Source organism: Aquimarina callyspongiae, assembly GCF_034322225.1.
Lineage (GTDB): Bacteria > Bacteroidota > Bacteroidia > Flavobacteriales > Flavobacteriaceae > Aquimarina.
In genome coordinates, this window is the sequence record NZ_JAXLPA010000008.1 from 1 (window position 1) to 115343 (window position 115343).

99 protein-coding genes (1 of these 99 running past the window's edge) are annotated in these 115343 nt (G+C 32.6%); 85 read left to right on the top strand and 14 right to left on the bottom strand.

The window, feature by feature from the left end; genetic code table 11:
- The 3 genes from U0D62_RS23715 to U0D62_RS23725 form a co-directional block, all read left to right on the top strand.
- A partial coding sequence (locus U0D62_RS23715; RefSeq protein WP_322289846.1) for a T9SS type B sorting domain-containing protein occupies positions 1-3223 on the top strand: 3223 nt, incomplete at its 5' end.
- A 97-nt stretch (positions 3224-3320) separates the two neighbouring features.
- A complete protein-coding gene (locus tag U0D62_RS23720; RefSeq protein WP_322289847.1) occupies positions 3321-4277 on the top strand; it encodes a PorP/SprF family type IX secretion system membrane protein in 957 nt (318 codons plus the stop codon).
- A 213-nt stretch (positions 4278-4490) separates the two neighbouring features.
- Positions 4491-9698: a SprB repeat-containing protein gene (locus U0D62_RS23725; RefSeq protein ID WP_322289848.1), complete on the top strand. Its 5208-nt coding sequence runs from the start codon at positions 4491-4493 to the stop codon at positions 9696-9698.
- A 128-nt stretch (positions 9699-9826) separates the two neighbouring features.
- On the opposite strand, the gene U0D62_RS23730 is transcribed toward U0D62_RS23725, so the two are convergent.
- Positions 9827-10225: a DoxX family protein gene (locus U0D62_RS23730; RefSeq protein WP_322289849.1), complete on the bottom strand. Its 399-nt coding sequence runs from the start codon at positions 10223-10225 to the stop codon at positions 9827-9829.
- Between the two features lie 66 nt (positions 10226-10291).
- Positions 10292-11446, bottom strand: coding sequence for a DNA polymerase III subunit (locus U0D62_RS23735; RefSeq protein WP_322289850.1), 1155 nt, complete (start codon positions 11444-11446; stop codon positions 10292-10294).
- Between the two features lie 208 nt (positions 11447-11654).
- Here U0D62_RS23735 and U0D62_RS23740 point away from each other — a divergent pair, with 208 nt between their 5' ends.
- The 6 genes from U0D62_RS23740 to U0D62_RS23765 all read left to right on the top strand — a co-directional run bounded on the left by U0D62_RS23740 (position 11655) and on the right by U0D62_RS23765 (position 23154).
- On the top strand, positions 11655-12839 hold the full coding sequence (locus U0D62_RS23740; protein WP_322289851.1) for a phosphoglycerate kinase: 1185 nt from the start codon (positions 11655-11657) through the stop codon (positions 12837-12839).
- Between the two features lie 201 nt (positions 12840-13040).
- Complete coding sequence (locus U0D62_RS23745; RefSeq protein ID WP_322289852.1) at positions 13041-14669, top strand: lytic transglycosylase domain-containing protein; 1629 nt, start codon at positions 13041-13043, stop codon at positions 14667-14669.
- Positions 14670-14742: 73 nt separating this feature from the next.
- On the top strand, positions 14743-15729 hold the full coding sequence (locus U0D62_RS23750; RefSeq protein WP_322289853.1) for a DUF4837 family protein: 987 nt from the start codon (positions 14743-14745) through the stop codon (positions 15727-15729).
- Positions 15730-15934: 205 nt separating this feature from the next.
- Positions 15935-18319, top strand: coding sequence for a hypothetical protein (locus tag U0D62_RS23755; protein WP_322289854.1), 2385 nt, complete (start codon positions 15935-15937; stop codon positions 18317-18319).
- A gap of 162 nt (positions 18320-18481) precedes the next feature.
- Positions 18482-20884 carry a hypothetical protein gene (locus U0D62_RS23760; RefSeq protein WP_322289855.1) on the top strand — a complete coding sequence of 801 codons (2403 nt, stop codon included), beginning with the start codon at positions 18482-18484 and terminating at the stop codon, positions 20882-20884.
- A 143-nt stretch (positions 20885-21027) separates the two neighbouring features.
- Positions 21028-23154 carry a Tex family protein gene (locus U0D62_RS23765; protein WP_322289856.1) on the top strand — a complete coding sequence of 709 codons (2127 nt, stop codon included), beginning with the start codon at positions 21028-21030 and terminating at the stop codon, positions 23152-23154.
- A gap of 175 nt (positions 23155-23329) precedes the next feature.
- Here U0D62_RS23765 and tatA read toward each other — a convergent pair whose 3' ends face one another.
- Positions 23330-23518: a twin-arginine translocase TatA/TatE family subunit gene (tatA, locus tag U0D62_RS23770; protein ID WP_322289857.1), complete on the bottom strand. Its 189-nt coding sequence runs from the start codon at positions 23516-23518 to the stop codon at positions 23330-23332.
- Between the two features lie 217 nt (positions 23519-23735).
- Between tatA and U0D62_RS23775 the strand changes: the two genes are divergently transcribed.
- The 32 genes from U0D62_RS23775 to purD all read left to right on the top strand — a co-directional run bounded on the left by U0D62_RS23775 (position 23736) and on the right by purD (position 58686).
- A complete protein-coding gene (locus U0D62_RS23775) occupies positions 23736-24605 on the top strand; it encodes a M23 family metallopeptidase (protein ID WP_322289858.1) in 870 nt (289 codons plus the stop codon).
- A gap of 9 nt (positions 24606-24614) precedes the next feature.
- On the top strand, positions 24615-26114 hold the full coding sequence (locus U0D62_RS23780; RefSeq protein WP_322289859.1) for a GH3 auxin-responsive promoter family protein: 1500 nt from the start codon (positions 24615-24617) through the stop codon (positions 26112-26114).
- Positions 26115-26139: 25 nt separating this feature from the next.
- Positions 26140-27837: a DUF6909 family protein gene (locus U0D62_RS23785; RefSeq protein ID WP_322289860.1), complete on the top strand. Its 1698-nt coding sequence runs from the start codon at positions 26140-26142 to the stop codon at positions 27835-27837.
- A gap of 4 nt (positions 27838-27841) precedes the next feature.
- The gene (locus U0D62_RS23790; protein ID WP_322289861.1) at positions 27842-28846 is read left to right on the top strand and encodes a GumC domain-containing protein; all 1005 of its coding nucleotides are present in this window, start codon (positions 27842-27844) and stop codon (positions 28844-28846) included.
- A 1-nt stretch (position 28847) separates the two neighbouring features.
- Complete coding sequence (rfbB, locus tag U0D62_RS23795) at positions 28848-29858, top strand: dTDP-glucose 4,6-dehydratase (protein WP_322289862.1); 1011 nt, start codon at positions 28848-28850, stop codon at positions 29856-29858.
- Between the two features lie 43 nt (positions 29859-29901).
- Positions 29902-30759: a glucose-1-phosphate thymidylyltransferase RfbA gene (gene rfbA, locus U0D62_RS23800; RefSeq protein ID WP_322289863.1), complete on the top strand. Its 858-nt coding sequence runs from the start codon at positions 29902-29904 to the stop codon at positions 30757-30759.
- Between the two features lie 3 nt (positions 30760-30762).
- A complete protein-coding gene (gene rfbC / locus U0D62_RS23805; RefSeq protein ID WP_322289864.1) occupies positions 30763-31311 on the top strand; it encodes a dTDP-4-dehydrorhamnose 3,5-epimerase in 549 nt (182 codons plus the stop codon).
- Between the two features lie 73 nt (positions 31312-31384).
- On the top strand, positions 31385-32428 hold the full coding sequence (locus U0D62_RS23810) for a hypothetical protein (protein ID WP_322289865.1): 1044 nt from the start codon (positions 31385-31387) through the stop codon (positions 32426-32428).
- A 24-nt stretch (positions 32429-32452) separates the two neighbouring features.
- Positions 32453-33325 (top strand): dTDP-4-dehydrorhamnose reductase, encoded by an 873-nt coding sequence (gene rfbD, locus U0D62_RS23815; protein WP_322289866.1) that lies wholly within the window; start codon positions 32453-32455, stop codon positions 33323-33325.
- Between the two features lie 98 nt (positions 33326-33423).
- Positions 33424-34443 (top strand): UDP-N-acetylglucosamine 4,6-dehydratase (inverting), encoded by a 1020-nt coding sequence (pseB, locus tag U0D62_RS23820; protein ID WP_322289867.1) that lies wholly within the window; start codon positions 33424-33426, stop codon positions 34441-34443.
- A complete protein-coding gene (gene pseC, locus U0D62_RS23825) occupies positions 34440-35576 on the top strand; it encodes a UDP-4-amino-4,6-dideoxy-N-acetyl-beta-L-altrosamine transaminase (RefSeq protein WP_322289868.1) in 1137 nt (378 codons plus the stop codon). The genes pseB and pseC overlap by 4 nt, the downstream gene beginning before the upstream one ends.
- A gap of 2 nt (positions 35577-35578) precedes the next feature.
- On the top strand, positions 35579-36106 hold the full coding sequence (locus U0D62_RS23830; RefSeq protein ID WP_322289869.1) for a GNAT family N-acetyltransferase: 528 nt from the start codon (positions 35579-35581) through the stop codon (positions 36104-36106).
- Positions 36096-36971, top strand: a complete 876-nt coding sequence (locus U0D62_RS23835; protein ID WP_322289870.1) for an aldo/keto reductase — start codon at positions 36096-36098, stop codon at positions 36969-36971. Before U0D62_RS23830 ends, U0D62_RS23835 begins: the two co-directional genes overlap by 11 nt.
- 1 nt (position 36972) lies before the next feature.
- Positions 36973-37737: a glycosyltransferase family protein gene (locus tag U0D62_RS23840; protein WP_322289871.1), complete on the top strand. Its 765-nt coding sequence runs from the start codon at positions 36973-36975 to the stop codon at positions 37735-37737.
- On the top strand, positions 37730-39019 hold the full coding sequence (locus tag U0D62_RS23845) for an aspartate aminotransferase family protein (RefSeq protein ID WP_322289872.1): 1290 nt from the start codon (positions 37730-37732) through the stop codon (positions 39017-39019). Before U0D62_RS23840 ends, U0D62_RS23845 begins: the two co-directional genes overlap by 8 nt.
- A 73-nt stretch (positions 39020-39092) precedes the next feature.
- Positions 39093-40103 carry a UDP-2,4-diacetamido-2,4,6-trideoxy-beta-L-altropyranose hydrolase gene (gene pseG, locus U0D62_RS23850; RefSeq protein ID WP_322289873.1) on the top strand — a complete coding sequence of 337 codons (1011 nt, stop codon included), beginning with the start codon at positions 39093-39095 and terminating at the stop codon, positions 40101-40103.
- A gap of 68 nt (positions 40104-40171) precedes the next feature.
- Entirely contained in the window at positions 40172-40870 is a 699-nt protein-coding gene (locus tag U0D62_RS23855) for an SDR family NAD(P)-dependent oxidoreductase (protein ID WP_322289874.1), read from the top strand.
- 4 nt (positions 40871-40874) lie between these two features.
- Positions 40875-41585 carry a metallophosphoesterase family protein gene (locus U0D62_RS23860; protein ID WP_322289875.1) on the top strand — a complete coding sequence of 237 codons (711 nt, stop codon included), beginning with the start codon at positions 40875-40877 and terminating at the stop codon, positions 41583-41585.
- Positions 41582-42523: an ATP-grasp domain-containing protein gene (locus U0D62_RS23865; protein ID WP_322289876.1), complete on the top strand. Its 942-nt coding sequence runs from the start codon at positions 41582-41584 to the stop codon at positions 42521-42523. Before U0D62_RS23860 ends, U0D62_RS23865 begins: the two co-directional genes overlap by 4 nt.
- Before the next feature lie 14 nt (positions 42524-42537).
- The gene (pseI, locus tag U0D62_RS23870; RefSeq protein WP_322289877.1) at positions 42538-43590 is read left to right on the top strand and encodes a pseudaminic acid synthase; all 1053 of its coding nucleotides are present in this window, start codon (positions 42538-42540) and stop codon (positions 43588-43590) included.
- Between the two features lie 3 nt (positions 43591-43593).
- Positions 43594-44847, top strand: coding sequence for an oligosaccharide flippase family protein (locus U0D62_RS23875; protein ID WP_322289878.1), 1254 nt, complete (start codon positions 43594-43596; stop codon positions 44845-44847).
- Positions 44831-45850: a polysialyltransferase family glycosyltransferase gene (locus U0D62_RS23880; RefSeq protein ID WP_322289879.1), complete on the top strand. Its 1020-nt coding sequence runs from the start codon at positions 44831-44833 to the stop codon at positions 45848-45850. The genes U0D62_RS23875 and U0D62_RS23880 overlap by 17 nt, the downstream gene beginning before the upstream one ends.
- Positions 45847-47130: a DUF6418 domain-containing protein gene (locus U0D62_RS23885; RefSeq protein ID WP_322289880.1), complete on the top strand. Its 1284-nt coding sequence runs from the start codon at positions 45847-45849 to the stop codon at positions 47128-47130. Before U0D62_RS23880 ends, U0D62_RS23885 begins: the two co-directional genes overlap by 4 nt.
- Positions 47131-47159: 29 nt before the next feature.
- On the top strand, positions 47160-48437 hold the full coding sequence (locus U0D62_RS23890; RefSeq protein WP_322289881.1) for an O-antigen ligase family protein: 1278 nt from the start codon (positions 47160-47162) through the stop codon (positions 48435-48437).
- Between the two features lie 14 nt (positions 48438-48451).
- A complete protein-coding gene (locus tag U0D62_RS23895) occupies positions 48452-49642 on the top strand; it encodes a sialidase family protein (RefSeq protein ID WP_322289882.1) in 1191 nt (396 codons plus the stop codon).
- A 160-nt stretch (positions 49643-49802) separates the two neighbouring features.
- Positions 49803-50933 carry a glycosyltransferase gene (locus U0D62_RS23900; RefSeq protein WP_322289883.1) on the top strand — a complete coding sequence of 377 codons (1131 nt, stop codon included), beginning with the start codon at positions 49803-49805 and terminating at the stop codon, positions 50931-50933.
- The gene (locus U0D62_RS23905; protein WP_322289884.1) at positions 50930-52255 is read left to right on the top strand and encodes a UDP-glucose dehydrogenase family protein; all 1326 of its coding nucleotides are present in this window, start codon (positions 50930-50932) and stop codon (positions 52253-52255) included. Before U0D62_RS23900 ends, U0D62_RS23905 begins: the two co-directional genes overlap by 4 nt.
- Before the next feature lie 32 nt (positions 52256-52287).
- Positions 52288-53265: a UDP-glucuronic acid decarboxylase family protein gene (locus U0D62_RS23910; RefSeq protein WP_322289885.1), complete on the top strand. Its 978-nt coding sequence runs from the start codon at positions 52288-52290 to the stop codon at positions 53263-53265.
- An 11-nt stretch (positions 53266-53276) separates the two neighbouring features.
- Positions 53277-54623 (top strand): exopolysaccharide biosynthesis polyprenyl glycosylphosphotransferase, encoded by a 1347-nt coding sequence (locus tag U0D62_RS23915; protein ID WP_322289886.1) that lies wholly within the window; start codon positions 53277-53279, stop codon positions 54621-54623.
- Between the two features lie 17 nt (positions 54624-54640).
- A complete protein-coding gene (locus tag U0D62_RS23920) occupies positions 54641-55996 on the top strand; it encodes an exopolysaccharide biosynthesis polyprenyl glycosylphosphotransferase (protein WP_322289887.1) in 1356 nt (451 codons plus the stop codon).
- 24 nt (positions 55997-56020) lie between these two features.
- Positions 56021-57289, top strand: a complete 1269-nt coding sequence (locus tag U0D62_RS23925) for an O-antigen ligase family protein (protein WP_322289888.1) — start codon at positions 56021-56023, stop codon at positions 57287-57289.
- Between the two features lie 125 nt (positions 57290-57414).
- The gene (gene purD, locus U0D62_RS23930; protein ID WP_322289889.1) at positions 57415-58686 is read left to right on the top strand and encodes a phosphoribosylamine--glycine ligase; all 1272 of its coding nucleotides are present in this window, start codon (positions 57415-57417) and stop codon (positions 58684-58686) included.
- A 98-nt stretch (positions 58687-58784) separates the two neighbouring features.
- Here purD and U0D62_RS23935 read toward each other — a convergent pair whose 3' ends face one another.
- Positions 58785-59015, bottom strand: coding sequence for a DUF6341 family protein (locus U0D62_RS23935; RefSeq protein WP_322289890.1), 231 nt, complete (start codon positions 59013-59015; stop codon positions 58785-58787).
- Positions 59016-59199: 184 nt separating this feature from the next.
- On the opposite strand from U0D62_RS23935, the gene U0D62_RS23940 reads away from it, so the two are divergent.
- The 6 genes from U0D62_RS23940 (at position 59200) to U0D62_RS23965 (ending at position 63602) form a co-directional block, all read left to right on the top strand.
- Positions 59200-60060 carry a DUF6427 family protein gene (locus U0D62_RS23940; protein ID WP_322289891.1) on the top strand — a complete coding sequence of 287 codons (861 nt, stop codon included), beginning with the start codon at positions 59200-59202 and terminating at the stop codon, positions 60058-60060.
- Positions 60018-60701 (top strand): hypothetical protein, encoded by a 684-nt coding sequence (locus U0D62_RS23945; RefSeq protein WP_322289892.1) that lies wholly within the window; start codon positions 60018-60020, stop codon positions 60699-60701. Before U0D62_RS23940 ends, U0D62_RS23945 begins: the two co-directional genes overlap by 43 nt.
- A 72-nt stretch (positions 60702-60773) precedes the next feature.
- Positions 60774-61772 carry a DNA adenine methylase gene (locus tag U0D62_RS23950; RefSeq protein ID WP_322289893.1) on the top strand — a complete coding sequence of 333 codons (999 nt, stop codon included), beginning with the start codon at positions 60774-60776 and terminating at the stop codon, positions 61770-61772.
- A gap of 4 nt (positions 61773-61776) precedes the next feature.
- Complete coding sequence (locus U0D62_RS23955; protein ID WP_322289894.1) at positions 61777-62385, top strand: DUF4254 domain-containing protein; 609 nt, start codon at positions 61777-61779, stop codon at positions 62383-62385.
- Between the two features lie 3 nt (positions 62386-62388).
- A complete protein-coding gene (locus U0D62_RS23960) occupies positions 62389-62535 on the top strand; it encodes a hypothetical protein (protein ID WP_322289895.1) in 147 nt (48 codons plus the stop codon).
- A complete protein-coding gene (locus U0D62_RS23965; protein ID WP_322289896.1) occupies positions 62532-63602 on the top strand; it encodes a glycosyltransferase family 9 protein in 1071 nt (356 codons plus the stop codon). Before U0D62_RS23960 ends, U0D62_RS23965 begins: the two co-directional genes overlap by 4 nt.
- 37 nt (positions 63603-63639) lie before the next feature.
- Here the strand turns inward: U0D62_RS23965 and U0D62_RS23970 are convergent, their stop codons facing one another.
- Positions 63640-64692 carry a ferredoxin--NADP reductase gene (locus U0D62_RS23970; protein ID WP_322289897.1) on the bottom strand — a complete coding sequence of 351 codons (1053 nt, stop codon included), beginning with the start codon at positions 64690-64692 and terminating at the stop codon, positions 63640-63642.
- Between the two features lie 352 nt (positions 64693-65044).
- On the opposite strand from U0D62_RS23970, the gene U0D62_RS23975 reads away from it, so the two are divergent.
- The 13 genes from U0D62_RS23975 (at position 65045) to atpG (ending at position 77786) form a co-directional block, all read left to right on the top strand.
- Positions 65045-66520: a DUF5687 family protein gene (locus U0D62_RS23975; RefSeq protein WP_322289898.1), complete on the top strand. Its 1476-nt coding sequence runs from the start codon at positions 65045-65047 to the stop codon at positions 66518-66520.
- A 4-nt stretch (positions 66521-66524) separates the two neighbouring features.
- Entirely contained in the window at positions 66525-67220 is a 696-nt protein-coding gene (locus U0D62_RS23980) for an ABC transporter ATP-binding protein (RefSeq protein WP_322289899.1), read from the top strand.
- A 237-nt stretch (positions 67221-67457) separates the two neighbouring features.
- The gene (gene porW / locus U0D62_RS23985; RefSeq protein WP_322289900.1) at positions 67458-70082 is read left to right on the top strand and encodes a type IX secretion system periplasmic lipoprotein PorW/SprE; all 2625 of its coding nucleotides are present in this window, start codon (positions 67458-67460) and stop codon (positions 70080-70082) included.
- Between the two features lie 21 nt (positions 70083-70103).
- Positions 70104-70544 carry a bactofilin family protein gene (locus U0D62_RS23990; RefSeq protein ID WP_322289901.1) on the top strand — a complete coding sequence of 147 codons (441 nt, stop codon included), beginning with the start codon at positions 70104-70106 and terminating at the stop codon, positions 70542-70544.
- The gene (locus U0D62_RS23995) at positions 70492-70740 is read left to right on the top strand and encodes an AtpZ/AtpI family protein (protein WP_322289902.1); all 249 of its coding nucleotides are present in this window, start codon (positions 70492-70494) and stop codon (positions 70738-70740) included. Before U0D62_RS23990 ends, U0D62_RS23995 begins: the two co-directional genes overlap by 53 nt.
- Positions 70741-70834: 94 nt before the next feature.
- A complete protein-coding gene (locus U0D62_RS24000) occupies positions 70835-71218 on the top strand; it encodes a hypothetical protein (protein ID WP_322289903.1) in 384 nt (127 codons plus the stop codon).
- Positions 71219-71334: 116 nt separating this feature from the next.
- Complete coding sequence (atpB, locus tag U0D62_RS24005; protein ID WP_322289974.1) at positions 71335-72402, top strand: F0F1 ATP synthase subunit A; 1068 nt, start codon at positions 71335-71337, stop codon at positions 72400-72402.
- 33 nt (positions 72403-72435) lie between these two features.
- Positions 72436-72627: an ATP synthase F0 subunit C gene (gene atpE, locus U0D62_RS24010; RefSeq protein ID WP_027394417.1), complete on the top strand. Its 192-nt coding sequence runs from the start codon at positions 72436-72438 to the stop codon at positions 72625-72627.
- Positions 72628-72712: 85 nt separating this feature from the next.
- Positions 72713-73213: a F0F1 ATP synthase subunit B gene (locus U0D62_RS24015; protein ID WP_322289904.1), complete on the top strand. Its 501-nt coding sequence runs from the start codon at positions 72713-72715 to the stop codon at positions 73211-73213.
- A gap of 7 nt (positions 73214-73220) precedes the next feature.
- Positions 73221-73748 carry an ATP synthase F1 subunit delta gene (gene atpH / locus U0D62_RS24020; RefSeq protein WP_322289905.1) on the top strand — a complete coding sequence of 176 codons (528 nt, stop codon included), beginning with the start codon at positions 73221-73223 and terminating at the stop codon, positions 73746-73748.
- 13 nt (positions 73749-73761) lie between these two features.
- Positions 73762-75285, top strand: a complete 1524-nt coding sequence (locus U0D62_RS24025; protein WP_322289906.1) for a hypothetical protein — start codon at positions 73762-73764, stop codon at positions 75283-75285.
- 21 nt (positions 75286-75306) lie between these two features.
- Complete coding sequence (gene atpA / locus U0D62_RS24030) at positions 75307-76887, top strand: F0F1 ATP synthase subunit alpha (protein ID WP_322289907.1); 1581 nt, start codon at positions 75307-75309, stop codon at positions 76885-76887.
- Positions 76888-76925: 38 nt separating this feature from the next.
- Positions 76926-77786: an ATP synthase F1 subunit gamma gene (atpG, locus tag U0D62_RS24035; protein ID WP_322289908.1), complete on the top strand. Its 861-nt coding sequence runs from the start codon at positions 76926-76928 to the stop codon at positions 77784-77786.
- 126 nt (positions 77787-77912) lie between these two features.
- On the opposite strand, the gene U0D62_RS24040 is transcribed toward atpG, so the two are convergent.
- The gene (locus tag U0D62_RS24040; RefSeq protein WP_322289909.1) at positions 77913-78107 is read right to left on the bottom strand and encodes a hypothetical protein; all 195 of its coding nucleotides are present in this window, start codon (positions 78105-78107) and stop codon (positions 77913-77915) included.
- Positions 78108-78536: 429 nt separating this feature from the next.
- Here U0D62_RS24040 and U0D62_RS24045 point away from each other — a divergent pair, with 429 nt between their 5' ends.
- The 19 genes from U0D62_RS24045 to U0D62_RS24135 all read left to right on the top strand — a co-directional run bounded on the left by U0D62_RS24045 (position 78537) and on the right by U0D62_RS24135 (position 99328).
- The gene (locus U0D62_RS24045; protein WP_322289910.1) at positions 78537-80267 is read left to right on the top strand and encodes a glycosyl hydrolase family 18 protein; all 1731 of its coding nucleotides are present in this window, start codon (positions 78537-78539) and stop codon (positions 80265-80267) included.
- Positions 80268-80709: 442 nt separating this feature from the next.
- Positions 80710-81606 (top strand): hypothetical protein, encoded by an 897-nt coding sequence (locus U0D62_RS24050; protein WP_322289911.1) that lies wholly within the window; start codon positions 80710-80712, stop codon positions 81604-81606.
- 70 nt (positions 81607-81676) lie between these two features.
- A complete protein-coding gene (locus U0D62_RS24055; RefSeq protein WP_322289912.1) occupies positions 81677-82798 on the top strand; it encodes a hypothetical protein in 1122 nt (373 codons plus the stop codon).
- Between the two features lie 24 nt (positions 82799-82822).
- On the top strand, positions 82823-84529 hold the full coding sequence (locus tag U0D62_RS24060; RefSeq protein WP_322289913.1) for a hypothetical protein: 1707 nt from the start codon (positions 82823-82825) through the stop codon (positions 84527-84529).
- A 22-nt stretch (positions 84530-84551) separates the two neighbouring features.
- A complete protein-coding gene (locus tag U0D62_RS24065; RefSeq protein WP_322289914.1) occupies positions 84552-85289 on the top strand; it encodes a hypothetical protein in 738 nt (245 codons plus the stop codon).
- Positions 85282-86028: a hypothetical protein gene (locus U0D62_RS24070; RefSeq protein WP_322289915.1), complete on the top strand. Its 747-nt coding sequence runs from the start codon at positions 85282-85284 to the stop codon at positions 86026-86028. The genes U0D62_RS24065 and U0D62_RS24070 overlap by 8 nt, the downstream gene beginning before the upstream one ends.
- A gap of 1 nt (position 86029) precedes the next feature.
- Positions 86030-87640, top strand: coding sequence for a metallophosphoesterase family protein (locus U0D62_RS24075; RefSeq protein ID WP_322289916.1), 1611 nt, complete (start codon positions 86030-86032; stop codon positions 87638-87640).
- 110 nt (positions 87641-87750) lie between these two features.
- Positions 87751-88911: a ferritin-like domain-containing protein gene (locus U0D62_RS24080; RefSeq protein WP_322289917.1), complete on the top strand. Its 1161-nt coding sequence runs from the start codon at positions 87751-87753 to the stop codon at positions 88909-88911.
- A gap of 6 nt (positions 88912-88917) precedes the next feature.
- A complete protein-coding gene (locus U0D62_RS24085; RefSeq protein ID WP_322289918.1) occupies positions 88918-89940 on the top strand; it encodes a deoxyribonuclease II family protein in 1023 nt (340 codons plus the stop codon).
- 3 nt (positions 89941-89943) lie between these two features.
- Positions 89944-90612, top strand: coding sequence for a hypothetical protein (locus tag U0D62_RS24090; RefSeq protein ID WP_322289919.1), 669 nt, complete (start codon positions 89944-89946; stop codon positions 90610-90612).
- A gap of 188 nt (positions 90613-90800) precedes the next feature.
- A complete protein-coding gene (locus U0D62_RS24095; RefSeq protein ID WP_322289920.1) occupies positions 90801-91301 on the top strand; it encodes a hypothetical protein in 501 nt (166 codons plus the stop codon).
- 34 nt (positions 91302-91335) lie between these two features.
- Positions 91336-92790 carry an oligosaccharide flippase family protein gene (locus U0D62_RS24100; protein WP_322289921.1) on the top strand — a complete coding sequence of 485 codons (1455 nt, stop codon included), beginning with the start codon at positions 91336-91338 and terminating at the stop codon, positions 92788-92790.
- Positions 92791-92863: 73 nt separating this feature from the next.
- Complete coding sequence (gene dut, locus U0D62_RS24105; protein ID WP_322289922.1) at positions 92864-93298, top strand: dUTP diphosphatase; 435 nt, start codon at positions 92864-92866, stop codon at positions 93296-93298.
- A 71-nt stretch (positions 93299-93369) separates the two neighbouring features.
- Positions 93370-94386 (top strand): sugar phosphate nucleotidyltransferase, encoded by a 1017-nt coding sequence (locus tag U0D62_RS24110; RefSeq protein ID WP_322289923.1) that lies wholly within the window; start codon positions 93370-93372, stop codon positions 94384-94386.
- A 19-nt stretch (positions 94387-94405) separates the two neighbouring features.
- Complete coding sequence (locus U0D62_RS24115; RefSeq protein WP_322289924.1) at positions 94406-95779, top strand: tetratricopeptide repeat protein; 1374 nt, start codon at positions 94406-94408, stop codon at positions 95777-95779.
- Positions 95780-95785: 6 nt separating this feature from the next.
- Positions 95786-96559, top strand: a complete 774-nt coding sequence (gene lolB1 / locus U0D62_RS24120; RefSeq protein ID WP_322289925.1) for a lipoprotein insertase outer membrane protein LolB1 — start codon at positions 95786-95788, stop codon at positions 96557-96559.
- A complete protein-coding gene (locus U0D62_RS24125) occupies positions 96556-97785 on the top strand; it encodes a murein hydrolase activator EnvC family protein (RefSeq protein ID WP_322289926.1) in 1230 nt (409 codons plus the stop codon). The genes lolB1 and U0D62_RS24125 overlap by 4 nt, the downstream gene beginning before the upstream one ends.
- A gap of 10 nt (positions 97786-97795) precedes the next feature.
- Positions 97796-98530, top strand: coding sequence for a phytanoyl-CoA dioxygenase family protein (locus tag U0D62_RS24130; RefSeq protein ID WP_322289927.1), 735 nt, complete (start codon positions 97796-97798; stop codon positions 98528-98530).
- A gap of 24 nt (positions 98531-98554) precedes the next feature.
- Positions 98555-99328 carry a sulfite exporter TauE/SafE family protein gene (locus tag U0D62_RS24135; protein WP_322289928.1) on the top strand — a complete coding sequence of 258 codons (774 nt, stop codon included), beginning with the start codon at positions 98555-98557 and terminating at the stop codon, positions 99326-99328.
- Positions 99329-99339: 11 nt separating this feature from the next.
- Here the strand turns inward: U0D62_RS24135 and U0D62_RS24140 are convergent, their stop codons facing one another.
- The gene (locus U0D62_RS24140; protein ID WP_322289929.1) at positions 99340-99849 is read right to left on the bottom strand and encodes an acyl-CoA thioesterase; all 510 of its coding nucleotides are present in this window, start codon (positions 99847-99849) and stop codon (positions 99340-99342) included.
- A gap of 209 nt (positions 99850-100058) precedes the next feature.
- Positions 100059-101054 carry an HU domain-containing protein gene (locus tag U0D62_RS24145; protein ID WP_322289930.1) on the bottom strand — a complete coding sequence of 332 codons (996 nt, stop codon included), beginning with the start codon at positions 101052-101054 and terminating at the stop codon, positions 100059-100061.
- Positions 101055-101235: 181 nt separating this feature from the next.
- On the opposite strand from U0D62_RS24145, the gene dprA reads away from it, so the two are divergent.
- The gene (gene dprA, locus U0D62_RS24150) at positions 101236-102339 is read left to right on the top strand and encodes a DNA-processing protein DprA (RefSeq protein ID WP_322289931.1); all 1104 of its coding nucleotides are present in this window, start codon (positions 101236-101238) and stop codon (positions 102337-102339) included.
- A gap of 4 nt (positions 102340-102343) precedes the next feature.
- On the opposite strand, the gene U0D62_RS24155 is transcribed toward dprA, so the two are convergent.
- From U0D62_RS24155 to U0D62_RS24175, 5 genes are all read right to left on the bottom strand, one after another.
- The gene (locus U0D62_RS24155) at positions 102344-102745 is read right to left on the bottom strand and encodes a nuclear transport factor 2 family protein (protein WP_322289932.1); all 402 of its coding nucleotides are present in this window, start codon (positions 102743-102745) and stop codon (positions 102344-102346) included.
- Positions 102746-102884: 139 nt separating this feature from the next.
- Positions 102885-104003 carry a glycoside hydrolase family 3 N-terminal domain-containing protein gene (locus U0D62_RS24160; RefSeq protein WP_322289933.1) on the bottom strand — a complete coding sequence of 373 codons (1119 nt, stop codon included), beginning with the start codon at positions 104001-104003 and terminating at the stop codon, positions 102885-102887.
- A 104-nt stretch (positions 104004-104107) separates the two neighbouring features.
- Entirely contained in the window at positions 104108-104959 is an 852-nt protein-coding gene (locus U0D62_RS24165; protein WP_322289934.1) for a sulfurtransferase, read from the bottom strand.
- A 2-nt stretch (positions 104960-104961) separates the two neighbouring features.
- A complete protein-coding gene (locus tag U0D62_RS24170; protein WP_322289935.1) occupies positions 104962-105417 on the bottom strand; it encodes a nuclear transport factor 2 family protein in 456 nt (151 codons plus the stop codon).
- Positions 105418-105456: 39 nt separating this feature from the next.
- The gene (locus U0D62_RS24175; RefSeq protein WP_322289936.1) at positions 105457-106452 is read right to left on the bottom strand and encodes an NAD(P)H-dependent glycerol-3-phosphate dehydrogenase; all 996 of its coding nucleotides are present in this window, start codon (positions 106450-106452) and stop codon (positions 105457-105459) included.
- A gap of 124 nt (positions 106453-106576) precedes the next feature.
- Here U0D62_RS24175 and U0D62_RS24180 point away from each other — a divergent pair, with 124 nt between their 5' ends.
- From U0D62_RS24180 to U0D62_RS24200, 5 genes are all read left to right on the top strand, one after another.
- Entirely contained in the window at positions 106577-107500 is a 924-nt protein-coding gene (locus U0D62_RS24180; protein ID WP_322289937.1) for a nicotinic acid mononucleotide adenyltransferase, read from the top strand.
- A 698-nt stretch (positions 107501-108198) separates the two neighbouring features.
- Positions 108199-109752, top strand: coding sequence for an L-piperidine-6-carboxylate dehydrogenase (gene amaB, locus U0D62_RS24185; RefSeq protein ID WP_322289938.1), 1554 nt, complete (start codon positions 108199-108201; stop codon positions 109750-109752).
- A 163-nt stretch (positions 109753-109915) separates the two neighbouring features.
- On the top strand, positions 109916-110281 hold the full coding sequence (locus tag U0D62_RS24190) for a hypothetical protein (protein WP_322289939.1): 366 nt from the start codon (positions 109916-109918) through the stop codon (positions 110279-110281).
- 93 nt (positions 110282-110374) lie between these two features.
- On the top strand, positions 110375-114061 hold the full coding sequence (locus tag U0D62_RS24195; RefSeq protein WP_322289940.1) for a T9SS type A sorting domain-containing protein: 3687 nt from the start codon (positions 110375-110377) through the stop codon (positions 114059-114061).
- A 55-nt stretch (positions 114062-114116) separates the two neighbouring features.
- Entirely contained in the window at positions 114117-114569 is a 453-nt protein-coding gene (locus tag U0D62_RS24200; protein WP_322289941.1) for a hypothetical protein, read from the top strand.
- On the opposite strand, the gene U0D62_RS24205 is transcribed toward U0D62_RS24200, so the two are convergent.
- Positions 114566-115343 carry the 3' portion of a TFIIB-type zinc ribbon-containing protein gene (locus tag U0D62_RS24205; protein ID WP_322289942.1) on the bottom strand. It continues 335 nt past the right edge of the window, so 778 of the gene's 1113 nt are visible here — the last part of the coding sequence; the start codon falls outside the window, past its right edge; the stop codon is at positions 114566-114568. The two genes, U0D62_RS24200 and U0D62_RS24205, sit on opposite strands and share 4 nt — an antisense overlap.

Consider the following 115343-nt stretch of genomic DNA (forward strand, 5'->3'; position numbering starts at 1 on the left):
AATCGATCCGGCGGATCCATTAGGAGCAACCCCGACACTGGGTACTTATAGCTGTAATGGAAGTAATGCAGAAGATTTACCAGATATTACCGTGGATATTGTAGGAGGTGTTGCTCCATATAGTATTACCTATACAGGTCCTATTTCTGGAACCAACCTTCCAGTAACCGGAACACAGTTTATTATCCTGGATACTCCAGCAGGAAGTTATGATATCACTATTACTGATGATAACAACTGTACCTTTACCATTCCTACTCAGAATGTAGGTCCATTCCCGATTATGAGTAACCCTGTGGTTACCCTGGTCGATAGAATCACTTGTGATGCGCCTAATGCAGAACTGGTAACGGTATCGGTCGATAGAATCACCGGAAATACCAATGGCTTCCAATTTGATTTATTACCAGTTGGAGGAGCCGATGTACAGACTGTGGCAGAAGATCCTTCGGGAACCACTACCAGTGGAAACTTTAATCTGCCAGCAGTAGGAACTTATATCTTTAGAATCACTGACTTAGATACAGGATGTTCTATCGATACAGCTCCATATGAAGTACTACCGTTTGATACTATTGTTGCTAGTGCTACTTTAGTAACAGACATAATGTGTTTTGGTGATACTAATGGAGAGATTAGTTTAGATGTTTCAGGATATACAGGAGCATATAACTATACAATAACGAATACAATCACAGGTACATCTAGTGGTGGAGCAGGAAATACAACTGCGAATCCATTATTAATAGGAAGTTTACCAGCAGGTACATATGAAATATTTGTAGAAGCGTTAGACACTCCATTCTGTGATGAGACAACGAATACAGTTACTTTGGCTTCCCCATCCGAAATAATGTTAGCTACAAACCTAGTAAGTGATGAAACTTGTAACCCAGGAGATGATGCTTCGATAGAAGCTGTAGCTACCGGAGGTACAGGAACATTAAGCTATCAATTGGAAACATCTGGAGGAGCTATTTTAGTGCCATTTGGAAGTGTGACATTATTTGAGAACCTTGATGCAGGAGATTATGTAGTTAGAGTTAGAGATGGTAATAATTGTGAAGTAACAGATCCAATTACAATTACTCCTCCAAATGCAATTGCAGTAGTTGCTCCAGGCAGTACACTATTATGTTTTGATAGTGTTGATGGGACAATTACAGCAACAGCTTCAGGAGGTCAGGGAACAGGTACATATTTCTTTATGCTTACATTCCCTGATGGAACACAATCTACACAATTCTCGAGTACAACAGATTCATATACATTCATTGATCTGGCTGCTGGAGATTATATAGTAACTGTTTCAGATAATTTGAATTGTACGGCTACGGCTAATGTTACCATTGATGCTCCTACAGAGGTTACTATTACAGTAGATACCGTAAGAGATCCTTCTTGTGCTAATCCTACAGCTGATATTGAAGTAACAGCTGCAGGAGGAACACCGCCATATGAGTATAGCTCAGATGGTGTGAACTATGTTCCGGGAGCGAATCCATTTACATTTACGAACCTTGCCGCAGGAGATTATACCTTCTTTGTAAGAGATAGTAATGGTTGTGTATCCTCTCCTTCTAATACAGTACCAGTTAGAGAACCAGAACCATTAGCTGTAACATTAGATCTAAACAATACCTTCATTATCTGTTTTAGTGAAGCGACTGGTTCAATAGATGCAACAGTAACAGGAGGATTAGGAAACTATATGTACACCTTAACAGGTACAGATTATTTAGGTGCAGCAGTAAATATAGGACCACAAACCACTAGTTTCTTTGGAGATCTTTTAGCTGGGGATTATGTATATAGTGTAACCAGTGAAGATTGTGGACCAGAAGATGTTCCGTTTACCATTACACAACCTACAGAGTTTATAGCCACAGCAGTAGCTGAAGATATTACCTGTAATGGTGAGGTAGATGGTAGAATTATCGTAACTGCAACCGGAGGTACACCTAATTATGTATTCTCATTATTTGATAGTGCAGGAAATGCATTGTTTACTTTCATTGAAGATGATAGTGATAGTGTATTAGGAGAGCATATATTTGATGGTTTACCAGCAGATACTTATAGAGTAGAGTTGGCTGATGATAATGGATGTCCATTTATTATTTTGGATATTATCATTAATGAGCCACCTGCAATCAATGCTACGATTTCATCAACCACACCAGAGTCTTGTGCTGGATTTGCAGATGGTACTGCTACCGTTGCAATTACAGGAGGAGTTCCTGGGTATTTCTGGAGTATCACTGGAGTGGATGGAAGTTTCCAACCAGTTGTGGATCCAACAAACCTTGTGATCACAGATCTTCCAGGAGGTGTTACTACCTTATTTATTAGAGATTCTAATAACAGTAGTAATTGTGAACTTCCGTTAAATCTTGATATAGAACCAGGAGTAATGCTGAACGCTGTATTAAGCAACAGAATGGATTGTCCTGTAGTAGATTCGACTACTGGAGCAGTGACACAAGCACCGGTATATTATATCGACTTTATTTTAGGAGATAATTCTGTAACAACAGATATCATTTATACCTTAACAGGTATTAATGGTACAGCTAACCCTGTTCCGAGTGATAGTATGACGGGTACTTTTGTGATTAATCCAGGAGAGTATGAAGGATCAATGCTTCACGCTAACGGATGTTCTGTTACTGTAGGAACTATTATCATAGAAGAATATACACCTATGTCACTTCCTGTAGCACAAATGACAGGTAATCCACAGGACCCTAATGAATATGAAATCATAGTAACTGGTGGAAGTGGAGATTTCACATACTTTGTAACATTTGAAGGAGAACCAGAAAGAGAATTAGATTCTAATATTTTCTCGATAAGAGAAACAGGAAACTATACGCTTAGAGTTGTTGATAATATGGCTTGTGAAGTTCAAGCAACACAACTTCTTACGTATATCAATATTCGTATTCCTAACTACTTCACACCAGATGGAGATGGAAGTGATGATTATTGGTATCCAGATCAGATTTCTCCTAATGATAGTGATCCTTTCTTCTTTGAAAATATGGAAGTAAGAGTATTTGACAGATATGGTAGATTACTTGCAGAATTTGTTGGAGAAGACAAAGGATGGGATGGAATTTATCAAGGTAAAGAGCTTCCTTCAGGAGACTACTGGTTTACTGTGATTCTTAATGATGTTGACAACAGAGAGTTTACAGGACACTTTACGTTATATAGATAAAATGTATTATTAAAGGGCTGGATGAGTGTTTTAAAAAAACAAAATCGATTTACCAATCAACCTACTTAAAAATACTCATCCGTAATATTGAAGTTAGATGAAAAAGTATATTATAATATTTAGTCTATTTGCAAGTTACTGCGCTATGGCACAGGAGTTTTTTGCCCCTGTTCAAAATCAGTATATCGCTGACAATCCATATTTGATATCTTCAGCCTATGCAGGGATTGGAGATTGCTGGCAGCTACGTGCTTCTGGTTTTGAACAATGGGTAAGTATCGAAGACTCTCCAGGAACACAATCACTGTCTATTGACGGAAGGATTTCGGATCGTTCAGGAGTTGGAGCCATACTGTTTAATGACCAAAACGGGTTTACAACGCAAAAAGGGGTACAACTATCCTTTGCGCATCACTTAACCCTTAATGAATATAACAACCAATATTTATCTTTTGGTATTAGTTATAAATTCACACAGTTTGGTATTGATACTTCTGATTTTAATAATGGAGATCCTGATAATCCGGTGAGTCCTGGATTAGCTGATGTAACGGTAAACAATTCTAATTTTGACATTGGGTTTTTATATCGCTTAGGAAGGTTTTTCTTAAGTGCAAACGCTGTGAATCTTTTACAAAAGGAGATCGATGATTTTAATCCCACAGAACCTGCTACGATACAGAATTACTATTTATATACAGGATATACTTTTTACCATAGATTTAGTGATATAGAGATAGAGCCATCAGTATTGTATCAGAATTTTGCTGGAGATGGTCGTTCTACGGCAGATTTAAACCTTAAGGTTCGTAAAATGAATCGCGGGGATTACTATTGGGCAGGTGTAAGTGTTCGTTCTTTGGTAGATCAGGACTTTAAACCGTTATCGGTATCCCCTATGTTAGGGATTAAGATGGCTAACTTTTATGTTGCCTACGGGTATCAGATTAATGTAAATGAAGTCTTTGAACCAGTTGGTGGAGCAGGATCACATTTGATCACATTAGGATTTGATTTTGGATGTAGACAAAGTAAATGTGGATGTACTTATTAAAAAAATAAAAATTTATATACGAATAAAAACCACCCAAACAGGGTGGTTTTTTTATGTTTAAAAAATAGTAGCTTAGCGCGCTCACTTTTTCTCTCTAAAGATATTATTAGGGAATAAAATTCTTTAGAAATCATGGGTAACATTTTGATGGTTAATGACACTAACAAACACACATTTTATTTAAAAAGATTATAAAAGAAAAATAGGGGAATAATGAAACAACAATTACTTTTTAAAACTTTAATGTTCATTGCTTTTTTAAGCATAGGAATGACTGAAGTTTTCAGTAACGATTATCAACCAACTGTTGATATCGTAGACATGCATTGTGGTAATGATGGTAGTGTAACTGTCAATAACATTGACAGCCCTGCGTTACGTTTCTTAATAAGGTTACAATCAGATCCTATACCAACTTTGCCTGAAGATATAGATTTATTTATAAATAGTACAGGAGTTTTTACAATACCTTTTCAGGCAAACCCATATAACTTCACTGTATATGCCATTGATAGTGCAGTGCCCGACAGCATATTTAGTGTAGATGGAACGGTAAATTCTTTCAACCCAATTTTTAATATAACTGGATATGATCCTACTTGTACAGCGGATGGATCAGGTGATTTTGGACAAATTCAAATTCAAGTCACCGATGGTCAACCCAATTATACATACAATATTAGTAGTACTACATCGTCTTTTGGTGCTACAGAAGGGCCAACCACTAATTCAAATCACACATTTGTAGAACTTACTCCTGATACATATAATGTTGAAGTACTCTCTTTTGATGGAGATTGTATAGAAAACCAACAAATAACAATTGCTCCAATTTCAGGAATTGAAGCAGATGTGATGGTCATTGATCCTTTTTGTAGTGGAGATATTGGATCGATTCAAGTAACTGTTACTGAAGGTGCAGAACCTTATACATATACGCTTGATGATTTGATTACTATAGGACCAACAGTAGAAAACACGATCACTTTTAGTAATGTTCCAATAGGAAATCATACAGTCGCTATAAATGATGCTAACAATTGTACAATTGTATTAGATATTACAATTTTCGAACCTCAAGCTATAGTCATTGGTTCAGAAAATAGTACAGATATCTCTTGTAGTGCCTCAGGAAATGTTTTGGGATCTATCGATCTATCCAATATTACAGGAGGAACTCCTCCATATACATATCGTTTACTAAATGAAGATAATACCTTAGCTACGACAACATCACCAAATCCAACAGGACCTACAGTAAATAATTCTATATCTTTTAATGGCCTTAATATTGGAGAATATATCGTTGTAGTAAATGACGCTAATGGATGTGGTATTCAAAAAGAATATACTATTAATACATTGCCTTTATTTTCGATTACGGCAAATTCGACAGCTTCATGTGTAGATGGCGTAGCTGCAAGTATTAATGTTTCTGGAGGAACAGGTCCGTTTGTAATTAGAGAATATCCTTCGGGAACATTTGTTCCGTTAAATGGTTTGCCTATTTCTGCAGGTGTTCCAGAACGTAACCACCAGCTTGTAAACCTTCCTTTTGATACCTCGTTCATTTATGAAATACAAGATACTGCAACGGGTTGTTTATATATAGAAACTTTATCTGCAGTGAGTCAACCTTCAGAACCTGAAATAATAAATTTTGATATTTTTAGAATTCCTTGTTATGCTCCTCAACCATTGAACGATGGAGAAATATTTTTTGAAATTTCGGGATATGACTCTTCGGTGACTGAAGTTTCGTGGGAAGTTTTTGAAGAATTTACAAACATGTCTTTAGGGGATGGATATTCTGGAAATGCCACGGGTTTAACAGGAGATAATGTTCCAGTACTTATATCATATTTACCTGAAGGGCTTTTTTATGTAATTGTACAGGAAGTAGGTGGAACAGCGTGTCCTACAAGACATGACTTTGAAATGATACCAACACCAATAGAATCAACAATTATTTCGCAAACACCGGCAAATAGCTGTGGTACGAATGCCTCGGTAACATTACAAACTATAGGAGGATATGGTCATAATATTCATAATTCAAATGACGGATATCTGTATGCATTAGTAACGAATGGGGCTGGAGACCCAGGTGTTTATCCGCTCACTAGTAATGTAATTGATCTTGGTAACATTGCAGGTGATTTTGATATCTGGATAATGGATGGTAATTTCTGTACTTTTGGACCAGTAGATGTGACTGTTACAACGATTCCTGCACCAATCCTGGATCCGTTACAATTATTTGTAGATGATCCTTGCACCTTTGATAACAATTATACGTTTACAGCAATTGCTTCTGGTGCTGGAGAGTTAACCTATCAGTTGGATAATAATACTCCTGTACCAGGTAATGTGAGTACAACAGAACACCAATTTACTGTGACGGCTCCAGGAACGTATACAGTAACTGTATATGATGAGAATGGATGTCCTTCGAGCTCTGGTAATATTACGGTTTTTGAAGAACTTTTTGTAGATGCTGATTTTACTGTTGAACCTACTTGTCAGGACTTTAACGGAGAAATTACTGCTACAGTCTCTGGAGGCTCGAATTTTGCTGCTAGTCCAGGTAATTTTATTTTTGTACTTACCGGCACTGATAGCGGCGGTGCTGTAGTAGGCCCTATTACTCAAGTAGGTGCAGGTGGAAATGTTTTTACTAATATTTCTAAAGGGTATTACGAGATAACTGTTACCGATTTAGCAATTAGTCCGGTACCTAGTTGTAGTGAGGTAGCTTCAATCACAAGAAACACAGGTTCAATTATAACTGCAGATATAGTAATCACTCAAGATTATCGCTGTGATTTTAATGGTTCAAGTGTCACTCCACAATTAGGAGAAATTAGTGTTATCAATCCTCAAAATGGTAGTGGTAGTTATGAGTATAGTATTGATGGTATAGATTTCACTAATACTACAGGAATCTTTACAGGTTTAACAGAAGGAACATATATATTATATATTAGAGATACTGATACGGTTGATTGTCCAGTTAACTTAGGAGAAATGACCATTGATCCTCTTCAGGAAGTAACTGATTTAGCATTTGCTACAACCCAGGTGCAATGTCCGGCATTGACTTCAGATGTAACTGTGACGGCAGTAGGAACCAATGGAGCAACTAATTTTGAATACAGGATTGTCTCACCGGTATCAATAACTTGGCAGACTTCTAATGTATTTACCGCTGTATCTATGGGAGAAACATACACTTTTGAAGCCAGGACTACTAGTGATGGTTGTATTTATTCTGAAGACTTTACTATTGAAAATATAGATGTTATAGAGCTTAACAGTTCTTTAGTTTCAGAACCTATCTGTAAAGGAGATATTGATGGCTCTTTAGCATTTACTATTACAGGTATTGATCTGACTTCAACAACCTATAGTTATTATATTACTGGAGGAAATGTTACAGGGGGAATACTTAGCACTGGAGAAACAAACTCCACTCAAAATATAAATGGATTAAGTGCAGGTACATATACAATTACTGTTACCGATGATATCACAAATTGTACAGCGACAGATATTATTATAATTACAGAGTCAGAGAACCCTCTAAGCTTTTATACGGTACCAACAGAATCTTTTTGTGGATCAGATACAGGTACCATATTAGTCCAGGCTGCAGGAGGAAGAGGAAATTATGAATATAGACTTGAATATATTGATGGAACCGTTATTGTGGATTACCCAAATACCAATCCTATATTTACTGGATTAGTACCTGGTGTATATACTGTTTTTGTAAGAGATGGTAATGATCCATCCACAGCTTGTGAGGTCATGAATACAGAAATCATTGCAGAGCTTGCTCCTCCATCAATTGCTTTGGTTAGCGGAGGAGATACGTGTTATGATGCCATGGATCAAGCAAGTCAATGGATTACCATAACAGGAGGCGAAGGTCCTTATATCTATATTTTGAATGGAGATGAACCAACTGCGGTTACATTCTTAGGAGCACCAGCACCAGCCAATACTTTTGAAATAAGAAATTTAATTCCTGGTACGCATGAAGTGCTAGTTATAGATAATAATAACTGTATTACTATGACATTAGTTTTTACAATTCAACCAGAACTAACCATCTCTACAACGTTAACCAAAGACTTAGATTGTAGTGTAAGCCCTGATGCTATAATAGATGTTGTAATAGAAGGAGGTAATGGAAGCAATATTTTAGAAGTTAATATAAACGAAAGTGGATATGTTTCTACAACAGGAGAACTTTCTTTTATTACCGATATGCCTGGTACATATCAATTTAGAGTAACAGATGTTGAAGGTTGTGTGACAGAAAGTAATGTAACTACTATAACACCTGTTTTTGACCCTGTAGCAAACGCAGTGGTAAACGATATTAGTTGTAATGGGCAGTCAGATGGTTCTGTAACTATTACGGTAGATCCGTCTGTGGGAGTAGCTCCTTATGAAATCAGTTTTAATGACTCTACATTTAGCAATCAAACTGAATATATTGGATTGGGAGCAGGAACTTATAATTATCAGGTTCGAGATGCTAAACAATGTACAATTACCGGTACAGTGACAATTAATGAATCGCCTGTTATAACTTTTGAAACCACTACCACACCGATTACAGTTGAGGCAGATGGGATGATCGAAATAAACAATGCAGCTGGAGGTACTGGAGTATTTGAATATGAACTGAGAACAAGTTCTGAAATTCTTGTTGCGTACCAGAGTACTAATAGCTTTATAATTGCTACACCAGGAACATATATTGTTGGAGTAAGAGATACCAATAGTTGTGAAATAATGCAACAAGTAGTAATGCTACCGGCAGACAATCAAAACCCGATCACGGATTATGCAGATGAAATTCTTTTCTGTGCCTTAACAGGCCAAAGCTATCCTGTAATAACAATTGAGAACGAAAATGGAGAAATACTAGATCTGCCATTTGTTGATGTACTTTCTGTAGTTTGGGAAAAACTAGATGATATTTCTTGTTCAATAGAATTAGATGAAAATTGCCCAACTACAGACTCAAGTTGTAGTTCTGATTGGTTCGAAATAGCTACAGGCCCTTCTTGCACAATAACAGAGACTGGCGAATATCGAGTAGTAATACAATTTGCTAATAAAACGGTTAATAGTACACAAACGTATTATTTTAGAGCAAAAGGAAATACATTAGGAGTGGATGAAATAGAAAGCCCAAAAATTACTTTAACTCCTAACCCGGCAGTAGATGTTGTTGAAGTAGATGCACAGTTCGAAAAACTTCTAATGTATGATATGACTGGTAAAAAAGTTTTAGAAACTAGCTCAAAGTCTTTTAACGTTTCTGAATTACAGAGCGGAATATACTTTGTAAGAGTGATAAATCAAACAGGTAAAGAAACGGTTGTAAAGCTTATGAAACGATAGTTTTTAAGGAAATTGGAAGATAACAATTACCTGTATTCAATACAGGTAAGCACTAAAAACAAAAAGGAGAGCTATGCATAGCTCTCCTTTTTAGGTTTATAATATTTTTCTAATGTATAAAAACGGATTTAAGCACTAATCACATACAATCCAAAAACTGCAACAATAAAGTAGCAAGTGATTGTTAGAGCTCCCTGATAATCTTTGGCAATTCTTTGACCAAATAGTAACATCAAAAGAGTAATACAAGCCAAAAACATAGCTCCTACGGCAAAACAACTATTATTATCTGCTATTAGATGATAGATTGCCATTATACATAGCAAAGCCGTAATTATTTCCAAAATCAAAATAATACTTAATAATAACGGAACCATTTTACCCATAAAAGTAGCTGAAAAATGTTCTTTTAGCCATCCAAGATTTCCTTTCCAATCCATAGCTTTGTCGACACCAGATTGCAAAAAAGTAATGAGTAAGAATAGTAAAATAGTTATAGAGACGATATGAGTCATAAAATTATCCATAGTGTGATGATTTAGTTATGTAATTTATATATAAGACGAAAATATCTTTAGTTACTTATTATATTGCTAAGAACTTTTTTTGTGAAGCAAACGAGTAAGCTTAATAGATAAATCTGTTAGAATAATTTTTGCATTACCATTTCTTTCGATATGATAAATAGCATTTTGCAGCTCATCACTAATATCCATAATATTTCCTCCATGGATAAAAGGCGCAAAATTTTTCAGTTTAAAACCACCAGTTTTGGGTTCTAAAAACACCAGTTCATCAGCGCCATAATTAAGTAACATTGCCTGTCTGAAAAAGTCTAAACAATACTTAAGAAATTTTTTCTGAGTTTCTCTTCCGGCTCCTGCAATCGATTCACTCCAAACAATAAGATCATTCACTGCTGACTTATTGCCTTTTGCTTTAAATGCTGTACGAACCCATTGAATGAACCAATCTTCAAATTGATCATCTCCACCATCATGATGCATTAAGTGCAATGCTTTGCTATAATCACCATTAGCTTGGTGAGCTATTTTTAAAGCCTCTGTATCAGTGATATTCTCGGTTTTTTGAATAGCTTCTTGGATAACTTGCTCACCTAATGGAGGAAAATGAAGCACTTGACATCTAGACCTGATGGTTTGGATTAATTGTTCTTCATCTTCTGTAATAAGAATAAATACTGTTTTTTCTGGAGGTTCTTCGATTAACTTAAGGAGTTTATTTGAAGCAGAGATATTCATTTTATCTGCCATCCAAATAAGCATTACCTTATATCCACCTTCATAACTCTTGAGCGAAAGTTTTTTCACAACATCTAATGCCTCATCAACACCTATCTGTCCTTGTTTTTTCTCAATACCTAAAGAAAGATACCAGTCAAAAATGCTTCCGTAGGGATTCTCTTTGATAAAAGTTCTCCATTCTGCTGCAAATTGATCAGAAGTGGGGTGCTTTTTCACTTTATCATTTACTGCTACTGGATATGCAAAATGAAGGTCAGGATGCGCTATATGATCAAACTTTATATTGCAGGCAGCGTTACCTCCAGTATTTTCGCCATTTTGATTCTGACATAATATATATTGAGCATATGCAATGGCCATGGGTAAAGTGCCACTTCCGTTAGGACCTGCAAAAAGCTGTGCATGAGGTATACGACCACGATCGGCGCTAGTAGTAAGATAGCTTTTGATATGTTTTAACCCTAAAATTTCTGTGAAAAGCATAGGCAAATATAGTTGATTAAAATTCAAAACCGAATATGATTTTTATAGTGAAAAAGCACTTTTTTTTAAATATTGATAAAAGTAATAGCAGACTATTCTTTTCGCCTAATTTTTAAGTACTTTGCGGTGTTTTTATCATTTCATGATTTAATTATGGAGTGATTTTTGCATAAATCAACTTTATAACAACTAAAAATATCTAAGAGCCGTGAAGACGATCAATGATTTTAATTTCGAAGAAAAAAAGGCATTAATTCGAGTAGATTTTAATGTTCCTTTAAATGAAAACTTCGAAGTAACGGATAATACAAGGATACAAGCTGCAAAACCGACAATTATTAAAGTTTTAGAAGATGGAGGAAGCGCTGTTTTAATGTCACATTTGGGAAGACCTAAGGGAGTACAGGATGAGTTTTCACTACGTCATATTGTTGACGAAGTTTCGGATGTGTTGGGAGTTCAAGTAAAGCACGTAGCAAATTGTATTGGTCAGGAAGCAGAAGATGTGGTAGCAGCATTAAATCCTGGAGAAGTTGTATTGCTTGAGAATTTGAGATTTCATCCTGATGAAACTGCTGGCAATGTTAATTTTGCTGAACAATTATCAAAACTAGGAGATGTTTATATAAATGATGCTTTCGGTACAGCACACAGGGCTCACGCATCTACAACGATAGTCGCACAATTTTTTCCTGAAAATAAATGTTTTGGTAGCCTGTTGGCAAAAGAAATTGAAAGTATTGATAAGGTGCTTAAAAGTGGAGAAAAACCTATTACTGCTGTATTAGGAGGATCAAAAGTGTCATCAAAGATTACTATTATCGAAAACATACTGGATAAAGTTGATCACCTTATCATAGGAGGAGGAATGACCTATACATTTATCAAAGCACAAGGAGGACAGATAGGAGATTCTATTTGCGAAGATGACAAACAATCATTGGCGTTAGAAATTCTTAAAAAAGCTGAAGAAAAAGGAGTTAAAGTACATCTTCCTGTAGATGTGTTAGGAGCTGATGCTTTTGATAATAATGCCAATACAGAAGTAATGGATGTTAGAATGATCCCTAATGGTTGGCAAGGACTAGATGTAGGACCAGAAACAATCAAAAAATTTCATGATGTGATCCTTGAATCAAAAACGATCCTTTGGAATGGTCCCTTAGGTGTTTTTGAAATTGAAAGTTTTGCAAAAGGAACAATAGCTTTAGGAAATTCTATTGCCGAGGCAACAGAAAAGGGAGCTTTTTCACTAGTAGGAGGAGGAGATTCTGTAGCAGCTGTTAAACAGTTTGGTTTTGGAAACAAAGTAAGTTATGTATCTACTGGAGGAGGAGCCATGTTAGAAAGTCTGGAGGGTAAAACACTTCCAGGAATTGCAGCAATTATGTAAGAAAAACCTCAATAAATCATAAAAACCTTAAAAATCAGTCACTTAGACTGATTTTTTTGTGTTTTTAGCGCTATGATTTTTTGTGTTTTAGAAAAAAAATACGATTTTCGCGAGAGTAGTGTTGATAATTAGTTTAAAACATTACTTTTTGCCCTATTAGTTATTCCTATTATCCCTAGTTGAATGTAAATGATTCGGAAAATGATTAAGAACTTATCGCTGATTATCAGCTTTCTTTTTGGTATGGCTTCTCTTCAAGCTCAAGACACCATTCCAACCCCTACTGCGCCTGTTAAAAAAGCATCAAAAGATATTCTTCTAGAGAAGAATCTTAAAGTAGAAAAAAACACTGTTCAAGTAATTGATACTACCAAAATTATCAAGACCGTTGGAGATGAATTACAAACCACTACCTTGACCACTACAAGTGTAAAAGATAGTGTAATGTATGTGGCAAAAGATCATCCGAGATTGTCAGAGTTAGATTCGCTCTGGAAACAGGAAATGTATAATTCAAGCCTTTTTGATACGATTTACAAATCCGTTACCCAACTTGAATACGAACCAGTAGAATACGTAGATCTTCCTACAGATACTCTTAAAGCAAGATTAGCAGAGCTCAATGCAAAAACTCCATTTAACGTGGAGTATAATCCATCTTTAGAAAGTGTAATTAAGAACTACCTTAAAAACCGCCATGAACATTTAGATAGATTGATGGCGCTTAGCGAATTCTATTTCCCATTGTTTGAACAAGAATTAGATAATCAGAATATACCTTTAGAAATAAAATATTTGGCAATTGTAGAATCTGCATTAAAACCAAGAGCAAAATCTAGAGTGGGAGCTACAGGTTTATGGCAATTTATGTATGGTACCGGTAAAATGTTTGGTCTTGAAGTGAGTTCATATGTTGATGAACGTATGGATCCAATCATGGCAACACAAGCAGCGTGTAAATATTTGGCCAGTTTATATAAAGTATTTGGAGATTGGGATTTGGCATTAGCCTCGTACAACTCTGGTCCGGGTAATGTTACCAAAGCAATTCGAAGAAGTGGAGGATATACTAATTACTGGAATATCAGACATAATCTACCTAGAGAGACAGCAGGGTATTTACCAGCATTTCTTGCAACCATGTATATTTTTGAATATGCTGATAAGCATGGGTTTAAACCCAGAAAACCAGAAGTTGTTTATTTTGAGACAGATACAATTAAAGTAAAGCAAATGATCACTCTTGATCAGGTATCAGAATATATTGATGTTGATATAGAAGAACTGCAATTTTTAAACCCTTCATATAAACTAGACATTATTCCATATATCAAAGATGAGAATTACGTATTGCGTTTACCAGTAGATAAAATAGGAACTTTTGTAACGAATGAAAGTCAAATATATGCTATGGCAAAAGCAGAATTTGATAAAAGAGAAAAACCGTTACCTAAGTTTTTTGAAGCCAATGACAGGATTAGATATCGTGTACGAAGTGGAGATTATCTAGGTAAGATAGCAAGACGATATGGAGTAAGAGTAAGTCAGATAAAAAAGTGGAATGGGTTACGAAGTAATAACCTAAGAATTGGTCAACGATTAACAATATACCCTAGACGACCTTTTGTAAATAAAACTAAGAGCACTAAGAAGGCTGTAGCCAAAGCAATACCAAGCAATGTTAAGGTGTACACTGTTAAATCAGGAGATACGCTTTGGAGCATTTCACAAAAATTTAAAGGCATTACTATCGAAAATCTTAAAAATTGGAACGATATTAGTGGTAGTGGAATAAAACCAGGTATGAAATTGAAATTATCAAAATCATAATTGGTAAATATCATTATATGATAATCCGTTAATGATATAAAAAAGAATCCAATAATTACTAAAACTTAGACCTGTGAAAAAGCTATCACTGACCATAATTTGTGCACTATGCCTGATTAGTTGTACAGAAACCAAAAAGAAAGATAATACGAAGAACCAAGGTGCCATGGCGCAATCGGTTGGTAAAATAAATGAACTTTCTGTAATTGTTGATGATGAATTATGGAAAGGAGCAGTAGGTGATACGATTCGTAAATATTTTGGGGCAGAAGTACCAGGACTTCCACAGGAAGAACCTTTATTTTCTATGAGGCAAATGCCAGAGAAAGCGTTTTCGGGATTTGCACGTAAAAACAGAACGTTTCTGAAGATTCAAAAAGGAAAGGCGGCTAATTTTACAATCTTAAAAAATAAGTACGCCAATCCACAAATAGGAGCTGTAATATCTGGAAAAACAAATGAAGAGATCATTTCAGTAATACAAAAAAATTCTGAAACGATCATTTTAAAATATAAACTTACCGAGACTAGAGAGAAACAAAAAAGAATAAAAAAGTCGTTAGAAAAAATCCCGCAGTTAACTGAAAAAATGGGGATTAAGCTTAATATTCCTACTGCGTATCGTATAGCACTCGAAGAAGAAAAATTCTTCTGGATTCGTAAAGATATTCCGCAAGGAAGTATGAATCTAATGATCTATGAATTGCCATTGGGTACAATCACAAAAGATTCAAATACTGTTTCAAGTATTATTAAAATGCGAGATTCAATTGGGGCAATTAAAATTCCTACCTCTGCAGAAGGTAAATTCATGACAGAAAAGGCATATGCGCCTTATCTTTTTGAAACTAGGCTTAATGGTAAATTTACTTTTGAAACAAAAGGAACCTGGGAAATTAAAGATCGATTTATGGCAGGTCCTTTTGTAAACTACGCAATCGAAGACAAAACCAGAAACCGTTTATTGGTATTAGAAGGTTTTGTATTCGCTCCTTCTATCAATAAACGCGATAATATGTTTGAGCTGGAAGCTATTATGAAGACAGTTAAGTTTGAGTAACTCATTGTCTAAGTTTATTTTATTTAGAAAAATAGGTAACAAATCTTACGTTAGGAACACTTATGTATAGATAATAAAGGTTTTCCTTAGAATAGAACCTGTATCTGAACTTATAATAGTACTTAACAGTTGTTAACATTGATTAACGATTTAATAAGTAATAAGTTTTCATATTTGAAATATACTAACATAGATTCATTTTTCAATGAAAAAAACAATTATCGTATTGCTATTGATAATAACCAATAGTTATGCACAGAATCACCCTGCTGTAGACAAAATCTTTGATAGCAACACTCAATATTTTTCATTAAACAGAGATGTCATTCACCTTCACCTTAATAAAACGACCTATGTAACTGGAGATGAAATATGGTTTAAAGCATATCTTAGGAATCGAACCACTCAAAAACCTGCTTTAAGTATTTCAAATATATATTTGACTTTGATTGATTCACAAGGTACAGAGCTTACAAGAAATCTTTTTTACGCAGAGAAAGGAATTTCTAGTGGTAGTATATTAATCGACAATACTATAAAAACAGGGACTTATTATTTAAAAGCCTATACCAAGTATGATAATAACTTTATAGAAGATGAATCATTTACAACTACAATCCAAATTGTAAACCCTTCAGAACAGATACAATCAAGTGCTATTGCAGAGCAATATGATGTCCAACTTTTACCAGAAGGAGGTCATCTGGTTCAAGATGTTTTAAATGTAGTGGGATGTAAAATCACAGATGCTAATGGAAGAGGAGTATATATTACAGAAGCAATTGTCAAGGATGACCTGGGAGAAGTTATTACAACCTTTAAGAGCAATAGTTATGGTTTAGGTAAGTTCACTATAACCCCACTAAAAGAAAGAGCTTATAAAGTATATATTAAGATAAATGGTCGTTCCAAAGAAATAAATTTTCCTGAGGCAAATAAAAGAGGGATTGCCCTAAGTACAAGTAAACATGTTACTAAGGATCTATTATTGGTTTATCTTAAAACCAATCCGGACACATATCAAAATATAAAAGATAAGGCGTACCACCTGGTTATCCATCAAGATAAAAAAGCTAAAGCACTACCCGCAAGTTTTATAGATAATAATCAAGAAGTACGTTTTGTTATTCCTTTTTCAGATTTGTATCCTGGTACAAATAGCATTACTCTTTTTGATGATCAAGCTAATCCTGTTGCAGAACGATTAGTTTTTAATCATACAATTATTCCTAAGATAGAAACAGAAATACAAAGCGCTGTAATCATAAACGATTCGATAAAAGTTAGCTTAAAAAATACTCTGGAGACCAAAGGAATAAAAAGTAACATGAGTATTTCGGTATTACCAGAAGAAACGCTTGCCAATAGGAATCCAGAAAATATATTCGCTTCTTTTTTAATTAAACCTTATATCAAAGGTGAGATCGAAAACCCAGATCAATATTTTAGTAATATCAATAGGAAATCATTATATAATCTAGATCTTTTATTATTAACACAAGGATGGAGTAAATACAGTTGGGGTGATATTTTTAATAGAGAAGTTAAAGAATTATTTAAAAGAGAACAAGGGATTTCGATGTTTGTAAATGTCAATCAAAAAAATGTAACAGCTGGTACTACATTAAGTTTGACATCTTTAGAAAACGGAATCTTTGAGAGTTATGACCTGAGTAAGAATAAAGCCTTAGAGCTTAAAAACTTTGCTTTACTAGATAGCAGCACCGTTAGATTTTCGTTATTAAAAAATGGAAAATCATCAAAAGCTCCTGTTTCTGTAAGATTTGAACCATCACAAACAGATAAAACACCAAGCTTTAAGAAGTTTAAACTTAATACAAAAAAGATAATTGCTGATCCAATTAATGCTTCTGGATTGCAAAGCTTCATAACAGGAAGTGTTGAGCTGGAAGAAGTTTTGATTAAAACTGTAAAAGACAAAGAAGACGACTTTACAGATATACGAGGACTCACATTAGGCGCTAATGGTAGAATAATTGATGATGAAACCGAAAAACAATTTAAAAGGATTACGGATTTGATAAGAACTTATGGTTTCCAGATAGGGAGAGATCAAAATGCAAGATTAACAATTAAAAAAAGTAATAGAGGACAGGATTCTTTTATACTTGGAACGGTGACTGATCCAATTATTTTTTTAAATGGAAATCAGTTACAGTCACAAAATTTGGATATTCTAGATGGCATGTTAACAAGTGATGTAAGCAGAATATATCATAAAGAACGAGAAAACAGCTATGGAAGAGATGGTAATGCAGGAGTCATCTATATTTATACAAAGAAAAACTTGAGCAATACAGGGTCTGATGTAACTTTTAATGAATTTAAAGTTCCTTTCGGCTTTACGGCCGAAAAACAGTTTTACCTGCCTAGATATGCTTCATATACAAGTGATGTCTTTGTTAAATATGGGATTATACATTGGAACCCTAATGTTAATACAGACAAACAAGGTAATGCATCGTTTACGATACTCAATACAGCTTCAAAAAAAGTGAATCTGTATATTCAGGGAATGCAGGAGGATGGAACCCTACTGTCTAAATTTATATCGTTGGATATTCGTTAAACACTATAGATTTGAGTTAAAATCATTGGATTGATTATAATTCAACCTTGTATTTTCTATATTTAACCTAAAAGAAATCCGTGAGGTAGTTCGTAAAAATTAGTTGAAAACCTGATAACTATATTTCATGAGGAGTTTTCGAGCGGTTAAATTATAATATCTATGAGATCATACGTGTTTCTGCTAGGGTTTGTTTTTTGTTCACTTTTTTCAATTGCACAGACTACTTCAACCATACCTTCTGCAAAAGCTGTAGAAACATATTTCAAGATACCTAGAGAAACTGTTTTTCTTCACCTAAACAAGAGCACCTTTGTGCCTCAGGATGAAATATGGTTTAAAGGATATGTATATGATAGAAAAAATGGATTGCCGTCATTAGCAACTACTAATTTTAATGTTGAGCTATTTGATACTTCAGGTAACGAAGTATATAGCGGGTTGTTTCTAGGTTATGAAGGAACCACTAAGGGAAATATTAAAATAGATCCTAATTGGAGTAGTGGTGAGTATTATATAAGAATCTCTACCAATTGGATGAATAATTTTATAGAGGATGATTCTTTTACTGCAAAGATTAAAATCCTTAATGGGCAATTACAACCAGAAAAAGTTAGAGAAAGCTCCAGTTATGATTTTCAATTACTTCCAGAAGGGGGACACATAGTTTCTGAGACAGAAAATACAATAGGTTTTAAACTTCTCGATGACAAAGGTAGAGGTAAATCATTTGATAAAGGTTTTGTAGTAGATGATAAGGGTAATACTGTAGTTAGTTTTACTTCTAACAGTTTTGGACTTGGAAAGTTTAAGATTCGTCCGGTTATAGGTAAACAATATGAAGCCAGGATTACTTTATCAAACGGAAAAGAAGTCGCTACTCCTCTAACAGACATTAAAAATACTGGTATTACCATTAATATTGATCCAATTACAAAGGACAATGTCAAAATTGTTTTTAATACGAATAGTTCTACATTAACAAATAATACAGATAAAAATTATTATTTATTAGTTCACCAGAATCAAAAATCAAGAAAAATTGCGGTAAGCTTTAACAATGATGAAATATCAAAAACCATTACATTACCTAAAAAAGAGCTGTACAATGGCGTTAATATTTTAACATTCTTTAATGATAACACTCCTTTACTAGAGCGATTGATTTTTAATACTACAGATAGAATCATGAGTAATGTTCGGGTAACCGAATTAAACAAACATCAAGATTCTATAATTGTGAGCATCAATGTTCCGAAGAGTCAAAATGTTTTGTATGATTTGAGCGTTTCTGTATTACCAGAAGATACAAACTCCTATACACATCAGGATAATATTTTGTCTGCAATGCTATTAAAACCATATATAAAAGGAATTGTAGAGAACCCTAGGCACTATTTTACAGAAATGAATAGTAAGGCATCGGATTTGGACCTCTTACTACTTACTCAAGGATGGAGCAGATATAATTGGAATAATGTTTTTACAAAGCAACCTAAAATTTTGTATGATTTTAATAGAGGATTGATATTAAGAGGAAGAGTACAGAACAACAAAGTAAATAATATAGAAAAGGTTTATCTTTTTCCGGTTGAGAATAATACTGGGCAGGTTATACATTTAGATCCTACAGATAATAGTTTTACTATTGACAAGCTGTTTTTAAATAAAGGTGATAAGCTTAGATTTTCTGGAATACGCTCTAATGGAAGCTTTGCAAAAACGAATTTGTATTTAAAAGCACAGGCGAATAGGTTTAAAAAACCATATCAGACAAGTCCATTTGAGAATGTTATCAATAACAACCTGACGATACCAGATTTTGCAGAAATTTTAGATGTTTTTTATGATGAAAATATTGAACAACTTGATGAAGTTATTGTTAAAGGAACAGATAAATCCGAACAGTTAGATGATGTTTTTATTTCTGAGAATGTAAAGAGGAACTCAAAAAAAATTAATTTAAAAGACACTCAAAACTTCCCAAATATATTAGATTATATAGGAACCAAAGGTTTTAGAATAAAATATGGTTATCATACAAACACTACACCTCTAGTTACAATACTTCCTATTAATAGTGTTACGTTTAATGGAGCGGGTGTATCAGTATACATGGATGATTTCAGATTATTTAATTTGGATGTGTTACTAGATTTACAAACAGCAGATATAGATAGAATATTAGTTGACAGAAATGGTTCGATAACGGGATTAAGTGGAGCTGGAACTATATTTATTTATACTAGAAAAACACCTTTAAAGGGCTATCATAAAAAAGAACAAAATTCTTATATAACAGAATACGGTATAGATAAGGGGTTTGAACCGATAAAAGAATTTTACACACCTAAATACATTAATTACTCAAGTTCTGGTTTTAGAAAATATGGTGTAATAAATTGGATACCACAATTGCAACCCAATAAAGATGGAGTAGTAGTTTTTAAAATTCCGGATACAGGTTTAGATAACATTATATTCTTTATTGAGGGTATGGGAAGTGATGGTAGTCTTATCTCTAAAATACATACTATAAGAAAAGAAATTACAAATCAGCATTAACCATTTATAACCATAGCACTTTAAAATCTAAAGACTTAAAACGCTAAGAATAATTCTTTCAAAAAATTGTAGAAAACTTTCTCCTTACAATAAAATAATCTTTCTTTTTTGACATTATATTTAGCGATTCTAAAAACAAGTATATGAATATAGTTTCTTTTATTGGTAAACAACTTCCTGTTTCAGAAAAACAAATATCCAATGTAGTTTCTCTTTTAGAAGATGGAGCAACGATACCGTTTATTGCTCGTTATCGTAAAGAAATGACTGGAGATCTTGATGAGGTTGCTATTGGTGAAATTGTGAAACACAAATTAGCTTTTGAAACATTACAAAAAAGAAAAGAGAGTATTCTTAAAGCTATTAAAGAACAAGATGCTTTAACTCCTGAACTACAGAAAAAAATTGAAATAGCAGAAACTCTAATAATATTAGAAGATCTGTATTTACCTTATAAAAAGAAACGAAAGACTAGAGCGATGGCTGCCAAAGAGCAAGGATTAGAACCCTTGGCCAAAGTGATATTACAACAAAGAGAAGAAGAAATCCTTTTTATTGCCTCCAAATATCTTAATGACGTTATTACTACAGAAGAAATGGCGTTACAAGGAGCAAGAGATATTATCGCAGAGCTAGTAAACGAAGATGAAAAAATACGTAACCGATTAAGAAGACTATATCAGCGAAAAGCTACTATTTCATCCAAAGTGATAAAAGCCAAAAAAGATGAAGAAGATGCACAAAAATATCAGCAGTATTTTGATTGGGAAGAACCATTACATAAATGTCCATCACATCGCTTATTAGCCATACTTCGTGCCGAAAATGAAAAAATTGTTAGAGTCAAAATTACCGTTCCAGAAGATGGTGCACTGGATATCATTGATGATGTCATGATTAAATCCAATGTAGAACCCTGTACAGATCAGATTTTTTTGGCTACTGGAGATGCTTATAAAAGATTATTAGCACCAGCTATTTCTACAGAGGTGTTAAACCAAACAAAAGAGAAAGCAGATGATAATGCAATCCAGGTATTTGCTCAGAACCTGAAACAACTCTTATTAGCGTCACCATTAGGTCAAAAACGGATCTTAGCATTAGATCCGGGCTTTAAATCAGGATGTAAAGTGGTATGTCTTGCAGAACAAGGGGATTTATTACATAATGAAAATATATATCCTCATCCACCACAACGAGAAATAACGAATGCTATTAAAAAGATCAAATCTTTGGTAAATGCATATAAAATTGAAGCAATTGCTATAGGTAATGGTACGGCCGCAAGAGAGACAGAAGCTTTTATAAAAAAGATCCCATTTGATACATCTATTCAAGTATTTATGGTGAACGAGAGCGGAGCATCTGTATATTCTGCATCTAAGATTGCTAGAGCAGAGTTTCCTAATTATGATGTTACCGTTCGTGGAGCAGTTTCTATAGGTAGAAGATTAGCAGATCCATTAGCAGAACTGGTTAAAATAGATCCTAAATCTATAGGTGTTGGGCAATATCAACACGATGTGGACCAGACTAAACTCAAAAATGAATTGGATACAGTAGTGATGAGTTGTGTAAATAATGTAGGGATCAATGTTAATACTGCAAGTGTTCCTTTACTAAGTTATGTTTCAGGAATTGGAGAAAAACTTGCAGAAAATATAGTAACGTATCGATCAGAAAATGGAGCTCTACAATCTCGTGAAGAATTAAAAAAAGTACCCAGATTAGGAGGAAAAGCCTTTGAGCAGTCTGCAGCATTCTTAAGAATAACAGATCCTAAAAATCCATTAGATAATTCTGCAGTACATCCCGAGCGATATACTTTGGTTTCTAAAATAGCAAAAGATGCAGGGGTTGGATTATCAGAGCTAATAGGCAATAAAGAAAAAATAAAGGGGATTAGTTTACAAAAATATATTTCGGATGATGTAGGATTACCAACATTGACTGATATTATAAAAGAACTGGAAAAACCAGGTGTAGATCCTAGAAAAACAGCATCAGTTTTTGAGTTTGACCCCAATGTAAAGACTATTCAGGATCTTACCTCAGGAATGAAACTACCGGGGATTGTTAATAATATAACCAATTTTGGATGTTTTGTGGATATTGGTATAAAAGAGAGCGGACTAATTCATATTTCAAAATTAGCAAATGAATATATAAGTGATGTGAACGCAGTAGTACAATTAAACCAGCATTTAATGGTCACAGTAGTTAGTATAGATCTTGACCGTAAACGAATTCAACTGTCATTGATAGATTAACGTGTAAAAACCTGTAAACATTGAGGAAATCAATTTACTGAAACAATCGTTTCGCAAGGTTTTAATTGAGGCTTTTTGATTAAAACGGTCTAAACAAACACCAGCCAATACTTTCCAGACATAAAAAAACCCATCTGACATCAGATGGGTTTTTTTATACTATTGAATATAGAAATTAATTCTTCTCATCAATTTTTGGATCTTCCTCTTCTTTAGAAGCATCTTTAAATTCTTTTATTCCACTTCCAAGGCCTCTCATTAATTCAGGAATCTTTTTTCCTCCAAATAAAAGTAGTACAACTACAACAACAAGTACTATTTGCCAAGGGCCGAACATTCCTAAAAATATGGTTAATGACGTCATGATATCAATATTTGAAGTACAAAGTTAATAAGAAATACGTTAATAGAATCTTTAAAGTGTTAAAAACACCCATGTTAAATGTTATTTTTTCGAAAATTCAGAGTAATATATTAATACCTTGCCATATATTCAGTAATGACTAGAATATGTATATTTGCGAGAAAGAGAACCTGCTTGATTGAATTGAAAACCCTTTACTAGACTAAGAGGTAGATTTATGGCTAAAAAGAAAAAAGAACAAAAACGGATAGCTAAAAAGTTATTAAATAAGTATCGTTTGGTGATTCTTAATGAAGATACTTTTGAAGAACGTATATCTTTTAAACTAAATCGACTTAATGTCTTTGTTCTAGTTACTATAACAGGTATTTTTTTAATTACCTTTACTACAATACTCATAGCCTTTACTCCTTTAAGAGAATATATTCCGGGATATTCATCAACATCCTTAAACCTTAAAGCAACAAGTCTGGTTTCAACTACAGATTCATTAGAAACTGTAATAAATATCAATCAGGAATATTATAATTCTATTAAAAAAGTATTGACCGGTGATGTAAAAACAGTGGAGTTTGATATTGATTCAGCAATACAATCTCAAAAACTAAATCCGGAAGAAGTTGATCTTAGCCCTTCTCCAGAAGACATACAACTGCGCGAAGAGGTTTCACGAGAAGATAAATATAGTTTGTTTGAAAGCGAAAAATCCAGTGCGGACTTTTCATTATTCCCTCCTGTAGAAGGAAATTTGACTTCAGAATATAATGTTAATGAAAAACATTACGGTATTGATATAGCGGTTCCAAAAGATACCCCAATCAAAGCTGCAGCTGCAGGAATGGTAATCCTTGCAGAATGGACTGCAGAAACAGGACATGTGATCATTCTGGAGCACGGAAATAGCTTGTTAACTGTTTACAAGCATAATGCGTCATTGACCAAACAACAAGGAGAACAGGTAAAAGCAGGAGAAGTAATAGCTACTGCAGGGTCAACAGGAGAATTATCAACAGGCCCTCATTTACATTTTGAATTATGGAGAGATGGACATCCTACAGATCCATCAAAATTTATTGATTTTGAATAATTACGACATATGTCTTTAAAAACATTAGGGGCAAAAATCTTTGCGAAACGTATCCGTAAAAAGATAAATAAATGGGCAAATAACCCAATAAAAACTCAGAAACGGGTATTTAGAGAGTTAATAAAAACTGCCGAAAAGACAACTTTTGGAAAAGATCATGATTTCCAGAATATTAAAACCTTTTCAGATTTTACAGAAAGAGTTCCTATCCGGGATTATGAACAATTACGACCATATGTTGATAGAGTTGTTGAAGGAGAAAGTGACATTCTGTGGCCTGGAAAACCTATTTACTTCGCAAAAACATCTGGAACAACAAGTGGTGCAAAATATATTCCCCTTACAGCGGCTTCAATACCCACACATATTAGAGCCGCACGTAATGCTATCTTATGTTATATTGCTGAAACAGGAAATACCAATTTTGTAGATGGTAAAATGATTTTTCTACAAGGGAGTCCAGAACTAAGCGAAAAAAATGGAATTAAATTAGGTCGTCTTTCAGGAATTGTAGCACACTATGTGCCCAAATATCTTCAAAAAAATAGAATGCCAAGCTGGGAAACTAATTGTATTGAAGATTGGGAACAAAAAGTAGATGCAATTGTAGAAGAAACAGTTAATGAGAACATGACGATCATTAGTGGTATTCCTCCTTGGGTGCAAATGTATTTTGAAAGACTTCAGAAAAAAACAGGAAAATCCATAGGAGAGCTATTTAAAGATTTTGAACTTTTTATATATGGTGGTGTAAACTATCAGCCTTATAAATCAACCTTTGAAAAACTAATAGGTAGAAAAGTAGCAAGCATAGAATTATATCCAGCATCAGAAGGTTTTTTTGCTTTTCAGGATAAACAAGATGAAAAGGGTATGTTACTACAATTAGATTCTGGAATGTTCTATGAATTTGTAAAAGCAGATAATTTTTTTGAAGAAAATCCTAAACGTATTACTTTAGAAGATGTTGAGGTCGCAATAAATTATGTAATGCTTATTTCTAGTAATGCAGGATTATGGTCCTATAATATTGGAGATACTGTAATGTTTACAAGTGTTGAACCATATAGAGTAGTGGTCTCAGGAAGAATAAAACACTTTATTTCAGCCTTTGGAGAACATGTGATAGGTAAAGAAGTAGAAGAAGCACTAAGAGAAGGGGCAGAGGTAACAGGGGCTATGATTAATGAATTTACAGTCGCACCTCAAATAAATCCACAAAATACAGAATTACCCTATCATGAATGGTTTATCGAGTTTAAAGAAGAGCCAGAAAATATGGATTTACTGGCAGAAAAAATAGATAGTTCCTTATGTGATCAGAATTCTTATTACAAAGATTTGATAGAAGGAAATATTCTTCAAACATTAAAAATTGTTACCATTCCTAAGGGAGGATTTAATAACTATATGAAATCGATAGGAAAACTAGGGGGGCAAAATAAACTCCCAAGACTCTCTAACGATAGAAAAATCGCAGATGTGCTTAACACTATGCTAGATAAATAAATTATATATTTGCTTGGAAAAATTTATGGCAAATCTTAAACTACAAGGAAGAACAAGGGCTCAAGAAAGCTCAAGTGCAATAGAGCGTATGTATATTACTATGCGCCATTTATTTAATAGAGGTTTTTATAAACCAATGGGCGTTTCTGGAGATACACTACGAGAAGGTTTGTTAACCTTACGACCAGAAATTTATGGATCTATTGCCGAAGAAGAAAAAGTAGAGCTTAATGGTTTGTTATATGTTATTGATCGTTTGCCATATGGTATAGAAGAATGTCCTTATATTAACCTTACCAGTGAAGAGGGATATAAAAACTCTCATTTTGAAGCCATAGTTCCTCCCAAAAGAAGAAGAAACTGCTATCGTATCGATGAAGAACAAATGAACATAGAGATAACTCGAGGACGTTCTGAGATCTACGATATTCTTACACACCTTACATTTCTTTTTATCGAATCACATAAAATTATGAAATGTGTGGTGATAAATGAGCAAGGAAATGTTACTCGTGATTGGCAGAAATTGGAAAAAGCTGTTTTATCTAAGAAAGAGCTTACACAAGCAGAGCGCGAAGTAGCTTTAACGCATACAGCAAATATATTAGGAAGAACTTTTGAAGAAGTTTCCTTGATTTATAAGGATTTTTCTTGTCCTGAAAATAAAGAACGGTTTCTACATATTATTTATTGGTTAGGAAAATTAGCAATAGAAGAGCATATTGAAGACCATAAACGAATTGTAACCTTTAGCCCTGTTTTAAGAGAGCGTTTAGGTCATCATATTCACGGAGAAATATGGGCAAACAGTATTAAATCCAAACTTGAAGAACTGGATATATTGCATCGTCCAATTCACATTATTAGTGCTAATATGCATAGTGTGATGAATACGTTGTATACACCAATAGCCTTAAAAACAGAACTTAAAAATAAAACTACTTTCGATATTTATGAGATACTTAGTGAAAGTGATAGTGGTAAACTAAGAGGCAAAGTTGAAAAAATAGCCTTGCAGAAAGGAATGACCTATATTGAAGATCAAAGTGGAGCAAACATTAATGTTCAGATTTTTGATACCTCAAAATATCCTGAAAGTGATTATAAAGCGTTAATTTCTGACATAGATGATAAAGAAAAACCAGTAATAATCGTAATGGATTATGCTTTTGGGGAACAAGCATATGAAACTATGGATGAACTTTTGAAACCTTATATCAGCAATGATGGGAGTAAAAAGTATCTGGACGTAAAATCGGTATCCATTATGGGTAAAGCGGGTATTTTAGAAGGCGGTAAAGGAGATATTATGATACCATCTGCACATGTTTTTGAAGGAACAGCAGATAACTATCCTTTCCAAAACCAATTAAAGAAAGAGGACATAGAAGGTGCTGGAATTGATATTTATGATGGAGCCATGATTACAGTACTTGGTACATCTTTACAAAATAGAGATATACTTAAGTTTTTTCATGACTCTACCTGGAATGTAATAGGTCTTGAAATGGAAGGTGCACATTATCAAAAAGCCATACAATCTGCATCAAAATTAAGAGGTAGTATAAGTTCTGATGTAAAAGTGCGTTATGCTTATTATGCTTCTGATAACCCTTTAGAGACTGGAAGCACTTTGGCTTCGGGAGGATTAGGAACAACAGGTGTAAAACCTACATATCTGATTACTGAGAAAATTTTAGAACAAATATTTAAGGAACGATAATAATATGAGTCAACAACCCCAACCTCATGATGAAGAAATAGATTTAGGACAGGTATATAAGGCCTTTAAGAGATTTTGTTTAAATATTCTTAAGACCTTCTTTTCTATTATATCTTTTTACAAAAGAAAAGCTATTTTATTTGTTAGTATAATTATTGTTGGAGCGGTTGCAGGTTATTTCTTAGATAATCAATGGAATACAAAATTTGTATATAAACAATCAATAATTGTTGAACCAAAATACGAAACCAGGAAATATATATATGATTACATAGAAAGTTTAAAAGGCAACTTTAAGGATGAGTTATTTTTGAATAAATTAGGTTTGAATGTAGAGATAATAAAAAACCTGAAAAAAATAGAGCTAGAACCAATAATACAAGCAACCGATGTTTTAGATGAATTACATAAAGAATATGGAGATAGAGATTTCTTTCATCATATAATAGAAGGATACCAAGAAAGCCAACTTGAAGAGGAAAAGTACCGGAATTTCTATAAGCATCACCTTCTTACTTTACATTTTAAAAACGGGGGTGATAAAAATTTAAAAATCTCTGCAGCTGTGTTGGATTATGTAAAATCTAATGAATATTTTAAAGACTTAAGGAGTTTTAAAATTTCACAAGCCAAAATGAACATCGAGGCCAGTAAAAAATCGCTTAAATTTATTGATGAATATTTAGAAAAAATCAATAAAACACCTAACGATGAGAAAAATGATATAATGGTGTTTGCTGATGAATCTAAAACTCCGGTATTATCTGCATTATTAAAACAGAAAACTAATCTATTAGCTAGTATTGAAGAGCAAGAGGAAATAATTATATTAGATAAAGAAATTTTTTCGATTATAGAGAACGGCGGTATTATAAAGACGAAAAATCAACTACATAAAAGGATGATTGTTTTATTTCCAATTTTTTTGTTTGGGTTAGCTTCTATACTATTCTTTTTTAAAAGCTCTTATAAGAATATAAATAATTTTATGGACTCCAAAAAAGTATAAATTGAAAAGAACAATTTTAATAACAGGAGGAGCAGGATTTATAGGTTCAAATTATTTGAATTATAAGTCAACGTTTAAGGATGTTAAACTAATAAATATAGATAAGCTTACTTACGCAGCAAACCTTGGAAACATCAATATTCAAAACAATGATAATTACGAGTTTATCCAAGGAGATATTTGTGATGTAGATTTTATAAAGAATGTTTTTTTAAAATATAAGATAGATTCAGTTGTTCATTTTGCGGCTGAATCCCATGTAGATAATTCTATTAGCGGCCCTAAAGCTTTTGTAGACACAAATATCATAGGAACGTTTAATTTACTTCATACTGCCTATAAAAATTGGATGGAAGGTCCAAATATGTTTAAGGAAGGATTTAAAAACGCTCGATTTTTACATGTCTCTACGGATGAGGTTTATGGTACCTTAGGTAAAACCGGTTTATTTACAGAAGAAACACCATATGCCCCCAATAGCCCTTATAGTGCATCTAAAGCGTCATCTGATATGTTGGTAAGAAGCTACTTCCATACTTATGGATTACCTGTTTTAACGACTAATTGCTCTAACAATTACGGTCCAAGGCAACATGACGAAAAACTAATACCTACTATTATAAGAAAAGCTCTTAATGAAGAAAATATACCGATCTATGGGGATGGTAAAAATATCAGAGATTGGTTATATGTTTTAGATCATTGCAAAGGAATAGATATAGTACTTGATAATGGACGATTAGGTGAAACCTATAATATAGGTGGAGAAAATGAACGTGAAAACATATATATAGCAGAGGTTATTTGCGGTATATTAGATAAAAAAACTCCTAGAAAGAATCAAAAATCTTACAAAGAATTAATCACTTTTGTAAAGGATAGACCTGGTCATGATTATAGATATGCTATAGATGCTTCAAAAATAGAAAATGAATTAGATTGGAAGGCCGAGGAAAATTTTGAAACCGGTATAGAAAAAACTATAGATTGGTATTTAAATAACTATAGATAGTATTTATTATTCCAGTATATACTGGAACTCATAACTTCAAGAAATGAAAGGAATAATTCTAGCGGGGGGCTCCGGAACACGTTTACATCCACTTACATTGGCCATTAGTAAGCAATTAATGCCAGTATACGACAAGCCTATGATTTATTATCCATTATCCACGTTAATGTCGGCTGGAATAAGAGAAATACTCATCATTTCTACTCCTCAAGATTTACCTTTGTTTGAAAAACTGTTGGGTGACGGAAATAAATATGGATGTGTTTTTGAATATGAAGTACAAGATCAACCTAATGGTTTGGCAGAGGCATTTATTATCGGAGAAAAGTTTATTGGAGACGATAAAGTAGCTCTAATTTTAGGAGATAATATTTTTTATGGATCTGGTTTAGATGAACTTTTAGAAAGTAATAATGATCCAGATGGAGGAGTTATATACGCATACCATGTTCAAGATCCGGAACGATATGGTGTTGTTGATTTTGACACTAAAGGAAAAGCTATTTCGATACAGGAAAAGCCAGAAGAGCCCAAATCTAATTATGCAGTACCAGGGATTTATTTTTATGATAATGAGGTAGTAAAAATAGCAAAAAATATAAAACCTAGTGACCGGGGAGAATTAGAAATAACCGATGTGAATAACGTATATCTTCAAAAAGAAAAGTTAAAAGTGAGCATATTAGATAAAGGTACCGCCTGGTTAGATACAGGAACATTTAATTCGCTTATGCAAGCGTCACAGTTTGTTCAAGTGATTGAAGAGAGACAGGGTCTTAAGATTGGTGCGATAGAAGAAATAGCTTATAAAAAAGGTTTTATAAATAAAGAACAACTCCTGAATTTAGCGACTCCATTGCTTAAAAGTGGGTACGGAAAATATTTACAACAACTTGATTAACAAATGCAGATCGAAAATACATTTATAGATGGTTGTTTTATCATAAAACCAAAGATATTCGGAGATAATAGAGGAGCCTTTTTTGAAAGCTTTAATAAAAGAAAATTTGAAGAACTAACAAACCTGAAGATAAATTTTGTTCAAGATAATCAATCAATATCTGAAAGAGGTGTTCTTAGAGGGTTACACTTTCAAACAGGTGAATGTGCACAGGCAAAATTGGTAAGAGTCATTAGAGGAGAAGTATTAGATGTTGCGGTAGATTTGAGACCAGGATCAAAAACATATGGTGAACATTTTTCAATTGTTTTAAATGAAGAAAATAATTACCAATTATTTGTTCCGAGAGGATTTGCTCATGGTTTTGTTGTACTAAGTGAAAATACAGTTTTTAGTTACAAATGCGATAATTATTACGATAAACCTTCAGAATCTGGAATTATTTATAATGATCCAGCACTAAAAATTGATTGGAAACTTGATGAATCTGAAATAAAACTATCCGACAAGGACAAAGATTTAAGATTACTTAAAGATTTAAATTTAAAATAATTCTTCATATCCATAAAAGAAATTAAATTTGCACAAAATATAAGGGGATTATACTTTTAAGTCAATCAAGAATATGAGTAATAAAGAAAATACATCAGAAGAAATAGATTTAGGACAATTGTTTAAATTTATAGGTGACGGTTTTAATAAACTCTTTCATTTTATTGGAAATATATTTAAAACTACCTTTCATTTAATCATCTTGTTTCTTCAATTCATAAGAACTCATTTTATAAAGTTTGTTATTGCCGGTACTTTAGGTTTAGGTGTAGGGTGGTATTGGGATAGTATATCCGATCCTATTTATAGATCGTCAATGATTGTTGAACCGAATTTTAACAGCGTACAACAGTTATATAATAATATTGAATTTTATAATGAACTTGCAGAAAAAAAAGAAAGCCGAGTATTAGGTTTGGCTTTAAAAGTTTCTGATAGTCTTGCAAAGACGATAGTAGGTGTGAAAATAGAATCTTTTTCGGATAATACTCAAAGAATAAGGCAATTTAGTGAGTTTATTCAAGAATTAGACACTGTATCAAGAAAATTGGTAGAATACGAGGATTATTTAAAAAATTTTAATGATATCAATGCCAAATTTCATAGAATACAGATTGATGCAACAGATCCTGAAGTTGCAAAAAAATGCCAAAATGCAATTCTTAAATCTATAGAAAATAATGAGTATTTTCAACTTCAGAAGAAAGTAAACGATGAAAATATAGCTTTAAAAGATTCTCTTATAGAAAAGCAATTAGGTGAGATAGATTCTTTACATTACTTTTATAAAAGAATAAAGTTACTTGAAGCAAATAAACCTGTAAGCTCTACTAGCATTAACCTTGCTGAAGACACCTCGGTATCGTCGACTACAGAAATCGATCTATTATTACAATCAAAAGAGCTTAAGGAAGAAAAAATACAATTAAATAACTTAAAAGCCAATACTGAAAATACAATTAATGTAATTTCCGATTTCCCGGCCAAAGGAGTTTTATCTAAAGAATTCTTGAAAAGCAAAAAAATATTATTTCCGCTAATTTTAATAAGTCTTGTATTCTTTATATTAATGTTATTGTCTTTGAACACTTATCTAAAAAACTATAATAAAGATTAAAGTTTTAATGAAGTTGACAAAAGAATGGAGAAGACAAAGGTATTAGTTACAGGATCTAAAGGACAACTTGGAGAATGTATTCTTGATATACAAAATAACCACCCAACATTAAATATATTATTTTGCGCTAAAGAGGACTTTGATATTACAAATATTGAATTAATTAATGTTTTTTTTGAAAGAGAAAAATATGATTATTTAATTAACTGTGCTGCTTATACCAATGTGGAAAAGGCAGAAAAAGAATCAGAAAGGGCCTTTCTAATAAATGCTGAAGGAGCAAAGAATTTGGCAAAAGTTTGTAAAAAGTATAATACTACATTAATACACATATCTACAGACTACGTATTTGATGGCAATACAAATGTTCCTTATATAGAAAAAGATGTTTCAAATCCTATCAATGAATATGGGAAATCTAAGTTAAAAGGAGAAGAGTATATTCAGGAAATATTAAAAAAATATTTTATTATTAGAACATCTTGGTTGTATTCGCAGTTTGGTAAGAATTTTTATAAAACCATTCTGGAAAAATCTGAAATCCAAAAAGATTTTACCATTACAACTTCAGAAACTGGTACTCCAACTAATGCAAACGATTTGGCTAATTTTTTACTTCAGATCATAGAAGCTAAGAATAAAAATTATGGAATTTATCATTTTAGTAATCTTGGGAGTGCGACCTGGTATGATTTTGCTAGAGAAATTTTGAAAAATTCAGGGAAACTAAAGTCAATAAACCTGAAAATGACAGATAATTACCCTACTTTTGCCAAACGCCCAAAACATAGTGTCTTAAGTAAAGAAAAGGTGAAGGAGAAGTTCAATCTAGATATTTTGGAGTGGAAAGAATCTTTAAGAAGGTTAATGAAAAAGAACAACAGTAAGGTTGTATAATTTACAATAAGAAGTTCTTTTTTATGTTATAAATAGCACAAAAAATTAGAATTTTTTGTGAGTGTAAAGAAATTTTAAAAGACAAAAATTTTTATATTATGTTAGATTTAAATGGAAAATCTATACTTATTACTGGAGGAACAGGTAGTTTTGGTAAAAAATTCACCGAACTTATTTTAGAACGTTTTCCAGATGTAAAAAGATTAGTGATATTTTCCAGGGATGAACAAAAACATTTTCAGATGGGAATGGATTTCCCTGATTACAAATATCCGGCGATGAGATATTTTGTTGGAGATGTTAGGGATAACGATAGACTATTGAGAGCTTTTGAAGGAATAGATATCGTTATTCATGCAGCAGCTATGAAACATGTCCACATTGCAGAATATAATCCCATGGAATGTGTCAAGACTAATATTCTTGGAGCTGAAAATGTTATAAACGCTGCACTGGAAACAGGTGTAAAAAATGTAGTCGCTTTGTCTACTGACAAAGCTGCAGCACCAATTAACTTATATGGTGCCACCAAATTAGCTTCTGATAAATTGTTTGTAGCAGCTAATAATATTAAAGGAAAGAGAGATATAAAATTTTCAGTAGTACGATATGGAAATGTTATGGGTTCAAACGGATCGGTAATGCCATTTTTCTTAAAAAAGAAAGACGATGGTGTTTTACCAATTACTGATAACAGAATGACCCGATTTAATATAAGTTTAGAAGATGGCTGCGAAATGGTTTTCAATGCAATTCAAAATGCTTGGGGTGGAGAAATATTTGTGCCTAAAATACCTTCTTATAAAATTACTGATGTAGCTACAGCGATAGCTCCGGAAGCCAGACAAGAAATAGTAGGGATTAGACCAGGTGAAAAACTTCATGAAGAAATGATAACTATGTCCGATTCTTTTAATACATGGGACCTGGGCAAATATTATGCTATTCTTCCTCAAAAACCGGTTTTTAATCTAGAAGAATACGTAGATAGTTTTGATGCAAAAAGAGTTCCTGAAGGGTTTTACTATAATTCAGGAGAGAATACAGATTGGGAAACGATAGATAGCCTTAGAGGGTTAGTAAAACAGCATATAGATCCAAATTTTACTGTATCATGAAAGTAATACCTTATGGAAGGCAATCAATAGACAAAAACGATATTGATACGGTAATAGAGACGTTACAAGCTGATTTTCTTACACAAGGTCCTAAAGTTAAAGAGTTTGAAGAAAAATTTAGCGATTATGTAAACAGTAAATATGCTGTTGCCGTTAGTAATGCTACAGCGGGTTTGCATATTTCGGTTTTAGCACTAGGTCTTGCGTCTGGTGAAAGGGTTATTACTACACCGATAACTTTTGCTGCTTCCGCTAATTGTATACGATATGCAGGAGGTGAAGTGTGGTTTGCAGATATAGATCCGAATACATATTTACTTTGTTTAGATAGTGTTAAAAAATTAATTGAAAGTAAACCAAAAGGTTTTTTTAAAGGTATAATTCCTGTGGATTTTGCCGGTTTACCTGTTGATGCCGAAAAATTTAGAAATCTTGCGGATGAACATGATTTATGGATAATTGAAGATGCTTGTCATGCTCCTGGCGGATACTTTATAGACTCTAGTGGCGAAAAACAAATGTGTGGAAATGCCCGTAATTCAGATGTAGGAATTTTTTCTTTCCACCCTGTTAAACATATTGCCTGTGGAGAAGGAGGGATGATAACTACCAATGATGAGAAGATTTATAAAAGGCTATTATCTTTAAGATCACATGGAATTACTAAAGAAAATATGACAGAAAATCATGGAGGGTGGTTTTATGAAATGCAAGAATTGGGATTTAATTATAGACTAACAGACATACAATCTGCTCTGGGAATTACTCAATTAGCCAAAAATCAAGAGGGAGTCAAAAAAAGAAATGAAATAGCTAAAAAATATAAAGACGCTTTTCAAAAAAAGATAAAATATCAATCATTACCGAATAATGCACACAATGCACATCATTTGTTTGTAATAGAGGTTGATAACAGAAAAGAATTGTATGATTATTTGAGAAAAGAAGGTATCTATGCTCAAATACATTATATACCCGTTCACACTTTACCATATTATAAAGAAATAGGATATCATGATGTGAATTTAGATAATTCTATAAACTATTATAAAAATTGTATTAGTTTACCGATGTATCCTACGTTGACCGAAGAAGAACAAGATTTTGTTATAGAAAAAGTACTAAGTTTTTAATAATGAAAGCTCCAAGTATTGAAACCCCAAGACTTATATTAAAACCACTTTCTTTAAAACATTTATCAACAAAATATGTTGGTTGGTTAAATGATATAGAAGTATATAGATATCTTGAAACAGGAGGTAATTATACACTAGAAGACTTAAAAGAATACTTAAAAGAACAGGAAGAAAAAAAAATATTATTTTGGGCTATTCACATTAAGCATAATGATAAACATATTGGTAATATCAAAATTGACCCAATTGATAAACAAGAAAACTCCGGAGAATATGGTATTATGATGGGTGATAGAAAAGAATGGGGTAAAGGCTATGCTAAAGAAGCTTCTTTAAGAATTATTCAATACTGTTTTGAAGAAATAAAGTTATCTAAAATTACTTTAGGGGTAATAGAAAAAAATACAAGCGCCTTGAAGCTGTATGATAAGATGGGTTTCAAAAGGTATGAAGAAATTAAGAATAATGGAGTTTATCAAGGAGAAGTATGTAACTCTATACGAATGATGAAAAAAAATGATCAATAAACTGGTTTTAGGAACTGTCCAATTAGGTTTAAATTATGGGATTAATAACCTACAAGGAAGACCATCTTTAGACAGTTCATTTAATATTTTACGTACAGCTTATAACAACGGAATAACAATTATAGATACAGCTGAGGCTTATGGGATTTCACAAGAAGTAATAGGTAAATTCCAACAAAAGAATCCAAGTATTCAATTTGAGATTATTACAAAATTAGCAGCTAATTGTATAGTACCAAAGGGAGAGCTATTAGATCACATATCAAATAATTGCAAAATACTAAGTGCCAATAGATTACATGGATATATGTTTCATAACTATGATAATTTTAAAAAAAACATAAACCTTTATGATGAAATTTTATCCGCGAGAAAAGATGGAATAATAGAAAAAGCAGGAATTTCACTTTATACAAATAATGAAATAGAAGATATAATTTCTAATTATGACGGTTTTGATTTTATTCAAATTCCGTTTAATTTATTGGATAATCAGTATAAAAGAAAAACCCTTTTAGAAAAAGCGAAAAATAAAGGCATAGAAATTCATACACGATCAGTGTTTTTACAAGGTTTGTTTTTTAAAAAAACAGAGGATTTATCAGATTACCTGAAACCATTAACTCCTTATCTAAAACTTCTTAATAATATTAAGGAAAAATCTTCGGTTTCTATAGAAGCTCTTGCTTTGCAATATGCTCTTCAAAAAGAGTATGTAGATCATGTTTTAATTGGTGTAGAAAGTGAGGAACAATTAATCAATAACATTAAAATTTGCAAGGAGAAATTGTCTATTCCAAATGATGAGATTGACTTAATAAATGTAAAAGAAGAAGAAATGTTAAACCCTTCAAACTGGACGTAATATGAAAACAGTAGTCATTACGCAGGCCAGATCCGGATCTACGCGACTTCCAAATAAAGTATTAAAAGAAATTAAAGGGAAAAGCCTTCTTGAAATTCATATTAATAGGATAAAAGGAAGTAAGTTAATCGATGAAATATTTATTGCTACCACAATCAATAAAGAGGACGATAAGATTGAAGAGCTTGCAAAACTATTAAATGTAAAATATTATAGGGGTAGTGAAGATGATGTATTAGATCGATTTTATCAAACAATACATAAAATTAGTCCAGATTACATTGTAAGATTAACTTCGGATTGTCCTCTAATAGATCCAATTTTAATTGATGAGGTAATTCAATATACCAAAGATAATGATTTGGATTATTGTTCTAATACCTTAGAAGAACATTATCCTGATGGACAAGATATTGAAGTATTTAAATTTTCTGCCTTAGAGAAAGCCTGGAAAGAATCAAAACTCAAATCAGAAAGAGAACATGTAACCCCATATATTTATAATAAATCAACTTATAGAGGAGAGGATTTATTTAAATCCGATAATTATGGATTAAATGATTCTTTTAATGGTGTAAGATTGACGGTTGATGAAATATCAGATTTTCAGGTGATTAAAATAATAATCGAAAATTTAGGTTGTAACAAAAGTTGGTTGGAATATGCAAGATACTATCAGGAAAATGAAGAGATTAATAAGTTAAATAACAAAATTATAAGGAACGAAGGTTATTTAAAATCTATAAAAGAAGATAAAGATGAGTAGTAAGTATAAAAAATCAGAGGAGTTTTTAAAAAGAGCAGAAAAAACAGTTCCTCTAGGTTCTCAGACCTTTAGCAAAAGTAAAACACAATTGCCAATAGGAATTTCTCCTTTTTTTGCAGAGCGAGGTCATGGTGCTTATATGTGGGATGTTGATGGAAATAAATATATAGATTTTGTAAATTCATTAGCGGCGATAACTTTAGGATATAATAATGAAAAAGTTAACAACTCTGTATCAAAACAATTAGAAAAAGGAACTATTTTTTCTTTGGCTAATGAATTAGAGTTTATGGTTGCAGAAAAAATATGTGAAATGGTTCCTTGCGCAGAAAGAGTGAGGTTTGGTAAGAATGGTTCAGATGCTACTTCTGGAGCTATAAGAATTGCAAGAGCCTATACAAAAAAAGATTATGTTTTGGTTTGTGGATATCACGGCTGGCAGGATTGGTATATTGGATCTACTACACGTAATCAGGGAGTGCCGGTAGCTACTCAAGATTTAACACATAAATTTGTATACAATGATATCCATTCTTTAGAAGAAAAGATTGAGGAATTGAAAGGAAATATTGCAGCTGTAATCCTTGAACCTGTAAACATTTCTCCACCTAAAGATAATTTTTTAAAAAAAGTAAAAGAATTAACTCATAAAGAAGGAGCTGTTTTAATATTTGATGAAACAGTTACTGGTTTTAGGTATGCAAATGGTGGTGCTCAAGAATTTTTTGGAGTTACTCCTGATCTAGCAACTTTTGGAAAAGGCTTGGCCAATGGGTATCCTCTTTCAGCAGTTGCTGGTAAAAAGGAAATTATGTCATTAATGGAGGATGTTTTTTTCTCATTTACTTTTGGAGGAGAAACACTTTCATTAGCTGCGGCCTATACAACACTAAATATTTTACAAACAGAACCGGTTATAGATTCCATCTTTAAAGTTGGCGAATATCTGATAGATAATTTAAACAAACTGATCACAAATTATAGCTTAGAGGATATAGTTAGTGTTCAAGGCTACCCTTGTTGGTCATTTTTGGTTATAAAATCAACAAATTGGGCAACTACAGAAGAATTGAAAACGCTGTTTATGCAAATTATGTTTGAGCAAGGTATTTTTGCTTTAGGAACTCATAACTTGAGCTATTCTCATACTAAAGAAGATATTGATCAGTTAATGAATGCTTATACAATATTTTTCGACACTCTCAAAGATGTAGAAAGTCAAAATAATATTGATACCGCTTTAAAGGCAAAACCTTTGGTTCCTTTGTTTAAAGTAAGATAATTGAACCTTAATCAAAGTAATTAATTTAAGAGAAAACATCTAAAACTTATAGAGTTTAATAAAAATATCTCTTTTGAAGAAAAAAATACTTTTTAGAGCTGATGGCAATACAATAACAGGTCTAGGCCACCTGTATAGGTTGTTTGCTCTTGCTGAAGTCTATAAACAAAGTTATGAGTATACTTACATAACAAAATCTTCATCTACTGTTGAGGTAATTCCTGAAGATTATAATATTGTAGTAATTGACAAACAAATAGATTTGCTAGAAGAACCCTTATGGCTAGCCTCTAGATATAATCCTGAAGAACATATTATTATTGCAGATGGTTATCATTTCACATCATCTTATCAAAAAAGCATAAAAGATTTAGGCTTTTCATTGATTTTTATAGATGATTTAGCAAAAGAACACATGTATGCTGATATAGTGATTAATCATTCATCTTCTTCTCAAGTTTCAGATTTTAAAAGTGAAGATTATACCCAATTCGCTCTTGGAACAGAGTATTCTTTACTTAGACCTGCGTTTTTAGAATTAGCCAAAGAGAAAAGAACTATAAACAAAATTAACACAGCTTTTATATGTTTCGGAGGAGCAGATAAATTTAACTTCTCTTATCAAACAGCTAAGGTTTTACTAGAAATTGACCAAGTTAGCAATATTCATATAGTTATTGGTGCTGCTTATAATGGAGATGAAATAAATGAACTAAAACATAAGTTCCCGCAACGTATTAGAGTTTATAGAAATCTGTCAGAAAAAGAATTAATAAAAGTTATGAAGCTTTGCAATTTGGCAATAGCTCCTACAAGTACAATACTATACGAGCTTTTATGTGTTAAAATGCCAATTATTTCTGGGTATTTTGTAGAAAACCAAAAATCGGTATATAATTGGTTTAATCAAAAGAAATGCTTTTATGGGATAGGTGATTTTTGCGATTTTGATTTTAAAAAACTAAAAGACATTATTGTAAAATTTAGTGATGTATCTTTGCTTCAATCGTATATTAACAATCAATCTAAATGTATTGACGGTAATCAAAAAGAAAGATTTCTGAAGTTAGTAAATAACCTTTAAAAAGAATTCAATAGCCTACTTATATTAAATAGTTTTAAAACATAAAAGGTTTAAAAAATTGTTCTTCTATGAAACTCATATTAATTACAGGAATAAATAAAGGACTTGGTGAGGCTATATTTGATCATTTCATTGCTTGTGATGAATATAAAATCATAGCAATCTCTAGAAGAATAAATAAAAGCCAAGAAGAATTGCTTAGAGATAATAAGTTTATTTATATATCTATAGATTTGATAAACCTTAAAAACCCTAATCAGGATTTAGGAATATCGCAACTGATTGGTGAGGCTGAAGAATTAACATATATAAATAATGCAGCTATCATAACCCCAATAGATAAAATAGGTTCTTTTCTTAATGAACAGATATTACATATATTACATCTCAACACAGCTGTACCTCTACTAATAACTAACTATTTATTTAATGAAGCTAAAAACAAGAAAATTAACTTGGTAAACATTTCTACAGGTGCAGCAAAACGTCCTATTATTGGTTGGAGTTTATATTGCGCTTCTAAGGCAGCAAATGAGATGTTTTTTGAAACTTTAAAAGAACAGGAAAAAGAAAACAATAATGTTAGTGTTTTAAATATAGATCCGGGCGTGATTGATTCAGGAATGCAAGAAGTGATTAGAAACACTGATGATAAAATTTTTCCCAAAGTAAAAGATTTTATAAAGCTGAAAGAAAATAGTGAATTACAAAGTCCTAAAAATGCAGCTATAAAGATTATTAATCAAATTAACTCATTAAAAAGTTGAGATTATGAAGATAGCTGTTTTATCAGATATCCATGGAAACATAGATGCTCTTAGATCTGTTTCTAAGCAAATGAAAAAAGAAAATGTCGATTTTGTATTTTCTTTAGGAGACCATTTAGGGTATTATGATGGAGCTCAAGAAGTTTTTAATGAGATTAAAAGATGGAAACATCATATGATTGCAGGAAATCATGAAAGAATATTTTTGGATTTCTTAAATGAGGATGATGAATACAGAAAAAAAGTAATTGCTAAATATGGAAGTAGTTATTTAAAGTATGAGAAAGATTTTGAGGATAATTTAATTAATGAAATATCTCAGTTACCAGAAGAAAAAGAAGTCGTAATTGATAATATTAAATTCTTACTTTGTCATGGTTCTCCGTTGGATAAAGATCAGTATGTGTATCCGGATATTGATAAAGAAATATTAAACACATTCGGATCAAGTAATTATGACTTTGTATTCATAGGTCATACACATTATCCAATGGTATATAGAGGAGAGAAAACTATGATTATCAATGTAGGTTCTGTAGGTCAGGCTAGAACCATAGGAGGGATTGCAAATTGGGGTATCATAAATACAGAAAATATGGTGTACACACCTCAAAATACACCTTATGATATTTCCAGATTAGAAAAAGAACTGAGAGAAAATAAAGAAAGAGAATATTTGTTTAAAATTTTGAGAAGGAATAATAACACATTATGAAATTGAACATATTAGTAACAGGTTGTGGAGGAGATATTGGACAAAGTATCGGTAAAATATTGAATAATAGTGATTATGTAAACAAACTAATGGGGTGCGATATCTCTGATAAAAATGCAGGGCAATTTATATATGAAGATTTTTTTCTTGGTCTACCTTATACAGATAAAGATTATATAAAAAATCTTGAAACTGTTATTGAAAATAATAATATAGATATCATATTACCTATAGCCGAACCAGAACTTCGGTTTTTCTCAAATTCAAAAATATTGGATAAAATAGGGAAAGCCCAAATGCTTTGTGCCAATGAAATTACCTTGGAAATAGGTTTTGATAAACTAAAAACAGCAAGTTTTTTAAAAGAAAATAACTTGCCTTTTCCTGATACTGTAATTTTAAAAGATATTGAGAAACCAAAGGAATTCCCGGTAATCATTAAATCTCGTACAGGATCGGGATCGTCAAAAGTAAATGTTGTTAGAGAAATTAATGAATTCAATTTTTTAAAAGATAAATATCCAGATTATATAGTACAAGAGTATTTATCATCAGAACAAGGAGAATATACTTGTGGATTGTTTAGAAGTGGTAAAGGAGAAATCAGAAGTATTATTCTTAAAAGAGAATTAACAGGTGGATATAGTGGGTACGGAGAAGTAATTCATAATAAGGAAATATCTGAAACACTTGAAAAAATTGCTGAGAAATTGAATTTAGTCGGAAGCATAAATGTTCAACTTAGACTTACCTCCAAAGGACCAGTAGTTTTTGAAATTAATCCTAGATTTTCAAGCACAGTATTATTTAGACACTTATTTGGGTTTAAAGATGTATTGTGGTCGATTGAAGACAAAAAAGATCAAAAATTATCTAATTACATAGAAGTAGAGGAAGGTAAAAAGTTTTATAAAGGCTTTAGTGAATACATTTCATAAATTAAGATAAGACAATGAAGGAACTATATATAGGAGACAGAAAAATTGGAGGAAATGAACCTTGCTTTATAATAGCAGAGTTGTCTGCAAATCATGGAGGTAAAATCGATATTGCAATCGAAACGATTAGAGAGGCAAAAAAAACAGGAGCAGATGCAATAAAATTACAAACTTTTACTCCCGATACGATCACATTAAATTCAAAACGACCAGAGTTTTTGATAAATCATGGAACTATTTGGGATGGTAAATATTTATATGATTTATATAAAGAGACCTTTTTGCCTAGAGAATGGCATAAAAAACTATTTGAAGTAGCAAAAGAAGAAGGCTTAATCTGCTTTTCTTCACCTTTTGATTTGACCGCGGTTGATTTTTTAGAAGAATTAAAAGCCCCTGCTTATAAAATAGCATCTCCAGAAATTCTAGATATTCCATTAATTGAAAAATGTGCAAAAACAGGAAAACCAATAATTATAAGTACTGGGATAGCTTCTATCTCTGACATAGAATTAGCGGTTAATACTTGTAGGAGTGTTGGTAATAACAATGTGATTTTATTAAAATGCACAACCTCTTATCCGGCACCTATTGAAGACGCTAATTTAAAAACAATAAATAATTTGGCAGAAACTTTTGATGTAATTCCAGGGCTTTCTGACCATACACTTGGGACGATTGTTCCAACGGTTTCAGTTGCTCTTGGGGCGAAAGTTATTGAAAAACATTTTATTTTAGATAAATCAATAGGGGGAGCAGATGCATCGTTCTCATTAGACACAGGAGAATTTACACAAATGGTTACTTCGGTTAGAGATGCAGAAAAAGCGATTGGAGAGATATCATATAAAATAAAAGACAAGGCTTCAAAATTATCTAAATTGGCGTCAAGATCACTTTTTATTGTTGAAGATGTAAAAAAAGGAGAAAAATTAACCGAAAAAAATATTAAATCTATCCGACCAGGAAATGGATTGGCTCCTAAATATTATAATAAAGTTATAGGAAAAACTTTTTCTCAGGATATCGTAAGAGGAACACCTTTAGATTGGAAATATTTTGACTAAGTAATGCAAAAAAAAATCACAGCATTATTGTTAAGAGGATCTTCAATGGGAGCAAAATTTCTATTGATGATTGGTCTTTCAAAAGTACTTTCTACTTCTGATTATGGAGTAATAAGTCTAATTGTTACAACGATTACATTTTTTGTTTTTTTATTAGGCTTTGATTTTTATAATTATTCTCATCGAGAATTAATTGAAAATAAAACAAATCAGCAATCATTTTTGTTAAACCAATTTTGGTTTCATACCATTGGTTATATAGTTTTTATTCCTATAGTATATTTAATATTCTTAAAAGAAATAATTCCGTTTGAATATTTATTTCCATTTTATATTTTATTGATATTAGAGCATTTATCTCAGGAGATATTTAGGTTTTTTAATTTGTTTAATAAACAAAACCTGGCCAATCTAACTCTTTTTATTAGGACTGCATTTTGGATTTTAATAATGGTATTTGTTGAATACTTTCTATTAAAAAATGAAATTAATATCGAAAAGATTCTTTACTATTGGATTGGAGGTTCAGTATTGAGTTTGCTATTTAGCGCTGGATTTTTAATAATTTCCAGAAAGAAGATGCTTCAGAATGTTGTTTGGTTCTCCATTGACAAAAAATGGATTAAAAAAGGAATATCAGTAAGCTTCCCTTTTTTTATTGGCACTGTTGCTTATAAAATAATAGAGTACTCTGATCGTTATATGATAGATTGGTATTTGGGCAAAGAATCGGTTGGTATATATTCTTTTTATACCAACTTTGCAAATATTGTAAATATTGTTGTTAATACAATTACTATTACATTGATAGTTCCTAATTTATTAAGAGCAGTAAACTCTAATGATCCGGATCAGATAAAGAATATGATCTCTAAGTTTTCTAAAGAATTGTATATCACAGTAATTTTAATAAGCATACTAATTGCTATAATGATATATCCCACTTTACATTGGTTAGATAAAGAAGATTTCTCATTACAGCTACCTGTTTATTTTGTGGTTTTAGTTGGTAATATTATGCTTAATTTTTCATTACTATTTCATTTTTTATTATATAGCTATAAGAAAGATAAACAAATACTTAAACCAGCTTTATTTGCAGCAATTTTGAATGTTATTCTAAATATGATTTTTATCCCGATATTTGGTATTTTAGCAGCTGCCATTTCTACACTAATTAGCTTTGGACTCATTTTATTTTTGAAGAGGTTTTATTGGCATAATTTTAAAAAAAAGACAATTGAATATAAAAACTAAGAATATAAACGTCTTTATTGCTATTTCTCCTAGTCATATTTTAAATTTTGAGAGTATAATAAAATCTGAATTACATTCTTCTGGTAGTACAATTTTATTGAACCCTGGTAATTTTAAATATGAGACGAAACTATGGGATAATGTGATAAACGGGAATATGGATTTAACATATACAGTTTCATCTGGTTTAGGTAAAATAATATTTCAGTTAAAAAAGATTAGTGGGTACAAAAAATATTTGAAAAAGATTAAAAGAGAGTTTTCTTTAAAATCAAGATGTGAATTCTATTATTGTAATCTTGATGATATTCTTACAAATCATATTTTTCAAATCTTTAAAACTAATACCAAAAACACATTTTATGTTGTAGAAGATGGGATACTGAATTATTATCATCCTGATCGAGTAATAAGCACCTTAAGTTTTAAGAAAAAGTTATGTAGGTTGTATAATTTAAGATTTGAAATATTTTTATCTCACCCTACAAATATTAGCGCTAATATTGTTAACGGACAATATGTTAGAATTCCTGAAAAGGCTATTTGCTCAGAAAAATCTATAAAACTACCTTTTGAGCAAATATTGTATAAACCTTTTGAGGATGTTGTTTTAATTATAGGGCAAGATATAATGCATAATTGTGAAGAAGGTGAAGCATATTATGAAAAAAGATTAGATTTGTTGTTTAAAAGGATTAAAGAACAAAAAAAGGGCAAGAAAGTTGTTTATAAACCTCATAGAAATGGAGATATAAGTATTGCGAAAAAACTTTTAAAACAAAATTTTGAAAACTATGAGTTATTTCTTGATAATACTCCGATAGAAGATTGTATTCCTGAAATTGCACCCCTGGAAATCTATTCATTTGAATCGAGTGCCATTTTGAATTTAAAAATTGCATTGAAAGATAGCCCAATTCTTTTTACCGTCTTACCTTTTAATGATAAAAACAAAAATCTAATAACTCTTTATAAGGAATTAGGAGTAAATATTTTTAAATGACACTAGTATTTAACTTAATCTTATTAGGCATATTTTTCTTCTTTTTGTACATGTTTGCAAAGAAGAACTTTAAAGTATTGTTTATTTATGGATTGTTGGTTTTTCAAGGTTTATCCATTATACCTTCCTTGATTTATATAGAAGAGGGAATATATATAAGTGAACAAGGAAGAGATAGTTTTTTTGTTGGAGCAACTTTAATCTACATTGTTTATTTTATAATAACCTTTTTGTTCATTTTAGCGACGTTTAATACTTTAAAAAAAGTAAAGCCAATTACGCCTAGATTAAAAATTGGTAATACTATCTTAGATGTTAAAGTTATATTCTTTATTGTAATAGCAACTTTGTTAGTATTGTTATATAATGCAAGCCAATCAAGATTACCTCTTTTTGATATTGGAGTTACTCGATTTACATATTGGGAGAATTCTAAATTTCCTTTTTTAAATAAAGTTTTAGGAAACACTTCAATTTTTATCCCATTTGCTTTAGGAATACTTTTTAAAAGGTATAAAAAATCTTCTATTTTTTTAATGATGGTTTATTTTGGCTATAATTTTTTAATTGGCCAAAAATTCTCACCAATTGTTTCTGGATTATTTTCCTTTTTTCTCCCTATTGTCTTGACATCAGATTATAAAATCGACTTTAAAAAGATTTTCAACAAAAAGGTACTTTTCCCATTAATAATAATATTTGGAGTAGCGTATGCAGTAATTTATAAGCGTTATGAAGAACGTTCTCCTTATGCGATAATAAAAATTTATGACCCCAATGAAGCTATTTTTTACAGAGCCTTTGGACTACAGGGTCATTTGATGTGGGGAGCGGCAGAAACATATGTTTATAATGATGAAGCTCATTCCTATAATTTTATGGATTTATCTAAGGGAATGCAAAAATTGATGTATAAGTTTGCCGCTGTTAAAACGGGATTAGATAAAGCCATAAACAAAGGATTTAATTTTACTAATGGATACCCCTCAATACTACTTATGGTTTACCCCATTTGGATAGCCTTGATTATACATGTGTTTTTAACGGTATCAATTTTAGGGTTTTTAGGGTGGCTATTAAAAGAGTTTATTACAAAAAAAGCTTATGTTATGTCTGTAATAACATATCAGCTGTTTAATTGGACGATCTATGCATTTACTATGGGATATTTTTATAAATTAAAGTATACCATTATATTTCTTATCTGCTATAGCATTTTTGTTTTTATGAATCAAAGAACACGCGAAAAACTAAGAATAAATCAACAAGAGAATAATTAGTTAATAAAATATCTATACAGATTATAAAAATGAATCAATTTTTTAAAAACAAATCAAAAATAGTAGAGTTTTGTTTTTTTCTAGTTATTGCAGTGCTCCCATTTACTATGATATTATCTCCAATATCTATTGGATTGCTTTTAGGTGTTTTTTTAATTTTTGGCGATAAATCTGATCTTAAAGAAGTATTACTTAGAAATAAGGTATTAATATTAATAACGGTTTATTATTTTTTTCAGATAATAAGTATGTTTTATTCTTCTGATTTTGGCATTAGTTATAAAAGAATTGAAACTCAAATACCTTTATTAATAATCCCAATATTATTTGCATTAATTAAATTAGACTTAAAACAGATTTATAAGGCCAAAACTGTTTTTATAATCGCTTGTGTCATTTTTTGCATTATTGCATTGATAACATTAGGGTATAATCTTATAATTAACTATGAACATAGATTAAATTATAATTTTGTTCAAAGATCAATGTATCATTTCCACTATCCTTATGATGTAATGTATATCAATGTAGCCAATGTTTTCTTACTTTTTGGAGGCGTTATAAAAAAATATAAAACACCAATTACACTTCTATTTTTGTGTTTCATTGTTTTATCAGGAACAAGAATGGGTGTTTTTACATATTTGCTGGTAACTTTTATATATGGTATTAGGAATTTTAAAAAAATTCTTAATATCCAAACGATCTTAATTTTGTTAGGTGTTATGGCTTTAACTGTATTATTAATTAATACAAGCCAATATGTCAATGATAAATTTTATGATTCTTTAAGTAAACTAGGTTTAAACACTAAAACTTATGTTTCGGATATTGGAGAAGAATACCATAATATTACGTTAAGACAAAAATTATGGAATACTTCTTATGAAGCGTTTAAAGAGAAAGAAGTTTTAGGTTACGGTACAAAAACATCAAAAATAATATTAAACGATCTTTATAATAAAAAAGGGTATAAAAATTTAAAAGACCTAAATTCACATAACCAATACCTAACTACTGCTCTAGAGCTTGGGTTTGTTGGGCTTTTATTATTAATACTGATATTAATAATATCGTTTAAAATGGTTTATAGAACAAAAAATTTAACACAATTACTTGTTGTTTTAGTAATTATGTTGGCATTTTTTACTGAGTCAGTATTAGTTCGTCAAAAAGGAGTGGTTTTCTTTTCTATCTTTATTTCGTTATTAATTATTGAAAGCACACTTTTATTTAAGAATAACATCTCAGGGGTATCAGGAAATAAATTGGATATTAAAACTAACCATCAAAATAATAACAATTGAAAAGCTATAAAACAATGACAGTAATATTGGAGAGGTTATTTGTTCTATTAATCTTTTTAAAAGAGAAAATGTTTTATTCCTGTATATTATTAAGCTGTTTTATTTCGTGCGAATCAGTTAATAATGTCTCAAGTGTAAAAGAAAAATATTTTATTGAAGAGTACAAACCTTTATCAATCGATTTACACGCATCAGAAGGTGGATTAGCTCGAATAAATAAAAAAGCAATTGCAGTTGTATATAGACGGGACAATTCACTTTCTCATGTAAGTAATAATTCTGATATAGTTTTAAAAATTAGTAATAATAATGGAAAAACATGGGGCAATGAACAAAAAATATATGACAGTCCATATGATGATAGAAACCTTATAGTTGGTAATTTGGCAAATGGGAGTATTATTATTGTTTTTAGAAGATATGATGTCGAAAATAAACAAACTATTGATTCTGGTTATATAATAAGTTCGGATGAAGGAAAAACTTGGAGTGATTATATAAAAATAGGTGGGACAGAAAATGTATCTAACCAGCCTTTTGGAAGTATAATGATCGACGGAGAAATATCTAGTTTCTTAATCAATTATGATAAAGGAGTTACCAAAAGGTATTCTACATTTGATAATTTTTCAGGATCTCCTAATGAAACAATAATAGTTAATGATGATTCTAAAATACTTCAAGAACCTTTTTTAGTTAACATTTCGGATGGTAAGAGTATTTTAATATTCAGAAATGGAAATGGAAAATATGGGCAAAGCTCCTATTTTCAATATAACTCTGATGATGGGATTAATTTTTATTTTAAAGGAGAAACAAATCTTTTTGACGATTTTAAGCAACCAGTTAGAAACCCTGTATCCTTAAGGTATGACAAAAAATCTAACCAACTTGAAGTTTGTGCTGTCTCAAGAGTTTTAGCAAATACAGAAGAAAACTTGAAAAACGAATTAAGGATATATCGTCAAGATGCTGATGCTGTTTTCGATAACCCTCAAAAATATGTGCTAAAACATAATGTTTTAAGACCATTCCCCTCTAAACATTGGTTTTATGGATATCCTAAGTTTTTAAATATATCAAAAAATGATGTATTATATATTATTACGGATTCTAGGATAAATGATTTAAGTATATCTCCTTTAACTCATTTGAATAATGAACAAGCTAACCTATATACTTTTAAAATTAAGAATAATCAATAGGATATACCTTAATCTTTATTATGTAAAAATGTTTCTTGTATAAGACAGGATATGCATATAAATAAAGATCACTTAATTATTAGTTATATCTTAAAAGATGTAGTGTTCTTTTTAGGTATATTTGCACGCTCCTTATATAGGTGCTAATAACTTTGAATTTATGAATAAAATAAAAATAGCACACATACTTAATTCTGTTGGTGGTGTGGATGTTTCCTTAAGATTGATAATAGAAAATATCGATCCTGATAAAAATGATTGTTTTGTAATTCATGGAAATAAAGACACCTCTAAAAGTTTTATAGACAAAAAAGGTGATAATATAAGAGATTATAAATTACCAATTCAAAGAGAGATAAGCCCTATAAAGGATATTCTGTCAATAATAAAGACTATTAAAATTTTAAAAAAAGAAAAACCTAACTTAATTCACGCTCATAGTGCAAAAGGCGGGATAATTGCTAAAACAGCTTCTTTGTTTTATCGAACAAAAGTATTGCACACTCCTCAAGCATACTCTTACTTAAGTGCAAGAAGTAGATTTAAAAAAAGCTTTTTCTTAATGATTGAAAAGTTTTTTAAATTTAAAAATTCAATTTTATTAGCTTCCTCTAATTCAGAACTTCAAAGAGGTACAAAGGAAATAGGTTATAAAAAATCTAATGCAGAGCTTTTTAATAATTCAATACTACCAATACAAATAGAGAATAAAGAATTAAAGTTTAATTCTACGTGGCCTAAGAACTATATATGTACAGTTGGGAGACCATCTTATCAAAAAAATATTGAAATGATGATAGAGGTCCTTAAAGAAGTTAAAAAGCAGGTTCCTGATATTCATTTGGTTTTAATGGGTGTTGGTGAATACAATCCAAATATTGGAAGTGTAAAAAAACTAATAGATGAATATGATTTGGAAGCAAATGTTACTCTAGTTGAATGGATTGATAGAAAGGAGATTTTTAAGATAATTTCGACTTCAAAATTGTATATCTCAACAGCGAGATATGAGGGACTTCCTTATTCGATTATTGAGAGTTTAGCGCTGTCTAAAGCTTGTGTTGTAACCAATTGTGATGGAAATAGAGATTTAGTAGAAGATAACTATAACGGATACGTCATTGATAATAATAATGCAAAAGAAATGGCTGATAAAGTTATTAAGTTGTACAACAATGAAGAATTAAGAAAAAAAATGGAAGAGAATTCCAAAATTTTATTTGAGGAAAAGTTTAATATGAACAATAATATATACAAGTTAGAAGAATTATATCAAAAATATAGCTCATGAAGATATCAGTAATAGGTACGGGATATGTAGGTTTAGTAACAGGGACCTGCTTAGCAGAAACTGGAAATGAAGTAGTTTGTGTTGACATAGATGAAAATAAAGTTCAAAGAATGCAAAATGGTGAAGTTCCAATATATGAACCTCATTTAGATGTGTTATTTGAAAGAAATATTAATGCAAAGAGATTACAATTTACTACATCATTAAAAGAAGGTTTAGATCATGGGGAAATCATATTTTTGGCATTACCTACACCAGAAGATGAAGATGGTTCTGCAGATCTTTCTTATGTATTGGGAGTAGCAGAACAGATAGGAGAATTAATTTCTGAGTATAAAGTAATAGTAGATAAAAGTACAGTCCCTGTTGGAACGGCTGAAAAAGTTAGAAAGACTATTTCTAAGAATGCAAAATGTGACTTTGATGTGGTATCTAATCCTGAGTTTCTTAGAGAAGGTTTTGCTGTTGATGACTTTTTAAAACCAGAAAGGATAGTGGTTGGTGCCAACTCTGAAAGGGCTACAGAATTAATGCAAAAATTGTATAAACCATTTGTTAGATCAGGTAATCCTATTATTATAATGGATGAAAAATCTGCAGAATTAACAAAGTATGCTGCAAATTCATTTCTAGCTACTAAAATTACCTTTATGAATGAGATTGCTAACTATTGTGAAAAGGTAGGAGCAGATGTGGATATGGTTCGAAGAGGAATGGGAACAGATTCGAGAATTGGTAAACGATTTTTGTTTCCTGGTATAGGTTATGGAGGATCTTGTTTCCCAAAAGATGTAAAAGCATTGTATAAATCGGGAAAAGAAGACAATTATGAATTTCAAATTTTGGAATCTGTTATCAATGTTAATGCGCTTCAAAAAACTGCGTTAATTCCTAAAATTGAAGCTTTTTTTGATAGTAGTTTGACAGACAAGAATTTTGCAATTTGGGGATTAGCATTTAAACCAGAAACAGATGATATAAGAGAAGCACCAGCTTTATATATTATAGATGAATTGTTAAAACGAAACGCCAATGTTAAGGCTTTTGATCCTGAAGCTATGGATAATGTGGCAAGAAGGTATGGAGATAAAATTACGTTTGGAAGTTCTATGTATGATACATTAGAAAATGCAGACGCTTTAATTATTTGTACCGAATGGAGTATTTTCAGAACTCCGGACTTTACAAGAATTAAAAAGCTTCTTTCAGACTTAGTAATTTTTGATGGTAGAAATTTATATGATGCTTCTGAAATGAAAAAAGAAGGTATTAATTACATTTCTATTGGAAGAAAAGACGTAACAATGTCTATTGTAAAGTAAAACAATCGTTAATTTTATTATTATAAATAGTTTTGAAAAAAATACTTATAACAGGAGCAGCAGGTTTTTTAGGATCACATCTTTGTGACCGTTTTATCAAAGAAGGATACCATGTGATTGGTATGGATAATCTGATCACCGGAGATTTAAAAAATATTGAGCATTTATTTAAGTTAGAAAGGTTTGAGTTTTATAACCATGATGTAACTAAATTTGTCCATGTTCCAGGAGAATTAGATTATATTTTACATTTTGCCTCTCCCGCAAGTCCAATAGATTATCTTAAAATACCTATTCAAACGTTAAAAGTCGGTTCGTTAGGAACGCATAATCTTTTAGGATTAGCTAAAGAAAAAAATGCACGTATTTTAATTGCTTCGACTAGCGAAGTTTACGGCGATCCTTTAGTCCACCCTCAAAATGAAGATTATTACGGAAATGTAAATACAATTGGACCTAGAGGAGTATATGATGAGGCTAAGCGATTTCAGGAATCGATTACCATGGCATATCATACTTATCACGGTGTTGAAACGAGGATCGTTCGTATTTTTAATACTTATGGACCAAGAATGCGTTTAAATGATGGGCGAGTAGTTCCAGCATTTATTGGACAATCATTAAGGGGAGAAGATTTAACTATTTTTGGCGATGGATTGCAAACAAGGTCTTTTTGCTATGTTGATGATTTAGTAGAGGGAATCTATAGGTTGTTATTTAGCAATTATGTATATCCAGTTAATATTGGTAATCCAGATGAAATAACAATTAAAGATTTTGCCGAGGAAATTATTAAATTAACAGGGACAGCTCAAAAAGTTGTATATAAACCATTACCAACAAACGATCCATTGCAAAGACAACCTGATATCACTAAAGCAAAGGAAGTTTTAAAATGGGAGCCAGAAATCGGAAGAGAAGAGGGAATGAAGAGAACTTTAGAATATTTTAAAGATTTATCTGAAGAAGAACTACATAAAAGTGAGCATAGGGATTTTTCAAAGAAATGATTTGGGATAAAATGAAAGGTAAAGAAGGGAGATATTCAATATATATAAAACCACTTTTTTATTTGGTAGATTTGGCGATTTTGAATTTACTAATAGAGGTATTTCAAACTAATCTTACTAACAACTGGTTGTTTTCTGTTTATATATCGACGACCTGGATTATTCTATCTTTTAATAATAAATTTTATGAAATAGAAAGGTTTTCCAAAGTAACACAAACATTATCATCTTTAATCCGACAATTTTTAATTTTTGGATTAATCCTTTATGCGTTTATAGGCTTTTTTAAACAACCTGAGATAAGTAGAACAGAAATTGGGAAGTATTTCATTAGTGTTCTGGGATTAATAACCTTTTTTAAGTTCTTCTTACTTTATTTGTTAAATAAATATAGAAAAGTATTTGGTGGAAATTTTAGGAGAGTTGTTGTTATTGGAGATAATAAAAAAACAGGTCAACTAATTGAAATGTTTGATACACGACCAGAATTTGGGTATAAGTTTCAAAAAAAGTTTTGTGCTAGAAAAGAAGATTTCAGTTTAGAAAATTGCTTTGACTATGTTTTACACAATGAAATTGATGAAATATACTGTTCAGTAGCTGAATTATCTAACAAACAATTAAGAGCGATTGTTAATTTTACAGATAATAATTTAAAAATATTGAAATTTATTCCTGATAATAAGGATATTTTTACAAAAAAACTGGTGTTTAATTATTATGGATATGTTCCTGTATTATCATTTCGTGAAATTCCTCTAGATGATACAATAAATAAGTTCATCAAGAGAAGTTTTGATGTTATAATGGCTACACTTGTTCTAGTATTTATTCTTTCTTGGTTGACTCCACTTCTATTTTTATTGATGCAACTAGAGTCAAAAGGCCCGGTATTTTTTAAACAAAGGAGAAATGGTATTGATTATCAAGAGTTTTATTGCTATAAATATAGATCTATGAAACCAAATACAACAGGTATTCAAACTACCAAAGGAGACAATAGGGTTACCAAAATTGGAAAATTTATAAGAAAGACAAGTATTGATGAACTACCCCAATTTATAAATGTTTTAAAAGGAGATATGTCAATAGTTGGACCAAGACCTCATATGGTCAAACATAATGAGGATTTTGCTCAGAAAGTTGATAAATTCATGGTACGTCATTTTGTAAAACCTGGAATATCAGGATTAGCTCAAGTTAGCGGTTTTAGAGGCGAAATAGAAACTAATAACGATATAGTAAATCGTGTTAAATATGATATTTTTTATGTTGAGAATTGGTCATTATTATTAGACATAAAAATTGTAATTTTAACTGTTATCAACGCAATTAAAGGAGAAGAAAAAGCTTATTAGAAAAAAATATGTGTTAGATGCATCATAAAAGAGGAGGATATTCATATCTAATAAGGCCAATTTTAATGATAATTGACCTAGCTATACTTATAGCTTCCTCTTACTATTTTCTTAATGATATTATTTCAGAACAGTTGTATGTTTTTTTGTCAATTACTTGGTTTGTATCGTCATACTTACTAAGCTTCTATGAAGTATATCGTTTTACCAAAGTACTTACTATTCTTTCTCTTTTATTAAGGCAAGGATTCTTAATACTTATTCTATTGTATGCCTATTTTGGCTTACTTAGAATAAATAATTTTTCGGTAGATGATACCTTTAGGTTTGTAGGTGCTACAATTGGTAGTGTAGGTATAATAAAAGTGATCACCTATTATGCTTTAAAGAAGTATCGATCTTACCTAGGAGGAAATAATAGAAATATAATTATTGTTGGTAATAATAAAAGTGCACAACAACTTAAATCATTCTTTGAAAAACGCAAAGATCTTGGATATAAGGTGCTAGAGGTGTTTTCTAATGATCTTCCCAATACCATAAGTGATAGTTTTAAGTATTTAGAGAAAGAAGATGTTGATGAGATTTATTGCTCCGTTGATGAGATATCAGATGAGGTAGTAAATGAATATGTAAAGTACGCAGATCAGAATTATAGTATTCTTAAGTTTATTCCTAATTCTCAACGCATTTTTTCTAAGCGTCTTAAAACCGATTATTATGAGTATTTACCGGTTTTATCAATTCCTGATATATCATTAAATAGTTCTACAAATAGAGCTCTTAAAAGAATATTCGATATAGTATTTTCTCTACTGGTCATTGTTTTGATTTTGTCTTGGTTGATTCCACTACTTTATTTACTGATAAAAATAGAATCACCTGGACCTCTAATTTATAGTCATAGACGCAATGGTATTAATTATAAAGAATTTGTATGCTATAAATTTAGATCTATGAGGCATAATAAAAACCGTTCTGATCTGGATCAGGTAAAAAAAGGAGATGATAGAGTTACAAAGATCGGTAGGTTTATGCGCAGAACAAGCATCGATGAATTACCTCAGTTTTTTAATGTGTTTTTTGGAGATATGTCTGTAGTTGGACCTCGACCTCATATGCTTTCTTATACCAAGGATTATGCAAAAAAAATAGATAAATATAATTTTGTTTTTAGACACTCTGTAAAACCGGGAATTACAGGAATGGCGCAAGTAAAAGGTTATAGAGGTGAAGTAGAAAACAATGAAGATATTATAAACCGTATTAAATATGATATTTTTTATATAGAGAACTGGTCCGTCTTATTAGATTTAAAAATCGTTTTTGAAACCATTATCAATATCATAAAGGGAGAAGATAAAGCATATTAAGGGCATTCAACTTTCAAATCAAATATGAACCCGATTACAAGAAAGATATCAAAATTCTTCGAAGTATTTTACAGAGATGAAACCAATGACATTGTTTTGACTGTCTTTTGGAATAGCCTGTACATAGCTTTTCTACTATTACCTTTAGGAATCAACCTACCAACACCTTTTTTTATAATATCAATTATTTTGGGTTTAATCAATGTTTTTAAATCAAAAAAGGCAATAAACCTAAATAATAAAGCATTGTTGTTGTTTCCATTATATTTTATGGTGATGTCTATTAGTTTAATCTATACAGATAATATTTTAGACGGAATAGATGTTTTACAAAGGTCGCTCTCACTATTATTATTCCCTTTAATTTTTCTTTTTGTTAAAGAAGATGCATTAACGGTAAGAAAATTGTTTAATTTTTTACTAGTTGGTTTAATTATATCGTTTTTTATTAATTTATCTCTTGCAGTTGACCAATCCATATCAAGAGTAGAAGGAGATGTCACATTGGGTTCATTTGCATATGGCTGGGAGTATTTTATTGGAGCAGAATTTTCTAAATTAATAAACCCTAGCTATGTTTCATTGTATATTTTATTAGTTTTAAGTTATTACCTTAAAAATAAGTTAGAATCTGGATTAAGGTTTATTGTAGTGATTATACTGTTTTTATACCTCTTTTTATTAGCTTCAAGAGCAGCCTATTTGACTTTAGGAATTATGTCAGTTTTATTGATAATCAATATCTCTGATAAAAGTAAGAAATATACGATGTCAATTATATTTCTATTGAGTATGATTATTTTTCTTAATAATCCACGAGTATTTAATTTTTACTCGCGTGTTAAGGATTATGGCAAAACAATGGAATATAGTAATTCAACCTCAGAAAAATCTAGATTATTAACGTGGGATGCCAGTCTTAAACTTATAAAAGAAGCACCACTACTAGGTTATGGAATAGGTGATGCCAATGATATTTTGATTCAAAAATATAAAGAATTGGATTATCATTTTAATTATGAAAACAAGTATAATGCACATAATCAGTTCTTACAAACACTATTACAAACAGGAATTATAGGTTTTTTGGTTTTGGTTAGTATTTTCATTCTTTTGGCATTGAGAATGAAAAGAAGTCGCAATGAATTTTCGGTTTTTCTTATTCTTTTTGTTTCTCTTTTGTTTGAATCTATGCTTGTTAGGTTTAATGGAATCGTATTTTTCTCTATCATTATTCCGTTGTTACTTAAAAAGAGAAGTATTTTAAGCAGTAGAATTATACGCAATACTTAAAACCTGAGACAACTTCTTTAGGGTTAGTGAATTCTTGTAAAATAGAAGGTAAATAATTAGTATGAAAACTGCTAAAAAACTATTTTTGGGGGCTTATTAAGGTTAGCTTAAAATCAACGTTTATCATGAATATTTTAGTACTTGGGTCAGGAGGAAGAGAACATACATTTGCATATAAAATTGTGCAAAGTGAACTTTGTAATAAGTTGTATGTAGCTCCTGGTAATGCTGGAACCGCAAAAATAGCTACTAATGTTAATCTTTCGGTTTCAGATTTTAGTGCAATTAAAGAATTGGTGCTAAAAGAGAATATAAAAATGGTGGTAGTGGGCCCAGAAGATCCATTAGTAAGAGGTATAAGTGATTTTTTTGCTGAAGATTCTGAATTAAAAGATGTAGCGATTATTGGTCCTTCAAAAGAGGGAGCCAGGTTAGAGGGAAGTAAAGAATATGCAAAAGAGTTTTTATATAGACATAATATTCCTACCGCTGCTTACCAAAGTTTTACCTCTGATTCTGTCGAAGAAGGAAAACAGTTTTTAGAAACATTAACAGCGCCTTATGTTCTTAAGGCCGATGGCTTAGCTGCTGGTAAAGGAGTTCTTATTTTACAAGACATAGATGAAGCAAAATTAGAGCTAGAGAATATGCTTACCAATCAAAAATTTGGTGCAGCTAGTGAGAAAGTGGTGATAGAAGAATTTCTGGACGGAATAGAATTAAGTGTTTTTGTATTAACTGATGGTAAAAATTATGTGACTTTACCAACAGCCAAAGATTATAAAAGAATAGGAGAAGGAGATACTGGTCTCAATACAGGAGGAATGGGAGCTATTTCACCAGTTCCTTTTGCTGATGAGGCATTTATGTCAAAGATAGATGAAGAAGTTATTAAACCTACTGTGGACGGTTTGGTAAAAGAGAAAATAGACTACAAAGGATTTATTTTTATTGGTCTTATCAAAGTTGGAGATGAACCTAAAGTTATAGAATATAATGTAAGAATGGGTGATCCTGAAACAGAAGCAGTTTTGCCAAGAGTAAAAACAGACCTTGTTAGTTTGTTTAAACATGTTGCAAATCAAACCTTAAATGAAGTAAGCTTAGAAATTGACCCAAGAAGTGCTACTACGGTAATGACTGTTTCCGGAGGATATCCAGAAGCTTATGAAAAAGGAAAGGAAATTACTGGAATCTCTTCAATTTCAGATTCTATTGTTTTTCAAGCAGGAACAAAGTTAGAAGGTGATAAGGTAGTTACGAGTGGAGGTAGAGTAATAGCGGTGACTTCTTTTGATAATGATTTCAGAGAAGCATTAAAGAAATCCTATGAAAGTGTAGAAAAACTACATTTTGATAAAATGTATTACAGAAAAGATCTTGGATTTGATCTGTAATTATAAAAATTAAAAGCACAAAAAAGCGTATAATTTACTTTTAAATTATACGCTTTTTTTATTATTTATTTCTTCTAAGAAGAGCGTTGTAAAATTTCTTAGTTTAAGAAAGAATGAGCTTTAGGATCTCTATTTTCTTCATCATTATCATTAAACTTTTTCAATTCTTTCATCCAGTAGAAAAAAGCAACAAATCCAATTAACATAAACAACCAATTCATAATATTAGCAGCTGTCCAGCTCTCAAGTTCTAATGCTCTTAGATAATCTAAAGGAGCAAATAACACGTTTACGAAAAGGGATTCAATAACTTCAAAAAAATCTTTCATAACTTGCAGTATAATTTATTATAAAAAGTAAAAAGAATTACTCCAAAAACTTTTTATAAATTAGTTTCATTATTGTTTAATGACAACAATTGTCTATTATTCCGCAAAAATATAAAAAATAGTAGTGTTATCAAGTTTTTTTAGTAAATCAAAGCCTATAAATTTTGCTATAATAGCATTATATATGGCGACTCTTTATACCATTGCACATTATAAGAGTGGTTTTATCTTAAAAAGCGCTTATATTTTTGAGTTTTTAATTGGTTTAGTGGTATATGTTGTTTCAATGTTAGTTCTTAACCTGATTACTCAAAAAAATGATCTGACCCAGAAAAGTACACATACTGTGTTATTATTTTCTTTTTTGACAACGCTGATTCCTAGCTCTTTAGAATCTGTTGATGTTTTGCTGTCCAATCTTTTTATTCTTATTGCATTAAGAAGTATACTAGATTTAAAAATTGAAAAAAACATAAAATCAAAGGTTTTTAATGCTTCTTTATGTATTAGTATTGCTTCATTGATCTATTTTTGGAGTATAGGCTTTATGATATTAGTTTTTGTAGGAGTTTTTTTATTCGAATCTAAAGATTACAGAAATTGGATAATACCTTTTATTGGATTTGCAACTATTTATTTGTTTATGAACTGTTATCAATTGGCAATAAATGATACTTTCTTTTCGATAACAGAATATATAGCCCCAGTATCATTTTCTTTTGATGATTACTTAAATAACAAACAATTGTTTACAGTAGGAACAATAATGATATGTACTGTATTTTTCTTTTCAATATATTTATTTAAATTCAAAAGAAATTCTGCTAAAATAAAACCAATATTAAATCTCATAATTGGTCAATTATTAATTGCCATAGCTTTTGTATGTATTGTACCCAATAAGAATACGGCAGAGCTTTATTTTATAGCAAGTCCATTAGCAATTATTGGTACAACTTACTTAGAACTTGAATATAATGAACTAGTAAAAGAAGTTAATATTTGGGTCTTTTTATTGCTTCCTTTTATGATACTACTATTTTGATTACACCTGATATAGAAATTATCGAATCAGAACTTCAGCATAGATTGAAATATAAATACGTTTGGTTTCGTAAACAAAATAATCTGTGGGATTCTTATAGTAATTACATATATACTACATTAGAATGGGAAAAATTAATACCTAAGATTGCTAAAAATGTTCAAAAATATAAACTAGATAAAGAAGAATATTTTTATTACACCATCAATCGATGGTATAACTATTGGAGCGCATTTGCCATAGAAAAAATATTCACGAATATAGATGGCGTTATACCCGCTAAAAACCCAAGAGATAAAAAAGTAGATTTTTTCCTTTTAGGAGAAAGTTTTGATCATAAAACCAGTGTTTACCCTAAAGGATTTAAAAAGGCTCTGCAATACGCACAACAACATCCTATAGAACTTTTGCAATGGCTATATCAAAACCAAAGTCAGCAAGGTCGAAGACATTTTGAAAATAGGATGTTTTTAATGGTTTACTCTAACGATGGAGAACATTGGAAATTAAAAGCAGAAATTAGTTGGCTAGAAACTATTATCTCAACTTATGTTATTACATTTGACGATTCAAAATTATACCGATTACAATTGCAACCAAATAAAACAACTATTGCAGGTTTGATTTGGGCTATTAAATAGCATAGTTTTGGTAATCAAATACTTTTTTTCTTAAAAAAAAGAGTAAAATTAATTGGGCAAAGGAATACATTAATGAATTACATAGGTTCAAAATATAAACTTTCTGAATTTATCAGAACTGCTGTACATGGAGTTGCAGGAGATCATTTAGGAGATAAAACCTTTTGTGATCTTTTTGCAGGAACAGGTATTGTAGGTAGAACATTTAAAACCTCTGTAAAAAAAGTAATTGCCAATGATCTTGAGTTTTACAGTTATATTCTAAACAAAAATTATATTGGAAATCATGTTGATCTTAAAGCTGCTGAATATATTAAGGAGTTAAATGATTTAAAGGGAAAGAAAGGGTTTATATATAATAATTATTGTCTTGGTGGAGGTTCAGAAAGGCAATATTTTAGTGATGAGAACGGATTAAAGATTGATGCTGCAAGAAATAGAATTGAAAACTTAAAAAAATCAGGAGAAGTATCTGAAAATATATATTATTTTCTTCTTGCTTCATTACTAGAAAGTGCCGATAAAGTGGCTAATACAGCTTCGGTATATGGAGCGTATCTTAAAAAACTGAAGAAAACTGCTCAAAAAGAACTACAAATAATACCTGCAGAATTTGAAGTAACGGCCAATACTCATGAAGTATTTAATGAAGACAGTAATCAGCTAATTAAAAAGATAGAAGGAGATATTCTATACTTAGACCCACCCTATAATGCTAGACAATACGGAGCGAACTATCATATGCTAAATACTATTGCAAAATATGATACCTTTGTACCTGCTGGAAAAACTGGTTTACGCCCCTATGACCGCTCAGATTATTGCAAAAAGAATGAAGTCGCTGAGGTTTTTGAAGAGCTGATCAAAAACGCTAAGTTTAAATACATTTTTTTGAGCTATAATAATGAGGGGTTAATGCCAGAAAAAGAAATACGTAAGATTCTTGAATCTTATGGGAAATATGATTTGGTTACTACCGCATATCAAAGATTTAAAGCTGATAAAACTGAAAATCGAAATCATAAAGCAACAGCAACAACAGAATATTTACACATCTTAGAAAAACAATAAATTTATGTTCACTGATAAAGCAAATAAAATTTTTAAAGAAGTCATAGACAAGTATCACGTGATTGATAGCGTGGATCAAGAGTTTTCTAACCCTTATGATAGTAAATCTAAAGCAATAGAACATTTGTTATATCGTAAATGTTGGATTGATACTGTGCAGTGGCATTATGAAGATATTATTCGTGATCCAGAAATAGATCCTGTGGCAGCTTTAAAATTAAAAAGACAAATAGATGCATCAAACCAGGATCGTACAGATATGGTAGAATATATTGATAGCTATTTTTTAGAAGAATATAAAGATATAGATCCTAAGGCAGATGCTACAATTAATACAGAGAGCCCAGCTTGGGGAGTAGACAGATTATCTATCTTGGCACTAAAAGTGTACCATATGCGAGAAGAAACGGTTAGAGAAGGAGCTACAGATACGCATAAAGCATCTTGTCAGAAAAAATTAAATGTCTTATTAGAACAACAAGTAGATTTATCTACAGCTATAGATACACTACTAGGAGATATTCAAAGCGGTGATAAGTACATGAAAGTCTATAAACAGATGAAAATGTATAATGACGACGAGTTAAATCCCGTATTACGTGGAGAAAAATAGTTTTTGAGTGTTGGAGTGGGTGTGCTGTCGACAAATTTGTTGCATTCGCCTCCTGATCCCTCAGGATGTGGGATTACTGATCGTCTGGTAGATGGGTTCACTTCTATCCCTAATACAAAAAGTAAAATGATGGAGGATTCTGTGTTTTGACAAAAAAAACAATATTAGAAAATAACAAAACCCTCAATGAGGGTGAAACGAACGTTCTGGTAATACGCCTTTCAGCCATGGGTGATGTGGCAATGACGATTCCTGTTCTCAGAATCTTTAGAGCTACGTATCCCAATATAAAACTTACGGTGCTTACTCGTGAGTTTTTTAAACCCATGTTTTCAGGGATTGATAATTTAGAAGTATTCCCGGCAGAAGTTAATGGTAGGCATAAAGGAATTTTAGGACTTACCAAATTATCAAAAGAGCTTAGGCAACTTGGTATATCCAAAGTTGCAGATTTACATAATGTTCTAAGATCTAATATACTTAAAACATTATTTTCTTTTAATAAAATAAAAGTAGTTCAAATCGATAAAGGCAGGGCAGAGAAAAAGGCCCTGACCAAATCAGAAAATAAGGTTTTTGAGCAACTTAAAACAACGCATCAGCGTTATGCAGATGTTTTTGAAGCATTAGGATATCCTATCGATTTGAAGAGCCATAAATTTCCTGAAAAACAATCATTAACTCCAGATATTATAAAACTAACCCAAAATTCGAAAAAGAAATGGTTGGGAATAGCTCCTTTTGCACAATATGAAAGCAAAACGTATCCATTAGAATTAATGGTAGAAGTAATTGAGCAATTAGATAAAGAGGATAAATATGAGATTTTTCTTTTTGGAGGTGGTAAAAGAGAGAAAGATATTCTTAATAATATAGAGAGTAAATATAAAAATACTACTAACGTGGTAGGCAAGTTATCTTTTACAGATGAGCTAAAATTAATAGGCAATTTGGACGGTATGTTGTCTATGGATAGTGGTAATACACACTTAGCGGCAATGTATGGAGTGCCAACAATTACTTTATGGGGTGTGACCCACCCTTTTGCTGGTTTTATGCCTTTTGGACAGCCAAAAGAAAATGCTATTCTACCTAATTTGGCAAAGTATGATCAGATTCCAACATCCATTTACGGTAATAAATTTCCAGAGGGATATGAAAAGGTAATGTACTCAATCAAACCTCAAACTGTAATCGAAGCAATCAATAAATTATAGTAAATTATTTAGTATTGAGGATATAGGATAATACTACCTAGACATCATCAAAATCAACTTTCACTTTTGATGAGGTTGGATGAGCTTGACAAGCTAAGACTAGTCCTTCGGCAATTTCACTATCAGTTAGAATACTGTTTTTTTCCATAACAGCTGTACCTTCCGCAATTTTACAAATACAAGAGCTACACACTCCTCCTTGACAAGAATAAGGCGCATCGATATCTTCTTCTAAAGCAGCATCGAGAATGGTTTTCTTCTGATCCATAACAAAGTCAAACTCTTCATCATCTACAATAATTGTGATAGATGTTTTTCCTTCGAGATTAGCATCAATTTCAACCTCTTGAGTACTACTAGTAAATAGTTCGAAATGAATGTTACTTTCTTTTATGCTGTTTTCCAGAAGTGTAGTTTTTACATCATTGATCATTTCTTCCGGACCACAAAGATAAAAATCAGTAAAAGAGGTGTCTTTGAATTTGTTTTTTATGATATAGTTGACCGTAGATTTTTCAATTCTTCCAAAACGTGCTCCATCCACCTGGCTTCTACTGTAAAATGATTCTATAAAAAGTCTATCCGGATAATTTGCCTGAAGCTCAGATAATTCATTTAAAAATATAGTTTCTTCGGGAGTTTGGTTTCCGTAAACCAAAACAAAACTACTATTAGCTTCTTCCTTTAAAACCGCTTTAATCATTCCCATAATTGGCGTAATACCACTTCCTGCTGCAAATGCTCCATAAGTATTTCTGGCAGTATTGTCTGTTCTTAAAACAAAATTTCCTTCAGGAGGGTGTACTTCAAGAACATCACCAGTTTTTAATTCATTATTTGCGATTACAGAAAAGGTTCCATCTTCAACCTCTTTTACAGCAACTTTTAATATTCCACTTCCTGGAGCACTACAAATCGAATAAGCTCTTCGAATTTCTTTTCCTTTAACCTGTGTTTTTATGGTAATATACTGTCCGGCAGTAAAAGTATAAACACTTTTTAGTGCAGTAGGTACTTCAAATTCTATAGAAACTGCTTTTGATGTTTCTCTAATAATATTCTTAATCGTAAGACTTTGAAAATCAGCCATTTTTGTATTTTAATAAAACCCTAATGCGAAAATTAATCCATAGAATAAAAAATTCGATTAGGTTGTTGAATGAACCCTGATACCGTATCTAGGGTCTTAAAATTTCTGCAAAAATAGTAAATGCCTAAAGAGCAGCTATATTTTAAGAGAAAATTATTATTTTATCAGTTTGTATTTATTGTTTTTTATAAGGTTATATAGAATCTCCAACATCTCTTTTGATAGATATAAATTTAGTTGCTATAACTCATTTCATAAAGAATTGCTAGAATCTTTTTGTAACAAAATCGAGATTTTGATTACTAAGTATTATAGGAAGTTGTATCTACTTCTTTAAAACACGACCAAGATTATGTTTAAGCACTTTATCAATTTACAATGGAAATCTTTCTGGCGATCTGCCTCAATGGCTTCAGGTCTTTTTATGAAGATCTTTATGGGGTTTTGGGCCGTATGGTTTATTATCATGATGGCTTCTGGAGGTGTAGGAGCCTTTGTTTTTATTAAAAAAGAATTATGCCTGGATCCTTTAGAAGTGGTAAATAGATTTTTGATCTATTGGGTAGTTGTGGATTTAGTATTTAGATATGCATTACAAAAAATGCCAGTAATTAATATAAAACCACTGTTATTATTGCCTTTTAATAAAAAGAAGATTGTCTCTTTTGCTTTTGGTAAAACAGTGTTTTCCTTTTTCAATATTATTCACGCGTTTTTCTTTATTCCATTTTCGGTATTATTGGTAGCAGAAGGAAATCATCCGTTTTTAGATGTACTGCTATGGAATGTAGGTTTGATATTACTAGTTTATAGTAATAACTTTCTAAATATTCTCCTTAACAAAAAAGATAACCTGATATTTCTCGTAGGAGGGATTGTCGCAATTTTTGGAGGACTTCAGTACTTAGAATATTTTGATATCACACAATATACGGCTCCTTTTTTCAAAGGCTTTTATGATTCGGGTCTTATTTTGCTAATACCTGTGGCTGTATTACTTATTTTAATAATTATTTCTTTCAGATCATTTGTTAGAGATTTATATCTGGATGCAGGACTAGCTTCTAAGGCTAAGGATGTTAAAACAGAAAACCTGGAGTGGTTAGATCGCTTCGGAAAAACAGCAACTTTTCTTAAAAACGATATTAAACTGATCAAACGAAACAAAAGAGCACGATCTACAGTGATATTAAGTGTTGTGTTCTTGTTTTATGGATTGTTGTTTTTTACAGGTTGGGTTGAAGCATATGATGGACCTGTATGGCGAATCTTTGCAGCTATTTTTGTGACAGGAGGTTTTTTGTTGAGCTTCGGACAATTTGTGCCTAGCTGGGATAGTTCATATTACCCGCTTATGATGAGTCAAAATATTAAATACAAAGAATATTTATCTTCAAAATGGTGGCTGATGGTTATTGCTACATTAGTGTCTACCGTTTTGGCTTCTGGATATTTATATTTTGGATGGGAAGTGTACCTGGCCATAATTGTAGGAGCAATCTATAACATAGGAGTAAATTCTCACGTGGTTCTGTGGGCTGGTGCATATGTAAAAACCCCCATTGACCTTACGAGTAATAAAAAGGCATTTGGAGATAAACAAGCCTTTAATACTAAAACATTATTATTATCATTACCCAAGATGGTTTTGCCATTAATATTATACGCAATAGGTCATTATGCTTATAGTCCATATGCAGGATATGCATTGGTAACAATTGCGGGGATTGCAGGTTTTGCATTTAAGGATAAAGTTTTTGATAAAATTGAAAGCATTTACAGAACAGAAAAGTATAAGACCATTTGGGCATATAAACAAAAAAAGTAAAAAGATGATTACAGTACAAAATCTTACAAAAACATATACAGGAAACACCGTTCTTAATATAGAACAACTCGAAATTCATAAAGGAAATAGTTTTGGACTTGTAGGGAATAACGGTGCAGGAAAAACAACTTTGTTTAGTGCTATACTAGACCTGATCCAACCTACAACCGGACATATCCAAAATAAAGGAATTAAGGTAAATGAGAGCGAGGAATGGAAAGCAATTACTTCTGCTTTTATTGATGAAACCTTTCTAATAGGATACCTTACTGCAGAAGAATACTTCTATTTTATAGGAGAATTAAGAGGGCAAAACAAAGCTGATGTAGATGCATTGCTTTCGCAGTTTGAAGATTTCTTTCATGGCGAGATTCTAGGTCAGAAAAAATACCTTAGAGACCTTTCTAAAGGAAACCAGAAAAAAGCTGGAATTGTGGCAGCATTAATAGGTAAACCAGAAGTAATTGTTCTGGATGAGCCTTTTGCAAATCTGGATCCTACTACCCAAATTCGATTAAAAAAAATTATCAAGGATTTATCTTCGGATCCAGAAGTTACAGTTTTAGTTTCTAGTCATGATTTAATGCATGTTACAGAAGTATGTGAGAGAATAGTTGTTTTGGATAAAGGAGAAGTAGTAAAAGATTTAGAAACCTCAGAAGAAACATTAAAAGAGCTCGAAGAGCATTTCAATAAATAATATTAGACAAAAAAGTTTTGGGAACTTTATAAAAAGCATCACTATAATTTATAGTGATGTTTTTTTGCGAAAAGGATGTTTCTTAATAATATTAATCCTCAAGGGGAGAAAAAGTTGTTAATAATCCGATTTTTTAAGAAAGAAATGTATTTTTACAGCTCACAGATTGTTTTTGTAGACACATAATGTACTAAAACCATTGTTTTTAAGTTATCAGGTGTATAAATTATTAGAGGTTTGAACAGAAAATTATCACAAATTATCGTTGTCCTGCTTATCGCTCTTTTAGGGTTCAATTGTTCACGTAAAAAAGATACCTGGATGAGTCGTAACTGGCATGATGTTACGACCAAGAATAATACTTTGTATAACGGTAGAGTAGCGTATGACAAAGGGTTACAGGATATTGTTAATACATACAGAGATAATTTTTGGGAGTTGCTTCCTGTTGAGAGAATGATTGTAAGTGAGGATGTCCGACTTCCTAATGAGGTATTAAATCAGAATTTTGATAAAGCAGAAGAAAAAGCAGCAAAAGCTATTCAAAAGCATAGCATGCTTATCGATAATAGAGAGCGTAATCCTAAAATTGACGAAGCCTTTTTGTTATTGGGAAAAGCCAGATACTTTGAGCAGCGTTTTGTTCCGGCTTTAGAAGCGTTTAATTATATCCTATATAAATACCCTACAAGTAATACGATCAATCATGCTAAAGTATGGAGAGCCAAAGCCAATTTAAGACTCGACAATAACGAAAAAGCAATAGAAGATTTGATGAAGATGATCGAGGAAGAATACATGAAACCCGAAGATTATTCTGATGCAACGGCCATGTTAGCACAAGCATATATTAATCTGGAGCAAAGGGATTCTGCTATAACATATATTAATAAAGCTGCTGTACATACCAAGAATTTTGAACATAAAGGACGATATCTATATATCAAAGGACAGTTGTTAAATCAATTGGGATATAAAGACAGTGCCAATTATGCTTATGATCATGTAATTGATCTTAATAGAAGAACACCTAGACGATATCTAATGAATGCCTATATGGCAAAGGCTCGTAATTTTGATTACGATAGAGGTAACAAAGAAGAGTTTCTAGAATTACTTACCGATTTAGAAGAGAATCGTGAAAACAGACCTTTTTTAGATATTATTTATAATCAAAAAGCAGTTTATTTTAAAAATACAGATTCCATTGATCTTGCGATAGCGTATTATAATAAATCTCTACGTACTAAATCTGAAGACAAGTATCTTGAATCATTAAATTATATAACATTAGGTAATTTTAGTTTTGATGCTAAAGAATATGCAATAGCAGGAGCTTATTACGATAGTACATTAGAACGAATGGTTGTTGACTCAAAAAAATACCGTGTTCTTAAGAAAAAACGTGATAATCTGGATGATGTTATACTCTATGATGGTATAGCACGTGCTAATGATAGTATTCTTAATGCTGTAGCGATGTCTCCAGAAGAAAGGCTAGTGTATTATAGCGAATATACAGAAAAGTTAAAAGCAGAAGCTCTGGCAGCAGAAGAAGCTGCGGAGATTGCAAAAATAAAAGGTGAGTTGCCTAATGAGCAAAGGTTTAATCAACAAAATACGAGCATAAGTTCTCAGAACCCAAAAGGTCCAGCTACTACAGGTGTATTTTATTTTTATAACCCAACAACAGTTGCGTACGGTAAAACTGCATTCAAAAGAACATATGGTAATCGCGAATTACAAGATAATTGGAGAACTTCGAGTATTTCGAATCCTGCTGCTGTTTCAACTGATAAAGAAATATCTCAGGAAGAATATTCTATAGAAACCGACCCTACATTTGATCCGCAAACATATATTTCACAACTACCAACAGAACCAGAAGTTTTAGACAGTTTAAAAGTTGATCGCAATTTTGCATACTACCAACTAGGAGTTATTTATAAAGAAAAGTTTCAGGAATATGATTTGGCGGTTGATAAATTTGAAAATTTATTAAAAAGCGACCCAGAAGAACGCTTAATAATACCTTCAAAATATAATCTATACAAAATCTATTCTATTAAAGAAGAGATCGAAAAAGCTAATGGAGTAAAACAAGATATTATTAATAATCATGGGGAATCCAGGTATGCTAAAATTCTTCAAAACCCTGACGAAGAGCTGAGGAATGATCAAGATAGTCCTGAAGCCAGATATAATAAATTGTATAGAGATTTTCAAGCACAGAAATATGCTTCTGTAATTAAGGAAAGTGATGAATTGATTACCAAATTTGGGGGAGAAGAATTTGTTCCTAAATTCGAACTTCTTAAAGCTCAAGCGGTAGGACGTTATAAGGGGTTTGAGGCTTACAAAGAAGCATTAAATTATGTATCTCTTAATTATCCGCAAAGTGTAGAAGGTAAAAAAGCTCAATTGATATATCAAACATCAATCCCACAGATTCAGAATAGTGCTTTTTCAACAGAAACAGATCAAGAAAAAAATCATAAACTTATTTATGCATTTTCTACCTTGGGTGAGAACCAATCTACTGAGTTAAAAGAACGCATAGAGTTTATTGTTAAAGAGCTTAGGTACGATAAAATGAAAGTGTCCTTAGATGTTTATACAAAGGATCAGCAATTTGTGGTGATACATACTCGAAGAGATAAACTTGGAGCAGAAGGACTGGCTGAGTTATTATCCATAGGTAAAGTAGAAGATACCAGAGGAGTAGACTTATCCAAATGGAATAGAAAGAAGAAGTATTTTCCGAAGGTAGAAAGAGAATTCTTTACGATTACTTCACCAAATTATAGGATTGTACAAATCCATAAAAATCTACAAGAATATTTAAAACCAGAATCAGAATAATAATTTAATCCCCCCTAACATATGTTTTCAGATAATAAAAAAGGAAAAGATCAAGGCACAGCCGATTATTCCAGAAATCAAAACAAGATTTCAGAAGGAACCAAGATAGTTGGAGATATTGTCTCCGAAGGAGGTTTTAGAGTAGAAGGAACTATAGAAGGAACGTTTAAAACCACAGGTAAAGTAGTTGTTGGAAAATCAGGATTTATAAAAGGAACACTAGAATGTTCTGATGCAGATTTTGAAGGTAAGTTTTCAGGAACTCTTTTAATATCTGGAACCCTTTCTTTGAAACCTACAGCACATATCGAAGGAGAAGTTAGTGTAGGTAAACTAGCAGTAGAGCCAGGAGCAAACTTTAATGCATCTTGTTCTATGAAAGGAGGCGTAAAATCATTAGGTAAACAAGGTGAGCAAAAGCAACCACAAGGACAACCACAAGGGCAAGGGAAATCAGCTTAATAAATACATCGCTCTAACCGGAATAGCATTCCAGATGGGAGCGACTATTTTTTTATGTGCCTATGCTGGTAAAAAGTTAGATGCGTATTATGAGCTAGAGAAGAAATGGTTCACGATGGGTTTTGTGCTTTTTGGAGTGACAGCTTCAATATATTTAGTAATTAAACAATTAAATCGAATCAATAGATCCAAATGATTAGAGTTGATTTACTATATGTTTTTTCTTGAGTGATAGAAGTTATTTGTCAAGGCATAATTTGTTTTTCTAATCCTGAAGTTCAATAAAACGTATGCTTCAGAATTTATTTCAATTTTTATTTCTTTTTGGAATAGTTATAACGGCAAGTTATTTCGTGCATATAGGTATTATTAATGCCTTTTCTTTGCAACGAAATATGGATGTTATAAACCTATCGTATCTTTTTAATAGTGTCTTTACAATCCTATTTACTTCGGGGATTATTTTGGTGAGTAAGAGATTTAAAGACCAATTAGGTTTTATTTTTATGGGCGGTGGTCTTATAAAAATAGCTACTTTTATTATCGTGTCTAAGCTCAATGATTTAGAAATTGACAAAAATGTCTTTCTGGATTTCTTTATTGCTTACCTAATTTGTTTGATACTAGAAGTGTACTATGTTTCTAAAATCTTGAATTCAAATAAATACCTGTAAATCAATCAATTACATATATTAAAAGTTTCTTAAACTTATTTAGGCAAAATAGTTTAAGAATCTAACATAATTATGTACATTTGCACCGAAATTTAGGAACCGAAACTTTAGGTGTAATGCAAAAACGTACCATAGTTAAAATTTTATTGACTTTTACCCTGGTTTTTACCACTTCAAATCTGTTAGCTACAGAAACAAAGAAAGAAGGTAAAGGAGATTTAAAAACAGAGATAAAAGAATTTATCGATCATCACCTTCAAGACTCACATGATTTCACTTTGTTCTCTGATGAAGAAACAAAAAAGCATTATGGATTTCCGTTGCCGGTTATACTTTGGGATAATGGGTTGAAATTCTTTTCTTCTTCTAAATTTCATCATGGAGAAACAGTAGCAGAGCATAACGGTGATTACTATAAACTATATCACGGTAAAGTATACAAGACTGATGCAGAAGGAACTATTACTTATGACGAGGAGCATCATCCTACAAATGCAAAACCATTAGATTTTTCGATTACAAAAAATGTTGTAAGCATGTTGTTAATTGGCTTACTTATGTTTTTTATGTTTAGAGGTCTTGCAAAATCTTATAAAAAGAACAATGGTATTCCTACAGGCGCAGGTCGTTTCTTAGAACCATTAGTGTTGTTTGTAAGAGACGAGATAGCAATACCAAATATTGGAGAAAAGAAATACAAGAGGTATATGAGCTTTTTGTTAACTATCTTTTTCTTTGTTTGGTTTTTAAACCTTTTAGGGATGACTCCGCTAGGAGTTAATGTAACCGGAAACATAGCGGTAACCTTTGGATTAGCATTGCTTACTTTCTTAATTACAAACATAACAGCAAATAAAAATTACTGGGGTCACATTTTTTGGATGCCAGGTGTACCAACGTTTATGAAAATAGTTTTAGCTCCTATAGAATTATTAGGGGTATTTATTAAGCCGTTTTCATTAATGATTCGTTTGTATGCAAATATGACTGCCGGTCACGTAGTACTAATGAGTATTGTTGGAATGATGTTCTTATTTAAGAGCTGGATAGGTAGTCCTTTGTCATTTGGGTTAGCATTTGCACTATCAATATTAGAATTATTGGTAGCAGCATTACAGGCATATATATTTACGATGTTGTCAGCGCTATATTTTGGTATGGCTAATGAAGAGGCACATCACTAAACGATAATTGTTTAATTTTTTTAATTCTTTACTATGGAAGGTTTAAATTATGTAGGAGCAGGTTTGATTGTAATCGGTGCTGGATTAGGTATCGGTAGAATCGGTGGACAAGCGATGGAAGCTATCGCTCGCCAGCCAGAAGCTTCAGGAAAGATCCAAACTGCTATGCTTATCGCAGCAGCACTTATTGAAGGTATTGGATTTGCTGCATTATTCGCAGCGTAATGTATAAACAACAGCTATAACGGTTGGTTATAGCTGTTGTTTTAAATTTTAAAATTAGACAATAAAGAAAATAACATAATTACTGATGGATAAGTTAATAAATGATTTTTCGTTCGGCCTTTTTTTCTGGCAGATCTTACTTTTTGTAGGTTTAGTATTATTATTAAGAAAATTTGCTTGGAAACCTATTCTTGATGCGGTTAATAATCGTGAAGAGGGAATTAAAAATGCATTAGAATCAGCTGAAGCTGCAAAAAAAGAAATGCAAAACCTTCAGGCGGATAACGAACGTATCCTTAACGAGGCTCGTGCAGAACGTGACGGAATGCTTAAAGAAGCAAGACAGCTTAAAGAAAACATGATCTCTGATGCGAAGAATGAAGCTCAGGCAGAAGCAGATAAGATTGTTGCACAAGCACAAGCTACTATCGAGAGCGAAAAGAAAGCTGCATTAGCAGAACTTAAAAATCAGGTAGCTGGACTTTCTGTAGAGATCGCAGAAAAAGTAGTAAGAAAAGAATTAGCTAACAAAGACAAGCAATTAGAATTGGTTGAATCTATGTTGGGAGACGTTACTTTAAACTAATAAACACATGAGTAGAGCAGCAATACGTTATGCTAAGGCAGTCTTGAGTTTAGCCCAAGATAAAAAAGCCACTGAAGATGTTCAGAAAGATATGCAAAGTATTATCGCTACCACAAGCGATAGCGCCGAACTCAGAATGGTGTTAACAAGCCCTTTGATCAAAGGTGAAGTAAAGCTTGCTTCATTAAAAGAGATATTTAAAGGCGCTGGAGACATTACACATAAACTTTTTGACATATTAATTGCTAACAAGAGAGTAGATTTATTAGCAGGTGTAGCTAAACAATATATTATCTTACTTGATCAGCTTAACAATACTCAAGTAGCTACGGTAACCACAGCTATTCCTTTAGATAAAGCTTTAAGTACTAAGGTTCTTGCTAAAGTAAAAGAATTGACAGGAAATGAAGCTACTATAGAGAATGTTATTGACGAAAGTATCATTGGTGGATTTATTCTTAGAGTTGGAGATATGCAATATAACGCAAGTATTGCGCATAAACTTACAACGCTTAAAAGAGAATTAAGTAATTAATAACCAAGATAAAATGAGAACCTCGAAATTAATAGTATCTTTTTTGACTTTGTTGATTACTGTTTCTATTACAGCACAAAAAGTTAAAGTTAAGAAGAATGTTATTCTGATTGACAAAAAAGAAACACCTCTTAGAGTAGAGGTAAAAGAGGGGATATATAATTTCTTGGATTCAACTACTGGAGAAGTTTTTGTTACTGCAGATTACAATCTGAAAAAGATAGACGAAAACACTAAATTTGAATGGCTGGTTCTTAAAAATAAAGACAGCGAGCATGAAAATGAAGTGGATATGAAATATCTGTCTTTTACGCTTAATATGAAGAAAGCTATTGCAGAATTCTTAATGAAAGAGCAAGGATTCTTTGATGTGAGTGGAGCAGTAGATAATGATAAGATTAAAGAGTATTTTGGTGAGAAGAGAGAAAGAGCCAGTAAAGAGAAATACAAAAAATTAGTTACAGCAGCCAATGCAGCAGCAGAAGAGTATGCTTCCACTGCTGGTTTGGGTATTAATGTAGATTCAGAATTAAAAAGAATCTTTAGAGGTAGTATTCCATATACATCATCATCTGTGGATGATAGAATACGCAATGCTGATGAGATTGAAAATATGATCGGAGCTTATAGATTTGCAGATCCTAATACAATTGTAATTAGAGATTTGGATAATGTGAAGATAGGAACTGTAACACAAGATATAAGTGGAAAGGTAACAATCGTATCACAATTACTAACAAATCCTTTAACTTATAGTTCTAGATATAGATTCAAGGCGACCGATAAATACGCGACAAAAGAATTTATGATCGAAGCAGTAAGATACTTACATGCTAAAGACATACGATTAGGAAGAGATGCCAAAAAAATGGTAGCCCAAGCCAATCAAGAAATAAGAGCAGAAGCTCAAGAAAATTATGAAGAGGCGAAAGCAAATTCTTCTAACATTTATGATCAACTGGGATACGGTATAGATGATAAAGGACAAAGATTTGAAGGTAAAGTGACCATGCTTTTCGAGAAAATCAAGAATCCAAATGAAATGGGTGGTAACATTGCAACCATTGGAGGAGATAATGTCGGAAACAAAGTAAAGGTGATATACCTTAATGAAAAGGAAAAGAAGAAAATAAAAATGCTTGCAGCCAAAAAAGAAACACGTTTTTGTGTTTTTAGTGCAGATGGTTCAGAGACTTGTTATCAAGGTGTAAGAATTAAAAGCAACGGGATGTTAGCTTCTGGCGATGCAATAAGCATAGGAGGATCTGGAGCACAGTACTTGAAAGAAGTGCTTAAAAGTGGAAAAGTAACAATATATCAGGGGATACCAAGTAATAAATACTTTATCAAAACTGATAAACAGGAAAAAGCATTCAATTTTGAATTTGGAAGCCTGATAAAAGAAGAAAAGAAGATTGCCAAACTTAATGAGTATTTAGGTTGTAGCTATGGAGATGGCACATATGATGAGGCAAGTTTTCAAGATTTAGAGAATATAAAAGAACTTATTAATTTTTATAACAACTCTTGTAAGTAAACAAGAGAAATAATAATAGTTATGGCAGAAGTGAATCCTGCTGAAGTATCAGCAATATTAAAGCAACAATTATCTGGATTTGAGGCGTCAGCTTCTCTGGAAGAAGTGGGAACTGTATTACAGGTAGGTGATGGTATCGCCCGTGTATATGGATTGTCTAATGCTCAATATGGAGAATTAGTGCAGTTCGATTCCGGATTAGAAGGTATCGTATTGAACCTTGAAGAGGATAATGTTGGGGTAGTACTTTTAGGTTCTTCGACAGAAGTAAAAGAAGGTGCAACTGTAAAACGTACACAACGTATTGCATCTATTAACGTTGGAGAAGGAATCGTAGGACGTGTAGTAGATACATTAGGTAATCCTATTGATGGTAAAGGTGCAATCGAAGGTGAAACTTTCGAAATGCCATTAGAGCGTAAAGCTCCTGGTGTAGTTTTCCGTCAACCGGTAAATGAACCATTACAAACAGGGATTAAATCAATTGATGCAATGGTACCAATTGGTCGTGGACAACGTGAGTTGGTAATCGGTGACCGTCAGACAGGTAAAACTACTGTGTGTATTGATACGATCCTAAATCAGAAAGAATTTTACGATGCTGGAGAGCCAGTATACTGTATATATGTTGCTATTGGACAAAAAGCTTCTACAGTTGCAGGTATTGCAAAAGTATTAGAAGATAAAGGAGCTTTAGCGTATACTACAATCGTAGCGGCAAACGCTTCTGACCCTGCTCCAATGCAGGTATATGCTCCATTTGCAGGTGCTGCAATCGGTGAGTATTTCCGTGATACAGGTCGTCCTGCATTAATCATCTATGATGATTTATCAAAACAGGCGGTTGCATACCGTGAGGTATCATTATTATTGCGTCGCCCACCAGGTCGTGAAGCATATCCTGGAGATGTATTCTATCTTCACTCAAGATTATTAGAGCGTGCTGCAAAAGTGATTGCAGATGATAGTATTGCAAAAGATATGAATGACCTTCCTGATTCTTTAAAAGATAAAGTAAAAGGTGGTGGATCGTTAACAGCATTACCAATTATCGAAACTCAAGCAGGTGATGTATCTGCATATATCCCAACAAACGTAATTTCGATTACTGATGGTCAGATATTCTTAACATCAGATTTATTTAACTCTGGTGTGCGTCCGGCGATTAACGTGGGTATATCTGTATCTCGTGTAGGAGGATCTGCTCAGATCAAATCAATGAAGAAAGTAGCAGGTACATTAAAACTTGATCAGGCACAGTTCCGTGAACTAGAAGCTTTTGCTAAGTTCGGATCTGACCTTGATGCGGCTACATTAAATGTAATTGAAAAAGGTAAACGTAACGTTGAAATCCTTAAGCAAGCACAAAATGATCCATATACTGTAGAAGATCAAATCGCGATCATTTACGCAGGTTCTAAGAACCTATTAAAGGATGTGCCAGTAAACAAGGTAAAAGAATTTGAAAGTGACTTTATAGAGTATCTTAATGCTAAACACAGAGATACATTAGATACTTTAAAAGCAGGAAAGTTGACTGATGAAGTAACAGATGTGTTATTGTCAGCTTGTAAAGAGATTTCAGCAAAATATAAGGCTTAATTAATAATTCTGAATTTCAGAATTCATAATTATAAAACATGGCAAATTTAAAAGAATTACGTAGTAGGATTACCTCTGTATCTTCAACGATGCAAATCACCAGCGCCATGAAAATGGTGTCGGCAGCAAAGTTGAACAAGGCACAGATGGCAATTACTGCAATGCGTCCCTATGCAGATAAGCTTACTGAGTTATTACAAAGTTTAAGTGCTTCTCTAGAAGGAGATAGCGCAAGTGTATACTCAGAGCAACGTGAAGTAAATAAAGTTTTAGTAGTAGCTATCGCTTCTAACAGAGGTTTAGCTGGAGCTTTTAACTCTAATATAGTTAAAGGTGTTAGAGAGCTTTATGAGAACACATATGCAGGGAAACAAGTTGATTTTGTCACTATTGGTAAAAAAGTAAACGATATTGTTTCAAAAACGCATACAGTAGTTGCAAATAAAAGTGGAGTTTTTGATGACCTTACTTTTGCAAATGTTGCTGATATTGCTGAGGAATTAATGCAGTACTTTACCAATGGTTCTTATGACAGAATCGTAGTTGTATATAATAAGTTTAAAAATGCAGCTTCACAGATCGTTACAACAGAACAATTTCTGCCAATTGTGCCTGTAGAAAGCGAAAAAAATGTGAATTTGGACTATATTTTTGAACCATCGAAAGAAGAGATTGTAGAGCAATTAATTCCTAAGTCTTTAAAGACTCAATTATATAAAGCTATACGTGATTCATTTGCATCAGAACATGGTGCGCGTATGACAGCAATGCATAAAGCGACGGATAATGCAACAGAGCTTAGAGATGCGCTTAAATTGTCATATAACAAAGCAAGACAAGCTTCGATTACCAATGAGATCTTAGAGATCGTTGGAGGTGCAGAAGCATTGAATAACTAGTACATTAATCACTAGTAAAATATTGAAAAGTCCCTTTGGTCAAACCAAAGGGACTTTTTTTATGCTTTGTATGCTCCACATTCTAGAGGCGCATTCACATATTTATATTTTCTTGTTTCTAATCCTTTATCTATTACGACAACTGTGGCTTGGATCAAGAACCCTTTCACATTCAGGTATTAGAAACGTATTACCATTATCAAAAGCAGTTTGCATACAGTTATTAACTGCTTCACATACGTCTGATCCTCTGCTTCCATTAATAAATTTTAATGCTTCTTTTGGAATTTCAAATTGTTTAAGATTTTTTAAATAATTCATTTTTTAAATTTTATAAGTTTTATGATACGAAGTTGGAATAATTCAAATAATGTTTTCCTACCCTTTTAGGGCGGTTAACGTTTATTTAACAGTAAAAATCCCTGAATTTTTTGCCTTCATATTTTGTTTGGATGATCGTTTCTTTTTCTAACGAAACCTTAAAAGAAGTTTATTTATTTCTTCTTAATGTAGATTTTATAAACAATCCAACGGTTTTTAAGGCATTAAGTATTAGAGGTATTCTAAGAGTGCGGTTTTTTCAGATAATAGCAAAATCCTGAGAAATGATTTCTTGGTAAGAACAAATTCTGACCAATTCAGCACGAATTCTTTTCGATACACTGCACATGCTAATATATAAGAGAACCTGATAAGGTGCTACATTATCTTCGTCTCTTGATTTACTTTTTTAAACAAAAATATAGAGATATGAAGAGATCTACTTATTTAATTATCTTACTGGTTATGCTAAGAGGAATTTATGGTTATAGTCAATATACGTTTCAGGACTGTTTTGATACATATAACCAAGTGGATGCACCATTTATACAAGGAGATAAAGTTTCTTTGAATGGAATCAATTACGAAGCAAAGTTTTGGATAGATACACCACCTCCAGGAGAGGCTTGGAGTAATCAAGGAGCCTGCGGTGAGGCCTCTGCGGTAATTGGAGAACCATTTACAGAAAAAAGAAGAGTAATAGGGTATATGCCTACTTGGCAAGAAAGCTATGACTTTTCTACCTATGATCCTTCAAAAATTTCTCATGTTATAGTTTCTTTTTTAGATTTTAAGGCTGTAGATGTCGGGGATGTATTCGAGAATATGGATTATACAAGTAACGATTTTGTTTCTGAAATTAAGTTTTCTGAACAGTCTGTAAAAGATGTTGATTCCATATTGACACATAGTAGTACCAACTTATTAAATGTTTCTAGAGCTGTTGATACTAAAGTTATGGTAGCCATTGGCGGTGCAATTGATTATGGTTTTTTGTGGTTGATGAACCGCTATTATAATGATGATCAAAAGATAACAGAAATCGCACAATTAATGGTAGATTATGTAGAATCCAGAGGTTTGGATGGTATTGATTTGGATATGGAATGTTGGTGGACAGACAGTAATGTTAATAAAACTATAGAAGATGGAGGTAGAGTTAGAGGAAGTAATTTTGGAGATACTGATCAAGGTCCACATGTTGCAGGTATTGGAATCACTCGATTAGCAAGAAAAATTAGAGAACTAAAACCAGATATTTTATTATCTTCAGTTGTATTTGGAACAGCCTGGTATGGAAATAATTATGATGAAGATATGGCAGAATACCTGGATTGGATAGGGATATTTACCTATGATTTCACAGGCTCGTGGAATGAAACACCATTTGGTCCTCATGGAGCATTAAGAAAATTACCATTGAACACTTATACACATCAATCTGCGGATAATCCAATTTTTTCTGGTGAAGAAGTTTTGGAGTATTGGATGGGAATTGCAACTCCTGTCTGGAATCATGATGGTGGATTTAATATAGAAAGAAATAAATTATGTATCGGAGCACCTTTTTATGGATATGATTTCTCTACGAGAAAACCAAATGGAGGTAATGGATATGAATTTGAAAGATATGCGGATATAGTGGCAAAATACCCTAATGCTCCCACATCATATGATCCCAAATCTCCAGGTGCTTTTAATGGTAATATCGACCAAAATGGAGAAAATATATATTATGAAACTCCAGTAAGAATTCGTGAAAAAATGGAATTTGTCTATGATTATGGACATCAGGGAATCATAATTTGGGAATTAACTCAAGATTTAAACCCAAACCATCAAGATAGTTTATTGAGGCATATTGCAGATGAAAATGAAAAACAATGTATAGATGCAGGACTGGGATGTAATGTGCTATCTGTCGATTCAGTAGATGAGATAGATAAAGAAATAAAACTATTTTTTACAGATAATAAAATATACTATGATTTTACCTTTCCTATTGATGATATATCATACTTAGAAATTTTTGATTTAACAGGTAGAAAAATAGTGTCAAAAAAGATAACAGATAATAAAGGTGATTTTTCTTTTAATTCATCAAAAGGAATATATGTGGTCAGGATAACAGGATTATCTAAACTTATATACGTGTATTAATCTTATCAAAGAGATATTCAAACCAGAAAACCCTTTAATACATATTAAGGGGTTTTTTGTTGTTTATAAAAACAACTTTTCTTAGTAACATTTGGCGTAACATTAATAAAAAAATCTTCGAAATCAATAAACAGTTTAGAGTAGGTTTTATCCCATTTGTAATAATAAAAAGGTGTTATTTCCCTGAAAATCAATATGGGAACATTATTAAAAATACTATAAACACTGGAGATCCGATAGAATAGTATTATATAATAAGACTCTTTTTGATATAAAAAACGGGTATAAATACCCTGTTTTGTGGTTTGAGTAAATTATACATTTGAGAAGATTAACAATTAGGGGTGAAAACGGGTTACCTCATAGTACTGTTTAATAATAAAATAAGTAAACAGTATCGCTTCCCGAATTACTCCAAAAATTAATAACCAACTTTAATATCATGTCAAACACAACAATTTATGCCGTCGATTCCGGTTCAGGGAAATTAGTAATCAACACAATAGATAGTGATAAAATATCTGCAATGCCAAAAGGATTAAAAACCTTTGCCAATTTTAATCTAAATGATAAAAGCTATGTTGTAGGGTTTGATCCATCTGCAAAAAAAGCTTACACGTTCCAATCTCAAAACGAGAAAACAGGAGAGTTCTTAAACCAGGTTTCTAGTTGCGATATTTCCTTTGGGACAACCAATGTAGAGACATTCTATCTTGCAGGAAGACCTATGTTACTAACATATGATCCTTCTTCAGAATATGCTCAGTTTATTGAAATATCAGATACTTTAGAATTAATATCTATATATAGTGCCAAAATTGGAAAAGGATTATCTACAACAAAGCCTTTTGCCTATCGTTTTGGGATTTTCTTTGTGGCCTATGATATAGAAAATGGATCTGTAAACAAATATCAGTTATCCGTTCCGGCAAATCAGAAATTATACGCTACAAAAACGTGGTCAGACAAGTGGGCGCAGGGATGGACACGCTTTTCTTTCTTTCAGTTAGGAGGAGAAAACTTCTTTATTAAAACTAATATTAAGTATGATAAAGTAAATATAGATCACTTTATGGATGATCCAGATGAGAGCTCACATCCGGTTGCTAATATTCCTGCACCACCACAAATGCAGGGTTTACAGGATGTTGCTGCATTTACAAATAAGATTGGTAATGCATTTTTTGCAACCTATAGAGATAATGGTGAAGTAACTTTTAACAGCATACATGGCAATTGCTTAGGTTGGACTGATGAAGTTCAGGAAAAAGCAGCTGCAGGAGCCACGACTATCCTTCCGTTTACTGTAGGGACCGATAATTATGTGTTAGTATACTAAAAACATAGTATTCTATTTAGTATTTCTTTTTCCCCTTTTTAGGGTATTTAATCTTTTTTAAAACTTCGTTATGTCTAAACTTTTAACGTCATCAGTAGATGCATCCGTAGATTTACCAGATCTGCCTATTATCGATTGGAATAAGATTGGAGCTAGTGCTCCTGAACATCTATGGGTAGATTATCAAGGACCACAAGCCAAATTACCTGACGCAGATATTGTAGTAATCACCTGGACTGTTGCAGAATGGTCAGCATTAGATCATGTATTTGTAAATAGTGATACCACAAGAAACAGTAAGGCGTATAAATGGAGAGACGACTGGTTTTTATATAGTCGGAACGCACCATCTACTACAAATCCTTCAGAAAAAGAAGCATATGAGTATCTATGGGGATATTTTAGAATGGTAAAAATCACCAATAAAGATGGTGAAGATCTCAAAGTATTACTCTTTAAATCAGAATCCCATTTATCACATCCACCGTATATCACTGGATTGTCAGATATGGTCAAAAATATAATAGATGACTCTCAGCCCGATAAAGTTTATTCTATAGGTACAGCTGGAGGAGCACGTCTGGATGAATGCCTTGGTGATGTTGCTGTTACTAATATGGCCAAAATAGAATTGGATAAACCACAAAACAAAGGTGTGGATTATAATAATGAAACATTTTCGTGTAAAACGTGGTTTCCTAATACAGATCTATTACCGCAAACTCAGGACAGTTTATTTTTTACGATGACAGATGCGGTTTCTGATCAAGAACTACAAAATTTATTAGATCAGTTACAAGAAAAAACGCCAGATGCAAAAGATTTTACTCTTCAGGATTTGGTAAATAGACCAATTAACCCGAAAAACCTCGGGCAGTCAAGAGCTTTGCCTTTTAAAGATACGCCTTTATTAACTACCGATTTTTACTTTATCGCAGATGAAACCAATGCAACTCAATATTGTGTTTTAGAAATGGATGATGCGGTTATAGCGCATCAGGCAGGATTACAGGATACTGATTATGCTTTTGTACGTAATATTTCAGATCCTTTAGTTCCTACCAAAACTGCAGATGGAAGGACTATTCCAGAAGATGTAAGAACAGGCTGGTCTGGAATGATCTATCAGACTTTTGGTATTTACTCTAGTTTTAATGGAGCTCTAACAACCTGGGCAACCATAGCAGGATAATTAGTAACAAATAAAACAGGTATTATGGAAAAAACATACAACCCTAAAAGAAGTAATATAGAACAAATAGAAAATCCTTTAGAGATTGATTTGGTATATAATGTAAGATCATGTGGTACCTGTAAATTCTTTTGGCCAGATGATGTTTCGAAACAACCTTATGGGCCATTTCCAATATTTGATTTTAACTCTAATACGCCACAGGAAAATGATCCCACGGATGATCCGGTTGATTATGCTTGGTTAAAAGGAACAACCAGAGATCAGGGATTTCCTAATGGAGAAGTAATGGATGGTTGTCGTAAAGCACCTATAATGACAATTGGTATCAACCCAAACCTGACTGCTTTTGCACCAGGAATTCAAGGAACCAGTTGGGCATATCCAAGCTTCACGAGTGATAATAACACTGATGCGTGGACTAAATATGCTTACTATTACAGGTACCGATCTGTATATCAGGAGCATTTAGATATTAATCTTATTAAAGAATACCTTCTAAAAGAAGGAGAGATTATTGCGCAAAAAGCAGGTGTGGTAGTTAGTGCTATACGTACTAGCGCAGCACCTGATTTTTCAATAGAGGTTTTGTATGATGGAGATGAGAATAAAACCAAGATAGAACTTAATAGAGCTCTTGGAGAACCGAGATATGTTCTATTGTATGACCACTATGAGCCTAATAACCGATTCGAAAAAGGAGATATAATTGCGGCAAAACTAGATGTTCCGGCAGATAAAGAAGTCGAGGTCTATCAAAAACAAATTGGTTATTATGAACAATTTGTTCCTTCTCTGGATCAGTTTAATAAATTTCTTATAGAAAAAGGAAATACAGGAGCGAATCTTCATATTGGAGAAGACGTTTGCCAGATCGATATGGTTGCTTGTGCATCGCCACATTGGAACGAAGATTATCTAGGAAATCAGGAAAAAGAAATTGTCTCTAACTGCGTTAGTACCAATGCCTGGGCTATGAAACAATTGGTCCAAACAAAACCGGCAATCCTGTATTTAGTCGGTGAAGCCTCTTATAATATGTTCAGAGATGCTTTTGGTAATCTACTTAATAGAAAAACTAAGTTGCCAAAATATCCAGAAGATGGGGCTTTTACATTGTTTAAAGAAACCATCGATGATAATGATCCTACTTATTTTAAATTCAATACAGAAATAGATGGTGAATCGTATGATGTAGCGACTAGAATAATAGTAACACCTCATTTTTCGTACAATACCAATTTCCTTCCGCAATTTAGAATGTCAGAAGATAGTTGGGATACATTTAAAGAAAAGCACGTTTCTTGTGCAGATTTTCTTAAAACAGATAAAAGAATCACTTATGTGGCTCCCAAAAAAGAAGGCTATTTTATGGCATTTGAAATTACAGAAGATCTTGCTGGAGTATGGAAAGATTTATATGAGCAATATAAAAATGCTTTAGACGATTTGCAGTCCTATTATTATAATCCACATAAAGATATGGCTAGAGTGTTAGAAACGCTCTATAAAGAAGGAAAACTAGCCTATACTCAAAAAGGAAATGACGGTAAAGGATATTTAACCAGAACAGAAGGCTCTTGTCATTTTTGTGTAAATGATAAATGGTCTTTTCCATTGGGATGTCCTTATGATAAGATTTCAGAAAAACCACCAACTCCAGGGTTTTTACAAAAAGTAGCTAAAGAGATCGTTGCGGCTGGAAAGCCACAATATAAGACTACAGTATAAAGATTAACATAAAATAGATATTATGTCAAAGATACATTTGGTACCACCTGATGCGGTACGCGTATGGAGAGGTTTTAGATCTCCAAGTTTAAAAATTTCAGATTTTTTTGAACGATTATCCACTGTATTCGTTCCGGCCACTGTAGAAATGCAAACAAAAATAGGATTGGCTTCTTATATTCCTACTATTCCCGGAGGAGTAGAGAATAAACCGGATACAGTACCAGACGAAACAGCCATTTTATACTGGAATTCACAAGATACATATCACGATGGATTCAAAACCTTGGCAGTTCGTACTTATACGCTAACCCATGGATCTGTTTATACATCAGATAGTAGAGCAGATTTTCCAACTTTTTTTAAAGGTACTCTGCAAGAAAATGAACCTTGTTACCTGGTAGATCAACCTGCAGATTGGATGAACGGAAATGTTAATCATATCGTAGGAGGTAAACCCCCAGGAATGACCAGTACAGAGTTTGCAGAAAAAGTAGCATCTATTGTTTCTCAAATTCAGAAAGAAGGTAAAATTGATGGAGGAGTAGTTTGTGTTGGCCCGGATTACTTGGTGTATTGGGAATTAGGAGAAACATTATCCAGTGGATATGCAGAGTTACAAGCGTTAATTGATTGGAAACTATGTGTGAACCCAAAACCAACTTCATTACCAAAAGGATTATGGGAAGTATGGCCCGGAATGGATATCAAACCAGGTGATGGGTTCAATATGCAATTTAAAAGAAATGATCATGAATAGTAAACCTAAATATGAGCCAATAGCTCCGGATGCTGTTCATGTATGGAGAGGGTTTCAAACTCCAGAAAAAACATATGAAGAGTTCGTAGATTTTCTGGGATCTGTTTTTGTACCTGCCTGTTCATTACTACAACCCAATATAGGATTGCATGGATATGTACCGTCGCTCCCTAATCATGAAAATAAACCAGCTACGGTTCCTGACCAAACAGCTTTGATGTTTTGGGAATCTCCAGAAATATATAAGGCTGGATTTAGAACAGTTGCTGTTAGATCTTATACAAGTATGCATACGTTGGTATATAATACCGAAACCAGTAAATCAGGATTTCCGATTGCTTACGATGGCAAACTAGCGGTTGATCAGCCTTATTATTTGATTGATAAGAAATCAGATTGGATGTCGGGTACTGTACATCATTTGGTAGGATATAAAAAAGAAGATCAGAGCAATGAAGAGTTTTTAAACTTAATAAATGAATGGGCAAAGGATTATAGTTCACCTAATGCTGATGGGGCTTTATTATGCGTTGCTGAGGATTATGTAGTTTTTTGGGAGCATTTTCCAAGACAAGGGAGAAAACCCAGTTCAAAATTTCAAAAACTGGCTAACTCAGTAACCCCGTTTTTAGATGAAACGGCAAAAAACTTTGTATTACCAGCAGGACTATGGGATGCCTGGAAAGGTATTGATCTCATCAAAGAAAATTGCATAAACGTACAACTTGACCGACCCTAATATGGATACCTATAATTCACCACATCTTGCGCTCTGGAAATCTGCAGCAGTTTCGGCAATAGCTAAACAGCAAAATGGCAAGAATGCCAAAATAGATGAAGAGCATCCTTTATTAAAAGCTATAGATACATATAGCGAAGCAATGATCAAGAATGAACCGTTAACCGAACCCAAAAATCCAGAAGATTTGCAGGATGATGATCCACAGATTTTGGCATATTTAACGGCTTTAAATCATCAGTTGGCACATGCCAAAATATCTGAAGATAAAGATTTAGAAGATCAGATTAATGAGCAACGTGGGCGATTTAGATATGGTAATCCTTTATGGGAAGAGCAACAAATAGAATACTTTCGTTATTACTGGAACTATCCTTTTCACAAAGGACAATCACCGTTATATCGTTCCTGGCAGGATAAGGAATTCGGGAATAACAACCTTAATTACGGAGTAATTGATTGGAAGATTCCTGCAGATGCAACTATCGCCCTCATTGGTGATATTGGTACAGGAACAGACATTGCAGCAGGGGTTTTAGCCTCTGCCTTATCATTCGATCCTGATGTGATCCTACATGTAGGGGATATTTATTATTCAGGAACACCATATGAATTCGAAACCAGGTTTATTGGGATGATTCGAGAGGTGATGAAAGCTCACGGAAAAAATGTACCTGTCTTTACAATTCCAGGAAATCATGAATATTTTACAGGAGGAATTGGATTTTATGACTGCATTGATACTGATATGCTAATCAATACCAAAGATCAAAAACAAGAAGCAAGTTACTTTTGTTTGAGAACCGAAGATGATTACTGGCAATTCCTGGCAATGGATACCAGTTTTTATGGACATTATATGGATGTGCCAGAAAAAGCACAAAAAGCAGCTTTAGAACTTTTGCATAATAATAAAGTTGATATTCCTAGTGATCCAACAAACCCACATTGGTCAGATGCTTTTAACCCGATATTTCATAGAGTTAGTAATCCGTATATCAAGGTAGAAGATACAACTCACAGAACCGGGATGATCCCGATACGAGATGACGAGCAGTTATGGCATAAAAACAAACTTGAAACTTTTGACGGAAGAACAATACTCTTGTCGCATCACCAGGTATATTCTGCAAAACAGCATATTGGAGTAGCTCAGACTCAAATAAAAGATTCAAATGGAATAAGCGTTCCAAATCCTAAAGATATGAACCGAGCCTGGATAAACACTGAGTTATGGAAGCAATTTGGAGCATTTATGCCAAAAGTTGCAGCCTGGTTTTGGGGCCATGAGCATAATCTAGGAATTTATAAAGATAACTACCGCCCTGATGGATGGGAAGATGCTTCAGGTAACCTTTCCACAATTCCGAAAGGAAGATGTGTTGGACACTCAGCTATTCCGGTTCAGGAAAAAGAAGCTCCTTATGAGCAGAAATACCCAGTTCCTTTAATAGCGGAGAATGCTAAACTAGACCTAACTAATGGGTGGTATGATAGAGGATATCAGATTCTAAAACTTCAAGGAAAAGATCAACCTATAAAAACGAGCTATTACCAGATTGCCGAAGCAGACCCTGAACCTTTACTCATTTTTGAAGAAGAAATACACTAATCAACAAGAAATTATAGTCTATGAAACGAGCATAACAATTAAGTTGATACCAATCAAAATGATAATTGGCAAATTCCATCTGACTTTTAAAGAAAATAAAATATAAATAGATGAAAACCGTAGCAGCACACTTAGAAATCACCCCCGAAAAAAGAGATCTGGAATGGATCAAAAGCATGCTTCAGATTGCGATTGAGCTGGAACATTCTACACTACCATTATACCTGTCTTCTATGTTTTCACATAAAGTACAGAACTATCCTTCTTACAACCTTTTTAGGAGTATTGTCATGGAAGAAATGGTTCATATGGCGATTGCCTGTAATATACTGGCAGCTATTGGAGGAACACCTAAAATCAAAAACCTAAACCCTGCTTTTCCAAGAAATGGTTTACCAGGTAATGCAGAACCAGATGTGGAGGCCGTGATAGCCAAATTTTCTAAGCTGCAGTTACAAAACTTTCTGAGGATTGAAATGCCAGGAATCTTACTTCCTGATCAATATAAAGATGAAAAATACCCAACCATTGCTAAGTTATATACTGCAATTGAAGATGCTATCAAAGCCAATGCCGATGAAGTGAGAGCTGCTATGAAAAAAGGAGGAACATCTAACCAGGTTGGAGATGATATAGGATTTACAACCATTACCTATGTCGAAGGAGAAGATCCGTTACTACAAATTTATGCAGGAATAGAAGAAATTATAGAGCAAGGAGAAGGAACGCCGTCTGGTAATTTGCATGCAGGACCTACTTCGCAAGGAGAAGCCTCTCATTATTGCAGGTTTGCAGAAATATTTTACGGCCATCAATATCAAGAACCTAATCCAAAAGTTCCACTAAATAAAGAAACAGTTGCAGCGTATTTTAAAGGATATTCGGTGGCATTCCCTGAAGTGGTCAATACCTTATTTGTTCCTTCAGATGGGTACGCAAAGATTTTAGAATTAGATCCTAAAGCAACAGATGTAAAAAAACACTTAATAGGGTTTGATACAGCATATACTAACATTATGGATGATCTCGAATTAATGTGGAATGGCCCACAAGATCAGTCCTGGCCCAATTTTGGAAAAGCCGTAGGGACTATGTCAGAGATGAGAGTGCTTTCTTGTTTTTATATTATGCAACTTCAGATTCCTGAGGATATTATCGATAAGCTAGAAACATTATATCCGGAAGAGTTCGAACTTATAAAAAAATATACGGATTTGGATCAACCAGTATTCTATGGTCCTAGATTCTTTAACCTTAATGTTCAAAAATAGACTTCTATGATACAAGTGTTAAATGAAGATGCAAAGAGTGTAGATTGGTGGTTTATTTATAAAACCCCAGAATATTCAGGATCCAAGGATAATCTGGGGTATGACTATTTATATTATGATGCTGATGGAAAAGAATTAGTACTTTCTGAGTATAAACTCAATGAAACCAAAGGAGCATTAAGCTATACTTTAGATAACATTTTCAAAAATAAAAGTAAAGAAACCGGTTATGTAGTATATAATGATGAGCATACTGATGAAGATCGTAATGATAACCGAAGGGGGCATTGTAAAGGAATTTTAGTATTTAATAAAGAAGAAGATCAAGCTGTTTTTATGCTGCATTCTACCCCTAGATTTCCAGCAAAGAACGAAACTACACTTCCAGAAAGAGAAAAGAAATACGGTCAGACTTTTATCTGCATCACTTTAAGTGGTTATGCAGAAATAAATAAGATAGCGAGTCAGATGTTAAATCAGCAAAACCCACAAGTTCTTGATGAAAGCTCTTATATGCCTGACTCTATTTCTAAAAATGATGCGATATATAAGCTTTTTAAAGGAGATTCTTTTGAGCAATCTAAACAGCCTGAAACTATTTGTATTACCTCAAAAGCGGGCAAAGAGTTTAAATTGATCGCAAAAAGTAAATCCTGGGGAGAGGATTTCTGGATAGACCTTGTAAGCCCCGAGTTAGACGAAGATTTGATTGTTGAATCCTGGAGGCGAGGTACTGTGCCACCTGCAGAAGATGCCACATCTTCAGAAGAAGATGAAGATGTAATTACTATCAAGTTTTATAAAAAAGATGCATATGATTTTGAATGGGAGTATACTAAAGATCATGCAAAATGGGCTACTAGTATTGCTAATAAAACCAGTAAGAAACAATGGGTGTGCGTAGCAGATCTTAATAGAATGGTATCTCAGGAAAAAAGAGGAGGAGGAACACTCTGCTTTGAAGAACAAAACTTATGGAAAGCTTTACAAAAAGCAGAAGAAAAATTACACGAACAAGGTAAAAAGTAGCTTATGGTTCGAAAATCACTTGTAAAAAGATTAGTAAATCAATATTCAATAGCTTTTGTTTGCGCACTAGCCTGGACTTTTGTCAATTTTATGATGGAAGAAACCAAGTCCTGGCATTACTATTTTAATATATTTGGTCCAACATTTTTCTTTTTCACTTGGTTTGTTGAACAGTATTTTAGAGTTTTTACTGAAGATTTACAACAAACATCTTTTACTAAAATAGAAAGAAATCTACATCGTATCACAAATAGGGTTGAGGACAGTAATAATAAGTTAGTTAAGACATTAGAGAATGAGAAAGTCTATTGCAGTGCCATATTAAGTCTACAAGGGAATAATAGTACAATAAGTATTGATTTTGATAAAACGGGAGAAGGTGCTATTGAAGATTTAGAAATTTCATTTTATGGCGATATTATTGAGCTCAAATCAAAAAATTGCATCTATAAAAATGATTCTGATTTATTAAATAGTGACCCTATTACTTTTTGTTATGGAGGGCAGGAGTCCAAAATTTTAATAGTCTACAGTTCTAAAAGAAATACATGGGTACAAAACATATTTCTTAAAATGGATGATACTGATGTTAAGATACATAGTGACCTAGAAATACACGGAAGAAAAAACGTGGATTATTATAGCATCTCGAATACAGAACATACTTTTTAAATTCCTGATTTAATAACTCAGATATTTGATTATCTTTAAAACCAAAGTAAATACTAATTATAATACCAATTTAATTTGTAGTATATGATTGGTATGAATCTTGCTTTTAATACTAATGAAGATAAGAATTCGTTATACCAATTCTTAAATGAAATTAGTAAGAGTTCTGTATAAAAACTATTTTAGAGATGATACGTATTAAATATATTATGGCCAGAATAGCAGTATTTGCCATAATTGTTGGTTTGACTCAATGTGCTACTAGTCAGAAAATTGATGAAGCCGCTCCGATTGAAATAAAAGGAGCTTACTTCCAGAATTGGGTAGCAGGAATCCAAGGAGGAGGTTCAGGTGTTTTAATATATATTCCTGTAGAGGAGAAATCTGATGTACAATTAGACTATGTCTATTTTAATAATAAAAAAATCAACCTGGAACGAAAACCTAACGAACCTGCATATGTGGGCCGATACACTAATCCTGGTGAAAAAAGAGACTTGGTCATGAGTGGTGACTCTAAAGAAGAGTTTACTAATGAGCCTCCGAAAATAGAAGAGAAGATACCATTTGAATTAAAAGAGAACGAATGTATTATTGCTTATACCAAAAGTGGTAAGACAGGATTTTTTAAACTTGATAAACTACCTGAAAAAGAATTACAGGCGTATCCCATGCAGCGAAAACAATAAAATTGTAATTTTATAGCCACAATCTATACGGCAGTTGGGAATATTTCAAAAACTATTTAAGCAAACTTTCATTTATGGATTAGCCACTGTGCTACCTCGTATGCTGTCTTTTCTATTGGTAGTAGTTCATACTGCCTATCTTGATGGCCCTGTATCGTATGGTAAAGTATCTATAATTTTTGTTTGGATTATTATTTTTAATGTATTGCTTGCATACGGAATGGAAACCTCTTTTTTTAGGTTTTTGAATCTGGATAAGCATAAAAATAATGTTACCAGCACCGCCTCAATTTCAATAATAACCACAACCACTATTTTTGTGGTTATAGCATTATTAGCTCAGGATGTAATATCAAATATATTAGGTCTTGAAAAAGAATATTTGATCTACGTGATCTTTATTCTGGCATTTGACGCATTAATGATCATTCCTTTTGCGGATCTGAGGGCAAAAGAAAGACCAATTAGATATTCTGTTATAAAAGTGTTTAATGTTGTTATTTATGCAGGGTTGAATGTCTTTTTCTTAATTTTTTTAGAGGATCTGGTAAAAGAGTTTGCGTGGCTGGAGCTGATATATAAAGATAATTTTGAGGTTCAGTATATTTTTATTGCTATGGCAATAGCAAGTGCTAGTACCTTGCTAATGGTTTCACCTTTTTATCTTAGGATAAAATACCAGTTCGATAAAGCACTCTGGAGAAAAATGATTGTGTATGGTACACCAATCTTAATATCAGGACTTGCGTTTGCTATTAATGAACATTTTGATAAGCAATTATTAGAGTGGATACTGGATGGAGATACAGGGTTATTTGCTTCAGGAGCATACTCTGCTTGTTATAAATTGGCTTTATTTATGACATTGTTTGCTACCGCTTTTAGAATGGGGATCGAGCCTTTCTTTTTTAGTCATGCCAAAGATAAAAATGCCCCAGAAACGTATGCAACAATAACTCTATACTTTGTGATTTTTGGTGCTTTTATCCTTTTGACAGTGACTACATTTTCACAATTTTTAAAAGAGTTTATGATCAGAAAACCTGAGTATTGGGAGGCAATGGCTGTAGTACCTTTGATTCTTGTCGCTAATTTTTGTCTTGGGATTTATCATAATCTGTCTGTGTGGTATAAGATCACGGATCGCACCAAGTTTGGTGCTTATATTTCAGTTGTAGGAGCATTGTTAACATTAACACTTAATCTAATATTAATACCAAAATATAGTTATATGGGATCGGCAGTAGCCACTTTAATTGCATATACTACAATGATGCTTTTATCCTGGTATTTTGGTAAAAAATATTATCCCATACCATATAATCTGAAGAAGATTGGGATGTATCTAAGTTTGTCAATAGGTTTTTCTATTTTATCATTTTATGTTTTTGATAGTAATTTGTTGATTTCTATCCCATTGTTACTAGTGTTTTTAGTAATTTTGTACGCCTCAGAAAAAAAGGAACTGAAACGAATTTTGAAAAGATAAGGGCATCTTTTACTGCTCAGACCTGTCTGAGATATCAAGAAGGATTTTCTTTTATTGAACAACAACATATAGTATGCAAATTAGAATTATTAACAGTTCTTCACATGAACTGCCACATTATGAGACCATTGCCTCTGCAGGAATGGATTTAAGAGCCAATATAACAGCGCCGATTACATTAAAACCTTTAGAAAGAACAATTGTTAAAACAGGATTGTTTATAGAATTACCTGTGGGATATGAAGCCCAAGTTCGCCCAAGAAGCGGGTTGGCTGCCAAAAAAGGAGTGACTGTGCTTAACGCGCCAGGTACTATAGATGCAGATTATAGAGGCGAGATAGGCGTGATTTTAGTAAACTTATCTAACGAAGATTTTACTATTCAAAATGGAGAAAGAGTTGCGCAATTAGTAATTGCAAAACATGAAAGAGCAGAATGGGTTGAGGTAACAGAATTATCAGAAACCTTAAGAGGTGAAGGAGGTTTTGGAAGTACCGGAGTTAAATAGCTTATCTTACTCCTTTCATATAAAGAAAACAAGAAGAAACAACAATCAAAAAAATAAAACCAGTTTAAGAAATGAAAATCATCGTACCTATGGCAGGAAGAGGTTCTAGATTAAGACCTCATACTTTAACCGTTCCTAAACCTTTAATTCCTGTTGCTGGAAGACCAATAGTACATCGTTTAGTATCTGATATTGCAAAAGTATTGGGAGAACCTATTGATGAAATCGCATTTATATTAGGAGATCCTGCATTTTTTGGAGATGATGTCGTGGAGAGTCTTACAGAACTCGCAGAAGGCTTAGGAGCAAAAGCATCTATTTATAGACAAGATGAACCTTTAGGTACAGGTCATGCAATTATGTGTGCAAAAGAATCCCTTTCTGGACCAGCTGTGATTGCATATGCAGATACACTAATTAGGGCGGATTTTAACCTGGATAAAGAAGCAGATTCTGTGATTTGGGTTAAACAAGTAGAAAGCCCTGAAGCCTATGGTGTTGTAGAATTAAATGAAAAAAGTGAGATTGTAGAGTTGGTAGAAAAACCAAAAGAATTTGTATCAGATCTAGCAGTTATTGGTATTTATTATTTCAAAGATGTTGGAGTTTTAAAAGACGAATTACAATATGTTCTGGATAATAACATTATTAATGGAGGAGAGTATCAGATTAATGATGGTATTAAAAGAATGATGGCAAACGGAAAAGTGTTTGTTACAGGGCAGGTAGATGAATGGATGGATTGCGGAAATAAAAATGTTACTGTTGAAACTAATACTAGGATGTTAGGGTTTTTAGAACAAGATGGAGAAGAATTAACAAGTAATTCTGTAGTTACAGAAAACGCAGAAATAATACCCCCTTGCTATATAGGAGAAGGAGTAGTACTTAAAAATACTACTGTCGGACCTAATGTTTCTATAGGTAATGGATGTACAATTGAAAATACAATTATTAAAAATAGCCTGATTCAGACCCAAACTATCATAAAAAATGCTAATTTAGACAATGCAATGATAGGAAATAATGCCATTTATGATGGAAATTATACTACAATAAGTATAGGAGATTATTCAGTTTTGGAATAATTTATGAGGTAAGCGTCTTATGATTAAATATTGGAAACATATTAGCTTTTTCTTACTGCTTTCAGGAGTAGGGACTTCAATGGCCTTTTCTCAAGAGATTGAGCCCAAACAAGAAATCAATATTGATGATCTCGGGAATGTTTCTGATAAATTTCAAGAATACTTTTTTGAAGCACTCAAACAAAAGGCTATAACGAATTATGATAAAGCAATTGAAGCTTTAGAAAAATGTATTGAAATCGATGCAACATTTAATTTCTTATATTTTGAATTAGGAAAAAACTACCTGAAACTCAAAGAACATCAGAAAGCCGAAGATAATTTCAAAAAGGTATTAAAAGAAACACCTAATAATAGATATGTTTTAGAACTGCTATTTGAAGTTTATTTTGCACAACGTAAATATTCAGAATCTGTTGAGGTTGTAGAAAAACTTGTAACGTTTAATCCTTTGTTCAAAGAACAATTAGCTAATTTATATTACCTCGAAAAGCGATATGATGAAGCTTTAACATTAGTTGATGAACTTCAGGAAGAATTTGGTAATGACGCTTATCGTGAGCAATTAAGAAAAAGAATTGCGGTAAAGATCACTAACCCTAATAGTCAGATTTCAAGGCTAGAGAAAAAAATTGAAGAAAACCCTAAGGAAGAGCAGAATTATCTTAACCTGATCTACCTGTATAGTCAGGATAATCAAAAAGATAAAGCATTTGAATTAGCGAAGCGTTTACTTAAGAAAAAACCAAAATCAGAACTAGTACATTTAGCATTATACAAGTTTTATCTGAACGATAATAAAACTGAAGATGCAATTAATTCTATGAAGATCGTTTTGACAAGTGATCAATTAGATACAGAAGCTAAATATAAAGTCGTAAATGATTTTTTAGTGTTTGTTAATGATCATCCTGAATACGAGCCTAAATTAATTGAAGTTGCCAATTTGTTTTCAAACGATCAAAGTAATGATAAAGTTTTTACAGAATTAGGTCATTATTATTACAAAAAAGATCAAAAAGAAATAGCCCTTAATTATTATGAAAGAGGTATAAAAAATAACACCAGCGATTTTACTTTACTAAAGAGGATATTGTTGTTGCAGTTAGATCTTAAAAGATATGAAAAGGCAAAATTAGGAAGTGAATTGGCGCTAGAGTTGTACCCTGCTCAACCTTTGTTTTACTTGGTTAATGGAGTGTCTCTGATCAATTTGGATGAAGCTGAGAATGCAATAGAGATTCTCTCTTCTGGAATAGATTATATAATCGATGATCTTAAAATGGAATCAGATTTTTATAAGCAAATCAGCCAGGCATATCTAAAACTTGAAAACACTACAAAAGCTTCAGAATATGAAAAAAAAGCGATTCAGCTTCAGAAAAAATCATAAGAGTTAATGAAGAAAGTATTTTATCTATTATGTTTTTCTCTGATTATTTTTAGTTCGTGTAAAAGTACTAAAGCAATAAGTACATCTAAGATCAAGAAGTTAAGTGCTGAAAAAATAATCACAAACCACTACAATCAATCTTTTAACTTTAATACGCTTAATGCTAGGATTAAAGTTAAATATGATGATGGTAAGCAGTCTTTTAGTCCCAACGTTACTTTGCGTATGAAAAAAGATAAAACAATATGGGTGAGTGCCAAAATTTTAGGAATTACCCTTGCAAAGGTTTTGATTACTCCAGAAAAGGTAAGCTATTACGAAAAAATAAATAACACCTATTTTGAAGGAGATTTTGAACTATTAAGTAACTGGCTAGGTACTGACTTGGATTATAACAAGGTTCAGCAAATGTTATTAGGTCAGGCACTTTTTAATCTTCGTGATGATAAGTATAAATCATCTATAGTAAATCAAAACTATCAGCTTCAGCCTAAAAAAGAATTAGAACTGTTTGAGAAACTTTTTTTAATAAACCCAGGTACTTTTAAAATAGCAACACAACGACTTAAACAACCTATAGAGAATAGGAATTTGGGTATAAATTACAGAAGTTATCAAAAAGTAGGAAATCAAGATTTTCCTAAAGAAATTCTTATAGAAGCATTACAAGAACAAAAAAGAACTACGATCAAAATAGAATATAGAACGGTAGATTATAATGCTAAGGTAAGTTTTCCGTTTAAGATACCATCAGGATACGAGGAAGTTACAATACAATGAGAATAGGACAAGTTATATTTTTGATAGGGTTGTTGTGTATAAGTACACCTTCTTTTTCTCAAAGCACCAAGCAGCAACAACTAGAAGAAGAGCGGCAGCGACTTAGGCAGGAGATTGAGCAAATGAAACAGTTGCGAGAAGATAACAAGCTTAAAGAAAGATCTGTATTGGATGAAGTAGAAACCATAAATTCTCAGATCAGTACTCGCAAGAATCTTATCAAAGTTACAAATCAGCAGGCAAATTTATTGACTCGGGAGATTAATGCTAATTTTAAAAAAATGGGAGCATATCGCGAGGAGTTAAAAACACTAAAAGAGGATTATGCTCGCATGATTGTAAAATCTTATAAAAGTAAATCTCAGCAAAGCAGAATTATGTTTTTGCTATCTTCTTCAGATTTTTCTCAAGCGTATAAGCGATTGCAATACATGAAACAATACAATGAGCATCGCAAAGAACAAGCAGATCGTATAGAAACCAGAACCAAAGAATTACAGGAAATAAACAAAGATTTATCTCAACAGAAAAAGAATAAGCAAGCACTGGTTGATGAAAATCGTGAAACGCAGAAAAGACTTCAGGAAGAAAAAAAGGAACAGCAGGTTCTGATGGCTACTATCCGAAAGAAATCAGGAACGTATACAAAGCAGATAAAACAGAAAGAACAACAAGCTAGTGCCATTGATAAAGCAATAGAAAAATTGATAAGAGAGGCTATTGCTAAAGCAAATAAAAAAGCAGGTAATAAAGTAAGTAAAAAAGGTTCTGCTACAACATTTGCATTAACTCCAGAAGAGACCAAACTTGCTGCTGGCTTTACTTCTAATAAAGGAAAACTTCCTTGGCCTGTTGGAACCGGAAGGTTGACTAAAAAATTTGGTAGACAACCGCATCCGACATTACCCAATATCCAAATTAATAGTAGTGGAGTAGAGATTGAAACTCGAGCAGGAGAGAAGGCAAGGGCCATTTTTGAAGGTGAGGTTATAGCGATACAGAAGTTAAGAGGAGCAAGTCGATTAGTACAGATTAGACACGGTAATTATATTACTACATATTATAATATCGAGAAGATAACTGTAAAAGAGGGTCAAAAGGTATCTACCAAACAAGCGATAGGAGAGGTTCGTACCAATCCCACAAATGGTAGAGCTATTATGAAGTTTTTGATCTATCAGAATGCAAAAAGATTAAATCCTCAAACCTGGATTTACAGGATGTAGTTGTTATTTTATGATGAGGTTTGAGAAAAATAAAATAGAATTAGAAAACAAAGGGTATTCTGTTTTAAATCAATTGTATACTGTATCAGAAATACAAGAGATTCTGCAAATAATTAAGAATTCTGAAAAATCTGGTAATTCGTTCCTAAAGACCAAAGATTTATTTGCTATACGACAACTTTTAAATGTTATACCTGATTTAAAACAGGTTCTATTTAATAGTAAATTAATTGATCTTGTCAATGGGTTATTTGATACGGAATGTTTTTTAACAAAAGCAATATATTTTGACAAACCAAAAGAATCAAATTGGTTTGTGTCTTATCATCAAGATTTAAGTATATCAGTTAATCGTAAGGTGGAAGTTGAAAATTATATTAATTGGACATATAAAAAAAATCAATTTGGAGTCCAACCTCCAACAGAAGTACTTGATAATATTATAACTATTAGAATTCATCTGGATACTACAAATGCTGATAATGGAGCTCTTAGGGTGATACCTAAGTCACATCAGAAAGGAATTTGTAGAGTTGATAGTATTGACTGGGAAAATAAAGAAGAACAGATATGTCAAGTGAATAAAGGTGGAGTGATGTTGATGAAACCATTAACATTGCACGCTTCTAATAGAACGACAAATCAGAAGCAAAGAAGAGTAATTCATTTAGAGTTTTGTAACAAAGAATTGGCAGAACCTATTGAATGGCTTGAAAGAATAAAGTTGAGAGATTATACAGGATAAATTATATCTAATATTTATTAGAAAATGGACATTATCATTATTTCATTTGTAGCGTTTTTAGTTTCGATACTTACCTTTTTTTCAGGTTTTGGATTGGGGACTATTTTGACTCCAGTAATGATGATTTTCTTTCCTGTAGAGATCGCTATTGCGCTTACTGGATTGGTTCATTTTTTCAATAATGTCTTTAAATTGTTTTTAGTAGGTAAAAATGCTAATAAAACAGTGTTAATAAGATTCGGGATTCCTGCTGTTATTGCTGCAATGATTGGGGCTTGGGTTTTATTAAATATTCCAGATACCAAACCGCTTTATATCTATGAAATGTTTGGTAAAACCTTTGAGGTGTACCCTGTCAAGTTTGTTATTTCTATTTTGCTGATCATTTTTGCTTGTATGGATTTATTACCATATTTCAATAAACTACAATTTGGTAAAGAAAAACTACCTATTGGTGGTGCGTTGAGTGGTTTTTTTGGAGGGTTATCGGGTAATCAAGGTGCACTGCGTACTGCGTTTTTGATCAAAGCAGGTCTTTCAAAAGAAGCATTTATTGGTACTGCAGTGATTGTTTCAACATTTGTTGACTTTACACGATTGAGTGTGTATGCTACCCGATTTACAAAATCTGGGTTAGGAGATAATCTGGCTTTAATTATTTGTGCTACTCTTTCTGCTATTGCAGGAGCTTATATAGGTAATATTTTGCTAAAAAAAGTTACACTACATTTTCTACAAGTTGTAGTTGCGATTATGTTAATATTGATTTCTATTGCGTTGGGTGCCGGGTGGATATAATGCCAAATAAATTATACAAACAATGCTTTTAATTCTGTAGCATCATCAGGTTTCATTTTACCGGCAAGAACAAGACTCAGTTGTTTACGGCGCAAAGCAGCATCATAACGTTGATGTTCCTGCTCAGTTTCTGGCTTAATTGGTGGAACAGCTACTGGAGCTCCTCGATCATCAACAGCTACAAAAGTGTAAATAGCTTCGTTAGCTTTAGTTTTATCACCACTCTGACGATCTTCTATCCAAACATCTATAACAACCTCCATAGACGATTTAAATGCACGAGAAACCGTTGCTTCGACTGTTACAACACTTCCTAAAGGAATTGCTTTGCTAAATGCTACGTGATTTACAGAAGCCGTTACAACAATTCTTCTGGAATGTCTGCCCGCAGCGATTCCTGCAGCGCGGTCCATACGAGCTAATAACTCTCCTCCAAAAAGATTATTCAAAGGATTAGTTTCTCCTGGTAAAACAAGGTCAGTAAGAATAGTACACGATTCTGAAGGATATCTGGCTTCCATGAACATTTAAATTTTTGGCAAAGATAATCAGGTATAAGGAACTTATACCATACTACAGAATAAAAGTGTTTTAATCAAAATTTGTGATATTGAAAAATTCACTGATTTTTATGCTTTGAATAGAAAAGATATCAGAAAATCTGAAGGAATAATTCTAAAAATGAATGATTATGCCTTTTTCTTTATGAGAAAAATTTTGCTGATTATTGTTATTTAATCAATAACCAAGCTCTGTGATTTTGCTCTTTTTTAATGATTTGTAGTGCTTCTGTAGCTTCAAGACGATTGTCATAGCTTTCATATACTACTTGGTGTAGACCATATTTATTAACACCAATACGACGAGCATTAAAACCTCTTGCTTTTAATTTTTGCACTTTCTTATCCGCATTAGCAGATACTCTAAAAGCGCCGGCAACAATATGATATGAACCTGATGTGGTTGAAGAAGGTAAAGAAGTGTTTTCGTCCTCATTTGGAGTTTCTTCTTCTTTTATAATGTTTAGGTTAATTGCAGGTAACGGATTAGAAATCTCAAAGGTGGCTTGTTGAATTTTATTTTCGATCTCACCATTAGCTTCAACTAATAAATTGTTATTGTAGCTTACATTTTGATCACTAATATGTTTAAGACCAAAGAACCCTCCAACTCCAATAATAATTGCAGCGGCGGCGGCATATTTAAGATAAGGTCTTTCGCTTCGACTTTCAGGAGTGAACGTAATAGGAGTAACTTCTTCAAGTGCTTCTACTTCTTCTTTATATACCTCTCGTTTTACTTCTCTCTGAATTGCTGGAGCAACAAAGGAGCCTAAACCAAAAGCCTCTGTTAAGTAATTTACTTCTTGAGAAGGTTCAAACTGCAGTGTGTTTTCTACTGAAGTAAAAAACGATCCAATTTTTTCTAATTCTACTCGCTTTCCCTGTGCCATTTTTTGATTCAGAGATAAAACATAACGCTGAATTTTTGCAACGGCATCAGTGTAAGAAATATTTTCTGCAGAAGCGATGTAATTAGCCAATAACCCATCATTATTTTGTAATTGACTATTAAAAGAAATCATCTTTTGAGGAGGGTAGAATGCTTGAGTACTTTCATTGATAGTTGCAGGTTGACGCCTTGTAAGAAAAGCACCAAAACCTGGAATGATTACACATTCATATCTATATAATAATTCACTAATGTATGTAGCTGTTGTATTCATTGCCCCCTTCTAAAAAATCGTTCTTTACGTCAATCCTATATAGAAACAGATTGACAAAACTGATGGTTAAATTGTAATAATCCAAAGGTAAAAAAAATAGGAGTTCGATATAAGTAAAGACCTTGAATTTATTAACAGTTTTGTTTTTTTTTGTTACTTGTACTGACTTATAATATATTACATGGTTACTGACAAACTAATTGCCCTGTTAACTCTTAAAAAAGCCCCTAATTTAGGAGATAGTTCTATTAAAAAAATGATACGTGAAGTAGGTTCTGCCGAAGAAGTATTAAAAGAAAAACCTTCAAGTTTGCTTAAAATTGATGGTATTGGAAGTGTAAAAATTAAAGAACTCCATCGTTTGGATCATCGTAAAGCTGCAGAAGATGAACTACGTTTTATAGAGGAAAATACTATTAATTATCATATATATGACGAATCTGATTATCCAGAGAAATTAAAACATTGTATTGATGGTCCTGTAGTGCTTTTTAGTTCGGGTAATATTGATATAAACAGAAAAAAAATAGTGAGTATTGTTGGTACTCGTCAAGTCACAAGTTACGGGGTTCAGTTTTGTGAGGAATTGATAGAGGTTTTATCTCCTCTGGATCCTGTAATCGTTTCAGGATTTGCATATGGAGTAGATATTACAGCGCACAAGGCAGCGATGAAGCATAATTTACAAACGATTGGATGTCTGGCACACGGACTTAATCAAATCTATCCCAAAGTGCATAAAAAGTATGTGTCTCAGGTTGAGGAAAACGGTGGTTTTTTTACAGATTTTTGGAGTACAGATACTTTTGATCGCAAAAACTTTTTAGGTCGTAATCGTATTATAGCTGGACTTAGCGAAGCAACGATTGTTATTGAAAGTGCTGATAAAGGAGGTTCTCTGGTTACGGCAGAAATTGCAAATTCTTATAATCGTGATGTTTTTGCAGTTCCTGGAAGAGCACATGACCCTTTTAGCAAAGGATGTAATACACTTATAAAAACACAACGTGCACATATGCTTACTAATGCTGCAGACCTTCTCTATATGCTCAATTGGGAACTAGAAGAAAAAGAACAACCTGTGGTGCAAAAAAAGCTTTTTGTTGAGCTGGATGATGAAGAAAAGAAGATCTATGGATTTCTTAACGAAAATGGTAAAGAGCTTCTGGATGTTATTTCACTTCAATGTCAGATCCCAACTTATAAAGTAGCTTCTGTATTATTAAATATGGAACTCAAAGGAGTTATTAAACCTTTACCGGGTAAGTTATTTGAGATCATATAACAATTTACTTAGAGTTTTTCATTTTCATTAAAAACTCTCCCATCTTTTGATGTACGATATTGAGCGCTTTTAAAGGGCGAACCATTACTTTAATATCAATTAATTTTCCTTCATCATTAAAGGTTAGCATATCTACTCCCTCTACAGAGATACCATCAATCTCAGTAGCAAATTCAAGAATTGTATGTTGATTATTACTTATTTCACGAACATATTTAAAATGCTTGTTGGCAATAATATTACCAGCTGCAATTAGATACATACTCACAATTTGCTTTCCTTTTTGAGGAGTCCAAACTACTGGAGAATGTAATACTGCATCCTCTGCAATAAAGTCATCAAGTCTTGAGAAATCTCTATTTTCTACAAATTGATGCCATAATGTTAATCCTTCAGTTTGATTCATGGTTTATTTGGTTAAAGGTTTACAGAAACTGTTGCTTAAGCAATATAAGTAAAATAGGGTAAGCATTTAGAACAAAACTCGGTAGTAACTACAGATTCATAATTTAAACACTTCATTAAATTTTGACATTTTTGTAGTGTTATTTAATAACGTTGCTGCAAATCTTCAACCGTAGAATCTTTTTTACGGATTCCATCACCTGTTTTTGATAATCAGGATTAATTTTCATTTCGGCTAGAATAGAAGTCATGGTTTTTTCTTCATCTTGAGGCATTAGGATCATGTCACAACCGGCTTTTGAGGCCAATAATGGAGCGTTGTCAAGAATGGTAACGGCTTTCATAATATTTAAAGCATCAGAAATTATAATGCCTTCAAAGCACATTCCGTCTTTTAATAAATCTGTGATAATCCTACGTGAACAGCTGGATGGTAAGCCATTTGTACCAAACGTTTCATTATTTTGAACTGTAATATGTGCTATCATAATAGATAAAACACCATCTTCAATTATAGGAATATAGTTCTCAACTTCCTGCAGGGGACCATCGATATATACACTTTGTTTATGAGTATCACCCTTTACCAATCCATGACCAGGAAAATGTTTTGCCGTGGCAATAATCCCTCCTTGTTGTGTGTGCTTAATAAATCGATTGGCCAAGTTGATCACAGAATCTTTATTGCTTCCATAGCTACGAGATTTAATAGCTTCATTATTAGGGCTAATATCCAAAACAGGTGCATAGTTGTGATGTACGCCAATTTGTTTAAGTTCTTGATTGATAATTTGCACAATCGAATCAGATTGAACTTCAGTTTTAATGTCGATTGTTTTACCTACGTTTTGAGCTCCTTTTATTCGTCCGCTCAATAAACTGGGTTCCGCATCCATACTAAATAACAAAGGCAATGTTTTATTCTTATTAGAAATTGTATTTAGAGCAGAAATTGTTTCAGTATGTTGTTTTTTGCTGCCTTTTAAGAAAACGACTCCGCCAATCATATCATTTTCTACTAATTTTTTAACCGTAGCTTCAGGTTTGCCTAACTCACCAGTACAGCTGATAATCATTTGAGCCACCTTTTGTTGTGTAGATAATGAATTAAAGATAGAATCTACCTTTACATCCAATTGAGGGTTGTCTTTATAAAAATCATCTAATGTATATTGATTTACATTGTTGGTTTGACCTTGTATAGTTGTCAAAAAAGAGAATAACAAGGAAGTGAGTAGTATCGATGAAAAGTGTCTCATAGTATAGGGTAAAGCAATAACGTTTTAAATAGTTTTATGTTTCGTTATAAACGAAAATCAAATTGAAATATGGTAAATACGACGGTATTATAGATAGAATGTACTTAACTCTTAACAGGTACATTTTCTAGTTGCCCCCATTCACTCCAGGAACCATCATAAATACTTGTTTTTTGATATCCAGAAATTTCTGCTGCCATCATAATAATACAAGCTGTGATACCAGATCCACAAGTAAAGATGAGGTTTTTATTTTCGATATTAAAATTTTTAAAAACTTTGTTTAGCTTCTCTTTTGGAAGCATTTTATTCTCTTCCAATACTTTGATATAATGTAAATTCTTAGATCCTGGAATATGTCCGCCTTTTAGATTAGCTCTAGGTTCGGGTTCAATAGCAACAAATCGACCATTAGATCGTGCGTCTATAATCATGGTATCCTCACTATTTATTTTACTTTGTACTTTTTCTGCATTTGAGACCAGGTGAGGTTGATATATCGCTTTGAAATTTCCTTTTTCATACGTTTTTTGATCATCTTGTATCGACACCTCAGGTAAATTTGCTTTTCTCCAGGCAGGTAATCCTCCATCTAGAACAGAAACATCATGATATCCCATTGTTTTAAACATCCACCATACTCTTGGGCTAGAGTATATGCCCAGAGTATCATAGATTACAATTTTGTGATGTCTATTAATTCCTAAATCTTGACAAGCTTGTTCAAATACTTCAGGAGAAGGAAGCATATTAGGGATATCAGTATTCTTATCAGAAAATACTCTTTTGATATCAAAAAATCGAGCACCTTTTATTTGTAGGTTTTGATCTTTAGAATCTTTGTTTGAAGTTACCTTTTTAATCGTTGCGTCCAGTATGATAAGGTCTGGATGATCTTGATGTTGAGATAACCAGTCAATTGATACCAGAGGTGTAGGCAATTGTAATGTATTCATAACTATTCTGCCTGAAATTTATCAAGTAATCTATTAGTTTGTTGATGTAACTTTTTCTTAAAAAACGAGGTTCCACCAAGTAATTTACCTTTCCATCCAATAGCTTGAGAAGCCCAACGATGAAGATTAAAATGATCTGTATGTTTGATTATTTTACCATCTTTAAATTCAAATTGAGCATCAATCTTATTGTGTACTGCTCTTCCGGTTTTACTAAAAGTATATTTGGCTTCCCAATGTACAGAGCCTTTCTGATTGTTTGCTTCAACATTGGTATATTCAATCTTCAAGTTTTGAGCATTCTTACATAGCATTTGCCACATCTTTTTTGCTCTTTCTCCGTGTAATTTTCCAAATCCCGGATCTTCAAAAACTACATCATCATGATAACATGATATCATAGTTTCGGCATCCTGATTATTAAATGCTGTGTAGAAGGTTTCTATTAATTCTTTCATAATTAATGATAAAAAAGAGAGTTCTGAAGATAAGAATTATTAGTCTAGTTTTTCAGCTAATTTCTTGAATACTTTTTTTGGATTTTTGTTTTCGTATAAAACATTGTGTACGGCATCAATAATTGGTGTTCGTGTACTTTTGGTAGCGTCTAGTTCATAAGCTGTTTTTGCTGCATAATACCCTTCTGCAACCATATTCATTTCCATTTGAGCACTTTTAACCGTATATCCTTTACCAATCATATTTCCAAACATCCTATTACGAGAAAAAGTTGAGTATCCTGTAACTAGTAAATCTCCCAGATAAGCAGAATTATTAATATTACGTTTCATCTTGTGTACTTTCTTAATAAATCGCTTCATTTCTCTGATAGCATTACTCATCAATACACTTTGAAAATTATCACCATATCCTAATCCGTGTGCTATTCCGGCAGCAACAGAGTATATGTTTTTTAATACCGCTGCATATTCTGTACCTATAATGTCATCACTTACTTTGCATTTGATGTATTCACTACTTAGGTTATTGGCAACTATTTTGGCTTTTTCCTGATCATTACTGGCAATTGTAAGATAAGAAAGTCTTTCTAGGGCAACTTCTTCTGCGTGACAAGGGCCTGTGATCACACCAATATTATCAAAAGGAATATTGTATTCATCATGAAAGTGCTCTCCCACAATCAGACCAGTCTCGGGAACTATACCTTTTATAGCCGAAAAAATTACTTTATTATCTAAAGAAGCAGATAATTTTTGCAACTCGGTATGCAGAAATGCTGAAGGTATAGCAAAAATTAGGTAATCACCGTATTCTACGGCTTCATTAATATCATTAGTAAGCTTGAGTTGTTTAATCTTAAACTCTACAGAACTTAAATAACTTGGATTATGTTGTTGTCTTTTTAAATGTTCGATAGCATATACGCTACGCATATACCAACCTACTTCTTTTTGGTTTTCGCATAACATTTTTACAATTGCGGTTGCCCAACTACCACCACCTATAACTGTAAATTTGGGATTCTTTTCCATGAATAAAAATTATGAGGTCAAAAATAAGGAAATTCACACTCAAAATAAACACCTGATTATCAGATTGGTAAAAATTTGGCACGTGTTTTGGTTTTTCATAAATGAATTTGAAAACACACAGCCTATGAAAACGCTAAAATTACTTTCGATTTTTATTTTGAGTTCTATTCTTTTTACTTCTTGTGTTGCAGAAGTAGTTATAGAAGAAGATATTTTTATTGATGAACCTACAATTACCTTAAATCAGTTACTTAATTCATATGAGATATGGTATGTTGATATTGAACGTACTCAAGGTAGTGGAGAAGTTCCTTTTCTTCAAAAAGCATTTACGGTTTCTTTTAAGAACGGAACGTTTTATGCAAATAATAACCTTGTCGGTATTGGGAGTAATGGAAATGGTTTTGGATTAGATGTAGGTTTTTATGACACGCATAGAATGGAGCTGGATATAAGCCATGATATTGATGGGTTTTATCGTTTTGTGGTAACACAACTGGGGAATAATGATATTAAATTATATGATAATGTTTCAAATACTAGTTATTATTTAACAGGATATCAAAGAAATACATTTGATTATGATAAGGTGTTTTATGATAATATTCATTATTTCTTACAAGAGTATGAAGCTTGGGAAAAGGTCTATACTAGTGAGTTTGGAGCGATAAATGAGTTTGATAATGAAAACTTTTTACAATTCAGATATCACGGATCAGGAGATAACTTTAGAAGTTCCCAAGATCCAAACGGTACTTCAATCTATGATATTTACTATGATTATATAGGACATTATGAGGTATTAGATATTGCAAATAATTTCTATAGGAAAACTTTAACACTTGATTACGAATATTTGGGCAATGAATTCTTTGAGTTAACCGTTATTAATGATAGCAAAATAGAATTATTTCACCCTACCTCTGGAACAATCTATGAATTTGTAGGAAGAGGATATATTCCGTTTAAGAATTCTAAAGATGGGAAACCATCTCAGAATGATAAAAAGAGAATCAAAAAAGCTGATTTTATGAAGCTTACCCAATAAGCCATAAGATCTGCACTAAACAATATTAAAACTTTTTGGTTGGTTATTTAGTTGGAAATCGCTCTACAAGAAGATCTTGTCTGGGCGATTTCTTTTTTTAGGTATCTTGCTTATAATGAAAAAAGAAGAAAACATTTTATATTTTACATTGATTCACATTTTGTTTCTACCTTCTTTGTATTCGTACTTGTTTTTTGAATTTCGGGGATGGGTTCTTTTCTTTTTTATTTTTTTGATGTTGAATCTTCCTTCTTTTTTGGCAATACTCGTTATATATTATTTAGAAAAGAAAAATGTACTTAAACTCTCTAATTATGCATCTATTCTTTTATCAACAGGAATATGTGGATTCTCTTTTTTTCTTTTTAAAATGTACAGTAGAGACCCCAGGAATATTTTTCCGATTTTAGAAGAACCATTTTTAATTTTCCTGTTATTATTTTTAGTATCTCATCTTGTTGCATTTTCTTTACTCTATATTGTTAGAAAAATAGCAATAAAATAATCCCGATTAATACTACAAAATAGAACCAAAAACACATAGTCAATTTAATCCTTCAAAATAGATTTTATTGTAGAATTGATTTTTTTGGAGAGCTTTTCTAGAAAAATCATTCAAAATCGATAATAGAACGTATCAAAATTTAATTTATCTTTAAAACACAGTATCTTTACCTTTTTAAAAAGCAATATAAATAATGGCAACAGCAATCGTAGATTTCGGAATTCAGGAAGCACTAAAACAATTAGGTGTTTCTGATCAAAATAAAGGAACTTCAACAGGAGTTAACTGGTTTTCTTCTGAAGATGAAATTTCTTCATATTCACCAGTAGATGGAGAGTTGATTGGTAAAGTAGGAACCACAACAAAGGCGGATTATGAAAAAGTCATTGGAACTGCAACAGAAGCCTTTAAAAGCTGGAGAAAAATGCCTGCTCCGCAACGAGGAGAAATTGTAAGGCAATTTGGAGAAGAACTTCGAAAATTAAAAGAACCACTTGGTAAATTGGTTTCTTATGAAATGGGTAAGTCATATCAAGAAGGCTTAGGAGAAGTACAGGAAATGATTGATATCTGTGATTTTGCAGTAGGATTATCTAGACAATTACATGGATTAACGATGCATTCTGAGCGTCCAGGTCATAGAATGTATGAGCAATACCATCCGCTTGGGATAGTTGGTATTATATCTGCATTTAATTTTCCAGTAGCTGTTTGGGCATGGAATACAGCATTAGCGTGGATTTGTGGAGATGTTTGTGTATGGAAACCAAGTGAGAAGACACCTTTATGTGGTATCGCTTGTCAAAATATCGTTACCAAAGTACTAAAGGATAATAATCTTCCTGAAGGAATCTCTTGTTTAATTAATGGAGATTACAAAGTAGGAGAGATGATGACAACAGATAAGAGAATCCCTTTAATTTCTGCAACAGGTTCTACCCGAATGGGTAAAATCGTTGGAGCAACTGTAGGACAGCGTTTAGGAAAATCACTTTTAGAACTAGGTGGTAATAATGCAATTATAGTTACACCAGATGCAGACATTAAAATGACAGTTATCGGCGCAGTATTTGGAGCGGTAGGAACGGCAGGTCAAAGATGTACATCAACACGTCGTTTGATTATCCACGATTCTATATATGATAAAGTAAAAAATGCGGTAGTAGATGCTTATGGGCAGTTAAGAATAGGTAATCCTTTAGATGAAAACAATCACGTTGGTCCACTTATCGATACAGATGCCGTAAAAGGATATCAAAATGCCTTGGCAAAAGTTGTAGAAGAAGGCGGAAATATTGTAGTAGAAGGTGGAGTTCTTTCTGGAGAAGGTTATGAAAGCGGATGTTATGTAAAACCAGCTATTGCAGAAGCAGATAATTCATTTGAAATTGTACAACATGAAACATTTGCACCAGTTCTTTATCTTTTAAAATATAGTGGAGATATAGAAAATGCAATAGAAGTTCAGAACGGAGTAGCACAAGGATTATCTTCTGCAATCATGACTAATAATCTGAGAGAAGCAGAGCGTTTTCTTTCTCATGCGGGTTCTGATTGTGGTATAGCCAATGTAAATATAGGAACCTCTGGTGCAGAGATTGGTGGAGCTTTTGGTGGAGAAAAAGAAACTGGAGGAGGTCGCGAGTCTGGATCTGATGCCTGGAAAGTATATATGCGTCGTCAAACAAATACGATAAATTATACAACAGAACTTCCTTTGGCTCAAGGGATTAAGTTTGATTTGTAATAATCGTTTCAAATAAAAATATTGTTAAAAGCATCCTGAAAATCTCAGGATGCTTTTTTATTAAAGATGTATTCTAATATACCAAACGCAACCATAAATCGTTATAAGCATCTACTAGATGAATAATTTTTTGATTTCGAACACTTAAAAAATTTATAAGTAAATGAAAAAAGTCATTTTAGTTTTATTGGTTCTTTGCACAGCTTGTAATCTTGATGATTCTACATCAGATCCTGTTCTTTGTACAGAAGACCTACGACCAGGATTAGAAATTACAGTAAAATCATTATCAGATACTTTTTCTATAGAGGGAGTAACCGTAGTTGCTACAGAAGGTCTTTATACCGAAACATTACAACACCTTGTTGACTCTCAAACATTTGTTGGAGCCTATGAAAGAACAGGAACATATAGAATAACAGTTACCAAACAAGGTTTTCAGGCGTATACTTCGGATCCAATAACCGTCCAGGCTGATGCGTGTCATGTAATTACTGAGACCAGAGAAGTAGAACTTCAACCAAACTAATGCATTGATTTTAAGATAATTGTATGTTTTTTTAACAAAAAAATTCATGATTTTGGGTTATTTTTGAGTAATTCACATAAACCAGCTTAAATCATGAAATTTTTACAACACTTCACTAAAAGAAGTGTTTGGGTTTATGCTATGCTTTTTATAGGATATGCATTAAATGCTCAAACACTAAAAACCGAGGCCGATACCAACATCAAACAAAAAGGTCATGCATTGTACAAACAATCCAAAATTTACGATAGTAAATACGGAGCTGTTGAGAAAAAACCCAAAGCCGTTGGCGATAATGCTTTGGAGAGGATGGAATACGAATATAACAGACTCAAAAATCCGTATACTGGAAAAATACCTTCAGAAATACGAGATCTTGAACTTCATTTTTCAAACAAGATTCGAGAAGGTAATGATTTAAAAAAATCTATCTCTTCGTCACCAACAAAAAACGGAAGAGTTTCCTATTGGCAAAACAGAGGCCCTTTTAATGTTGGAGGAAGAACTCGTGCACTTGCACTTGACATGACTAATGAAGATGTAATCTTTGCAGGAGGAGTTTCAGGAGGACTCTGGCGATCTTCAAATGGAGGACAAGACTGGAAAAAAGTGACCAATAGACGACAAGCTCCTAGTATTACAGCAATTGTTCAAGACCCACGACCAGGAAAACAAGGCACTTGGTATTATGGCACAGGAGAAAGATTTGGAAACTCAGCAGGTGCTGGAGGAGCTTTTTATGGAGGTACCGGAATTTATAAATCGAGGAACGGAGGAAGAACCTGGAAAGTATTAGAAGCTACTGAAGATGGGAGTATACAATTTGCCTCTCCGTTTGATGTGGTAAATTCAATGGTCATAGATCCAAGAAATGGAGATTTATATGTAGGAACACTAAATGGATTACATAGATCTCAGGATGGAGGAGATTCTTTTGAAGAAGTATTGGCAAGCGGTTTTTTAGGTACTGTAGAAGTTGCCGTTACATCTACCGGACAACTATACGCTACAATTCGTAGTTCTGCTATTTCTAATCCAGGTTTTTTTACTTCAAACGATGGTGTAACCTGGGCAAATATTACACCCGTTTTTTTACCTCCAACAATCGGAAGAACCGTGATGGGTGTTAATCCATCTAATGAGAATGAGGTATATTTCTTAGCTCAAAACTTAGGAGTTGGTGGCCCTGCATTTTTATTAAAATACGATGCTTCAATACCTGTTTTAGAGAATGCCTGGATTGATTTGAGTACTAATTTACCGATCACAATAGGAGGAGCTGTAGGAAACTTAAATCTTCAAGGAGGGTATAATATGGTTATTAAGGTACACCCTATTAACCCTAATATTGTATTTGCTGGGGGGACAAATCTTTACAGATCTACAGATGGATTTACTACTCCTGCAGTTCAGGAAAGTTGGATAGCCGGATATTCTCCTTTAAATAATGTTAGTTTGTATACAGATCAACATCCCGATCAACATGCTTTAATATTTTACCCATCTAATCCCAACAAAGCATTATCAGGTAATGATGGAGGTGTATTCGTAACCGAAGATATTACGGCCATTAACGGAGATGTCGAGCAAGTTGATTGGACATCACTTAATAATGGATATATTACAACACAACCATACACAGTTTCATTTGATCCAGAAGCCAATAGTGATGATCTTGTATCAGGGTTTCAAGATAATGGTACGTGGTTTACTTCCTCAACAAACCCTACTGAAGCTTGGGTAGAGGATTTTGGTGGTGATGGATCTTATAATGCTATTGCTGATGGAGGGAGAACACGATATGTTTCTTCTCAATTTGGAAATATATTTAGGTTTAATTTTGATGAAACCGGAGCATTTGTCTCCTTTGCTCGAGTTCGACCTGCAGGAGCAGCTGGTTTTTCATTTGTAAATCCTTTTATTCTAGATCGCAATAATGACAACATTATGTATCTACCTGTAGCTAATAGGATTTGGAGAAATAATGATTTGGATGAGATCCCTATATTTTCTAATGCCTCAGCAACCATCAACTGGATTGACTTACCAAATAGTGATACCCCTGCAGGAACAGGAATTACTGCACTGGATATTAGTAAATATCCAATTGCTAATAGATTGTATTATGGTACTAATGCAGGAGGAATTTATAGAATGGATAATGCTAATATCGATAATCAGGAAGTTACAGATATTGCTTCTGGAAAAGGATTACCTCCTGGGTTTGTAAATGATATTTCTGTAGATCCCTCAAATTCTGATCGGGTTATTGTTACTTTTTCTAATTATGGAATACCCAGTATCTTCTTGACGGATGATGGAGGAAATACGTGGATAAACATTAGTGGTAATTTAGAAGAAAACCCTGATGGTACCGGTAACGGCCCTTCAGTACGAAGTACCGCTTTTTTAGGAAGTAGTCAAGGGTTTTTGGGCTCTAGAGTACAAAGAGTTTTTGCTGCTACCAGTACCGGATTGTACTATGCAAATAGATTAGATGGTGAACGCACTAGATGGATTAAAGAATCCTTTGCAATAGGTAATGCAGTTACTGATGAAGTAAAAACACGTAAAGATGGATTTATTGCAGTAGCAGCACACGGAAATGGATTATACAGTGCTCGTTTTCCCATTTCTTTGAATCCTCTTCCAGAACCACAATTAACAGTAGCCTTTTTATTAGACGATCTTAATGTAGATGAAAATAGTGAAGATACGATTATAGATATTACAGGATTGTTTGTACAATCTCAAGGATTACCAATTGATATAGAAATTACCAATACAAATCCTGATCTAATAACTGCTGCATTGAGTGGTAATATTCTAACACTTTCTTATATGCCTGATAGTGTAGGAGAAGGAACTATTGGGCTTATTGCCACTTCAGGAAATGAACAAGTGGCAGAAGGATTTACCGTTACGGTTACAGAACCAGGGATTTATGATCAGGTAGATCCGGTAATAAGTTCATTACCTTCTCAGTTTTTTCCTGATTTTGGAGGATTGGCCCAGGCAGCTGATGATTTTACTATACCAGAAGGTAATTCCTGGAATATTGATCGTGTATTAGCATTTGGTGGAGTACGTAATGCTCCTTTATTTACCAGTGCAACTGTGGTAATATATTCAGATAATGGAGGAATTCCTGGTGATGAGGTGTATAACAGTGGAGAGATTATACCAATTTCTGAACCAACTGATTCAAATCTTAATTTATTGCTTCCAGAGATAATCACGTTAAAGAGTGGAAACTATTGGTTATCTATATATGCAAACTTAGCTTTTAATCCTGGAGCTAATCAGTGGTTTTGGTCTTCGCAAGAAGGAGGAATAGGCGCCGAACCTGTTTTTAAGGATGACTTAAATCTATTTGGAGTTGGTGCGACGGATTGGACACCTGCATCTACCGCTTTTACCAGACCATTACTGGATCAGGTATTTCAAATTTTTGGAGAAATTGAAGATGCAGGGATTAACCCAATTACTACAGAAGTTGCATCAAAAGAACCTCTGGCTACACTACAAACCAATTTTAATGCATTGGTTTGGCCTAATCCTTCTTCTGATCGGTTTGTATTTAATTTCAAAAACCTTGGAACGGATCAAAAAATTACTCTTAGTATATTTGATATTACGGGTAAATTGATTTATTCGAAACAGGAGCTAAATACTAATATTGATTTTGAATGGAATGCCTCAGATAGAGCTCCTGGGTTCTATTTGGTCAAGGCGATTGGTGCTAATACAAACAAAACTCTCAAAATTATTAAAAGATAAGTTTAAATATAGAAAAGGAACCTGTTTTTAGGCTCCTTTTCTTTTTATTAAAAATATGAATCGAATAATTTATCTCTGTTTATTAGTCGTATTTTTTTCTTGTAAATCAAATATGAGTATTGCACAAGAAAAAGAATCGGATAAGAGCGAAACTCCCAAGGTTGAAAAACCAAAATTTACAGACATTGGCAATACTGTGAATCCTAATACGATTGCACTAATAGGAACAATAAGAGATATTAGCAAAGATTCAAATATCTGTAATCAGCAATTTAGATTTAGTGCTAATATTATTGTCAAAAGGACAATTAATTCAGGTTCTTCGATCATAAATATGATATATCCAGAACAAGAGATAAAAATAGCCTTTACAGATGCTATAATTAAAGATTTTGACCTGCTAAACAGAAAATCAGATGCGCAAAGAGATTTTACTTTTACTCTTGAAGAACGCTTATGTTCTGACCTTAGTCAAACTGTCTATGTAACACTCAAAATTGAAAACTAACCTTTATTACCAATCACTACGATAATTACAATTACCAGGATGATAAAAAGTACCAAGAAAAATATTTTCCAAAAAGAATAAGGTCTTTTCCCAGATATTTTTCCGGTTTGGCCATTGATAAAGAAATTATATTTCTTTCCACTATACTGATAAGCACTTATATAAACCGGGAGCAAAATATGTTTAAAAGTTTCTTCTGATAATTTCATATCAATACTATGTACTCTTTGTGTATCTCCACCAATATCTCGCATAGCCCAGGTTGTGGCAATACGCTCTGCTTCTTTTGTTGATGATAGATGACCATCTTTAAGCGGAATAGTATATTTTTCGGTTACAAAACCAGCTAAATAACTAGTGTTAAATGGTTGAAGTTCATCGAGATTCCAATTAGATATTTTTGAAGGAATTGGATTCTTGCGTTGATGTGATGCTTTGATTAAGGTGTCGTCTACAAAACCATCTACATCGCCACTTGCTGGCGTCCATCGGGTTCTGCGTTCTTGTCGTGTTTTCTGAACAGTTTTACCATTTACTGTGGTTGTATAAGGGACGCTTACATAGTAATAATCTCCTCTCTGACCGGTGTAATAAGCATATAATTGTGCATCAAATGTCCAGTAAGGAAGATATAAACCTTTAGTGTTTTGTGGATCCAGAGCTGCTTTCTTCAGATTATTTGGTGCAAACCACAATCCTTTAACCCATTTAGTAAATATCTGATGTGATTTTTTCTGGTCAAATTGAAACGGAAGAACCGCTCCTGGTAAGATC

Coding starts and splice junctions, on each gene's coding strand:
- U0D62_RS23720 (WP_322289847.1), top strand. CDS start 3,321: ATGAAAAAGTATATTATAATATTTAGTCTATTTGCAAGTTACTGCGCT.
- U0D62_RS23725 (WP_322289848.1), top strand. CDS start 4,491: ATGAAACAACAATTACTTTTTAAAACTTTAATGTTCATTGCTTTTTTA.
- U0D62_RS23730 (WP_322289849.1), bottom strand. CDS start 10,225: ATGGATAATTTTATGACTCATATCGTCTCTATAACTATTTTACTATTC.
- U0D62_RS23735 (WP_322289850.1), bottom strand. CDS start 11,446: ATGCTTTTCACAGAAATTTTAGGGTTAAAACATATCAAAAGCTATCTT.
- U0D62_RS23745 (WP_322289852.1), top strand. CDS start 13,041: ATGATTAAGAACTTATCGCTGATTATCAGCTTTCTTTTTGGTATGGCT.
- U0D62_RS23755 (WP_322289854.1), top strand. CDS start 15,935: ATGAAAAAAACAATTATCGTATTGCTATTGATAATAACCAATAGTTAT.
- U0D62_RS23760 (WP_322289855.1), top strand. CDS start 18,482: ATGAGATCATACGTGTTTCTGCTAGGGTTTGTTTTTTGTTCACTTTTT.
- U0D62_RS23765 (WP_322289856.1), top strand. CDS start 21,028: ATGAATATAGTTTCTTTTATTGGTAAACAACTTCCTGTTTCAGAAAAA.
- tatA (WP_322289857.1), bottom strand. CDS start 23,518: ATGACGTCATTAACCATATTTTTAGGAATGTTCGGCCCTTGGCAAATA.
- U0D62_RS23775 (WP_322289858.1), top strand. CDS start 23,736: ATGGCTAAAAAGAAAAAAGAACAAAAACGGATAGCTAAAAAGTTATTA.
- U0D62_RS23780 (WP_322289859.1), top strand. CDS start 24,615: ATGTCTTTAAAAACATTAGGGGCAAAAATCTTTGCGAAACGTATCCGT.
- U0D62_RS23785 (WP_322289860.1), top strand. CDS start 26,140: ATGGCAAATCTTAAACTACAAGGAAGAACAAGGGCTCAAGAAAGCTCA.
- U0D62_RS23790 (WP_322289861.1), top strand. CDS start 27,842: ATGAGTCAACAACCCCAACCTCATGATGAAGAAATAGATTTAGGACAG.
- rfbA (WP_322289863.1), top strand. CDS start 29,902: ATGAAAGGAATAATTCTAGCGGGGGGCTCCGGAACACGTTTACATCCA.
- rfbC (WP_322289864.1), top strand. CDS start 30,763: ATGCAGATCGAAAATACATTTATAGATGGTTGTTTTATCATAAAACCA.
- U0D62_RS23810 (WP_322289865.1), top strand. CDS start 31,385: ATGAGTAATAAAGAAAATACATCAGAAGAAATAGATTTAGGACAATTG.
- rfbD (WP_322289866.1), top strand. CDS start 32,453: ATGGAGAAGACAAAGGTATTAGTTACAGGATCTAAAGGACAACTTGGA.
- pseB (WP_322289867.1), top strand. CDS start 33,424: ATGTTAGATTTAAATGGAAAATCTATACTTATTACTGGAGGAACAGGT.
- pseC (WP_322289868.1), top strand. CDS start 34,440: ATGAAAGTAATACCTTATGGAAGGCAATCAATAGACAAAAACGATATT.
- U0D62_RS23830 (WP_322289869.1), top strand. CDS start 35,579: ATGAAAGCTCCAAGTATTGAAACCCCAAGACTTATATTAAAACCACTT.
- U0D62_RS23835 (WP_322289870.1), top strand. CDS start 36,096: ATGATCAATAAACTGGTTTTAGGAACTGTCCAATTAGGTTTAAATTAT.
- U0D62_RS23840 (WP_322289871.1), top strand. CDS start 36,973: ATGAAAACAGTAGTCATTACGCAGGCCAGATCCGGATCTACGCGACTT.
- U0D62_RS23845 (WP_322289872.1), top strand. CDS start 37,730: ATGAGTAGTAAGTATAAAAAATCAGAGGAGTTTTTAAAAAGAGCAGAA.
- U0D62_RS23855 (WP_322289874.1), top strand. CDS start 40,172: ATGAAACTCATATTAATTACAGGAATAAATAAAGGACTTGGTGAGGCT.
- U0D62_RS23860 (WP_322289875.1), top strand. CDS start 40,875: ATGAAGATAGCTGTTTTATCAGATATCCATGGAAACATAGATGCTCTT.
- U0D62_RS23865 (WP_322289876.1), top strand. CDS start 41,582: ATGAAATTGAACATATTAGTAACAGGTTGTGGAGGAGATATTGGACAA.
- pseI (WP_322289877.1), top strand. CDS start 42,538: ATGAAGGAACTATATATAGGAGACAGAAAAATTGGAGGAAATGAACCT.
- U0D62_RS23875 (WP_322289878.1), top strand. CDS start 43,594: ATGCAAAAAAAAATCACAGCATTATTGTTAAGAGGATCTTCAATGGGA.
- U0D62_RS23885 (WP_322289880.1), top strand. CDS start 45,847: ATGACACTAGTATTTAACTTAATCTTATTAGGCATATTTTTCTTCTTT.
- U0D62_RS23890 (WP_322289881.1), top strand. CDS start 47,160: ATGAATCAATTTTTTAAAAACAAATCAAAAATAGTAGAGTTTTGTTTT.
- U0D62_RS23895 (WP_322289882.1), top strand. CDS start 48,452: ATGACAGTAATATTGGAGAGGTTATTTGTTCTATTAATCTTTTTAAAA.
- U0D62_RS23900 (WP_322289883.1), top strand. CDS start 49,803: ATGAATAAAATAAAAATAGCACACATACTTAATTCTGTTGGTGGTGTG.
- U0D62_RS23905 (WP_322289884.1), top strand. CDS start 50,930: ATGAAGATATCAGTAATAGGTACGGGATATGTAGGTTTAGTAACAGGG.
- U0D62_RS23915 (WP_322289886.1), top strand. CDS start 53,277: ATGAAAGGTAAAGAAGGGAGATATTCAATATATATAAAACCACTTTTT.
- U0D62_RS23920 (WP_322289887.1), top strand. CDS start 54,641: ATGCATCATAAAAGAGGAGGATATTCATATCTAATAAGGCCAATTTTA.
- U0D62_RS23925 (WP_322289888.1), top strand. CDS start 56,021: ATGAACCCGATTACAAGAAAGATATCAAAATTCTTCGAAGTATTTTAC.
- purD (WP_322289889.1), top strand. CDS start 57,415: ATGAATATTTTAGTACTTGGGTCAGGAGGAAGAGAACATACATTTGCA.
- U0D62_RS23935 (WP_322289890.1), bottom strand. CDS start 59,015: ATGAAAGATTTTTTTGAAGTTATTGAATCCCTTTTCGTAAACGTGTTA.
- U0D62_RS23940 (WP_322289891.1), top strand. CDS start 59,200: ATGGCGACTCTTTATACCATTGCACATTATAAGAGTGGTTTTATCTTA.
- U0D62_RS23950 (WP_322289893.1), top strand. CDS start 60,774: ATGAATTACATAGGTTCAAAATATAAACTTTCTGAATTTATCAGAACT.
- U0D62_RS23955 (WP_322289894.1), top strand. CDS start 61,777: ATGTTCACTGATAAAGCAAATAAAATTTTTAAAGAAGTCATAGACAAG.
- U0D62_RS23970 (WP_322289897.1), bottom strand. CDS start 64,692: ATGGCTGATTTTCAAAGTCTTACGATTAAGAATATTATTAGAGAAACA.
- U0D62_RS23975 (WP_322289898.1), top strand. CDS start 65,045: ATGTTTAAGCACTTTATCAATTTACAATGGAAATCTTTCTGGCGATCT.
- U0D62_RS23980 (WP_322289899.1), top strand. CDS start 66,525: ATGATTACAGTACAAAATCTTACAAAAACATATACAGGAAACACCGTT.
- U0D62_RS23990 (WP_322289901.1), top strand. CDS start 70,104: ATGTTTTCAGATAATAAAAAAGGAAAAGATCAAGGCACAGCCGATTAT.
- U0D62_RS24000 (WP_322289903.1), top strand. CDS start 70,835: ATGCTTCAGAATTTATTTCAATTTTTATTTCTTTTTGGAATAGTTATA.
- atpB (WP_322289974.1), top strand. CDS start 71,335: ATGCAAAAACGTACCATAGTTAAAATTTTATTGACTTTTACCCTGGTT.
- atpE (WP_027394417.1), top strand. CDS start 72,436: ATGGAAGGTTTAAATTATGTAGGAGCAGGTTTGATTGTAATCGGTGCT.
- U0D62_RS24015 (WP_322289904.1), top strand. CDS start 72,713: ATGGATAAGTTAATAAATGATTTTTCGTTCGGCCTTTTTTTCTGGCAG.
- atpH (WP_322289905.1), top strand. CDS start 73,221: ATGAGTAGAGCAGCAATACGTTATGCTAAGGCAGTCTTGAGTTTAGCC.
- U0D62_RS24025 (WP_322289906.1), top strand. CDS start 73,762: ATGAGAACCTCGAAATTAATAGTATCTTTTTTGACTTTGTTGATTACT.
- atpA (WP_322289907.1), top strand. CDS start 75,307: ATGGCAGAAGTGAATCCTGCTGAAGTATCAGCAATATTAAAGCAACAA.
- atpG (WP_322289908.1), top strand. CDS start 76,926: ATGGCAAATTTAAAAGAATTACGTAGTAGGATTACCTCTGTATCTTCA.
- U0D62_RS24040 (WP_322289909.1), bottom strand. CDS start 78,107: ATGAATTATTTAAAAAATCTTAAACAATTTGAAATTCCAAAAGAAGCA.
- U0D62_RS24045 (WP_322289910.1), top strand. CDS start 78,537: ATGAAGAGATCTACTTATTTAATTATCTTACTGGTTATGCTAAGAGGA.
- U0D62_RS24050 (WP_322289911.1), top strand. CDS start 80,710: ATGTCAAACACAACAATTTATGCCGTCGATTCCGGTTCAGGGAAATTA.
- U0D62_RS24055 (WP_322289912.1), top strand. CDS start 81,677: ATGTCTAAACTTTTAACGTCATCAGTAGATGCATCCGTAGATTTACCA.
- U0D62_RS24060 (WP_322289913.1), top strand. CDS start 82,823: ATGGAAAAAACATACAACCCTAAAAGAAGTAATATAGAACAAATAGAA.
- U0D62_RS24065 (WP_322289914.1), top strand. CDS start 84,552: ATGTCAAAGATACATTTGGTACCACCTGATGCGGTACGCGTATGGAGA.
- U0D62_RS24070 (WP_322289915.1), top strand. CDS start 85,282: ATGAATAGTAAACCTAAATATGAGCCAATAGCTCCGGATGCTGTTCAT.
- U0D62_RS24075 (WP_322289916.1), top strand. CDS start 86,030: ATGGATACCTATAATTCACCACATCTTGCGCTCTGGAAATCTGCAGCA.
- U0D62_RS24080 (WP_322289917.1), top strand. CDS start 87,751: ATGAAAACCGTAGCAGCACACTTAGAAATCACCCCCGAAAAAAGAGAT.
- U0D62_RS24085 (WP_322289918.1), top strand. CDS start 88,918: ATGATACAAGTGTTAAATGAAGATGCAAAGAGTGTAGATTGGTGGTTT.
- U0D62_RS24090 (WP_322289919.1), top strand. CDS start 89,944: ATGGTTCGAAAATCACTTGTAAAAAGATTAGTAAATCAATATTCAATA.
- U0D62_RS24095 (WP_322289920.1), top strand. CDS start 90,801: ATGATACGTATTAAATATATTATGGCCAGAATAGCAGTATTTGCCATA.
- dut (WP_322289922.1), top strand. CDS start 92,864: ATGCAAATTAGAATTATTAACAGTTCTTCACATGAACTGCCACATTAT.
- U0D62_RS24110 (WP_322289923.1), top strand. CDS start 93,370: ATGAAAATCATCGTACCTATGGCAGGAAGAGGTTCTAGATTAAGACCT.
- U0D62_RS24115 (WP_322289924.1), top strand. CDS start 94,406: ATGATTAAATATTGGAAACATATTAGCTTTTTCTTACTGCTTTCAGGA.
- lolB1 (WP_322289925.1), top strand. CDS start 95,786: ATGAAGAAAGTATTTTATCTATTATGTTTTTCTCTGATTATTTTTAGT.
- U0D62_RS24125 (WP_322289926.1), top strand. CDS start 96,556: ATGAGAATAGGACAAGTTATATTTTTGATAGGGTTGTTGTGTATAAGT.
- U0D62_RS24130 (WP_322289927.1), top strand. CDS start 97,796: ATGATGAGGTTTGAGAAAAATAAAATAGAATTAGAAAACAAAGGGTAT.
- U0D62_RS24135 (WP_322289928.1), top strand. CDS start 98,555: ATGGACATTATCATTATTTCATTTGTAGCGTTTTTAGTTTCGATACTT.
- U0D62_RS24140 (WP_322289929.1), bottom strand. CDS start 99,849: ATGGAAGCCAGATATCCTTCAGAATCGTGTACTATTCTTACTGACCTT.
- U0D62_RS24145 (WP_322289930.1), bottom strand. CDS start 101,054: ATGAATACAACAGCTACATACATTAGTGAATTATTATATAGATATGAA.
- dprA (WP_322289931.1), top strand. CDS start 101,236: ATGGTTACTGACAAACTAATTGCCCTGTTAACTCTTAAAAAAGCCCCT.
- U0D62_RS24155 (WP_322289932.1), bottom strand. CDS start 102,745: ATGAATCAAACTGAAGGATTAACATTATGGCATCAATTTGTAGAAAAT.
- U0D62_RS24160 (WP_322289933.1), bottom strand. CDS start 104,003: ATGAGACACTTTTCATCGATACTACTCACTTCCTTGTTATTCTCTTTT.
- U0D62_RS24165 (WP_322289934.1), bottom strand. CDS start 104,959: ATGAATACATTACAATTGCCTACACCTCTGGTATCAATTGACTGGTTA.
- U0D62_RS24170 (WP_322289935.1), bottom strand. CDS start 105,417: ATGAAAGAATTAATAGAAACCTTCTACACAGCATTTAATAATCAGGAT.
- U0D62_RS24175 (WP_322289936.1), bottom strand. CDS start 106,452: ATGGAAAAGAATCCCAAATTTACAGTTATAGGTGGTGGTAGTTGGGCA.
- U0D62_RS24180 (WP_322289937.1), top strand. CDS start 106,577: ATGAAAACGCTAAAATTACTTTCGATTTTTATTTTGAGTTCTATTCTT.
- amaB (WP_322289938.1), top strand. CDS start 108,199: ATGGCAACAGCAATCGTAGATTTCGGAATTCAGGAAGCACTAAAACAA.
- U0D62_RS24190 (WP_322289939.1), top strand. CDS start 109,916: ATGAAAAAAGTCATTTTAGTTTTATTGGTTCTTTGCACAGCTTGTAAT.
- U0D62_RS24195 (WP_322289940.1), top strand. CDS start 110,375: ATGAAATTTTTACAACACTTCACTAAAAGAAGTGTTTGGGTTTATGCT.
- U0D62_RS24200 (WP_322289941.1), top strand. CDS start 114,117: ATGAATCGAATAATTTATCTCTGTTTATTAGTCGTATTTTTTTCTTGT.